The organism is Leptospira chreensis, assembly GCF_016919165.1.
GTDB lineage: Bacteria > Spirochaetota > Leptospiria > Leptospirales > Leptospiraceae > Leptospira_A > Leptospira_A chreensis.
This window is the reverse complement of record NZ_JAFFPS010000031.1, coordinates 173,015-268,337: the sequence shown is the minus strand read 5'-3', so window position 1 is coordinate 268,337 and position 95,323 is coordinate 173,015. Positions and strand designations below refer to the sequence as shown.

91 protein-coding genes (1 of these 91 only partly in view) are annotated in these 95,323 nt (G+C 40.4%); 52 read left to right on the top strand and 39 right to left on the bottom strand.

The genetic code is table 11. The features are described from left to right. Nucleotides 1-837 (bottom strand): HDOD domain-containing protein (locus tag JWG41_RS10690; RefSeq protein WP_205269905.1); only part of this gene is annotated, 837 nt, incomplete at its 3' end. Between the two features lie 6 nt (nt 838-843). Then, entirely contained in the window at nt 844-1,347 is a 504-nt protein-coding gene (locus JWG41_RS10685; protein ID WP_205269904.1) for a chemotaxis protein CheD, read from the bottom strand. A gap of 60 nt (nt 1,348-1,407) precedes the next feature. Between JWG41_RS10685 and JWG41_RS10680 the strand changes: the two genes are divergently transcribed. From JWG41_RS10680 to JWG41_RS10670, 3 genes are all read left to right on the top strand, one after another. Continuing rightward, the gene (locus JWG41_RS10680) at nt 1,408-2,631 is read left to right on the top strand and encodes a TraB/GumN family protein (protein ID WP_205269903.1); all 1,224 of its coding nucleotides are present in this window, start codon (nt 1,408-1,410) and stop codon (nt 2,629-2,631) included. Between the two features lie 41 nt (nt 2,632-2,672). Then, on the top strand, nt 2,673-3,053 hold the full coding sequence (locus JWG41_RS10675; RefSeq protein WP_205269902.1) for a hypothetical protein: 381 nt from the start codon (nt 2,673-2,675) through the stop codon (nt 3,051-3,053). A 75-nt stretch (nt 3,054-3,128) separates the two neighbouring features. Further along, the gene (locus tag JWG41_RS10670) at nt 3,129-3,575 is read left to right on the top strand and encodes a four-helix bundle copper-binding protein (RefSeq protein ID WP_205269901.1); all 447 of its coding nucleotides are present in this window, start codon (nt 3,129-3,131) and stop codon (nt 3,573-3,575) included. A 77-nt stretch (nt 3,576-3,652) separates the two neighbouring features. On the opposite strand, the gene JWG41_RS10665 is transcribed toward JWG41_RS10670, so the two are convergent. Next, nucleotides 3,653-4,501 (bottom strand): esterase/lipase family protein, encoded by an 849-nt coding sequence (locus tag JWG41_RS10665; RefSeq protein WP_205269900.1) that lies wholly within the window; start codon nt 4,499-4,501, stop codon nt 3,653-3,655. A 115-nt stretch (nt 4,502-4,616) separates the two neighbouring features. On the opposite strand from JWG41_RS10665, the gene JWG41_RS10660 reads away from it, so the two are divergent. Genes JWG41_RS10660 through JWG41_RS21290 form a run of 3 tightly spaced genes read left to right on the top strand, consistent with a single transcriptional unit; the run spans nt 4,617 to nt 6,659 of the window. After that, nucleotides 4,617-4,982 carry a hypothetical protein gene (locus JWG41_RS10660; protein WP_205269899.1) on the top strand — a complete coding sequence of 122 codons (366 nt, stop codon included), beginning with the start codon at nt 4,617-4,619 and terminating at the stop codon, nt 4,980-4,982. A gap of 1 nt (nt 4,983) precedes the next feature. Further along, the gene (locus tag JWG41_RS10655) at nt 4,984-6,396 is read left to right on the top strand and encodes a UTP--glucose-1-phosphate uridylyltransferase (protein ID WP_205269898.1); all 1,413 of its coding nucleotides are present in this window, start codon (nt 4,984-4,986) and stop codon (nt 6,394-6,396) included. A gap of 5 nt (nt 6,397-6,401) precedes the next feature. Beyond that, nucleotides 6,402-6,659, top strand: coding sequence for an LA_0364 family Cys-rich lipoprotein (locus tag JWG41_RS21290; protein ID WP_408611749.1), 258 nt, complete (start codon nt 6,402-6,404; stop codon nt 6,657-6,659). On the opposite strand, the gene JWG41_RS10650 is transcribed toward JWG41_RS21290, so the two are convergent. Continuing rightward, a complete protein-coding gene (locus tag JWG41_RS10650) occupies nt 6,649-7,239 on the bottom strand; it encodes a TetR/AcrR family transcriptional regulator (RefSeq protein ID WP_205269897.1) in 591 nt (196 codons plus the stop codon). The genes JWG41_RS21290 and JWG41_RS10650 overlap by 11 nt on opposite strands. A gap of 119 nt (nt 7,240-7,358) precedes the next feature. On the opposite strand from JWG41_RS10650, the gene JWG41_RS10645 reads away from it, so the two are divergent. Continuing rightward, entirely contained in the window at nt 7,359-7,775 is a 417-nt protein-coding gene (locus JWG41_RS10645; protein ID WP_205269896.1) for an acyl-CoA thioesterase, read from the top strand. 30 nt (nt 7,776-7,805) lie between these two features. Here the strand turns inward: JWG41_RS10645 and JWG41_RS10640 are convergent, their stop codons facing one another. From JWG41_RS10640 to JWG41_RS10630, 3 genes are read right to left on the bottom strand one after another with little or no spacing between them, the layout of a single operon-like run. After that, nucleotides 7,806-10,217, bottom strand: coding sequence for a fibronectin type III domain-containing protein (locus JWG41_RS10640; RefSeq protein WP_205269895.1), 2,412 nt, complete (start codon nt 10,215-10,217; stop codon nt 7,806-7,808). 1 nt (nt 10,218) lies between these two features. Beyond that, nucleotides 10,219-10,860 (bottom strand): energy transducer TonB, encoded by a 642-nt coding sequence (locus JWG41_RS10635; protein ID WP_205269894.1) that lies wholly within the window; start codon nt 10,858-10,860, stop codon nt 10,219-10,221. 12 nt (nt 10,861-10,872) lie between these two features. Next, a complete protein-coding gene (locus JWG41_RS10630; protein ID WP_135578198.1) occupies nt 10,873-11,532 on the bottom strand; it encodes a MotA/TolQ/ExbB proton channel family protein in 660 nt (219 codons plus the stop codon). Between the two features lie 124 nt (nt 11,533-11,656). Here JWG41_RS10630 and JWG41_RS10625 point away from each other — a divergent pair, with 124 nt between their 5' ends. The 5 genes from JWG41_RS10625 to JWG41_RS10605 all read left to right on the top strand — a co-directional run bounded on the left by JWG41_RS10625 (nt 11,657) and on the right by JWG41_RS10605 (nt 19,107). Beyond that, a complete protein-coding gene (locus JWG41_RS10625) occupies nt 11,657-13,519 on the top strand; it encodes a hypothetical protein (RefSeq protein ID WP_205269893.1) in 1,863 nt (620 codons plus the stop codon). A gap of 12 nt (nt 13,520-13,531) precedes the next feature. Next, nucleotides 13,532-16,735: an efflux RND transporter permease subunit gene (locus JWG41_RS10620; protein WP_205269892.1), complete on the top strand. Its 3,204-nt coding sequence runs from the start codon at nt 13,532-13,534 to the stop codon at nt 16,733-16,735. 73 nt (nt 16,736-16,808) lie between these two features. Then, entirely contained in the window at nt 16,809-17,171 is a 363-nt protein-coding gene (locus tag JWG41_RS10615; protein ID WP_205269891.1) for a PilZ domain-containing protein, read from the top strand. Nucleotides 17,172-17,221: 50 nt separating this feature from the next. Next, nucleotides 17,222-18,469, top strand: coding sequence for a sensor histidine kinase (locus JWG41_RS10610; protein ID WP_205269890.1), 1,248 nt, complete (start codon nt 17,222-17,224; stop codon nt 18,467-18,469). Beyond that, nucleotides 18,466-19,107: a response regulator transcription factor gene (locus tag JWG41_RS10605; RefSeq protein ID WP_205269889.1), complete on the top strand. Its 642-nt coding sequence runs from the start codon at nt 18,466-18,468 to the stop codon at nt 19,105-19,107. Before JWG41_RS10610 ends, JWG41_RS10605 begins: the two co-directional genes overlap by 4 nt. A gap of 482 nt (nt 19,108-19,589) precedes the next feature. Here JWG41_RS10605 and meaB read toward each other — a convergent pair whose 3' ends face one another. The 4 genes from meaB to JWG41_RS10585 form a co-directional block, all read right to left on the bottom strand. Then, a complete protein-coding gene (gene meaB / locus JWG41_RS10600; protein WP_205269888.1) occupies nt 19,590-20,705 on the bottom strand; it encodes a methylmalonyl Co-A mutase-associated GTPase MeaB in 1,116 nt (371 codons plus the stop codon). Between the two features lie 97 nt (nt 20,706-20,802). Further along, entirely contained in the window at nt 20,803-22,941 is a 2,139-nt protein-coding gene (gene scpA / locus JWG41_RS10595; RefSeq protein ID WP_205269887.1) for a methylmalonyl-CoA mutase, read from the bottom strand. A gap of 1 nt (nt 22,942) precedes the next feature. Next, entirely contained in the window at nt 22,943-24,754 is a 1,812-nt protein-coding gene (locus JWG41_RS10590) for a methylmalonyl-CoA mutase family protein (RefSeq protein WP_205269886.1), read from the bottom strand. 1 nt (nt 24,755) lies between these two features. Continuing rightward, entirely contained in the window at nt 24,756-25,064 is a 309-nt protein-coding gene (locus JWG41_RS10585; RefSeq protein WP_232373920.1) for a hypothetical protein, read from the bottom strand. 66 nt (nt 25,065-25,130) lie between these two features. On the opposite strand from JWG41_RS10585, the gene JWG41_RS10580 reads away from it, so the two are divergent. Genes JWG41_RS10580 through JWG41_RS10565 form a run of 4 tightly spaced genes read left to right on the top strand, consistent with a single transcriptional unit; the run spans nt 25,131 to nt 28,008 of the window. Continuing rightward, nucleotides 25,131-25,799 carry a lysoplasmalogenase gene (locus JWG41_RS10580; protein ID WP_205269885.1) on the top strand — a complete coding sequence of 223 codons (669 nt, stop codon included), beginning with the start codon at nt 25,131-25,133 and terminating at the stop codon, nt 25,797-25,799. A gap of 58 nt (nt 25,800-25,857) precedes the next feature. Then, nucleotides 25,858-26,616 (top strand): ferritin-like domain-containing protein, encoded by a 759-nt coding sequence (locus tag JWG41_RS10575; protein ID WP_205269884.1) that lies wholly within the window; start codon nt 25,858-25,860, stop codon nt 26,614-26,616. Further along, nucleotides 26,616-27,098 carry a DUF2505 family protein gene (locus JWG41_RS10570; protein ID WP_205269883.1) on the top strand — a complete coding sequence of 161 codons (483 nt, stop codon included), beginning with the start codon at nt 26,616-26,618 and terminating at the stop codon, nt 27,096-27,098. The genes JWG41_RS10575 and JWG41_RS10570 overlap by 1 nt, the downstream gene beginning before the upstream one ends. A gap of 55 nt (nt 27,099-27,153) precedes the next feature. Then, complete coding sequence (locus JWG41_RS10565; protein WP_332461291.1) at nt 27,154-28,008, top strand: DMT family transporter; 855 nt, start codon at nt 27,154-27,156, stop codon at nt 28,006-28,008. 16 nt (nt 28,009-28,024) lie between these two features. Here the strand turns inward: JWG41_RS10565 and JWG41_RS10560 are convergent, their stop codons facing one another. The 4 genes from JWG41_RS10560 to JWG41_RS10545 all read right to left on the bottom strand — a co-directional run bounded on the left by JWG41_RS10560 (nt 28,025) and on the right by JWG41_RS10545 (nt 33,993). Further along, nucleotides 28,025-28,405 (bottom strand): VOC family protein, encoded by a 381-nt coding sequence (locus JWG41_RS10560; RefSeq protein WP_205269882.1) that lies wholly within the window; start codon nt 28,403-28,405, stop codon nt 28,025-28,027. A gap of 64 nt (nt 28,406-28,469) precedes the next feature. Further along, on the bottom strand, nt 28,470-29,261 hold the full coding sequence (locus JWG41_RS10555; protein WP_205269881.1) for a class I SAM-dependent methyltransferase: 792 nt from the start codon (nt 29,259-29,261) through the stop codon (nt 28,470-28,472). A gap of 166 nt (nt 29,262-29,427) precedes the next feature. Next, a complete protein-coding gene (locus JWG41_RS10550) occupies nt 29,428-31,818 on the bottom strand; it encodes an AAA family ATPase (RefSeq protein WP_205269880.1) in 2,391 nt (796 codons plus the stop codon). A gap of 129 nt (nt 31,819-31,947) precedes the next feature. Then, a complete protein-coding gene (locus JWG41_RS10545) occupies nt 31,948-33,993 on the bottom strand; it encodes an AAA family ATPase (RefSeq protein ID WP_205269879.1) in 2,046 nt (681 codons plus the stop codon). A 311-nt stretch (nt 33,994-34,304) separates the two neighbouring features. Between JWG41_RS10545 and JWG41_RS10540 the strand changes: the two genes are divergently transcribed. Further along, complete coding sequence (locus JWG41_RS10540) at nt 34,305-34,700, top strand: hypothetical protein (RefSeq protein ID WP_205269878.1); 396 nt, start codon at nt 34,305-34,307, stop codon at nt 34,698-34,700. Nucleotides 34,701-34,921: 221 nt separating this feature from the next. Here JWG41_RS10540 and JWG41_RS10535 read toward each other — a convergent pair whose 3' ends face one another. Together JWG41_RS10535 and JWG41_RS10530 are read right to left on the bottom strand one after the other, a co-directional pair. After that, the gene (locus tag JWG41_RS10535; protein WP_205269877.1) at nt 34,922-35,311 is read right to left on the bottom strand and encodes a DUF302 domain-containing protein; all 390 of its coding nucleotides are present in this window, start codon (nt 35,309-35,311) and stop codon (nt 34,922-34,924) included. Between the two features lie 83 nt (nt 35,312-35,394). Beyond that, a complete protein-coding gene (locus JWG41_RS10530; protein ID WP_205269876.1) occupies nt 35,395-35,835 on the bottom strand; it encodes a hypothetical protein in 441 nt (146 codons plus the stop codon). 141 nt (nt 35,836-35,976) lie between these two features. On the opposite strand from JWG41_RS10530, the gene speE reads away from it, so the two are divergent. The 11 genes from speE (at nt 35,977) to JWG41_RS10475 (ending at nt 46,007) form a co-directional block, all read left to right on the top strand. Beyond that, entirely contained in the window at nt 35,977-36,822 is an 846-nt protein-coding gene (speE, locus tag JWG41_RS10525) for a polyamine aminopropyltransferase (protein WP_205269875.1), read from the top strand. A 7-nt stretch (nt 36,823-36,829) separates the two neighbouring features. Further along, a complete protein-coding gene (locus JWG41_RS10520; protein ID WP_205269874.1) occupies nt 36,830-38,089 on the top strand; it encodes a hypothetical protein in 1,260 nt (419 codons plus the stop codon). Further along, nucleotides 38,079-38,810 carry a hypothetical protein gene (locus JWG41_RS10515; protein ID WP_205269873.1) on the top strand — a complete coding sequence of 244 codons (732 nt, stop codon included), beginning with the start codon at nt 38,079-38,081 and terminating at the stop codon, nt 38,808-38,810. The genes JWG41_RS10520 and JWG41_RS10515 overlap by 11 nt, the downstream gene beginning before the upstream one ends. Next, a complete protein-coding gene (locus JWG41_RS10510; RefSeq protein WP_205269872.1) occupies nt 38,807-39,676 on the top strand; it encodes a hypothetical protein in 870 nt (289 codons plus the stop codon). Before JWG41_RS10515 ends, JWG41_RS10510 begins: the two co-directional genes overlap by 4 nt. After that, nucleotides 39,673-40,500, top strand: coding sequence for an orotidine-5'-phosphate decarboxylase (gene pyrF / locus JWG41_RS10505; RefSeq protein ID WP_205269871.1), 828 nt, complete (start codon nt 39,673-39,675; stop codon nt 40,498-40,500). The genes JWG41_RS10510 and pyrF overlap by 4 nt, the downstream gene beginning before the upstream one ends. Nucleotides 40,501-40,526: 26 nt before the next feature. Then, nucleotides 40,527-41,798 (top strand): NAD(P)/FAD-dependent oxidoreductase, encoded by a 1,272-nt coding sequence (locus JWG41_RS10500; RefSeq protein WP_205269870.1) that lies wholly within the window; start codon nt 40,527-40,529, stop codon nt 41,796-41,798. 8 nt (nt 41,799-41,806) lie between these two features. Then, nucleotides 41,807-42,610 carry a DUF1365 domain-containing protein gene (locus JWG41_RS10495; protein WP_205269921.1) on the top strand — a complete coding sequence of 268 codons (804 nt, stop codon included), beginning with the start codon at nt 41,807-41,809 and terminating at the stop codon, nt 42,608-42,610. Beyond that, complete coding sequence (locus tag JWG41_RS10490) at nt 42,567-43,880, top strand: SAM-dependent methyltransferase (RefSeq protein WP_205269869.1); 1,314 nt, start codon at nt 42,567-42,569, stop codon at nt 43,878-43,880. Before JWG41_RS10495 ends, JWG41_RS10490 begins: the two co-directional genes overlap by 44 nt. Before the next feature lie 104 nt (nt 43,881-43,984). After that, entirely contained in the window at nt 43,985-44,440 is a 456-nt protein-coding gene (locus JWG41_RS10485) for an SRPBCC family protein (RefSeq protein WP_205269920.1), read from the top strand. 58 nt (nt 44,441-44,498) lie between these two features. Then, nucleotides 44,499-44,861, top strand: a complete 363-nt coding sequence (locus JWG41_RS10480; RefSeq protein ID WP_205269868.1) for a PLU-1-like domain protein — start codon at nt 44,499-44,501, stop codon at nt 44,859-44,861. A 132-nt stretch (nt 44,862-44,993) separates the two neighbouring features. Next, complete coding sequence (locus JWG41_RS10475) at nt 44,994-46,007, top strand: DUF1574 domain-containing protein (protein WP_232373919.1); 1,014 nt, start codon at nt 44,994-44,996, stop codon at nt 46,005-46,007. Here the strand turns inward: JWG41_RS10475 and JWG41_RS10470 are convergent. Then, complete coding sequence (locus tag JWG41_RS10470) at nt 45,961-47,331, bottom strand: peptidase MA family protein (RefSeq protein WP_205269919.1); 1,371 nt, start codon at nt 47,329-47,331, stop codon at nt 45,961-45,963. The two genes, JWG41_RS10475 and JWG41_RS10470, sit on opposite strands and share 47 nt — an antisense overlap. A 135-nt stretch (nt 47,332-47,466) precedes the next feature. On the opposite strand from JWG41_RS10470, the gene JWG41_RS10465 reads away from it, so the two are divergent. The 6 genes from JWG41_RS10465 to JWG41_RS10440 are packed head-to-tail and all read left to right on the top strand — an operon-like array spanning nt 47,467 to nt 54,156. Beyond that, nucleotides 47,467-48,114: a hypothetical protein gene (locus JWG41_RS10465; RefSeq protein WP_205269867.1), complete on the top strand. Its 648-nt coding sequence runs from the start codon at nt 47,467-47,469 to the stop codon at nt 48,112-48,114. Nucleotides 48,115-48,148: 34 nt separating this feature from the next. Then, nucleotides 48,149-49,624: a nucleotidyltransferase family protein gene (locus tag JWG41_RS10460; protein ID WP_205269866.1), complete on the top strand. Its 1,476-nt coding sequence runs from the start codon at nt 48,149-48,151 to the stop codon at nt 49,622-49,624. After that, a complete protein-coding gene (locus tag JWG41_RS10455; protein WP_205269865.1) occupies nt 49,614-50,654 on the top strand; it encodes an NAD-dependent epimerase/dehydratase family protein in 1,041 nt (346 codons plus the stop codon). Before JWG41_RS10460 ends, JWG41_RS10455 begins: the two co-directional genes overlap by 11 nt. Further along, a complete protein-coding gene (locus JWG41_RS10450; RefSeq protein ID WP_205269864.1) occupies nt 50,655-51,377 on the top strand; it encodes a glycosyltransferase in 723 nt (240 codons plus the stop codon). Beyond that, complete coding sequence (locus JWG41_RS10445) at nt 51,350-52,918, top strand: hypothetical protein (protein ID WP_232373917.1); 1,569 nt, start codon at nt 51,350-51,352, stop codon at nt 52,916-52,918. The genes JWG41_RS10450 and JWG41_RS10445 overlap by 28 nt, the downstream gene beginning before the upstream one ends. Nucleotides 52,919-52,932: 14 nt before the next feature. Continuing rightward, entirely contained in the window at nt 52,933-54,156 is a 1,224-nt protein-coding gene (locus JWG41_RS10440) for an AZOBR_p60025 family cell surface glycopolymer formation protein (RefSeq protein ID WP_205269863.1), read from the top strand. Here the strand turns inward: JWG41_RS10440 and JWG41_RS10435 are convergent. Next, the gene (locus tag JWG41_RS10435) at nt 54,153-55,628 is read right to left on the bottom strand and encodes a PDZ domain-containing protein (protein ID WP_205269862.1); all 1,476 of its coding nucleotides are present in this window, start codon (nt 55,626-55,628) and stop codon (nt 54,153-54,155) included. The genes JWG41_RS10440 and JWG41_RS10435 overlap by 4 nt on opposite strands. A gap of 3 nt (nt 55,629-55,631) precedes the next feature. After that, nucleotides 55,632-57,179 (bottom strand): S1C family serine protease, encoded by a 1,548-nt coding sequence (locus tag JWG41_RS10430; RefSeq protein WP_205269861.1) that lies wholly within the window; start codon nt 57,177-57,179, stop codon nt 55,632-55,634. Nucleotides 57,180-57,210: 31 nt separating this feature from the next. On the opposite strand from JWG41_RS10430, the gene JWG41_RS10425 reads away from it, so the two are divergent. Beyond that, on the top strand, nt 57,211-58,248 hold the full coding sequence (locus JWG41_RS10425; protein ID WP_205269860.1) for an ATP-binding protein: 1,038 nt from the start codon (nt 57,211-57,213) through the stop codon (nt 58,246-58,248). Between the two features lie 46 nt (nt 58,249-58,294). Here JWG41_RS10425 and JWG41_RS10420 read toward each other — a convergent pair whose 3' ends face one another. The 5 genes from JWG41_RS10420 to JWG41_RS10400 form a co-directional block, all read right to left on the bottom strand. Further along, entirely contained in the window at nt 58,295-58,828 is a 534-nt protein-coding gene (locus JWG41_RS10420; protein ID WP_205269859.1) for an adenine phosphoribosyltransferase, read from the bottom strand. Nucleotides 58,829-58,922: 94 nt separating this feature from the next. Further along, nucleotides 58,923-59,813, bottom strand: coding sequence for a protease HtpX (gene htpX / locus JWG41_RS10415; protein WP_205269858.1), 891 nt, complete (start codon nt 59,811-59,813; stop codon nt 58,923-58,925). An 83-nt stretch (nt 59,814-59,896) separates the two neighbouring features. Then, complete coding sequence (locus tag JWG41_RS10410) at nt 59,897-61,516, bottom strand: NCS2 family permease (RefSeq protein ID WP_205269857.1); 1,620 nt, start codon at nt 61,514-61,516, stop codon at nt 59,897-59,899. Continuing rightward, entirely contained in the window at nt 61,513-61,971 is a 459-nt protein-coding gene (locus JWG41_RS10405) for a ClpXP protease specificity-enhancing factor SspB (protein WP_205269856.1), read from the bottom strand. The genes JWG41_RS10410 and JWG41_RS10405 overlap by 4 nt, the downstream gene beginning before the upstream one ends. Then, nucleotides 61,968-63,851 carry a polysaccharide biosynthesis protein gene (locus tag JWG41_RS10400; RefSeq protein WP_205269855.1) on the bottom strand — a complete coding sequence of 628 codons (1,884 nt, stop codon included), beginning with the start codon at nt 63,849-63,851 and terminating at the stop codon, nt 61,968-61,970. The genes JWG41_RS10405 and JWG41_RS10400 overlap by 4 nt, the downstream gene beginning before the upstream one ends. Nucleotides 63,852-63,934: 83 nt before the next feature. On the opposite strand from JWG41_RS10400, the gene JWG41_RS10395 reads away from it, so the two are divergent. Beyond that, nucleotides 63,935-64,414, top strand: a complete 480-nt coding sequence (locus JWG41_RS10395; protein ID WP_205269854.1) for a hypothetical protein — start codon at nt 63,935-63,937, stop codon at nt 64,412-64,414. Here JWG41_RS10395 and hrpB read toward each other — a convergent pair. Continuing rightward, on the bottom strand, nt 64,396-66,861 hold the full coding sequence (gene hrpB / locus JWG41_RS10390) for an ATP-dependent helicase HrpB (RefSeq protein ID WP_205269853.1): 2,466 nt from the start codon (nt 66,859-66,861) through the stop codon (nt 64,396-64,398). The genes JWG41_RS10395 and hrpB overlap by 19 nt on opposite strands. Before the next feature lie 121 nt (nt 66,862-66,982). On the opposite strand from hrpB, the gene JWG41_RS10385 reads away from it, so the two are divergent. Then, entirely contained in the window at nt 66,983-67,846 is an 864-nt protein-coding gene (locus JWG41_RS10385; RefSeq protein WP_205269852.1) for a methylated-DNA--[protein]-cysteine S-methyltransferase, read from the top strand. Between the two features lie 16 nt (nt 67,847-67,862). On the opposite strand, the gene JWG41_RS10380 is transcribed toward JWG41_RS10385, so the two are convergent. After that, entirely contained in the window at nt 67,863-68,600 is a 738-nt protein-coding gene (locus JWG41_RS10380) for a lysoplasmalogenase family protein (RefSeq protein ID WP_232373916.1), read from the bottom strand. 46 nt (nt 68,601-68,646) lie between these two features. Here JWG41_RS10380 and JWG41_RS10375 point away from each other — a divergent pair, with 46 nt between their 5' ends. The 6 genes from JWG41_RS10375 (at nt 68,647) to JWG41_RS10350 (ending at nt 74,589) form a co-directional block, all read left to right on the top strand. Then, the gene (locus JWG41_RS10375; protein ID WP_232373915.1) at nt 68,647-69,264 is read left to right on the top strand and encodes a hypothetical protein; all 618 of its coding nucleotides are present in this window, start codon (nt 68,647-68,649) and stop codon (nt 69,262-69,264) included. A gap of 205 nt (nt 69,265-69,469) precedes the next feature. Further along, nucleotides 69,470-70,984: a choice-of-anchor D domain-containing protein gene (locus JWG41_RS10370; RefSeq protein ID WP_205269849.1), complete on the top strand. Its 1,515-nt coding sequence runs from the start codon at nt 69,470-69,472 to the stop codon at nt 70,982-70,984. 16 nt (nt 70,985-71,000) lie between these two features. Next, nucleotides 71,001-73,013, top strand: a complete 2,013-nt coding sequence (locus JWG41_RS10365) for a S8 family serine peptidase (RefSeq protein WP_205269848.1) — start codon at nt 71,001-71,003, stop codon at nt 73,011-73,013. Between the two features lie 19 nt (nt 73,014-73,032). Beyond that, nucleotides 73,033-73,365: a hypothetical protein gene (locus tag JWG41_RS10360; RefSeq protein WP_232373914.1), complete on the top strand. Its 333-nt coding sequence runs from the start codon at nt 73,033-73,035 to the stop codon at nt 73,363-73,365. 71 nt (nt 73,366-73,436) lie between these two features. Next, nucleotides 73,437-73,712, top strand: a complete 276-nt coding sequence (locus JWG41_RS10355; RefSeq protein WP_205269847.1) for a hypothetical protein — start codon at nt 73,437-73,439, stop codon at nt 73,710-73,712. A gap of 457 nt (nt 73,713-74,169) precedes the next feature. Then, nucleotides 74,170-74,589, top strand: coding sequence for a hypothetical protein (locus JWG41_RS10350; RefSeq protein ID WP_205269846.1), 420 nt, complete (start codon nt 74,170-74,172; stop codon nt 74,587-74,589). 11 nt (nt 74,590-74,600) lie between these two features. Here JWG41_RS10350 and JWG41_RS10345 read toward each other — a convergent pair whose 3' ends face one another. From JWG41_RS10345 to sthA, 5 genes are all read right to left on the bottom strand, one after another. Further along, nucleotides 74,601-74,987, bottom strand: coding sequence for a TIGR04452 family lipoprotein (locus tag JWG41_RS10345; protein WP_232373913.1), 387 nt, complete (start codon nt 74,985-74,987; stop codon nt 74,601-74,603). A gap of 324 nt (nt 74,988-75,311) precedes the next feature. After that, entirely contained in the window at nt 75,312-75,857 is a 546-nt protein-coding gene (locus tag JWG41_RS10340; protein ID WP_205269844.1) for a HAMP domain-containing protein, read from the bottom strand. 84 nt (nt 75,858-75,941) lie between these two features. Beyond that, nucleotides 75,942-76,985: a FecR domain-containing protein gene (locus JWG41_RS10335; RefSeq protein WP_205269843.1), complete on the bottom strand. Its 1,044-nt coding sequence runs from the start codon at nt 76,983-76,985 to the stop codon at nt 75,942-75,944. Nucleotides 76,986-76,991: 6 nt separating this feature from the next. Continuing rightward, entirely contained in the window at nt 76,992-77,489 is a 498-nt protein-coding gene (locus JWG41_RS10330; protein WP_205269842.1) for an RNA polymerase sigma factor, read from the bottom strand. 123 nt (nt 77,490-77,612) lie between these two features. After that, nucleotides 77,613-79,016, bottom strand: a complete 1,404-nt coding sequence (sthA, locus tag JWG41_RS10325; protein ID WP_205269841.1) for a Si-specific NAD(P)(+) transhydrogenase — start codon at nt 79,014-79,016, stop codon at nt 77,613-77,615. Nucleotides 79,017-79,189: 173 nt separating this feature from the next. On the opposite strand from sthA, the gene JWG41_RS10320 reads away from it, so the two are divergent. The 3 genes from JWG41_RS10320 (at nt 79,190) to JWG41_RS10310 (ending at nt 83,186) form a co-directional block, all read left to right on the top strand. Continuing rightward, a complete protein-coding gene (locus JWG41_RS10320; protein WP_205269840.1) occupies nt 79,190-81,961 on the top strand; it encodes an adenylate/guanylate cyclase domain-containing protein in 2,772 nt (923 codons plus the stop codon). A gap of 120 nt (nt 81,962-82,081) precedes the next feature. After that, nucleotides 82,082-82,717: a peroxiredoxin gene (locus JWG41_RS10315; protein ID WP_205269839.1), complete on the top strand. Its 636-nt coding sequence runs from the start codon at nt 82,082-82,084 to the stop codon at nt 82,715-82,717. 52 nt (nt 82,718-82,769) lie between these two features. Then, nucleotides 82,770-83,186: an OsmC family protein gene (locus tag JWG41_RS10310; protein ID WP_205269838.1), complete on the top strand. Its 417-nt coding sequence runs from the start codon at nt 82,770-82,772 to the stop codon at nt 83,184-83,186. A 53-nt stretch (nt 83,187-83,239) separates the two neighbouring features. Here the strand turns inward: JWG41_RS10310 and JWG41_RS10305 are convergent, their stop codons facing one another. The 4 genes from JWG41_RS10305 to dinB form a co-directional block, all read right to left on the bottom strand. Further along, nucleotides 83,240-83,821, bottom strand: coding sequence for a YdeI/OmpD-associated family protein (locus tag JWG41_RS10305; RefSeq protein WP_205269837.1), 582 nt, complete (start codon nt 83,819-83,821; stop codon nt 83,240-83,242). A 62-nt stretch (nt 83,822-83,883) separates the two neighbouring features. Then, nucleotides 83,884-84,642, bottom strand: coding sequence for a DUF547 domain-containing protein (locus tag JWG41_RS10300; protein WP_205269836.1), 759 nt, complete (start codon nt 84,640-84,642; stop codon nt 83,884-83,886). A gap of 53 nt (nt 84,643-84,695) precedes the next feature. Continuing rightward, nucleotides 84,696-85,397 carry an alpha/beta hydrolase gene (locus tag JWG41_RS10295; RefSeq protein WP_205269835.1) on the bottom strand — a complete coding sequence of 234 codons (702 nt, stop codon included), beginning with the start codon at nt 85,395-85,397 and terminating at the stop codon, nt 84,696-84,698. A 3-nt stretch (nt 85,398-85,400) separates the two neighbouring features. After that, nucleotides 85,401-86,480, bottom strand: a complete 1,080-nt coding sequence (gene dinB, locus JWG41_RS10290; RefSeq protein ID WP_205269834.1) for a DNA polymerase IV — start codon at nt 86,478-86,480, stop codon at nt 85,401-85,403. Nucleotides 86,481-86,555: 75 nt separating this feature from the next. Here dinB and JWG41_RS10285 point away from each other — a divergent pair, with 75 nt between their 5' ends. Next, nucleotides 86,556-87,689, top strand: a complete 1,134-nt coding sequence (locus JWG41_RS10285; protein ID WP_205269833.1) for a PP2C family protein-serine/threonine phosphatase — start codon at nt 86,556-86,558, stop codon at nt 87,687-87,689. Further along, nucleotides 87,686-89,686, top strand: coding sequence for a PAS domain-containing sensor histidine kinase (locus JWG41_RS10280; protein ID WP_205269832.1), 2,001 nt, complete (start codon nt 87,686-87,688; stop codon nt 89,684-89,686). Before JWG41_RS10285 ends, JWG41_RS10280 begins: the two co-directional genes overlap by 4 nt. On the opposite strand, the gene JWG41_RS10275 is transcribed toward JWG41_RS10280, so the two are convergent. After that, nucleotides 89,670-90,065 carry an ExbD/TolR family protein gene (locus JWG41_RS10275; protein ID WP_205269831.1) on the bottom strand — a complete coding sequence of 132 codons (396 nt, stop codon included), beginning with the start codon at nt 90,063-90,065 and terminating at the stop codon, nt 89,670-89,672. The genes JWG41_RS10280 and JWG41_RS10275 overlap by 17 nt on opposite strands. Beyond that, nucleotides 90,052-90,525: a MotA/TolQ/ExbB proton channel family protein gene (locus JWG41_RS10270; RefSeq protein ID WP_205269830.1), complete on the bottom strand. Its 474-nt coding sequence runs from the start codon at nt 90,523-90,525 to the stop codon at nt 90,052-90,054. The genes JWG41_RS10275 and JWG41_RS10270 overlap by 14 nt, the downstream gene beginning before the upstream one ends. Nucleotides 90,526-90,541: 16 nt before the next feature. Here JWG41_RS10270 and JWG41_RS10265 point away from each other — a divergent pair, with 16 nt between their 5' ends. From JWG41_RS10265 to JWG41_RS10250, 4 genes are all read left to right on the top strand, one after another. Beyond that, on the top strand, nt 90,542-91,267 hold the full coding sequence (locus JWG41_RS10265) for a ubiquinone/menaquinone biosynthesis methyltransferase (protein WP_205269915.1): 726 nt from the start codon (nt 90,542-90,544) through the stop codon (nt 91,265-91,267). Between the two features lie 179 nt (nt 91,268-91,446). Then, nucleotides 91,447-93,309, top strand: coding sequence for an LruC domain-containing protein (locus JWG41_RS10260; RefSeq protein ID WP_205269829.1), 1,863 nt, complete (start codon nt 91,447-91,449; stop codon nt 93,307-93,309). Between the two features lie 63 nt (nt 93,310-93,372). Continuing rightward, entirely contained in the window at nt 93,373-94,527 is a 1,155-nt protein-coding gene (locus JWG41_RS10255; protein WP_205269828.1) for an AMP-binding protein, read from the top strand. 65 nt (nt 94,528-94,592) lie between these two features. Continuing rightward, on the top strand, nt 94,593-95,087 hold the full coding sequence (locus tag JWG41_RS10250) for a YiiD C-terminal domain-containing protein (protein WP_205269914.1): 495 nt from the start codon (nt 94,593-94,595) through the stop codon (nt 95,085-95,087). Nucleotides 95,088-95,091: 4 nt separating this feature from the next. Here the strand turns inward: JWG41_RS10250 and JWG41_RS10245 are convergent, their stop codons facing one another. Then, nucleotides 95,092-95,323, bottom strand: partial view of a hypothetical protein gene (locus tag JWG41_RS10245; RefSeq protein ID WP_205269827.1) — the final stretch only. 1,754 nt of this gene lie beyond the right edge of the window; the window shows 232 of its 1,986 coding nt (coding positions 1,755-1,986); its start codon lies beyond the right edge, outside the window — the gene reads right to left on this strand; the stop codon is at nt 95,092-95,094.

Sequence of the window (95,323 nt, the reverse complement as noted above, 5' to 3'; positions counted from 1 at the left end):
AGCAAGGCCGGCTTGTAAATCAGGAATATGAACAAAATAAGTTTCGATATCTGCTTCTGTAACGCCTGTTTGACTGAGCGCAAAAGGAGAAATCGGAACGGATTCCCCACCGATATCGATTCCAATTCCAGAAACCACAATCAGGATACTGGCAATATGAACCACGGAAGTGAGGAGGGGATTATTGTTTGAGTTCTCTGGGGTTAGATAATTTGCCACAACATCAGTGAGTTCTTGTGGGAAATTCCAACGTTTCAAAAGATTTTCGGACACTTCCATATGTGTGTATCCAAAGTATTTTTTCTCTAAAACAGGGAAGGGTTCTTGGTTGTCTTTTAAATCGGTTTTGATTTGCATCATGACAGGGCTAAAGAACTGAGCGAGAACGATTTTACCAACACTACAAAGGAGTCCCGAAGTGAAGGCAAGGTCCTTATCAATTTTAAGTTTTTTATGTTGTACGATTTTACTGGAAAGTTCTGCAACAAGCAGTGAAGAAGTCCAAAGTTGTGCCGCTTCCAATTGGTAACTATTTAGATCTTGGGATAAAATGCCTTTCGCTGCTGTGAGAAGGACAATTTCTTTTACCGTTTTGATTCCAAGAGTCATAAGCGCCTCTTGGACAGTTCGGATGGGTTTGGATGCCCGGTAGTAAGCAGAATTAGAAAGTTTGATCACGTTTGCCGTGATGGCCGGGTCCTTCGAAATTTCCTGTGCAAGGTCAGCAATATTTACATCTGGTTTTTGGAGTTTTTCCAAAACCTTAGACACAACCGACGAAATGGCAGGTAGTTTATTTACGTCTTGTAATACTTCATCAACCTTTGATTTTAGCATATTCGCCTAACGCACCTTATAAAGGTATTTTTCCATACCAGCTTTTTTTAACAAAACACGTCCGTCGTCACAGTAAAGACTGATGGTTCTTCCTTCGTTCCCTGCCACATCTTCCACTATGACAGGGATTTTTTTCTCTTCCATAAATTTTTTGACAATAGCGATGTTCTGTTCCCCAATGTTCTGTAAAAACTGGGAATTGATTCCCTTAAACATGGACGCCCCTCCGAACATTCGACAAGAGAATTGACCAATGTTGGATCCTTGTTGTTTCATCATTTCGATGAGGATGGGTAGGGCGGTTTCTCCGTACTTATGCGGAAACTTTGTGGCGTCTTTACCTGTTGGATCTTTGGCAAGCATGATGTGGGAAATGGCTCCCACTTTTTGCTCAGGATCATACAAAACGATTCCTATGCACGAACCCAATGTAGTTCGGAGCACATCCGTATCTTTTCCGACTTTGATGTCAGCTATTCCTACATTGATGATTTTGGATTTTATAGACATTCTACTTGTTTCTGGAGAGTGGAACCGTTACTTAGGTATTATAGATAGTAACCTTTCCTTATGCGTTCAATCAAAAAAACTACTCCCCCAAGAAAATCTACCAAAAAAGGTTTCAAAACAACGGAACCTTATCTCTTCCAAACCATCGGAAAAACGGAAGTCCACATTCTGGGAACGGCCCATGTTTCCAAACAAAGTGTAGATGAAGTCGAAAAAATGATCCGCACACTCAAACCCGATCTCATTTGTGTTGAGTTATGTGAATCTCGGATGAAGTCGGTAGAAGATCCCGATTACTTAAAAAAATTAGATATATTCAAAGTATTTAAAGAAAGAAAGATGTGGTTACTTTTATCCAGCCTCATCCTTTCTTCTTTTCAGAAAAAAATCGGCAATAAAGATATCAAACCTGGTGATGAAATGCGTAAGGCCATCACTATTGGTCGTGCGCTTAAGAAACCGGTGGTGGCAGTCGACAGGGAAATCCAAACCACACTCAAAAGGTCTTGGGGGAACGTAGGTTTTTTCTCTAAGATGTATCTTTTCAGTGCTCTTCTTGCATCGCTTCTTGTTCGTGAGGATGTTTCAGACGATAAAATTGAAGAGATGAAGTCGGATGACATTCTAAAAGATCTATTCTCGCAAATTCCTAAAAAATATGAGTCTGTTAAACATGTCATCATCGATGAAAGGGATGTGTATCTAGCGGAAAAAATTCGCCAAGCGGCAGAAGGTAAGTCGGTCAAAAAAGTTTTGGCTGTTGTAGGTGCTGGTCACTTAGCAGGGATTGAAAGAAATCTCCATCAGGCAAACGACTTGACTGTGTTAGACGAAGTTCCGAAACGCAAGTGGTGGGACAATATTAGTATCATTCTATATCCTGTGTTTTTTGCAGGACTCATTGGTTACACTACTTGGAGCCAAGGTGGGGAAGCCGGTATGGATTTGTTTTCCAAACTGATTTATATCAAAGGTGGACTTGCGGCTCTCGGGGCACTCATTGCTTGGGCCCATCCCATCTCCATCCTACTTGCCTTCATTACCGCACCCATTGGAACTTTTATTCCTATCTTTAAGGCCGGTTGGGTGAGTGCTCTTTCGGAATCGTATTTACGCAAACCCCTTGTGGAAGATTTCGAACACATTGCGGAAGACTCAGAGACAGTGGCGGGATTTTGGAAGAACCGTGTCCTCCATATCTTTCTCGTTTTTTTCCTTCCCCAATTTGGGTCTACGATTGGAACTTTTATCGTAGCCGGAAAAGGCTTGAAGAATTTATTTTAAGATGTAGGATTAGTTTCGTCTAATCACTGTAGTAAGAAAGTATGAAACGAAAGTTTGCCATTGGATTCATTCTAATTTTCCTAACCTATCTAGGATGCAAATCTTCGGTTTTCGGATTCTGTACTTCTGCGGAAAAGTTTGTGGAACGGGCCTCCGTTCCCCCTTGCCACCAATCGGCAGAGTCCGATGAAAATTCTGCCAACTCTGACTCTTGTGAATGTCCCATCATACATGAAGAACTCCAGTCGTCCAGTGCGACTGACTTCCCGATTTGGAAACAAGTCAAAGTTGTGGTTTGGGATGGATTTACGGCTTCTAAACAACCGCATTCCTTACACAAACCTTCGGGGCAGTGGTTCGTTTCGGGCCTCCGCAGTTCTCCTCCTTATTTCCCCACTCGCACCGTTCGACTTCTGATTTGAGATGACCACACCGAATTTCGGTGAATGGATTTTTACATTTCAAATTTATTGATATTTTAACAGAGGTTATACGATATGAATCGCAAAGAATTATTACAAAAAGCAGGAATGGCAGTTGCCGTTTCCGGAATTTTATCTACACTTTCCGCAGAAGACCATGACCATTCTACGATGACAATGCCAACAGCAGGAAAATCAAAGTATGCTAAAGCAATGATGGCAGCTATGCATTGCCAACTTTCTGCTGAGGTATGCCTCAGCCATTGTTTGACAGAACTTGGAAAAGGGGATAAGTCACTCGCGGCTTGTGCCGTAAGTACAAGAGAGGTCATTAGTTTATGTGATTCTTTTGTGAAACTAGCAAGCCAGTCTTCTGCTTTCACAAAGAAGTTAGCTAACTTATGTATTGAAGTTTGTGAAGCATGTGCGAAGGAATGTGATAAACATGCGAACCACCACACAATCTGTAAAGAGTGTAGGGACAGCTGCCTTGCTTGTATTAAAGAGTTAAAGAAAGTCTAACCATCGGCTAGACCAAATTTGCCACTGTCCGCCGTTTGGCGGGCAGTTTTTGAATCGAATTTTCTAGAATCAAATCACTAACGTTTTTTAGTCTTTTTCTTTGCTTTTGGTTTCGCTACTGGTTTTGATTTTTTGGCTGGTGTTGTTTTTTTCACTGCCGACTGCTTCTTTACTGCCAGTTGTTTCTGCTTCTTTTTATAAACCGATGGTTCATACTTTGAAAAATCCACTTCAATCTTTTTAGGGACTGCAAAATCAGGATTTGCTTTGGGAGAAGAATGAATGGCGATGCTATCTTTGGGAGTGCCTAAAAATTCTCTGAGTGTACGAATGTTTTCATTTCGTCGGACTAAGTTATAATTTCCAGGGATATCAAACCATAAGTCACGGCCTTGGCCAAACTCTGTGCTCTCTTGCGGCGGGAAGGAAAAATCTTCAATGGCAGAGAGAGGTTGGAATAGAGGAAAGAAGAGGGCATTTTTGTAATTTGTTTTGACCCAATCGGATTCATAACCCCAATACGACTGTCTTGTGTTTGTAAACCGGTCAGAACCATGAAAGGGAGTTCCAAGAGTGATGAGGCGTTTGACTTTTCTTCTGGCTTCATCAGGCAAAATCAAAACGAGAAGCCCACCCGTATTATGAGCAATCAAAGTCACTTCGTTAGGTGCTGTCAGGATTTGGCTCGCAAGATACTGAACTGCTTCTTCTAAAGATAAAGGGTCTCGCAAGGTAGAAAGGATTCCTACTTTGAATCCCAAGTTGTCTAAATTGGATTTAAGTCTAGAATAGTAGGAACGCCCGGCGAGAAACCCAGGAACGATCAATATATTTTTATCCTTATTATTCTCCACAAACAAATGGCTGGGAAGATAAAACGACAATAACGCCCAAAAACGTTCCAGATATTCTATGAATCGAAACATGAATTAAATGATTCTGTCTGACTCAATTCTTGTCTATGAAAATCAATTCCAGCGCCAGAAGAATTCCTGAATTGACCGATTACCGTACTCACATAGGATTGCCTTTTAGAATCGTATGCGTCATAGTTTCTCTCTTATTATTCTTTTAGGCTTTTTTCCTGCGGTTCTTTTGGCCGATCCGGGGAATTATGAAGAAGCAGCGAAGCTTTTGCCCCAAATTTGGGAAACAAAATACCCCCTTCCTTATGGAAAACTTACGAAAAAGGACCCTTTGAAACAAGGAATCCGGCAAGTGGCCCGTAAAAAGGGAAAGTATTGGATGTACAATTTCGAAGTTTTTATGCCAAAATACGAAAGGAAAGAGACGGTAGCCGTTCCGAAGGAAGACGGCCGTAATATCCTCGTATTTTTTTTATGGAATCCTGCGGTATCGGAAGAACCACATAGGATCGAACTCGGGGAACCACACGAAGGGAAATGATATGGAGAAACAGAAATCGGATCAATTGATCAGAGAAACGATGAAGACTGCCGGCCTATCGGAGGCATTCATTGCCGATTTTATTACCAAAGTAGATGCTGTGCGAAACGGCGAAACAGGAATGGTCCACTGGGAAGAAGTCGGAGATTTGGATCCCAAAACAGATGAAATCTCTTTAGAATCCATCCATTCTTCTTATCCAACAGATCTAAAGCTTCTTTCCAAATTGGTGGTGATTAAATTGAATGGGGGCCTTGGAACTAGTATGGGCCTCGACAAAGCAAAGTCTCTTATCCCCATCAAAGATTCTATGTCCTTTCTTGCGGTGATGTCCAAACAAATTGAATTCATTCGTTCTGAATATGGGATCGATGTTCCTCTTATCTTTATGGATTCTTACAACACACAAAAAGATTCACAAAAGGAATTAGAGAAAAACGGATTCAAACAGACACTCCGCACTAGTTTTTTACAAAACAAAGTTCCTCGTTTGGATGCAAAAACCTTTGCTCCCATCCAAAACAAAAACGAAATAGAAAACTGGTGCCCGCCGGGTCATGGTGATATTTACTTCACTATGGTACAGGAAGGGATTTTGGATGAATTACTTTCCAAAGGTTTTGAAATCGCCTTCCTTTCCAATGGAGATAACTTAGGGGCTACAGTTGATCCACATATTGTGAGTTATCTTTTAAAAGAAGACATTCATTTTGCGATGGAGATGACTCCGAAAACTCTCGCTGATAAAAAAGGCGGAGCCATCTACCGGAAAACTGTCGGTGGAAAGTTTATCAAATATGAATTGTTAGAAACAGCACAAGTTCCGAAAGAACATGAAAACGAATTTAGCGGTCTAGGAAAGTTTAGAACCTTCTCTACTAATAACCTTTGGATCAATCTTCGTGCTTTAAAAGAAAGATTCAATCAAGGGAATTTCTCTTTATCACTCATTGTGAATCCCAAACAAGTGGATGGGACTGCGGTGATCCAATTGGAAACAGCGATGGGAAGTGCCGTTGGCAATTTTCCTAAATTCAAAGGAATCATCATTCCGAGAGACAGGTTTGCTCCGGTTAAAAAAACAGAAGACTATCTCATCCGTCGTTCGGATGCTTATGTGCTCAATTCTGACTTTTCACTGACAATGGCAAAGGAAAGAAAGTCCGCAGGCCTTGGTGAGATTTTGGTGCTTCTGGATGAAACACATTATAAAAAAATTCATCAGTTTGATTCTTTGTTTAAGGAATATCCTTCTCTTCTCTATTGTGAGGAGTTAGTGGTTTCTGGTGAGATTTTATTTGATCTTCCTATCACTCTAAAAGGCAAAGTGAAATTTCAAAATCTATCGGGTGGATTGAAAACAATCTCTTCCTTAAACCGAAAGGAATTTGAAAACGAAACTATTTCTTTATGATTTTTATGAAAAGAATCTTTCTCTTTTGTTCTTTGGTAGTATTCGTTCATTGTGGTGCACCTTTTTCTTTTCGATCTGCTTGTTACGAACGTAACAAATGTTCAACGATTGAAGGCGAATGTTTTCTCAGAAATGATGCTTTTTATAAAATTTCAACTAGTAGCCCCAGTTATAGTGCCGCGGATCTCACAGCTCTTGCGGGGAGTTGCCTAGGACTAGAGAAAACTTGTCGTAAAAACTGCGAGAGCGGAACTATTTTTTAGCTTTCAAATCAAGTATTTGTTTCATCTGAGCGAGCATACGATTCACATAAATTTCGTTTAATGAAATTCTCCAGTTGATGAGCGCTCCTTCGTAAATATTGATTAGATCCCGTGCAAGTTCCATTGCATTGGCCGTTTCATCTAATAAACCTTTTTCTTGCCATCTTCCTATGTACATTGCAAACATAGTTTCCCATCGAAACACAATGGATTTGAATTCATCACTAAATGGTTGTTCGCCGACTGGGAATTGGCAGGAAAAAATGGCAATGGGGCAACCTTGGTAATAAGAAGCATCCTCATGCATCTGAATGGTAACAGCCTGGGACAATTCTGCGATAAAATCATCAGGAGTAGGAGACTCTCGTAGAATTTGGCGAAACCAAACGAGAACATCGGCTCCATAGGCTTGGATGACTCGAATTCCCAAATCTCGTTTGGATGGGAAGTGGTCGTAGAAAGAGGCTTTTGCCGTTCCGGATTCTCGAATGAGCTGGTTGATGCCTGTGTGGTAGTAGCCCTGTTGGTAGAATCGTTTTTTTGCAATTTCGAGGATGCGGTGTCGCGGGGAGCCTTTCATTGGATTTGAGTATTGGGGAAGGGGGGATTGTGTCAATCATTGCAGACCGTTCTGTCTGTTTTTTGATTTACAGACAGAACGGTCTGAGGGAATCTATCCCCAACAGGAGCCAACCCCCCATGCCCCACACCACCGAAATCCCCGTCCTTTGGAGCCATATGGATGCCAACGGCCATGTCAACAATGGGGTTTATCAATCGTATTTTGATGAAGCAAGGATCCAAGCCCTAGAACAGGAAGGATTTTCCATCCAGGAAATGAGAGAAAAGAAGGTCGGGCCGGTGATGTTAAAGGCTGAGTTGTCTTACCACAAACCCCTCCACCATCCCGATGCGGTTCGCATCGAAACAGGATTTCGGGATATGTCAAAAATAAAGGGCAAGGTCGTACAGAATATGTATCGGATCTCGGATGGTGCTCTTGTTTGTGAGGCTATTTTCTCTGCTCTCTTTTTCGATTTTGAAAGGAACAGGCCGTGGAAAATTCCCGATACCTTCCTTGAAAGGTTTAAAGCAGACGAGAAAACGAATTCGTAACGAACTTGCTTCTTCGCCTTCTGTTTTAGTTTATTCTCTGATAAAGGAGAGTTGGCTTTTTTCGGGAACGAGTCCTTGGTCTTCAAATTCGCCTGACAAGGATTCGTAATTAGGTGAAAGTTTGATTTTCCATTTTCCTTTTTCTTCGAGTAAATCAGAATCTACAATGTTTTTGCCTCGAAAGATTTCGTTTTCATTCCACTTCATGATGATGTTTCCCTCAACATCTTCTGCTTCAATGGTCAAACGAACTGGTTTGACTTTGTTTTTCCCATCCCAATACATCGCTGTCCAAGGACCGATAAACTTTTGTATGGCGGACTCTCCAAAAGTTTTTACTTTTTTTACGTCAACCACTGTGTCAGAGATGACGGATGTGACTGGTTTTGAGAATAAACTCTCTCCCACTCCTTTGGCAGTGGATTGGATGGCAAAAAAATAGAATTGGTTTTTGGTTAGGTTCTGTAATTTAAAACTTGTTTCGGAGGTTTCTTTGACAAGACTCCATTCCGGATCATTTTTTTTACGCATATAGATTTTGTATGAAGTTACTTTGGGAACTGCATTCCAACTAAATAGAAATTCTCCCGTTTTTCTATTTTCAGAAACATTGAGTTCCGGAGTTTTTAATCCGACAGACCTTCCTGCCACAAGTGATGGGAATCCAATGTCTGGTTCTGAAGGCAAACTAAACAATTCTCCTTCAAATTCAGAAGCTACTGCATAGAACGATTCTTTGTTATATGAGTTGTCATCTTTGAACTGGAGCTCTGTTGTCTTTGTTACTTCTTTCCATTGCCCGTTGGTTTTACGAAAGATATGATAGGCGACTGCACTAGGAGAACCTTCCCATTGTAGAAGGGTGGCACCGGCATACAATCCTTTGGATGCGGTTAGGTTTTTGGGTCTGGGTTTTAAAACTTCTGAAGGGTCTAAATGAGCAGATACATAATAACTGGATTCACCAACCAATTGATTTCGTTCAGGAATGACTTGGTAAATTTCGCTATCACCATTACGACTGGCTTTTAAATCAATATACGTTGTCTTTTCTGTTTTTCCTAAAAACCGGTAGATCCTCGCCATGGGATTCCATTTATAAACGGCATAGGTTGTGGATATGGGCTGCGGATCCCATTCGAGTAAAATCCGATCGTTTGTGGCGGCCACCGATGCACGTAGGTTTGTCACAGGTAAAATTCCAGCCGGTTTTGTCGGATCAACCGCAAAACCATCGTTTGAATCAAGAGAGGCTTTGGAGAGGAAATTTTCATCGAGGCTTGCCACTCGGTAATTGTAGGCAGTGCTTTTTTGAATTCCAAAATCTTCAAAGAATGCTTGTTTGGAAAGTCCTACAAGTTGGTATTTACTATCTATTTTACGTTTTCGGTAAACTTCATAGCCGATGGCACGTTTTTCTCTAGACCAACTGATTCGAATGCGATCGGAAAAATCACCGCGAGATGCAAATACTTCTTTCGGTGGAAAGAGGTTGTGTTCTCCGTATTCCAAAGATTCTAAAGCATCATGTAGTTTATTCTGTGTTAGGAGTTCATTTTCCGTTTCTGAATCAGCAACATAAACTGACTTTGTATATTTTGGAAAGGTTTCATAAGAAATCCATAGATACCCTTGGTCACCCCAAGTAGGTCCCCAAGAATTCCAAACTTTGAATGCTTTCTTTTTATCGTTAAAACCCAAAATCACAAGGGACTGTGCCCCTAAAATTTCCCCAGTTCCTGATTCAAAGATGCTATCCGGTTTGGGATCTCTGAAATTTTCATAAACTAAATACCCAATAAGGACGGGTCTTTTTTCAGCTAATGCGAGTTTAATGGAGATTAAGTCGTGAGGTTCAATTCGATAGATTCTTTTTAATCGAGCGTTTCTTCCTGATTCGACGACATTTGCTTTGGGTCTTGTCCTAAAACTAGAAGAAGATTCGTTCATTAGTTCTAGAGAAACGGAACCTCGGCTTTCTGCGAGGACTAGGGCATCCAAAAGGGAAACGGCTTGGTCTTTGCCACTGTTTAACTGGTTATAAATAAAGTTAGGTGAGTATAATACTTTCTGTCCATTTGCGGAAGTGGGACCAATCGAAGAAAGATTCCGAATCCCTTTTTTTTTCGCTTCCAAATAGGAAATGAGACCATACCCAACGGTATAACCAACACTATCTTTGTAGATTCCTTGGTCAGTCGGAAGGGGGAATTCAGAAGTAAAATCAAAACTACTGGGCAAGTCAGAACTTGTCATTTCGGCCCGGAAGGGTGGAATGGTTTGGTAAAGTTCGAAAGGATCGGGAATGAGGCCGGGTTTTCTGGAAGAGGATTTGGATTCTGTTTTTCCAGTGATGGGTTTCGTTTGAAATCCGTATGTGATGAGCGAAACTACAATGATAATCGTTCCAATCGCAATTCGATGTTTGTTGTTCCGTAACATTTTAATCCTCTTCTAAATCAAAGCTGATAGGAAGTCTATGTGCCATTCGTGTGGGTTTCCCTTTGTCATATCCAGGGGAAAACCTTGCTCTTTGGATGATGCGAATGGCCGCTTCATCAAATCCATATCCCGCCCGACCAGAAACAATTTTAACTCCTTGGAGTTGGCCATGTTCATCCACTTGCACCATCACAACCACTGTCTTCTGACTGATGTTAGCGGCCTTGGCAGCTTCTGGAAAATAGGCTTTCAAATCAAAATCGATAATGGGAGTGGGTGGGCGGTCCCCATTGAAGGAAAACAAATACCCATCTTTGTCAGTTCCATTTCCAGAGAGTTGGTTCGGATTCAAATCAGAGTTATCTGGCTTTTCTTCCGCGTCTTTGTTTGATCCTTCTACCCATTCTTGTTTTTCCACAGGAGCGGGGCTTGATGTTCCCCCGATGAGTTCGGGTGGAATCTCTTCAAAAGAAACATCCATATCTTCCATAGATGTTTCTTGGAAGGCCGCGTTACTTGGTAAGGTGAGTATAAAATAAATCAGATAACAAAATACATGCAATCCCACAGAGGCAAATAGACTGGCACGGAAGAGTCCGAACCGTCGGAGCTTGTATTGCAGGTATAAGGTAAATGACTTCATCGAATTTACTTTCTAGTGATGGATATTGGGCGTTGAACTAGAAGTTTGGTTGTGTTTTCCACTGGTGACAAAACTCGCATGGATTTCTTTGGAAAGGATTTCCAAGTGACCAAGCACAAGTTTCATTTTGCGAGTGAAGTAGTTATTTGCCATAACTACAGGAATCGCGACAGCAAGTCCCGCAGCGGTTGCGAGTAGAGCCGTTGAAATACTTCGCATCACCACTTCGGCTCCCGAATTTCCAAGAGTCCCCAAACCATAAAAGGCTTTGATGACCCCAAGAACCGTTCCTAAAAGTCCAATGAAGGGTGTGTTGTTTCCAAGAGTGTTGAGGATGGGGAGTCTTTCTTCCAAAATCAAACGTTCTTTCAGAATTTTTCCTTCCATCAGTTCCTGGAGGCCCTTATGGTTTTCCTTCTCCCGTTCCAAAACAAAATGAATGAACTTGGTATAAGAGTTTTCCATAGGATGGGTTTCCAATAGTTTCTCTGTACCTTTTAGGTCACGGTGTCGGATGAGGAGAGTGAGTGAATCTAGAAGTGATTCTGATTCTTTGTTAAAATTACGTTTATAAACAATCAACCTTTCGATAAATACGGCTATCGCGAGAATACTCGCAAATAACATAACGAGGAAAATGATTTTTTCCCCAAGGTCTACGAAATCTTGCATTTTGGGAACCTTCTAACGGACAGAATTCTCTACCTTGGACTGCAATCAAAGAGAAAAATTACAGAAAAAGAACTTCGGTTGCTTCCAAGTCGGCCCAGTTGAAAGAATGATTTCAAGGATTGGTATGAAGGCAAAAGACATTCTTCCCAGTTTTTTGGGGTTCATTTTTATCATTTTAGGCGTTTCTTTGGTAGTGTTCTATGCTACAAGGTCTTGGGAGACATTCCTCAACTTCTGTCCCAACAAAGATTTTTTATCTTGGGATGAGAATATCCGACTGAATCAGGTATTGGATCAGTATGTGGACTTTCGAAGTGGAAGTTGGTTCCGCGGGGTTATGCCCTTTTTGGAAAGTCCTACCTGGCCACCTCTCCGCTCCATCCTAACTTTTGTTACGCTTTATTTGCCGATAGATGCTTATGAAACTTATCGCGATTCTTTTTTAGGACTTTTGTTTTTGATTTTGGTCTATCCGGCTCTTTTATATATTTCTTTTCGCATAACAAAGTCACTACTATGGTCTGGAATTCTTTCAGGACTCATTTTTATCCTTACCATCCAAACAGGGGAGGTGCCTGCATATTCTCTTTCTTCGATGTTAGAAACCCAGTCCATGTTCTTCCTTCTGTTTTCTATCTATGCCATCTACCGGTTGTATGATGTGGATAACAAAGAATCAGAAATTGATTCAGGGACAAAGTGGCTTGTATTTTTCTCTCTCTTTGGTTTTTATTTCACTAAGTATCCATACGGAATTTTATTCTTTATGGCTTGTTTTGCTTATGAACTAGTAAGGTCACCAGGCATTTATAAAGATGCTTTACTATATCTTTTAAAGAATTATGCCAAAGGCATTCGGTTGGTTTATCTGATCTTTGTTGTGCTTATGGTTTTATCTTTACCTGTGCTTCGAGTGGTCACAAAGATCAACCTAAATCAAAAAGGATTCAAACAGTTTATGTTTGGAATCACCTTTCTTTTGTTTGTGGATCTCTCCGTTTATTTTTTCCGTAAACGTGATGCGGTACAAAAAGTATTTCCAAAAACAGCGGTTGTCCTTTGGGTTTATGCCATTTTTCCTGCTTTTCTTTGGTTGTTTATGAATCCGGATCGTGTGAATGCCCTCATCGATGCCCAAATGATTGTGAATGCATACACTCGCAGTTTTTTCTTAACCCTTTGGACGGAACCGGGACTTGATCCCTCCACACCGGGAGTTTTTGATTTTATATGGGGATTTCGCACCCTCATTATCTTTTCTGTTTTATCCCTTCTCTACTTTGTGTTTCGATCGGGAACTAAATTCCAAACGAAGTTAAAAGACCCACTCCTTGCGGGAACTCTCATTTTGTTTTTGGAGCTTCTGATTTTAGAACTCACAACGGGAAACAAACAACCAAGACATGTTTTGCAATTCATCCCTGCCATCGGTCTTGTTGGGTACCTTTGGATTTTACGTCTGTACCAGCTTGCTGATACCAAAATAGAAAGACTTGCCTCTGTTTCCGTATTTTTACTCACCTCCGTTTTTGTATTTTCCAATGCGGTGTATTCCCAAGGCATTTTGTCTGGTGAGTTTTATGAAAAGAAAATGTTTTGTTATCGGGGAATGAATGCAAGTGATTTCCAACCGGCAAGAGAGATCGCCGAACAGATATCACCTGACAAAAAATACATTCTCATCAACGCATTCCATTTTGAGGAAAAATATGGTTCTCGTGGTCGTGTGCTTGCATCCGATTTTGACCTTGCTATGAAACTAAAAACCTATAAACAAGGAATGGTACGAAACGATAACAAATATCGTTGGAAAGAATGGACGGATTTTGATTCCGTTCTTTTATTGAGTGATGTTTGCCCCGACAGTTTTGTAGAAGAAAAATTTGAAAATAGAACAAAAATCTTGAATAGTAAGTCAACGTTGCTGTCTACTTATAGAGAGAGTTCCGGTATTGCTTGTCTCCAAGAATATAAATTGCTCAAATAGAGAAAAAATTTTATGAGTATTGCTTCCTTTTCCATCAAACGCCCCATTTTCATATCCTCGCTTGTCATCATCATGGTGATCACGGGATTTATTTCCTTAAAACGAATCGGTGTTGACCTTTTCCCTGATATCAACATCCCCTTCGTTGTGGTTTCGACCGTGTATCCTGGTGCCGGTCCGGAAGAAATTGAAACTTCCATTTCCAAACCATTGGAAGAAGAACTCAGTTCCATTTCTGGTTTGAAACGGATCACCTCAAGGAATCAAGAGGGGATCTCTATGGTGTTTGCGGAATTTAGTCTCACCACAGACATCAAATACGCCGAACAACAAGTGCGGGATAAAACCGCTCGTGTGAAACCACTTTTTCCTGATTCTGCCAAAGAACCTCTGGTGCAAAGATTTGATCCCTCCGACCAACCCATTATGCGGATTTCCCTTTTTGCTGATCTCCCGGAAGGGGAACTCTATGATTTGGCAAAAGAGAAAATCAAAACTAAACTAGAACAAGTCAACAACGTCGGTGCGGTAAAAATCATCGGTGGATCTCGTAGAGAAATTCATATCGAGCTGGATCGAAACAAAATCAATGCCTTCCAAGTTCCGGCCATATCCATTGGAAACCAAATCAAAAACTCTGGTGTGAACATCCCCGCTGGAAAGGTAGAAGGGGGAGATAAAGAAACCTCCTTTCGAACCGTTGCCAAGTATGAATCTTTATCTCAAATTGAAAACACGGTTGTTTCCTTTGGTGGAGAGTTTGGGCGAGGGGTTCTTGTCAAAGATTTAGGACAAGTAAAAGACACCCTCCAAGACCGCCAAACAGTGGGTATGTTGTATGCACCTATCAGTGCCGAAGAACACGATGAACCATCCATCATCGGGAAATTATTATTCAAATACGATGCTCCTAAAAAAGAAAGAGTCCAAAAGAAAGCGCTCTTTCTCGATGTGTACAAACAATCGGGAGCCAACACTGTAGAAGTTGCCGATGGAATCCTTGGAAAAATCGACACCATCAACGATCAAATCAAAGACCTCAAAGGGGCACCTAAGGTCATTCTGATTCGGGATGGATCCAAATGGATTCGTGCGAACATTGAAGACGTTACCATCGCCATCATCCTTGGGATCTTACTTGCTGTGATCGTGGTGTATCTTTTCCTCGGAAACGTTCGTTCCACTCTCATCACAGGGATGGCCCTCCCCAACTCCATGTTAGGTGCCTTTATCATTATGTATGCCATGGGTTTTACCATGAACGTAATGACCCTCCTGGCACTATCCCTTGCGGTTGGACTTCTTGTAGATGATGCCATTGTGGTTCGGGAAAATATCTTCCGTAAACTCGAAGAAGGGGAATCTGTCATTGTTGCGGCAAGGAAAGGAACAGAAGAAGTGACTCTTGCCGTCATTGGAACTTCCTTAACGGTCATTGCCGTTTTCCTTCCGATCGGATTTCTTTCTGGGATTGTAGGCCAGTTCTTTAAACAATTTGGTCTGACTGTGGTTTTTGCCATGATCATCTCACTTTTTGATGGTCTGACCGTCGCACCGATGTTATCTGCTTATTTTGCAGGGAAAACGGACATTCATAAAAAGAAAAACATTGTTCTTCGTAACTTTGATAAGTTCCAGGATTTTCTGGACAGAATGTACGGAATCATCATGAAGTTTGCCCTAAAAAAACCATGGGCCGTCATTTTACTTACTTTCCTAACTTTGGTTACCAGTATCTTTTCCCTCGCTTTTGTCAAAAAGACCTTCTTACCTGCCAACGACCAAGGTGAGTTTATGGTGAATGTGGAGATGGCTCCAGGAACCTCACTCCATGGCACATCAGAAACGGTGGAACAAATCCAAAACGAAATCATAAAACAAATTCCTGAGCTGGAACTTCTTGCTACGGTTGTGGGAAATAGCGATGGCGAATCCAATATTGCTACCATCGGTGTGGCCCTCCTTCCTGCAGAATATCGTAAACGAACCACAGGAGATGTAAAAGACCAAATCCGTGAGTTCCTAAAGGCATACCCGCAAGCTAGACCGAAAGTGAACGACTATTCGGCGATCGGTGGTGGGGTGCAATATCCGTTCAACCTGAACTTAAAAGGGGAGAACTTAAAAGATCTAGAAACCTATTCCTTCAAAGTGATGGAAGAACTTCGAAAGGTTCCTGACCTAACGGATGTGGATACATCCTACCGAACCGGAAAACCAGAATTCCAAGTGGTACCGAACCGTGCCAAAATGCAAACCGTCGGTGTGGTTGCCGGTGTGATGGGGGCTGAGCTTCGTTACCATATTGAAGGTGGAGAAGTGGCCAAATATTTGGAAAACGGAATTGAGTATGATGTAAGACTTCGTTTGAAAGAAGACCAACGAAATTTACGTAGGTCTTTCTTTGAAACTCGAGTGCCAAACATCCAAAACCGCCTCATTCCTCTAAGTGCCATTGCGGAAGGAAAGGAAAGTAGTTCTCCGGCAAGGATCATTCGAGAAGACAGATCTCGTGTGGTTCCGATCAACGCCAACCTTGCACCGGGCGGAGCCATTGCTTCGGCATCGGAAGCTGCCACTAAGATCTTAAAGGACAAACTTCCTCCTCCTCCGGGAATCACGTATTCCTTTGTGGGTCAATCGGAAGATTTTAAGGAACTTTTACAAAACATTGTTCTTGCTTTTGGAATGGCCTTAATCTTCATCTATCTTGTGTTAGCTTCTCTTTATGAGTCCTTTATCACACCGATTACGATTCTTTTTGCCATCCCACCTGCGATTTCTGGAGCCTTCTTTGCTTTGGCTCTTACGGGGGAGATGTTGAATTTATTCAGTATGATTGGACTCATCCTCCTTATGGGACTTGTGGCCAAAAACTCCATCCTTCTTGTGGATCACGCTATCCTTGCGATGAAAGAACATGGAATGACAAGAGACGAAGCCATCTTTGATGCGGGTTCCAAACGGTTGCGTCCCATCCTTATGACTTCCCTTGCGATGATTGCGGGAACTCTACCCATTGCCCTTGGGATTGGAGAAGCATCCAAATCAAGAACTGCCATGGGGATTGCCATCATTGGGGGTCTTGTCCTATCCACTCTCATCACTCTCATTGTGGTGCCTGCGGTATTTGGATACATTGACCGTTTGCGTGAAAAGATTGAGGGTGCTTTCCGTCCTGATTTCGAAATCCGACCAGAGGATTTAGAGGACTAACTCCAAAACTTCTGGAATCTAGGGTATAAATTTAAACTTGCCCAAACTTTGAATTCGGCGTTCTCTTGGTTACATGTCCAGCGAACGCCGAATCTACAAACGAATCTCTGAAAAAGTCCATCTCACTTACCGGGTGATCCAATCAGGTTCCGGTTCGGCCCAGTTTTTACCCAAAGACAAAGGGGAAGGGGAATCCCAAGACATTTCGGAAGGGGGACTACTCTTTCGCACGAAGGAACCTATGCCTCTGGGAACTAGGTTGGAATTAGAATTAAGATTCCCTGATGTAAAGTACGTTCTGTACCCTAAAGCAAAGGTCGTACGTTTGGAAGAGTTTGGAGAAGGGGCTTTCTACGAAATAGGTCTTGAGTTCAATCAGCTCTTTCTCGATGATGAAAAACTTTTGTTAGAACATATCAGTCGATTAGAAGTTTAAACTGAAAAGTCTGTATTCCTTAAAACGTTTATTACCCAGGTAGAACTTGTATGTTCCAAAGGATTTCTGTTTTTTTTCGAGGGATCCCTTTGGATCCGATTTCTCTCCTTGCCGTTTATTCGGAAATCATTAGCAAACTTTACTTTCTCGGTTTTGCTTATTGCCTAGCTTATATCCAGAGTGTGTATTTGGAATGGAATGCACCTGACCAAACCAATTGTATTCTTTCTGCCATTCAATTAGTTTTAAGTATCATCCTTGTTTGTACTTCTTTTTTCTATCGAAGGTTCTTCCGATTCGCACCAATTCTTGTTCGATTGACTTTTTTCCTTCTGGTACTTGTAGAAATCGAAACAGGATTTCATGACCCTACCATTCCTTATTTTGATCCCAGGAATTGGTTGACCATCACTGCCTTACTCGGAACCTCTTCTTTCTTTTATCCGGGACTTGTGTGGCAGTACATTTTGGAATGGTCTTTTGTTTTACTCATTTATATTTTCCGAGTTTATTTTACAAATCACACTGTCATCCCCGAGGAAACGTGGCGGGAGATGTCGACAATTTTCCCATTATTTCTTGTGGCCTTCTTTTTGAACCATTGGTGGTTTCGAACGCGGTACATTGCCGCCTACCGCGGTATGTTATTAGAGGAAAAACGAAGGACTTTCTTCCAAGACATTCATGATAGTTTGGGTTCTCAACTCACGGACTTAGTCCTACTGTCCCAAAAGATGGAAAAAAATTCCGCACAGATTACAGACCTCCAATTAAAAAAATTAAAACAACTTTCTGAATCCGCACTTCAATCCTTACGAACTCAAGTCCAAGAAGAAGACCAAAGAGAATTGTTTCAAGAATCCTTGTTAGACGGTCTGAGGTTATTGGTTAAAAAAAGATACAAACTGGCCGGTCGTAATATAGAATTAAAATGGGAATCTTTGGGAGAAGAAGCCATCATTAAAATTCGAGATTCAGAAGTGGCACATCATATCCTTCAAATCTTTAAAGAAGTAACAACCAATGATTTACGGCATGGAAGTGGGATCTCTACTTGGCAGGTGGAAAGAACGCCAGAACATTTACAATTTCGATTTTCCACGGAATCAAATCGATTGCCAGACAAAGAAGAAAGTTCTTTTCGCGAGTCCCAGCCAAAACAAAACACTCTGTCTGAATCGGGAATTGGCGAACGAGGGTTACACCAAAGAATCAAATCTTTAAATGGAGAACTCACCATCAACGAATTTCCTTACCAAATCCATATGAAACTTCCTATGGGACTTTTTGATTTATGAAATCCGTTTCTATTGGAATCATTGAAGATAACTTAGATTTTTTGCAGTCCCTTTGCGGGGTATTAGAAGAAAATCCCAACTTACATCTAACCACTTGGAATTCCGCAGAAGCATTTTGGGCGGCCGAGGAAGCTAAGGAATGGGATCTTCTCATTTTGGATATTGGCCTTCCCGGTATGAGTGGGATCGATGTACTGAAAACCTACCATACCATTGAATCCAGAAAGAGTCTTGTGATTTCTTCCTTACAAACTGACGATGCTATCTTTTCCGCGCTAAGAAATGGGGCATCTGGGTACATCTGGAAGTCAGAACTGGATTCTTTGCACGATACCATCCAAACCTTACTGGATGGGGGGAGTGTGATTTCTCCGTCCATTGCCGCAAAAGTCTTGTTAAGTTTTCGTAAACCCCAAACCATTTTGGATCCAACGGGCGTTGGGGTGGAAGTGTTAACACCGAGGGAACGCCAAATTTTGGAACTGATTGTAGAAGGGGATAGCCCCCACCAGATTGCTTCGCTGTTTGGAACCACAGTGGGAACCGTACGCCAACAAATCAAAACGATCTATAAAAAACTCCAGGTGAATACCCGGGTGCAAATGCTCAAAAAAGCCCGGCAGTTCGGAATCTTTTGAAGGGCGGTAGCTAATCATTTTATACCATCTGGTAAATGGACAAAGGTTAGGGAATCGGATATCCTAATAGGATCAACTCGCCAAAACACATACAACCCCGACTAGAGTATATCGATTGGATTTCTGCTCTTTTGATGAAACTAAGACTGGTTCTGTGGTTTGGTGTTTACTTTGCCCTCGTATTCTTTATGAACTGGGTTTTTTAATTCCAAAACAAAGCCTACCTCAACCAAAAAGTGTGAAAATGGGGATCGAGATGACAACGGAAAATAGCTCCCTAGGTTACCATTTCCTCTCGCAACTCCGTTCCTTCACCCTTTTATACCATTTGGTAGATAGACAAAACCCGGCGGATCCAGTAGAATTAGATTTCGTTCACCAATCTTTCCTGCTCTTTGATTGGCCGAATAGCGTATGATTTCCATTAGACAATCTGATTGCTCCTGGCAAATACCATCGTAACGAACTGCGATGGTATTTTTTTAAATGCCCATCAAACGTTTGATTTCTTTGAGGAGAGTGGACTGGCCATTCATTAGTTTTTTTTCGGATTCCAAAATGGATTCTTTTTTGCCGGGACGGGCAAAGTATTCATCGAGGACTACTTCTCGGAGCGTTTCGTGGAACCACATCTGGGTTTGGGCTTCGCGGTTTTTCGCATAATAACCGTTTGTTTTTGTTGTGGAAATATAATCCAAAATCAGTTTCCAAATTTCTTCGATTCCTTTCCCACCAATCGCACTGCATGTGGTGGCTCTCGGTGTCCATTTGGATTCGGGGGCTGGGAAAAGGTGGAGGGCCGATTCGTATTCGACTCGGGCTCGCATAGCATAGGGTTCGTTTGGACCATCGGCTTTGTTGATGGCTATGAGATCAGCCATCTCCATAATCCCCCGTTTGATTCCTTGGAGTTCGTCTCCCGCTCCGGCAAGCATGAGTAACAAGAAAAAATCCACCATGGAGTGGACTTGGGTTTCCGATTGGCCGACACCGACCGTTTCAATGATGATGGTATCAAACCCGGCCGCTTCACAGAGATACATGGATTCGCGAGTTTTCCTAGCAACACCGCCAAGGGAACCACTGCTAGGTGATGGACGAATGAAAGCATTCGCCGATTTGGAGAGAATTTCCATTCGAGTTTTGTCACCCAAAATAGAACCTTTGGTTCTTTGGCTACTGGGATCAATGGCAAGGACTGCGAGTTTGTGATTTTGTTCTAGGAGATAACTTCCAAAACTTTCGATGAATGTTGATTTCCCAACACCGGGAACCCCTGTGATTCCAATCCGAATCGAATTGCCAACTTTATGCATCACAAGTTCCAAGATGCCTTGGGCCTTGTCATTGTGTGCTTCTAAGTTACTTTCTACTAGAGTGATGGCTTTGGAAAGGTGGGTTCGGTTTCCTGAGAGTAACCCTTCTGCTAATTCTTCTGCTGTGGTTTCTTTGCGAACGAGGGTTTTTCTTTGGTCACGAATGTAGGGAGAAATGGCAGGGGCATCGGCAACACCTGGGTTTACCGAAAGAGCCGACTTTTGGTTCGATTCTTCCTTCGGTGTTTTCTTTTTGCCCATGTCCTCGTTCGGTGTATCCATAATGGTGTTTGCCTGCCTGCGAAAAATCCTAAAACACCGACTGTCTATTTAGACAAATCGGTGTTTGGTGGAGTTGTCTCCTTGTCCTATTTAGAACTTAAGCGGCTCTTCTTTCGCCGAGGAGGATGTTTAGAATTTGTTTGGCTGCTTCCGAAATCACAGTTCCCGGTCCAAAAATAGCAGTCGCACCAGACTTATAGAGGAAGTCGTAGTCTTGGGCAGGGATCACTCCCCCCACAACCACGAGTACATCTTCTGCCCCGAGTTTTTTTAATTCTTCGATCACTTGTGGGACCAGTGTTTTGTGGCCGGCAGCAAGAGAGGACACTCCTAAGATATGGCAATCGTTTTCTACGACTTGTTTTGCCACCTCTGCTGGAGTTTGGAAGAGTGGCCCGATATCAACGTCAAAGCCCATATCTGCAAAACTGGTGGAAATGACTTTGGCACCCCGGTCGTGTCCATCTTGGCCCATTTTGGCGACCATGATTCTCGGACGACGTCCTTCGAGTTTGGCAAATTCATCGGCAAGATCTCTTGCTTCCAGATACCCTTTGTCTTCGGAAATTTCGGAGGAATACACTCCTGAGATGGAACGAATCACTGCTTTGTACCTCCCAAATACTTTTTCCATGGCATAAGAAATTTCACCAAGAGAGGCACGTTTGCGCGCTGCATCCACTGCCAGTTCCAAAAGATTTCCCTCGCCGGTTTCTGCGCATTTGGTAATGGCATTTAACGCAGCTTCTACGGCCGTGTTATCCCGATCTTTTTTCATTTGTTCCAAACGTTTGATTTGGGCAATACGAACAGCAGTATTATCAATGTCTAAAATATCAAGAGGAGCTTCTTTATCCAAACGGAATCGGTTGACTCCGACAATCACATCTTTTCCAGAATCGATACGGGCTTGTTTTCTCGCAGATGCTTCTTCGATTCGCATCTTAGGAATTCCTGTTTCGATTGCCTCTGCCATTCCACCTAACTTTTGTACTTCGGAGATTAGGGCCCAAGCTTTTTGTACTAGATCGTTTGTGAGTTTTTCTACATAAAAGGAACCACCCCAAGGGTCGATGACTCGGTGGATATTGGTTTCTTCTTGTAAGTAGATTTGTGTATTTCTTGCAATCCTTGCCGAGAAATCCGTCGGGAGTGCGATGGCTTCATCTAGGGCGTTTGTATGTAAGGACTGTGTGTGACCGAGAGAGGCAGCCATTGCTTCAATGCAGGTCCTTCCCACGTTATTGAACGGATCTTGTTCGGTGAGGGACCAACCAGAAGTTTGGCAATGGGTTCGGAGAGCCAAAGACTTAGTCGATTTGGGTTGGAACTGTTTGACAATCTTTGCCCAGAGGAGGCGGCCCGCCCGCATCTTGGCAATCTCCATAAAATGGTTCATTCCAATAGCCCAAAAGAAGGAAAGCCTTGGTGCAAACTCATCCACGGAAAGTCCAGAAGCAATCCCTGTTTTGATGTACTCCCAACCGTCGGCGAGAGTATAAGCAAGTTCTAAGTCGGCAGTGGCACCGGCTTCTTGCATATGATACCCTGAGATGGAGATGGAGTTAAACTTAGGCATGTACTTGGAAGTATAACCAAAAATATCCGCGATGATTTTCATGGAATGTTTCGGTGGGTAAATGTATGTGTTACGCACCATAAACTCTTTCAAAATATCATTTTGGATGGTGCCAGATAATTTGTCTTTGGAGACCCCTTGTTCTTCGGCAGCAACGATATAAAAAGCAAGGACCGGAATGACGGCCCCATTCATGGTCATGGAAACCGACATTTGGTCCAGAGGGATTTGGTCGAAGAGGATCTTCATATCCAAAACCGAATCGATCGCCACACCGGCTTTTCCCACATCTCCTACCACTCGTTCGTGGTCGGAGTCATAACCGCGGTGGGTGGCAAGGTCAAAGGCAACAGAAAGTCCCTTTTGGCCGGCCGCTAAGTTTCTGCGATAAAAAGCATTGGATTCTTCCGCTGTGGAAAATCCTGCATACTGACGAACCGTCCAAGGTTTATTCACATACATTGTGGAATAGGGCCCACGCAAATAAGGTGGAATTCCGGCAGCGTAGTTTAAGTGTTCGATTCCCTCCAAATCAGCCTTCGCATAACGAGACTGGATGGCGATCCCTTCTGCCGTTTGCCAAAGGGAAATGGCCTTGGGGTCTGGTTTTGTCGAACCGAAAGAAAGAGGAGTATTGGCAAAATTGGGTTTGTTCATTTTATTTCCCGATCCATTTGGTTTGGGCTTTTTCCATAAATTCCACGATGTTTCGTTTCATATGGATGAAGTCGTCGATCCCGAGAGATTCGGCCTCGGCGATGAGATCTTTTGGATATCCAGCGAGTAATTTCCAGGAGTTTGGCAATTGGGTTTTCATCTCTGAAGCGAATTCGGAAAGATAGGTCGCATACTCTTCGTCAGACGAACATAAGACAACAAGCTCAGCACCGAGTTCTTTGGCCGCGGACACTCCTTCCTTAACAGAAGCAAATCCCAGGTTATCGATGATTTCATACCCAAGGCAACCGAGGAAGTTGGAACTAAATCCGGCCCTTGCTTTTCGCATGGTTAAGTCCCCGATGGTAAGTAAAAAAATCTTCGGAAGTTTTTTCCCAGAAGCGAGATGGGCATCTGTGATATTTCTCCATTTGTCAAATTCGTAAGAAAGACGAACGGGAAGAAGACGCGCATAAGTTGTCGGCTTGGCCTGTCCGATTTGTTTTGCCGTTTCTTCTATAGAGCTGACAAGTTCCGGATGCCTTTCTGAAGGGAGAGGGTATTGGTTGGTTCCCAGGAGAATTTCTTTTTTGGTGGCCAGTGCATTTCTTTTTTTATCAGCACGAGTAGAGATTTCTTTTTGGATCTGGCCTTTTTTCAAAGCCTCTCCAAATCCACCTTCTGTTTCCAAAGTTTGGAATTTGGTCCAGGCAGTTTCTGCCAGTTTTTTGGTGAGGACTTCTAAATAATAAGATCCAGCGGCTGGGTCTTCCACTTTGTCCACGAAGGATTCGTAACGAAGGAGGAGCTGGGAATTTCGTGCAATTCGTTTGCCTAACTCTTGTTGTGCGGAGTATTCGGAATCAAATGGCAATACAGAAACAAAATCTGCCCCACCCATGACAGCAGACATAGCCGCTGTAGTTCCGCGTAACATATTGACATAAGGGTCGTAAGCCGTGAATTGGAAATTGGAAGTTCTTGCTACAATCAGTGCGGGAGTTGTTTCTCCGAGGCCAGGTTTATAAGCATTTAAAACTTCTGTCCAGAGGATGCGCATCGCTCGGAATTTTGCCATTTCGGTGAAGTAGTCAGAACCAATTCCCATCCAGAACCAGATATTGGCAGCAGCATCTTCGATAGAAACTCCCACATCCAAATGACGGTTTATATAATCCACACCCCAGGAAAGGGAATAGGCCAGCTCCTGTCCAATGGAGGCACCGGCATCTCGCAGGTAGTAACTGTGAATCCCGACACCAGCAAAACCTTTGGTTCCAGAAAGTGCGGCAAAGGATTTTCCAATCGCCCCTTCTTCGATTTTGAGTTCCCCAGAAAAGAGTGCGGTTCCATAAGGGTCTAGATCGCCGAGTACAATGTTATGCGAAGATACGAGTTTTTTCAGTGAGTCGGCAAAGGAAGGAGTCCTTGTTGCAAGAGAGATCACAAGAGGAAGGTTTCCTGTAAGACCAGCCAGTCGTTCTAGGTCAGCGGCAGATTTGATTTTTAATCCAAACTGATTTCCCTCTTCTTCATGGGAGATAAGAATCGCAGCGTCGGCCCCTTTTTTGGAAAGGTCATTCAGTTCTTGTTCGGAGAGAACGGTTTCTGTGATATTCCAACCGGGGTTCCGTTTGTACACTCTAGGAAGTTCGGGGATATCTTCTTTGCGATAGAAGGGTTCGATTTTGAATCCTTCTTCTGTTTCCCAAGTGACTTTGTCCCAAGGGCTACCTTTTAAATCTTTGAGGATTTGGTTTTTCCAATCCTCGGTGGAAACTTCAGGGAAGTCTGAAAATAAAAATTCGTTCAATTTATTCCTCTACGATTTGGTAGTCTTCCATGTAACCTGGAAAGTCGCCTAACCCTCGTGTGAAGGTGAACTTCGCTGGATAAACAACGAGGCGTTTCCCTGATTGTATGAAAGTTCCCGACAACAATGTGAAAGGGGAGGCCACAATAAAGGCTGCGGTTCCGAGAAGGGTACCGGCAAGTCCCATGGGGCGCGCCACAATCAAATCAATCAACATTTCGCCACCAGATGGCACTTCTCTTGCTGATAAAGTTTGGGTCCATAGGAGACAGATTAAGAAAAGGATGGACAAGGGTCGTGTTTGTTTCATAGGCTGGATCACTCGGGCTGTCATCTGATGAAATCTCGAGAATGATATCCCTGTAAAGTAAGAAATATGGCTAAAGAAATTGTTTTGTTTGTTCTCTATTCTGTTGTGCATCTTTTGGCGATCGCTACGATCACAAAACATGATGCCTTCTTCCTCCCTTCCAAAATCATTCCTATATTGATTCTCATCGTAGCACTCTTTCGCTACTTTCCTACTTTGGAAAAACGTGGGAAATTGGTGGCAGTGGGTCTTGTGTTCTCTCTTTTTGGGGATGCTTTTCTTGCCCTTCCTAAGGAAGGATACTTTGTATTTGGGCTTGGTTCCTTTCTTGTTGCCCAGTTGATCTACTCGTATGCGTTCACATTGGATTCGAAAGTAAAACCCTTACTCGCAGTTCCTTTTTTACTGTTTGGTAGTTCTTTCTTCCTAGTTCTCGTGCCAAAACTTGGGCCACTTCTCATTCCTGTGGGAGTTTATATCTCTGCCATCTGTCTTATGGGTTGGCGTGCTGCCGCAAGAAATTCGGTTTCCAAACCTTTTTATCTAGGGCTACTCGGTGCTTTGGTATTTATCCTTTCTGATTCCATTATCGCATATTCTATGTTTCTAAAACCAGAAATGGACAGATTCACTGCATCCATGGGAATTATGGTAACCTATTATACTGCCCAAGTCCTCATATACGCTGCCACAAAGTCGGAAGAGTTGGATGTTCAATCAGTGAAAAATACTTGATTCACATAAAACTCGCGAGTATCGTATTTATGGTTTTTAAAAACCGGGGAATGGGATTATGAAATCACTTAAAAAAACATCCTTTATCGAGGCAGTAGCCGCCGCGATTGAACACGAAGTTCAATGTTTCAATTTTTATCTAAAACTTTCCGAAAGTTTACCGGAAGGCCAAATCCGAGAACTGTTCAGCCAACTCGCGTTAGATGGTGACGAACACATTAAATTCATTAAAGAAATTTATAAAGGTGCGGAAGGAAAAGAACTTCCTAACCTAAAACAACTTTCTGAAATTGAAAAGTTTCATTCCTCCACCATCCAAAAGGTGATGGACAGATTGGATCGAAATAAACACGCAGAAGTGAAAGCAGACGAAAAAAAAGCATTGGAACTTGCCATTAGAGAAGGGGAAGATGCTCGTAATTTTTATGCTACCATCCGAAACAAATTCAAAGATCCTAAAATCAATTTGTTATTCCAAAAATTAGCCAACTTCAACGAGTCGAATAATTCTCTCTTAGAAGCACAAGCAATGGCAATGGAACAGTCCACTCCGGCAGACCAAGTTTTCTATTGGGAAGATGAAGAGTTAATGGAAGAGGTGAACCGTCCGACCAAGTCTTCTGGAAAACCAAAAGTGGCGAAACCGGCAGCAAAACCAAAGGCAACTGTTTCAAAACCATCCGCTAAAAAAACTGCCAAACCAGCAAACAAGAAGTCGGCGAAGAAAGCTGTGAAAAAGGCAGCCAAAAAAGCCGTAAAAAAATCAGCACCAAAACCGAAAGCAAAACCCGCTAAGAAAAAAGGTAAGAAAAAATAGTGAAATACCAAGTGACTCATACATTTTCCGTTCCCCTCGATAAACTTCTACATGCGAGAGAGGAGAGATACAAACATCTAGATCAGTTCCCTGATTTAAAGAATGTAACTCTTTTGGAAGAAACCAAAGACGGGAATATCATCCGCCAAAAACGTAAAGTGAGTTTGGAAGGTTCGATGCCTGCCGTTCTTTCGGCGGCCCTCAACGACCTTTCTCTTTTGGAAGAATCTACTTTTGACATCACTACCAACACTCACGAATTCAAAATCTCTCCTCCGGGAAAAGACAATGTGTTTGTGATCAAAGGCAAAAGTAAATACGAAGCGGACGGTTCCGAGTCCAAACGTTCTTACGATGTGGATGTGATTTCGAGTCTTCTATTTGTTTCTCCGATTGTAGAAAAGGCAATTGAAGAAATTCACAAACATAGTTTGGAAAAAGACAGAAAATCCATCGCCAAATTTCTGGGGGTCGAGCCTTAAGTAAGAAGTGAAGTCTTCTTCTCCTTCTTTTTTACGATCCGTATTGGAACTCAATTTGACGATCCTCATTATGGGGAACGTCACTTTGTTTGCCAAACTCCTTCCTTTCCCTGCGGTCACGATCATTTCTGGTAGGGCACTATTCTCTGTCATTCTACTCGGACTCTTTTTCTGGCTTCGTGGTAAGTCTGTATCCTACCGAAGTTTTAAGGACTTTTTGTTTGTATTTGGAATTGGGATTATTTTTGCTCTGCATTGGGTGACTTACTTTCACTCCATCCAAGTGTCTACTGTGGCTGTGGGGATGTTGTCTCTTTTCACCTATCCTGTGTTTTCTGCCCTCCTAGAACCATTGTTTGGTGGAAAACGTCCCGATCCTTTTGCTTTCTTTTTGGCCTGTTTTTCTTTATTTGGACTTTTTCTCATTGTGCCCGAGCTTTCTTGGGACAACCAATTGTTCCAGGGAGTGGTTTGGGGTGTCGTTTCGGCCGTTCTCTATGCCATCCGCAATTTACTCACAAAAGAAATGCATGTCCACTATCCGAGTGCCCAAATCCTTTTCACCCAACTGATTGCGACGGCCCTGGTTTTACTCCCCTTCGCTGATGGACTATTTGTGATGCTCGCCGAACCCAAATACCTTCTCTTTCAAGTGGTTCTTGCCGGGATCTTTACCTCCCTTGCCCATACCATTTGGATTCGCAGTTTATCGAATTTATCCGTAACCACTGCGGGTACTTTGTCCACACTCAGTCCGATATACGGAAGTTTGGCGGCCTGGTATTTTCTCGGAGAGGTGCCACCAGACAGACTTTGGTTAGGTGGTGCCGTGATTTTGTTTTCTGCGATCCTAGAAGTGTTTCGAAAAAAAGCGGAAACGGAAACACGAGAAGAGGTGGGTGCGGGGTAGCCCAAGCGGATCTCTCTTAGTTTGCCGGTGCCGTTACCGCTTGTCCAAATTGCAATAAATAACCATTGTTATCGTAAACGGCAAATTCTCTCATTCCATATTCAAAGTTTTCGATGGGATAACAAATTTTCAAATTGTCTTTGACCCGGTCCCAAATCTCATCAACACCATCTGCATGAAAGTAAAAGGAACCCGTGAAGGTTGGTTTCTCAAAAGCGATGTGGTCATTGGGTTTACTGATCATTAACTCTGCACTGCCGAGTTGCACTGTGGCCCAACCCCAATCCTTTTCGTTTGCTAAACAAGTAAACCCTAATGTTTTTACATAGAAGTCCACAGTCCCTTGCACGTCGGTAGCATAAATCATCGGTGTTAGTTTGTTCACTTTTGTTGTCATGTTTGTGCCTAAGAACGGTTTGTTGGATTTGTCAAAGATACGAGATTGTTAGCCTTTGGGAAAGTTAGTTTTTTTGCCAAACTAAGAATCTGTATCCACCATCGAAGGAATCTTCTTTTAGAGTGTTTCCGTATTTTTTATACCATATCCCATTCTTCAAATCCTTTTCCAGTCGTTCTAAAATTTGGTTTAATGTGCTGGTTTCTAGGCTTGCCAAGGGGGAAATACTCGATCGGAAAGTTTCGTCTAGATAGAGAGAAGGATTTTTCCAACCAGAAGCAAAGACGTGATCTGTAAGGTTATCGGGTAATGAATAATCAATCATTTTTACATTTGCTTTTGTGACACGCTCAATCATCAGTTTAAAATCATTGATAGGTAGATATGTTGAAATTGCTTTTTCAAAAACGATTTTAAAGTAATCAAATAACCAAGATTGTTTACTGACTGTCGAAGGATCAGCGGTAAAAATAACGGCAAAATGTTCGGGTTTTAGAATTCGATTCATCTCAGAGATGGCTTTTTCAAGGCGATGGAAATGATGTGATGCTAGTACAGAAAAAATTCCATCAAAACTGCTAGTGGGAAGGGGAATTTCTTCGGCGGAACCTTTGATCCATTTGATATTTTGATTTTCTGCGGCTTGAGCCATCATGATTCCGGATGGCTCTACTGCCGTTACGTGAAAACCTTTGGAAGAAAAGAAATGGGAGTAGTTCCCTGTTCCTGCTCCCACATCCAGTAGAGTCGCTCCCTCTCGTTTTAAACTAAGATTCTCTTCAATCAAGGAAGCAATTCGTAAGTCGGCTTTTCTTGTTTGGTTGTAGTTGGTTCCGATTTTATCGTAAATTTCCATATGTTTTAATAAGGTTGTATCTTGGTTCGTGGGTTAGGCTTCTTGAGAGATAAGGCGTCTGCGCGCCGAGGTGAAGCGGTAATTAGTCGTATTACTGTGACGGATATAATTCACCTCGCTGAATTTTATTGAGAATCGGCTAAGAAGTGAGTGGCAAAAATCCATGTTACTCTTTGATACTATTCATTAATGCTATATACTGATCATTATCGATTACTTTGATTCTTTGTATAAGTAGCTGAGCGGCAGCTTTCATTTCCGGTGCATCGATAGGGACTGCGCCTCTTTCAAAATTTGCGCTTAAATGTGAGTATTCATTGTTTACTCTTTCAGTAAGAATTGCTGGTATAGATTGGGTACCAAAGAATTTTTTTAATTTTTCAAATTCTTCCGTTTCATCAGGGTATTTATAAAATAAATAAATTTCGAGAAATTTACGAGCATTATTTCCAAAGTTATAAAATGTAGTATAATTTTTATCAGTAACTTCATCTATTAGCGAACAATTATAAATTTGGTTGAATAGAAAGTTAAATTCAGTTATATACTCTTTTAAATATTTTGGCATCATTAAAATTTTTGAAATTTTATCTTCTCTGTTAACAAGAAAAAAACCTCTTTCATAGCTTTGAAGTTTCCCGTTAATACCGATCGCCCCTCCGGTTAATCGTTTTAAATATTTTAAAAAATTTAAACTATGAGTTGAGATAAAAATTTGTTCAAAAGAACCTTTCTCGATTATTTCCGATTTAATTAGGCTATATAAGAAAAATATATGGTTACCATCAAGACTGGAAATAGGATCATCAATCCAAATGATTGGCTTTTGCCCCTTAGTCTTTATGTCTTCTAGTTTTGCAATAAAATAGCAAAAAGAGATTAGACTACATTCTCCTTCGCTTAAATGGTGAGCCTTTTTGCCGTCACGTTTGAGATCAAAGCGAATCTCTTTTTCTTTTTCATCGCCATCTTCTTCATCTGAAATCGCTTCAAGAGAGAGAAATCTGTGCCCAAAAAAGTCATTTAAATATTTATTGACATTTTTTGCTCCTTCCTCTTCGTCATTTAATAATCTCTTGTTGGCTTCAATTAATTCTTCTTTTTCTTTTACTTTGATAAGTATATTATTTTTAATATCCTCTTTTTCCTTAACTTTGCTTTTCAGGATTTCGATATTATTTTTTTCGTCTTTATAATTTATAGTAAGAACAAAGTCATAAACTTCTTTAAGCTTTAGTTTTTGTTTTGCTTCCTGCTGTCTTGAGTTAAGTTTATTTGTATATTCGTTTGACTCCTTTCTGAGGACTTCGAACTTTTCATAACTAACTTTCAAATCATTCGATACATCTTTTTGGTCAATATATGATTTAGATTTAAGAAGGGATTTTTTCCTTGCTGTAAGCTGAGTTGTAATGTTATTCAAATTACTTGAATATTGTATTTCAATTTGTTTGTATTCAGTCAATATTTCATCGAATCTCTCATGAAACTCAGAATAAAATTGGGTTTTCTGTGGATTGTAATTGATTTGAATTATTTCATTTTCTATTTCGTTGATTAATTCATCTAAATCTTTTTCAAGTTGTTCAGATTCTTTATCGAAATGCTTATTTAACTTTTCCCACCTTTCCTGGCTTATGATATTATCGCAAAATAAGCAGTTATTTTTTTTCTCCTGATGTAGAGTTCGGCCTTCATTCACCCAGCGGTGTAAAATTGCGTCATTCACAAACTCTGCAATTTTGTCAGATCCTGCTATTTCTTTTTCAATTAACGATTTTGCTTTATCCGCTAATGAATTAAAAGAAAGGATAGGTATTGTAAAGGGAGAGATTGGTGGATTAGGGTTTTCAGCCAGGAGTTTATCTAATTCCTTTACTTTTTCATCTGAGATTGGTTGAAAATCATCTTTAAGAATCGTTTGAATATCGTTTTCCAGTTTGTTAGTAGAATAATTCTGATCACCAAATCTTTCTGATTTATATTTAATTCCTATATTCCTATCTATTGCTTTATTTTTTATTTTTTCATCCAAGCTAGTCTGTGCTGATTTATATGTATTTGCTTCTTTTGTTGTGGCAGCGATAGCTTCTTTTTGCTCCTTGTATAAAGCCGTTTCTTGTCCTTCTTCTTTAGATCCTAATTCATTTTTTAACTTTTCGATTTCCTTTTCTATAAGATTATTATCGCTTCCTAGAATTGCAAATGACTCTATGTCTTCATTTGGATCATAAATAAATTTTAGATTTTCTCTAACAAAATCATCATTGAAAACCCTGATATCTTTCCCATGAGATGTTAGGCTTTGGAGTGTTACTTTATCTTGATTGTTAAATTCAATTTCAAATTCTGGGTTTTCGTATTTTTCGGACAGTGATCCAGTTTCGAGGGATCTTACTATTCGTGAAATGGTAGTTTTACCAGAATAATTTCTGCCATAGATTATATTGATTTTTTTGAATTCGCATATATTTCCATTCTTAGATTTTACGAGCGAGTCCCATTGGAAATCTTTGAAGACTGCTAGATTTTTTATATATTTTATCTTTTTAATCATATTCCTTTTTTGCCTATATTCGATTTATCTAGTTAATAATTTTCTAACTATTGTAACCACACAGTATTGCGCATAGAGAACCAGGGATCGTACCGAAGCGGTTAGTTGACGTTATGTGGATGTATAAATTTATTTCGGTAAGGCTTCTTTCAATTTATTTTGTAATATTCCAAGATCCTCGGCTTTGTTTTCTCTCATCTCTCGTATAATTTCAATAATAAAGGATTTAAAATCTTTTTTGAAATTATAATGAGTATAGATTGAAGTAAGAAGTTCTTTTCCGCGGCATCTTTTTATCCAATTTATTTCCCAATCTTGCATTGTTTCAGTCTTAATTGCTTCAATTTTTTTAATGAATTCAGATTCCCAGTCGTTTATTGTGATCTGTTTAAATTCATCAATTTTTAGTTTAAGTTTTTCTAGGAGATCTTTTGCTATATCTTGCAATGATTTTTCCTTAAAGATTTTTTTAGAAATTGATACTGATTCAGGAAAAAATTTAGAATAATTTTCCAAGACAACGATCGAGCTTAATTGATTCATTGCTAATGCTTTTATTTCTCTTGAGAAATCTGCTCGATTTGTCGGCGTGTTTGCTCTGCAATTTTTCTTAACGATATCATATAGTAGATCAATATTAAGTAAGTAATTTTCTATGCTATAGCGATCCCATTGAATTATTTTAACACTATCGGAGCTTGTTAATGTGGTTGGTTTGTTATCGTTATCTAGTATAAAAATATGGTATCCATCTAGTGTATTGGATTTATCAGCTTCTTGTAATCGCGCTATTTCTTTTTCGATTTCTGTTCTGCCTCCTAGCGAACGTATTTTAAATCCATCAATTTCTTTTTTAAATAATTCTGGAATATATTCTTCGTCGGTTGTGCCTTCTAAATAAAGAATTCCTTTGTTGAATAGGATATCTGATGCATCTATTCCAAGCATTTTCAGTGCTTGTTGGGCTTCATCTTTATCTCTATTATAAATCTGAGTGATAGTATTTGAGTCAATTAAATGTAAAAGACGCAAATCGGAATCTTCTTTCGTCGAAGTTAAAATCTCTCCAGAATGGGATGTCATTATGATTTGAATATTATTGCTAAGTGATATTTCGTTTTTTAGAAACGGGATAATGTTACGACATACGGCGGGATTTAGGTGTAACTCTGGTTCGTCAAGTAATGCGATCCCTCCTTGCGCTAAAGTCCTTCTTAAAAGAAATGTTGTGAGTAAAATACCTTTCTCGCCGCTGCTTAGAAAGTCTATATCATAGATAGAATTAGACAGTTCTTCTTTTATAAGAATACTTAATCTTCCTGTGAATTGTTCGAGTTTAATTCCTGAAAGTGATTTACCTGGTAGAAGTGCATTAAATACACTTGTAAATTCTTCTTTAATGCTATCGAATCCATTTTCAGAAAGCATCATTTCCGAAATTAACGAAGTTTTAAACCTTTGAAATTTTAAATGTGGGTTTATTGAATAAGAATGAACTTGTTGACTTATATCTGCATGTCCTAGCTGAACATTTGTGTCGCCAGTAGGGAAATGTCTATCAGGTGGAAATGTTGAAAAGAGTGTTTTTGAGTAAGGGACATTTTGCATTAAAAAACTTAGAGCTTCTTGTTCAAAACCTCCATTTACTTTGATTTCTTCAGAATAATTAAAAGTTAAGTTGACGGAAAGTATTCTGTTTGATTCCATTTTTTCTAATGCTGATAATGTGTTCCTTTTGATTTCTTCAAGCTTTGCTTTTCCTTCATCTGATGAAAGATAACCCAAAAAGTTGATGTTTCCTTGACCTAATCTTCCTTGCCTATTCTGTAACTGCATCACAGTAAATTGCGAAATATTCTTTTTTAGTAAGTCTAGCTCATCTTTAGATATTTCTATTTCTATCGATAGTTCACATGAAGAATTGCTATCTCCGATTATTCCAGAAAGTAGAACATTAGAATTATGTGGCATAATGAGTCCCATGTTCTGTAATGTCTGTACACCTTCATTTTCAAAACTTGGAAAAGCTATGCTTTTTAGAATTCTAAGGCCATCTAGAATAGTACTTTTCCCAACTCCATTTGGTCCAACAATTGTGTTTATAGAATCCTGAAATAAAATTTCTAGATCTTTTAGTTTTCGGAAATTTTTAATTTTATATTTTTTTATTTTCATAAATCCCTTTTCTAGATTTGCGTATAACATCAATCCACTGCCATCTTACACCAATCCATCCACATCCTTCAATAAAAATTGAATCCACAATTAAAATATTATTATATTTTGACATACCAGTTAGGTGCCGAATGACCACTGTTCTATGATTTTGCCGAAAGAGATAAAAGGAAGGAAAAAGCACCTTCAAACTTTATTTGAAAATTTTTAAAATAATTCCAAATCAATGCAATAAAGTTTGACAGACCTTTCGATTTCTGGTCTTTAATCTCTCCTTGTGGAAATAATATATTTCTGCAAAGGAGCCTGTTTTGAAAAAAATAACTTTTGTATTAGCGTTCGCTGTTTCTGCATTTGTGTTCCATTGCCAGTCAGGAGCAAAAGTGGGGGCCGAAGAAGGAAAGACCATCCTGGAAGGGAATTGGGTTTTGACATCCAATTGTGTAACCAATCCTTCTCCGAATCCAATCGCTTGGCTGATCATCAGTAACAATCGGGATATCAAATCTTGTTATAAAAAAACAAGCAGTGTTGTTAAGGGACAGATCGTCGGCAAGGAAGGAAACTATAATATCAATTGGCAAGAAGGTCCTGCTTCGACGGCACAGTATCCAGTAGGAGGCCCTCTCAATCTTTTTGGTATGACTACGGAAGGAGTTACCGTATGTTATGTTCGGACAAAAACCTTACCTGCTTTTTGTAAGTGATGTAAGTTTCGGATAAGTCAAAGGTGTGGGGATTGAAAAATGATAGAATGAAAACTTCCCCGCGCCACCGATTGCAGCGGAAATCCTTTCTGGTGGAAGAACTAATTCTAATACAACAAGCCTTCCAGAAAGATTGGAGCGGAAAGCGGGATCGCCTCATGGATCGAATGTGGAAATTTAAATCCAATGGCGAGGCGCCCACCTATTTTATAAAATCAAAATCATTCGTGTAAGTGGTGGATGACTTGAATTAATTTTTCTTGTACTTCTTTCGCAATCCTTTCGAGTTCGGGATTTTGGACTAGTTTTGTCATGGTCATGGGATCAAAGATAGAAACTTTGGTTTCCCCGTTTTTTTCTTCTGTAACGACAACATTGCAGGGAAGTAAAAGTCCAATCTCATCGGCTGTCTGAAGGGCTTTGTGCGCAAAACTGGGGTTACACGCTCCGAGGATGGTGTATCTTTTGAAATCAACCCCGATCTTTTCTTTGAGTGTGTGTTTGACGTCAATTGTGGTTAAGACCCCAAAACCTTCTTTTTTTAGTGCTTCGGTAGTGTCGGTGATGGTATCTTCAAAACTTTTTTTTCTGTGAACGGTGAGTCCTAACATAAATCCTCCGCAAGTGCATACCCCATAGGGTATGGTGGTTGTTACCAACTTGCAAGAGAATTTTCCTTAGGATTTAAAAAAGCTCATTCTTTTTTGGGTAGTTTTTGCATCTCTTCCACACTGGGAAGTTGCGCTGACATATGACGGATTTCCCCGGTAGAATTTAAGAGAAAATATTGTGGAAGGGGTTCTGTTTTTAAAGAAGCAAACCGGTCATCCAAAATCAGGGTTTGGAATTCCTGTTCTCTGGGTGTATAGTTGAGAAGGACATAAGTGCCGAGGTCTGGTTTTCCTTCGCCGCATTCGAGGCCTTGGAGCATCTCACAACGAGATTTGGTCACGGCAAGAAGGATGAGTTTTCCTTCACGGGAAGCCTGTCCGAAAGCGAAGGATTTGTTATGACCCCAATGGATTTCTTCACTCACCATTTCGTTGATTTTGATATAACCATACACCAATAGTAAAATGAAAAGTGGCATGGATAAAAAACCAACTAGGTAAAAAACACGGGAATATTTCTGCATACAAGGCAATGGAACCGAAGCACCCAGTTCCCGCCAAGTTGAATTTTTAATCTTCTCCAAACCAAGAAACTTTAAAAAAAACTACACCTTACTCATCCTATATCAAATCTGGTTCAAAGAGAGAAACCTTAGGAGAAATCAATGGAGATTTGGTATACCGAAAAATTGGAATTAGAAAAAGGGCGCGCAGTCAGTTACCGGGTAACAAAAACAATCGAAAGCCTACAATCTCCGTTCCAAAAAATCGATATTTTTGAAACACAATCCTTTGGCCGAATGTTTACACTTGATGGTGTAACAATGGTTACAAATAAAGATGAACATTCTTACCATGAAATGATTGCTCATATTCCTATGATGAGCCACCCAAACCCAGAATCCGTACTTGTGATTGGTGGGGGAGATGGGGGAACGGTTCGCGAAGTTTTAAAACACCCTTCCGTCAAAGAAGTTGTGTTATGCGAGATTGACAAAGCCGTAGTCGATATTAGTTATAAATACTTTCCAGAATGTGCGGATGCGATGAAAGATCCGAAAGTCATTCATTATTATGATGATGGTGCCAAATTTGCTCGTGAAAATCAAGGTCGTTTCGATGTGATCCTCGTGGATTCCAGTGATCCTGTGGGCCCGGCAGAAGTACTTTTTAAAGAACCATTTTTTCGTGATATGGCAAGTGCCTTAAAACCAACAGGAATCATTGCCACACAAGCGGAATCTTTTTGGTATCATGGAGATGTGATCTCTTCTCTATTTGATTTCATTCCGAAAATTTTTCCTGAGTATGGATACTATTACACAACCATTCCGACATACCCGTCAGGAATCATTGGGTTTACTTTTTTATCCAATGCGATTGATCCTTATTCTGTAACACCAGATCCGAAACGTGTTCCTAAAGGACTCAAATACTATAGTCCAGAAATTCACAAAGCCGCTTTTGTACTTCCTGAATTTGCAAAAGCTTATATCAAAAGAAAAGGATAGATTCTTTGTGAAACGGATTTTCGTTTTTTTAGTTTTAATACTGTTATCTTTTTTCGTAACTCCCCATTTCCTTTGGGCAGAGGAAACGAAAGCCACAGACTTAGAATTAGAAGCGGAATCCTATGAGGAACGTGGGCATCCCAAAAAAGCGGAAGAACTTCGCTCCCAGGTAAAACGGATTCGGGCCGATCAGTTTCGTGAGAGAAATCCGGAAAAGGAATATATTTCTCCCACAAAAAACATCCCCGCAACCAAAGAGGGTTCTTTGGAATTTTTCCAAGGAACTTGGGAGATTGGATTTCGGGGACTCGCTCAGTTTGGAGTGTTTTCTCCAGGGAATGATTGGGCCCTTGATAATGGTCGTGTGGCTTTCCAAGGAGGCACACCGTATTATCCTAGGTCTCCCATCGGATACCAGAACATTCGAACTCTTCCTTATTCCTACCAGCCTGAGGATTCGAATCGAGTTTCTGGTTCTTTTTCTCCTCGAGTGGCATACAAACATAAGTCGGCAAAATGGGGATTGGAATATGTATACCTCCAGTTTCAAACAACGAATGATTCTCTTTCTATAGGAATTTTGGGTGAGACCCAGTCGGCATACCATTCGGATCGTCTGTATAGCGCAGAACATAAATTAGTTGTAAAAATTTACGAAGAGTTTTCTAAAAATATTGGTTATAGTTGGGATTTCGGAATTCGAGCCGGGTCTTTTCATACCAATTCTGTTTTTTCTTCTCAGACCATGCGGCAAACAGGAATTATGCGAGATTCAATGCGCTATCTTGCACCAAGCACTGGATTCAAATTTTATCACAAATTAGAAGATGGTTTTTCTTATGAATTGGGAGGAGATTTGTTTTTTACTCCTCTGGGTCGACTGCAATACAGAAGGGATATTTTTACCCAAACGGGTGGGGTTCCCCGATTTGCGGAAGGCACGGTTCTTGGGGACGAAGCCTATTCTGTATTTTCAGAAAAACCAGTCCAAACAACGATTGTTGGACTTGATTTGGTAGGACAATTCAACTGGCAACCCTTAGACCATCATAAATTTCACTTGGGATTACAAGTCATCCAATACATCTGGAGGGCTAACGAATCTTATGCGCCTGGAATTCGGGCCTTAAATCAAGATTCGTTTCATTCGGGAGCGAGAGATTATTACTTAACTTCTGCTTATTATGAAGCAGATGGTCGGGACAAACGTCTTTCCCGAAGTTATCTAATTCAGAATTTATACTTTGGATATACTTATGTTTTTTAGAATCCGTATTTCTTCGATATTACTTTTGTTGAGTTCTTTTTTTGTTATGGGCTGTGGGATTTCCCTTCGTGTCTATCGTCCTTTCCCGAATGAAACTTCTTTTGAATTTGTCAAAAAAATGGATCATATTGAGATCAAAGTCAAAGAAGAGAACCGAATGAAGATGGCGACGTATGATGGGTATTTTGTAAGTCCTGAAGGACTTCCGAATGAATATGGTCCACTCACTTATTTGATACGAAAAGAACTTTCTATGCGAGGGAATCGTTATCCCTTGTTACTCGATAGAGGTGGAAAGATTTTAGTGGATGAATTCCAATTGGTTTCCCTAGACAGATGTTCTAAAAATTTAAGTTTTGTGCGTTTGAAAGTGAGAATTCAGATTGGAAGCGGTCCCGAAGAAGTTTTTTCTTACTATGATGAAATCGATTCCCGTGTGACCAATTGTTATTTGACGGGAAGTATCTTAACCGTCGTTCCATTACTTTGGTATGTGCCATACAATGGATTTCGAGGGAACCGGGAAGACCAACTCAACCAATTGGGTAGGAATTCTTTATCCGAGTTTTTTGCAAGATTGGAAGTATTATCTGGATATAACGGAAGTTCTCCGGTGGAAGAAGTGCCACAATCGGAACCCGTGCCGACAAAACAAAAACAAAGTCCCGCAAAACAAGAACCAGTCGATCCAAAACTCAAGGAAATCATGGAAAGTTTATGAAATTCCGCGTCCTTCTCATTCTCCTTTGGATTTCATTTCATTTCACAAACTGTTATTCATTAGAAAAACCATATAATTATGGAAATCCGTATCTTCCGAGCCCTGAATTTACTGAAGACGATCCACAATTTGAAGAAGGAGAACCCGTTTGGATTTTGGACCAAGCGGGGAATTGGATTTTTTCTCTTCCCTCTAAGCTTGTGCTTCTCAATCTAAAAGCAGACAACCATCATATTTCGAAAGAAACCAAAGATTATTTGATTCGATATATCAAAGAAAATAACCTGCGTGATGTGAAGGTGCGTTTCAATCAATATGCCCCGCTTTCGGAATGGAAACGACTCCCTAAAAATAAAAATATCAATCCTGTGGTTCGGTATTTTTTTGGATCCATTTCTTTACTGGCTTATACCTTTCTTCCTGGTCGTTTGTTTGCGGGAACGATTGGTGGGGATCATTACAATTCTTTTACCAACACCATCAATGTGTATTCAGACCTACCTCCTGTTGTGATTCATGAAGGAGGACATGCCAAAGACTTTGCACAAAGAGAAAAAAGAACTTTATATGCTACTGTTTATGCCATTCCTGTGATCGGTGCACTTTATCATGAAGCAAGAGCCTCCGATGATGCCTTAAATTATTTTGCAGAAAAAAATGATAAAGAACAATTGGAATCTTCTTACGAGTTACTCACACCAGCTTATTCGACTTATGTGGGAGGAGCCATTGGTGATGTGGTGGCCAATCCCATCACTGCCGTTGCAGTCATCCCGGGCCATATCTACGGTCGTTATAAAAAAAGAGACATTGATATGGAATTAGATAAAAGAAAACAAAAGATCCAAATTAAGGAACCTAAGTGAACCATTCATCCAACTTCATTCAAAAATTCGAGTTCAGACGAGATACGCTACAATCCCTGCTTTGTATTGGTCTTGATCCCGAATTAGAAAAATTGCCAAAAGTTAGTTTGGATTCTAAGGCACCGCTCGTTCATTTCACAGAAACCATCATTCGTTACACTCACACTTATGCGACCTCTTGGAAACCAAACGTTGCTTTTTTTGAACGATTGGGAGCAGAAGGGTATTTTGCCTTGGAACATATGGTTCAAGTGATGAAGGAAGTCTCGCCACAAGTACCGATTGTTATGGATGCCAAACGAGGGGATCTGGCCAATACTTCTAAAGAGTATGCGAAATACTTTTTCCAAACTCTGAAAGTCGATGCATTGACAGTGAATCCTTATATGGGCCGGGATAGCCTGGTTCCTTATTTGGATTTAGGTGGGTATATTTTTGTCCTTGGTCTGACTTCCAATCCCAGCTCCACCGATTTTCAAAAACAGAAACTTGTGGGTAAGGATATCTTCTTGTATGAAGATGTGAGTGACCAGATGGCAAGGCTCGGTGAGGAGTATCCCAACCAAGTGGGTCTTGTTGTGGGGGGAACCCATCCTTCCGAAATCAAAGCCTTACGTGCGCGTCATCCAGAAATGTATTTTCTCATTCCAGGATTTGGGGCCCAAGGTGGGGATTTAGAATCCATCATCCAAGCTTCTGGAAAAAATTCACTAATCAATTCTTCCCGAGGGATTACACTCAGTACTTTAGAAGAAAATTTCGGACAGGTTGCACAAAAGAAAGCAGAAGAAGTCCATCTGCAAATGAACCAACTCTTTCTCTGACGGTCTAATCACCACCAGGGAAACAAGTGAAAGAAAGATTAGCCATTGTCGGTACAGGAATCGCAGGTCTCGGTTCCGCATACTTTTTAAAAAATGATTTTGATTTAACCATATTTGACAGCGCCGATTATATCGGAGGTCATACCAATACGGTTATGGTGGAAGAGGATGGAGTTTCCATTCCGATTGATACTGGGTTTATCGTATTCAATCATGTCACCTACCCAAACTTACTTAGACTTTTCCAAACATTGAATGTTCCGACTAAAAAATCGGATATGTCTTTTAGTGTCCAACATGATCCCACCAAATTAGAGTTTTGTGGATCTGGCCTAACTGGACTTTTTGCTCAGAAAAAAAATCTTTTTCGACCTCGGTATTTAAAAATGTTACTCGAGATTGACCGGTTCAACAAATCGGCCCCAAAGATTTTGGAAGATCCAAAGTATGATACATGGAATTTGGGCCAGTACATGGAGGCCTTTGGGTTTGGAAAAGACATCCTCAATTTCTATTTAATTCCTATGAGTTCGGCAGTTTGGTCGACTCCTCCCGATTTGATGTTGGAATTTCCTGCCAAATCACTCATTCGGTTTTTTTATAACCATGGATTTTTAGGTCTGAGTACCCAACGCCAATGGTATACCGTGGACGGTGGTTCAAAGGAATATATAAAACGAATCACTCCGGCAATCAATGATCGCTTTCGTCTGAAAAGCCCAGTGAAACAAGTGAACCGAACCGCAGACAGTAAGGTGGAACTTGTGTTTGGCGAAAATCAAAGAGAGGTCTTTGATAAAGTTTTACTTGCCACTCATGGCCATATTTCTGCGAAATTACTAGGAAATCCGACGAAATTGGAGTCTGAATTACTCCCACTCTATCGTTACCAACACAATACTGCCACTCTCCATACCGATGTCAGTGATATGCCAAAACTAAATTCCTGTTGGTCGAGTTGGAATTATAAAATTGTAGAGGGACCTAGCGGGAAACAAGATCCGTATACCATCTATTGGATGAACCGATTGCAAAATGTTTCTAAAAAACAAAATTATTTTGTGACCATCAATGATCCAGACCGTGTGGCCAAAGGAAAAATCATCAAAAAAATTGATTATGAGCACCCACTGTTTTCCGTGGAAGCCTCTCTTGGCCAAAGTCGTCTGCCAGAGTTAAACGAATCTGGTCCCATCTATTATGCGGGGGCTTATTTTCGGTATGGATTCCATGAAGATGGATTTTTGTCCGCAGTGAATGTCTCTCGGAGCATTCTCGGAAGGGATCCATGGACTTAAATTCCTGTATGTATGAGGCGGATGTGTTCCATGCGCGAACCGCACCGAAGCCTAATAAATTTCAATATAGGATTTTTAATTTTTATTTGGATCTATCCGAAGTAGACCAGTTATCCCACAAAAGCCTCTGGTTTTCCAGAAACCGATGGAATCTGTTTTCCTTTTATGACAAAGACCATATTCAATTTGGAAAAGAGAGTGCTTATGAAAACATTAAGGCCTTTCTCGAAGCCTCTGGGGTCACAAGGCCGATTGGAAAGATATTTCTCTTAACCAACCTTCGGATCTTAGGATATGTGTTCAATCCAGTGAGTTTTTATTTTTGTTATGACAATCAGGGTGAACCACTAGTATCCATTGCGGAAGTAGGGAATACATTTGGCGAGATCAAACCCTACCTGGGTTACTTTAAGAATGCAAAAGGAACGATTGCTGATCCGGAAGTATACATTAGAGAACAAAAGAACTTTTATGTCTCACCTTTCATCCCGATAGATTCCGAATTTGAGTTTCGATTGAATGCACCGAAGGAAGAATTACAGATTGGTGTCGACTCTTTTGAAAATGGAAAACGAATTCTCATCACTTCCTTTCTTGGAAAAAAAATTCCATTTCATTCGTTATACTTATTAAAACTTTTTGCCCGATTCCCATTCATCACCGTCAAAATAATAACATTGATTCATTGGCAAGCGTTCCTGTTATGGATCAAAAAAATTCCGTACATTCAGAAACACCAAAACTTAGAGAAACAAACAGGAGTTCCCCTTGGAAAAATCACAGAACCAGTCCCTCTTACAAGACACGATTGATTCAAAACTTTTTACCGAATTAAAGAACAAATCTATCACAGAGCAGTTCCCTATTTATAGGAAAATTTTTTTTAAAGCCATGAGTTCCATGAAGAGAGGATCCCTTCGGATCATCCTTCCAGATGGAGAACAAGTAGTTATTGGTGATCCCAATTCTTCGTTCGATCCTAAATTTCATTCGGCTCTCGTTCATGTCAAAGATCCTGTTTTTTTCAAAAAATCAGTGTTATACGGTGATATTGGATTTTCAGAATCTTATTTAACTGGAGATTGGGATACCGATTCGATTGAAAACGTGATCTCTTGGTTTATTTTGAATGTGGATGATAGTCCGAGTCTTTCGGGTGCCAAAAAGAAATTATTCCATTTGGATTTATTCAATTTAGGCAATAAATTCCTACATTTTTTACGAAAGAACACCCTAACGGGTAGTAAAAAAAATATCGTAGAGCATTATGATCTGGGAAATAAATTTTATAAATTATTTTTAGATCCATCAATGACTTATAGTTCTGCTTATTTTGAAGAGCTCGAAGAAACATTAGAAGATGCGCAAACTAAGAAAGTAGATAAACTTTGTCAAAAGTTGAAATTGAATCCTTCCGACCATCTTTTGGAAATTGGAAGTGGTTGGGGATTTTTGTCGATCCATGCTGCAAAAAACTATGGATGCTGTGTCACAACAGTGACTCTCTCAGAAGAACAATATAGTTTTGCAAAAGAAAGAATCGAAAAAGAAGGCCTCAGTGACAAAATTGAAATTCGCATTCAGGACTATCGAAAGTTAGAAGGAGAATTTACAAAAATTGTTTCGGTAGAAATGTTAGAGGCAGTAGGGGATGCGTTTTACGAAACCTTCTTTCAAAAGTGCCAAGACCTTCTTACGAAAGATGGGATTATGGCTTTGCAAGTCATCACCTGTCCTGATTCGAGGTTTACTTCGTTTAAAAACGGAATCGATTTCATCCAGAAACATATTTTCCCCGGTTCTCTTTTGCCTTCCATTGGTCGGATGAACCAAGCCATCAATCGTACGGGAAATTTGTATCTTTTTCATTTAGAAGATATGGGTCTTAGTTATGCGAAGACTTTAAGGATTTGGTTAAAGAGCTTTGAAGAAAACATACTTGAGGTAAGAAACCAAGGGTATAACGAAACCTTTATCAGAAAGTGGAGATACTATTTAGCGTATTGTGCGGCTGCGTTTCAAATGAGAAATATCAGTGTCATCCAATCTGTCTATGTTAGGCCCAACAATCTCAATATCTAACTCGTACAAAACACAAACTACCGGTAAGGAACCAATACCGGTAGTGTTCTTAAGTTCAAAAAAACATCTTGCCAAAGAAAACCCAAACCTTTACTACTCTGTCTATGAGAGAAACGAAGTCCGTATTTACCTTTGATGAACCAATAGAACGATTGTGGTCGGGAGTTACCGTCTACGAAGTGTTAGTACATTGGTTGGCAGATGAGGTAAGGGGAAGACCAAAGGTCGGCGGTGACTTCTCCTGGACATGGAAACTGGGACTCGAGGGCGATTTTACCACTCATGGTATCTATAAAAAGATTGAACCATTGAAAGAATTGGTTATGGAGTGGAAAGACCATCCTGCAGATCCAGCCGGTGCTATTTATTTACAATTATTATTTGAACCAAAGGGCACGGCTCAGTCTCAACTAACTATCATTAACGGAGGATTCCCTGATGGGGATGGTTCCGATGTTTGGATTGAGGGAGCCAAAGAGGCCTGGGACGGACAAGCCATCCACTTAAAAGACTTCCTAAAACAAAATCCAGATATCACCAAATTTTTTAAAAAGACTTGATCTCTAGACCCTTTCTAAAATCCTGGTAAAAGTAAGGGTTGTTAAGGAGGGTTGGAAGATGGAATATCCTGAATTGGAATCTTATTTCCAGAAATTAACTGATATAACAGACCGTATCGCTATGATGAACAATCATTTTGATGCGACACCTGAGATCGACATACCACAGTTATCTGAGTTTTACAATGATATTCAGTCAAAGGACTGGGAGAATACAGACAGAGAGTATTACGAACTCTTTACTAGTTATTTTACCTTTCATGTGAAGACTGTAGAAGAAATCATTCAAGAAGCACGTGAGATTTTGAACCCGGAAAATCGGGAATACGTGAAAAAATTAGTAAGCCATGTTCGTAATTCGGATGATTGGTTTGTAAATCTAAAAAAGAAACGCAAACTCGCTCGCATCCAAGTCGCTTAAAGTTTCCGCTCCCTCGACCGAAACCTCGGGGGAGGCGTGTCAATTCGCTTTACAATTAAATCCGTTTCCTTTCTCCTTTCAGATATGCTCAAGGCACGGTTCCTTTTTTACCCGGTTATCCTTTTACTGTTTTTGTTTGTAGTTGATTCTATATTCAGAATTCCCTACATTCAAACGATCACAAAGATTGATTTAACGGCTGTTAACTATAAAGCCAAATCGGATTTTTTAGAAAAACTCCTCACTGAAAAACCAGGTGTCCATTCTCCTAAAACCAAAAAAATCATGCTCATTTTGGGTTCCTCGCGCCTCCTTTATTTTGATCATGCAGAACTAGTTTCTTTTTATCCTGATTGGGATGTTTATAATCTCTCATCGGCTGTGACCACACCTGCCTATTACGATTTCCAACTAACAAAGATTTTAGATTCAGGAATCAAACCGGATCTTGTGGTTATGGAAACCGATCCGAATCAGTTCAATCAAAATTCCGTATTCAAAAGTTCGAACTTAACTTATAGTTTTGATTTATCCTATGTCCTTTCCAATTTGAGTTTGTTTGGAAAAGACCATGTCTCCTTTTATTTGGGGCGGAAACTTTTTGCTGTGGGAACTTATAAACCCTATTTAGATCAAATGTGGAAAAACTATAAAAATCCATATTTGGATAACGCCATTGGAATGCATCAGGCGACTTACGACTATATCCTCACTCATAATGGAAATGGACTTTCACCCATAGACAATTATATGGAAAAGGATTCCAATTCTTTACAGATGACAAGTCATAGAACCTTGGATTGGTTATTTGCCTCTTATGTTCGTAGTCCCATGCAATTTGGATTTTATGAAAAAATCTTAGATCGTTTGCAGGCAGAAAAAATAAAAACGGTCATCATTTGGCCACTTTCATCTCCCGACTTTGAGGCCTTAATCGAAAAAGAGGCCCTCGTAAAAACTTGGGAAAAAGAAATTGATGCCCTCACAACCAGTAAAAATTTCTCTATTCTAAAATTAAAAAATGATCCGTCTTACACCTGCAATGCGTTTGCAGATGGTGGCCACGTAGCTAAGGATTGTTATCGCAGTTTGATGCGTTCTATTCTATTGGAATACTTTCGGAAGTACGAACCGAATCATCTGTAAATTCAATTCCACAAATGGGTATGGGCCCAGTGGAAGATTCAATCACTGATTTTAGGGAACGAGGTTTTTTGGGAATGTTTAAGGTTGTTCCTTCTTCGTTTGTCTGCACATACTTTAGATTAGAATTCAACCCAGAAGATGAGTCAGCCCAGAAGAAAATTCCTTTGGTTGTTCCTGTAGTCACTCGGCCATAGTTTTTTCTAGAAGAACCTGCCGAGATGGACGGTGTTCCCGTATTATAGAAGTTTGTGGATCCCTGTTTGATGGAACCCTTTACGGTTGTGGGTGCGACGGGATTGGCTATGATCCTAGCAAAATTCGCAGAAAAAGAATATCTGGTTAGGGCGGCAGAAAGATTGATTGTGGATGGCGCCGCACCATCGCTTGTCACCTGTTCTACGGAGGTGAGACTGGCGCCGATTCCAAAACTTTGTGCGCTAAGTAAGGTAAAAACGCGAAAGAACACATCGGAGTTTTGGTTCCCCAGTAAAGCAGAATCAAAATTGGGAGCCGTGGTTCTAAATAAAGTAATTAAATTCCCTGTGGAATTGGCCCGAGTGCCTGAAGTGCCCATCACCGTTTCTCGAAAGAAGTTTTGCCTTTGTGTATTGGTTGTTCCCGAGATATCGTAGAGATAACGCATAAATACATAAGCATAAGAATATTGTTTTAAGATATCAGAATTAGAACTATCCCAGTCGAGAAGGGAGATCCCGTTGATTCCATCCGAACATCGCGAGTCGTTCACTCCGGAATAACAATCCATACGACTATTTTGCGGTCCGTATCCGGCAATGTCACTTGCCACTTCACTGGTTCCTTCGTTGATCCAAAGTTCGTCGGTTTGGTTTGCATTCCGCATTCGGGGGTAACGCAGTAGGTGTTGGAATTCATGGGCGGCAGTGGAAGGAAAGGCAGTGGAATCATAGTTAAGAGTCGCAGTGATCAATTCTTTTCCATCCAAGTACAAAACTTCCGCGTAATTGGAGCGAATCCGAGAGAATAGATTGTCGGGGAAATAGTTCACTGGATCGTAGTATCCTGCCACATAAGCACTGTTTGCTGTCGCACCATCCCGAATGTCCATCACAAGAATTTTGACTTTACCATCTCCATCCACATCACTCGGAGTTCCAAATGTGGAGATTAATATAGGATATGTGATTGTATCAAAATCACGAGCGAACTTCACTAAGTCGTAATTAATAGATAAAGACCTTTCTTTATAAACTTCTACATTGGTTCCAGAGCTCACAAGGTCTACAGCGACACAAACACTACTGGATGTTGTCAGATCTCTTGCCCAGATATCGGGACCATTCACACAACTGGCTCCGTATAAGGAATAGGCGGCGAGAAGGAGGAGGTTGTTATTTTTTTCTATTTGTGGATTTAGGAGATTGCAATCAGCTGTGAATGATGTTATGAAAAGAATAGGAAAAAGGATCAGTCGTTTCAAATGCATAAATTCCTGGTAGTGGGTCTTATTTCCCTGACATTCTTTTGGACGAATCCAAACTTTGCAAAGGCAGTGGATGGCTTGTATTTTTCCGAGAAACTCGCTACGGAGAATGGCTATCTAATATTAGGAATAGAGATCTTCACAGAAAAGGGAAAGTCTTTTTATAATGCCCAGGAGCTAAGGTTCCAAAATTCCCGCGGCTTTGAAGAGGTTTTATTTGTCGGGAAGGTCACTACTGAAGGCCGAGATCTCCTGCTCGTTCCCGAAGCCTGCCAAATTCGCGCCACGGACACCTGGGGTAAAAAAATGGCACTCCTACGCCGTTTTGATTGTGACCATTTGCAGTTTCAGATGGTGCCAGATTCTAGTGGTCTGTTTAAAATTTCGGAGTCTTTACTGGGGACCCAAAAACAGGTTTCCTTACCCTATGTTTTGGAACACCACGCAGGAGATCCTGTCGCGGTTCGTTTTGAGGCACCTCTCTTGACCACGGAAGGCATTTGGGGCTTCCATTTGAATGGACTCGGGGGACGCGATCCGGAAAAGTCCTGGAATCCTTCCAAGCAGGCCTGGGGGCCATTCCAAGGATACAAACCGGGGCCTGGATTGCAATTCTACCGATGGAAACGAACCTTTTCTAATTGACCCACGGCTTCGTTCCAGGGACTTTCCTTTTACATTGAAAAAGATCAGAATTGGGGTCATTGCGGCTGCCGGAAAAGGAACCCGAGCATATCCCCGAACCAGCTTCATTCCAAAACCCCTCTTCGTCATCGAAGGAAAGTCCATCCTCCACCGCAATGTGGAATTGATGGTCAAAACCTTTGGAATTGAGAAGATCTATGTTTTGGTGGGACACCTCAAAGAACATATCATCACAGAAATTAGCCATATCCGTTTGGCTTTGCCCAAAGTGGTGATTGAACCCGTGGAATGGACCCAGAAAGGCTTGGCTTCGGATGTGGCAAGCCTCGAAAGAATCATCCACGAACCTTTTCTCACCATCCTTGGAGATGAGTTTTATTACCGCACCGACCATGATCACTTTTTAAAAGTTCTAAAAAAACATCCGAATATGGCTGCCTCCATCGGAATCGTAAAAACATCCTTACTCTCCAGGATTCGAAAAAACTATTCCGTTGTATTAGAGAATGATAAAATACTAAATTTGGTTGAAAAACCAGAAAACCCTCCCAATGAACTTTTAGGTCTGGGAAGTTATTTTTTTACACCCGAATACTTTGAGTTTTTTAAAAAAACTCCCGCTTCCGCTAAGTCCGGCGTTGTGGAAATAACAGATGTTATCGATAAGATGGCAAAAGAGTCCAAAGGCGGAGTTTACGCAACTACTCTTAGTTGTGAATACTTCAATATCAACTCCATGCAGGATTATTACCATGCAGTCTATGAAGTAAGAAATGATTTATTCCATAAGTTTAAAACAAGTTTAGTGATCCCTACAAACAATAATGAAAGGTCTATCACTGATGTGATAGTTGACTTCAAAGACAAGTTTAATGAAATCATAGTCATTGATAACGAATCCACCGATGAAACTTTGGCTCTCAGCAAAAAGGAAAAAGTAAAAACCTATACTTTCCCTGGTGATGGGGATCCTACAAGACTCGGGGAACAAGTGAGAAGGGGAATTGAATACACAACAGGAGATATCATTGTTGTGGTCTCTCCCGATGGATCTTTTAGGTCCAAAGATTTTCCGAAACTACTCGAATACATGAAAGACTCTGATATGGTGATTGGTACTCGCACCACAAGACAGATGATCGAACAAGGTTCCAACCTCAAACCACTCTATCGTTTAGTGAACTTACTCATGGGCAAACTGGTGGAAGTATTTTGGTGGGGTCAAGAACCACGATTTACCGATGTGGACTGCCAGTTTTTTTCTGTTTGGCGAGAGTCTTATGAACGAGTGAAACCACAATTGTATACTCAAGATCGTAAGTTCATTGTGGAGCTTATGATCGATATTGTTCGGTCTCATATGCGTTGTATTGAAATTCCTGTATCCTACTTCAAACCGGTAGGGCAGGTGGAATACAGATTACGTGATATGATTTCGGATGTAATCCACATAATGAAATTGATTATTTCTAAAAAGTTTTTCCTAGGAGAAAGTCGCGATGGCGAATAAAGTATTGGTAACAGGCGGATGCGGATTTTTAGGATCCCATGTTTGTGAATTATTTCGTAAAGAAGGTTGGGATGTTGTTAGTTTTGATAACATGACCAAATATGAATTAAAACGAACTGGTTATGGAAGTGACGCCACAAGAGATTATAACTGGAATTATTTGAAATCAATCGGTGTCACTATGGTCAAAGGTGACATCCGAAATTTAGAACATTTGATGGATCGTTCTGCTGATTGTGATTATATCATTCACACGGCAGCACAACCTGCGATGACTATCTCTTGGGAAGATCCTGAGTTGGATTTTTCAACCAACGTTATCGGAACTTTCAATGTGATGGAAGCGGCTCGGAAACATAAAATTCCGGTTGTGAATACATCCTCCATTCACGTATACGGAAACTCCATTAACGATAGTTTGACGGAAGGTAAAACTTCTTACGAAAGAAATCCTGTTGAAATCTCTGTAGAACAACCAACGATGGTAGGTCAAATTTCTCCGTTACATGCTTCCAAAATGAGTGCCGAACACTATGTTCGTTCTTACACAGATATGTATGGGGTGAAGGCGGCAAGTTTCCGATTTACCGGGATCTACGGCGAACGTCAGTTTGGTGGAGAAGATCATGGTTGGGTGGCAAATTTTGCAATTCGTTCTGTGTTTGGATTACCACTTAGAATTTTTGGAACGGGAAAACAAACAAGAGATATCTTACATGCAGAAGATGGTGCTAAGTCTTATTTAGAATTCTTTAAAAATCCGATTCCTGGTGTGTACAATATTGGTGGGGCAAGTCCTCATAAAATTTCTCTTTTAGAGTGTATCCATCTGATAGGCGAAATTCTTGGTAAAAAACAAGAAATCCTTTTTGAAGTAGAAAGACCGGGTGACATGCGTTACTTTATCTGTGACATCAAAGAGGCAAAAAAATTCGGATTCAATCCAAAAATCCTACCGAAAGAAGGTGTCACTCGACTCCTCAAATGGATTGAAGCGAACCAAGACGTATTCAATATCGCAGGAAAGTAAATGGCAAACAAAACTTTAGTCATCATCCCCGCATACAATGAAGCCGAAACCATCGAAGAGGTGGTGCGGGGAGCCATTGGATTTGCAGATGTTTCTGTAACGGATGATGCCAGTAAAGATGCCACACCAACCATCTTGGCCAAACTGCAGAAAGAATTTGGGAAAAGGCTTCACGTCATTCGGCATGAAAAAAATACCCATATTCCGGGAGGCATTCAAGACGGAATGAAGTATGCCGTGGAAAAAGGATACGATTGGGTCATCACAATGGATGCCGGTTTGTCGCATGATGCTGGTTACTTGAAAGAGTTCCAATCCTTTCCCCATTGTGATTTGGTCATTGGTTCTAGAACCTCCACAGTCAATGTTCCGATCTATCGTAGGTTTATTTCTTGGCTTGCTGCCAAAGTAATGAACTATTGCCTGTCCAAAGGGGTTTTGAATCTTTTGGGAGCGGGTCTACGAGATTGCACTAGCGGATACAGAAGGTATTCGAAACCTATGTTTCAGAAAATTGCGGCTTACCCTTTGGAGTCTGTTGCTTTTGACTTTCATATGGAAGCCTTATCAATTGTCGCAAACAATGGTGGTTCTATTAAGGAATTACCAATTCGTTATATCTTTTCAAATAGTAGTTTCAACCGTAAGGTATTGAAGCTGGCAATCCAATTTGCTAAAAAACTTTTGTTACGAAAATGGAAACTGATCCCACAATACCCCTAAATAAATCCCGTTTCGGACTGAAATGGAAAGTTTTTCTCATCACCTGCAGCTTGTTTGGTGGGATATTCCTATTGGACCGATTGTTGTTTTTCGAACTTTATTTTCTATTTCCAAATGAAACCGAATGGGATTCCTCTCCTTGGTATAATTTCATTCACAAAACCAAAGAGTTACAATCCACGAAAGACAAACATAGAACCATCATCACCGGAAGTTCTGTGGCTTTGTATTCGGTATTACCGGATCTTTTAAACCAAAAAGAAAAATCCAAAACCAAATTTTCATTTTTTTCACATGTGGCCATGGCGCCAACGGATCTAGACTATTATAAAGAAGATCTATTACGTTCCCATCCGAGTTTAGTGGTATATCTTCACAATTTTGCAGATTTACAATGGGAATATTTAGAACCCACGGAAGGAAAATTTCAGTTCAATGAAGAGAAATGGGTAAAAGAATTTGGGGAACGATATCCAGCAAAAACAATTTATCCAAAGGCTTATCTAAAAGACCACTGGACAGAGTTACCAAGAAAAACAATTTCTAAACTTGCCACCAAATCATTGTTCTATGTAAGTCGGTTTCGCGTTTTCTTCTGGGATCCGATCGAAGTATATATCGACAATCACTTCCGCAGCGGCAGGAAGTATCATCTCTACCAAGGGGAAAAACCAATAGAAGGGATTTGGTCTAAGGGATGGACAAAGGAAACGGCTACTCTTGTTTGTTCTGCAAAAAAATCAAAAGAATCCATCTTCTTTCAGAAATCTAAAACAAAACTAAAATTTCGTTTTTTTAAAGATACAGACTCTCTTTCCAATCAAAAAACGATTTTGGAAACCGAAAGAACTTTTGAACATTCTGGTTGGAATGATCTGGACTGGGAATCTTTGGTTCAGAATTCAGGGGACTGGTCAGTCGTACAAATCCAAGTTCTATCTGAATTATCTTCTGCGAAGGAAGTGAATCTCATTCGTTATGGTCGTGATGAATCTGTTGGTATTCGTTTGTCTCATTTTTTCTGTAAAAATTCCAAACTAGAAAATAGGTCTTACTCTCGCGGAAGTTATTGGGATGACACTCGTTTGGCGAAAATGACAATAGAAGAGTTCAAAGCAGACTACTTTGAACGTATGATTCGAGATGCGGGAACAAGGAATGAACTTTGGAGATTACATTTTGTTCGGGAAGCCAAAAAAAATGTAAATTCGCTCACCTTTTCTCCATGGTCTGAATTTGATCGAATCCTTAAAATTTCTGAATATTTTTATCAAAATCATATTCCTTTTGTCTTGGTTTTAAGCCCTGAAAATCCCATCGAATTTGCCTTATATAAAGATTCAAAGTGGAGACAAGATTGGATTTCTAGTCTAAGATCTCATTTAGAAACCAGAGGCCAAACTTTGATCGATCATACGGAAGCTGTAAAAGAGGTTCGATACTTTTTTGATCCGCACCATCTAACATACGAAGGCGCCAATTATTATAATTCTATTTTTTCTCAATTCTTAGATCCTAAAATTTCAAATTCAAATCCTTAGTTGGAGAGAACCCAATGTTTCAAAAACGTCTATTACCGATCTTTTTATTTTTTAATTCGAAACAGTGGCTTACGGTTTTGTCTTTTTTCTTAATCTGGGGAATTTCCACTTTAGGGTATTGGAAAAAATATGAGTGGAATCCAAGTTCCATGGTGAACTTCGGGTATGAGTTTGCTTTGCAAAACCAGGCGGAAACACCGGAGCAAGCAATTCTCTTTAAAGGGGAGAAGGGGGATTTAGGAGCCGGGTATGATGGCCAAATCTTTTATTATTTTTCAAGGCCTCTCTCTGAATTCAATCTCAACTGGCCAAAAGGTTTTGATGAGTCCTACCGAGCTCCAAGAATCGGCTATCCTTTGTTAATTGCTCTGTTTGGTTTTTTAGGAAAAACTGCTGCTATATTTGGAATGTATTTTTGGAATATTGTTTTAACGCTGATTTCTTATTTCTATTTGCATAAACTTTTGGATGAAGATACAAAACCCTTTGCCATTTTATATCTTTTAAGTCCTTTTGCTTTGGGAAGTTATTATGTACTCGTCAGTGATACAGTGATGGTATCGATCCTTGTAATCGCTTACTTTTACTATGTAAAGGAAAACTATATTCCTTTCATTCTACTTTCGAGTTTGGCCATCTTAACCAAAGAGCCTGCTTTGTTTTTATTATTCCCTTTGGGCCTTGCGGCTCTCTTTCGGAAAGATTGGAAACGGATTTTGGTTGTTGGTTCTGTTCTCATCATCCCTGTTTGTTGGCATTTGTATTTGGCTTATCGTTTCCCAAATTGGAGACCAGGTAGGCTTACGGATTTTATTTTGCCATTTGAGGGACTGATTTCCTATATGGAGTCCATTTGGAGACAAATCGCTACAGGTTCAAATTGGAAAGACCTAGCACGACTTTTCTCGCGGTTCCCGCTTGTGATCTTATTCTTTCTTGGATTGTTTTTGCCTTTTACAGGCCAAGTTCGCAAAGGTTGGGAATTTCGAATTTCGTTATTACTGGTTATGTTTATGGTAGGAACAGCCGGGTATTATCATTTTTGGTCCGTTTATGAAAACGTTTCCCGTATGTTTACCCTTTCCATTCCTATATTATTACTGCTGTTAAATGAGGACAAAACTGTTAGAAAACAAGAATATATCCTATTCACTTTGTTCATTCTTGTTTTATTCCTTGTTAAGGTTTTATTCATTTCCAAACAGTTGGGTTACCAAGTAGGATTTGTTGGATTCTAAAAATTAGAATCCTTCGGAATCTGGAAACTTTGTTTTGCTTCCGTATTCAGTGTTTGGATTTCTTCTTTTTTAAAGATGACTTCAAAACCGTCGGACATCACAAAACGAATGTACGGTGCCTCCAACTCGCGCACTAAACTTTGCAATTGAGTGAGAGAGCTGACGGGAGTTCCATTTACTGTTTTCAGAATCATCTGGTGGGCCGTATGATAGGCTTTATTCCCGGAAAGGGGTAATACTTGTGATAAAAATACCACATTCCCTTCATTTACATTCCTTTTGATGCGATAAAAATCGTTTAAGTAGAGTAGTTCCTTACTCACCCGATTTCGCCACTGGGTTCCATGTTCTGTTAAATATTGTTCCGAAAGTTCCTGGAATACTATCCCAGCTAACATTAAGTATTTGGGAGTTTGAAATCTAGAGTTCCCGTGTGGGATTCGAATCGCAGACTCTGGAAGTGGTTTTAAATCCAATTCAAGATTCACCGGTTTTTTGTTTCGGAACACTTTGAGTTTTATTTTTTTTCCAAAGTGAGAGTCTGTATCATTGGTATTATGAAATAAGTAAGATACATTTAATTTTCCAAATTTCGGATGGTCGAAGTATCCTTTGGGATCTACCTTAGAATTAGATACTTCGAGTAATACATCTTCCAATTGTAAAACCCCATCGGCGGATGATCCTGGGTAAATTTCCGCAACTAACACTCCCAAATCATCTTTTCTGAGTCCATAATGGTTTCTTGTGGCTGTGTCCGTTAAAGGTTTGAACCGGAAACCTTTGAATGGAAAGGATTTTCCTTCCACGAAATGTTTGATGGAAAAAGAGGGGATCACTCTTCCTGTATTGTTTTCTTTGAATTGGTATAAAATGCCTTGGGGAATTCTTGCCGTCGCGTCAACGATGAGTTCTCCTACACCATCTAGTTTTTCTTCAGATTGGATTTCTATAAAGGGAAGTTCCACATAACCGCTAGAATATGAATCCATATCTAACCTTAACATTCGAATTTTCTTTTCTTCCAAAGTCCGTTGGTCTTTACTTTCCATCACAAGGCCAGTGCCTGGCAAAAATACTTCGTTTGGAAAGATCACAGCCTTGAGATCTTTAGAAGCATTTGGATCATTCAATTTTAAGATAGCAAGCCCAAGGTCAGGATCCATTCGTTCTAATTCCGCAGTGTATACTTTCAGGGAATCGGGTTTTTTGATTTCAATACTTGTATAAAAATAAACGGCTTGGGCCGGGATCAAAATCTGATTTTCTCCAATATAGATTCCAGTGGAATGACGAACCTCGGGATTTTTAAACCTCCAAGGTTGTAGAAAATGTGGGTATTGGACGGTTACTTTGACTTGCAGGATGGAGGCATCTGTCATACCCACCGGAATTGATTTTCCAAGTAATGATCCGGTAAAAAATAGTAAAAGAATGAATCCGAGTTTATAGTTTTGAAGAATCAAAGGCATTTTTTAGTTTCCTGTTAGGTGGTAGGCTTTTTTAATTTCTAAGTCGGCAGCTTTCGACTCTTCTCGATCCAAAATCATAGGCAATTGGATTCCATAAAACTGGATTCGTATGGTTTTTTCCGTAGAAGATTGGAGAGTTTCTTTTAAATGATTAAGATTTTTAATTTTTGTTCCATTCAAAGATTCTACGACCATATTCAAATAAAAATCGGAATTGGAATTGATCGGGTGGGATAACTTACGATACAAGACTACATCTTCAGACTGTCCGTCAGAAAGAGTGGTGGCATCATAAAACCGGTAAACAAGTAAACTCCCACCTTGTGTTTGCCCATTTTTACTCCATGCTTCGAGTAGGTCTCTGTTGACCGTTTGGAATACTAGACCGCCAAACACGAGATAATCGTAATCCACTCCATACCTGGATCTTTGCCTTTCCATCTGAGGCATTTTTTTAGCAGGGAATTTAACATTTATTTTTTTCTTATCCCGAATGAGATCAAAGCGAATCTCTTCCCCCGCAAACTTATTGTCTACAAGCTCGAGAAAATCGATGGAGCTAACCTCCAAAAGATTTCCATTCCTTCCAATTTTTCGCCCATCAATGGCGGTTAGATAATCTCCTGGTTTTAAATATCCATCGGCAGAACCCGCTTTTAATACCTTGGTCACAAAGACACCTTCCTCTAAATTCGGAATTCCATAAAATTGTCTGTGGGATTCAGAATAGGAAGGTTGTGTTTGGATTCCGAGTTCGACGTAACCATGATACATTCCATCTTCAATGTCTTTCAGGAAATGTTGGATTACAGCCGTGGGAATGATATAACCAATGTTTTCTCCTTTGGTGGAGGCTTGGAAGGCGACACCAACCACTTTTCCATCTTGGAGGGCGGGGCCACCGGAGTTTCCGGGATTGATGGCGGCATCTACTTGAACTACCAAATGGCTATCGATTTGCGAATGGGCATAGGTTGATTGTTCAATCCGAGAAACAATCCCCCGACTAACAGATATTTTACTCCCACCAATCGGATATCCAATAATATCCACAGGGCTTGCAAGCTCCGGTAAGTTCCCCAGTTCCAAGTGATTGCTATCTTTGTAAAATTCTGGATCCGATACCTCGAGAAGTGCTAAATCACAATCATGAGCTATAAACAAAACTTTTAATTCATACCATTCGGTTTGGTTGTTCCGTTGGGCTTCCATAAACTTAGCGTTGGAAACAACATGGGCATTGGTGAGGATGCGGTTTTTAGAGATCAAAAACCCAGAGCCAGTGGATGCGGAAATTCCGGAAGATATCCAGGGAGAGAAGGGGTCTTTGGCTTGGGAAAACACTCGGATTTGGACTACAGATTTCTTGATTTCGTCGATGGATTGTCTGTTTTCTTCCGGAAATATGGGGCTTAGGAATAAACTCGTAAAAAATAAAATAGTACTCGCAAAGAGAGATGGGGAGAGGAGAATTTTTTTTTGTTTTTGCATGAGTTTGTTTGAATCCATCATATTTGGAGTTACCGCCTTTTTTTCATTGATTGCCGGCATTGTTTCATTTAGAAAGAATCCGCGGACAAGAATGAAAACAAGTTTTTCTATCCTTGCGGCTTTTTTCTGTATCGGAGATTTGACAATCTTTGCTAACAGTTTGTTCTTAGAAAATATTACCTTAAACCAACCGCATATTCTTTCCTCATATTTAATCTTTTTATCCTTTGTTTTACTTTACTTTGGATTACAGTTTCCAACTTTCTTTCGTAATTTCCCAAGACTTGTTGTCATTTGTTCCTTTGTGCTCGGGATGGGAATTATGTTGTTACTTGTGGATCTAGGGATCCTAAACGAAGTTTATCCTGGAACCAGTCTAATTTTATTGAAATATTATTATAACGCTTATTATACGATCACGTTTTTTGCATTTTCCTATTTGATCATCGCCAAACTCAGGTATAACTTTCCTGCCATTCAAAAGTTTATGGAATATATCTATTTAGCAACATTCCTTACTTGTATCCTCTTCATTACCCTTTGTTTTTTACCTAATGTCATTCCCTTAACAACAAAGTATTTTTTGCACTTTTTTCTCTTTGTAAATTTGTTATTTCTTTCTTGTTTTGTTGTCTTTTTGTTCCATTACTCCTTCACCGAAGATTATTTAACCCATCCATTTTCCTTTATTTTTGAAAGGTCGACAAAGATTTTTGAAGACCGAATTCTTGCCACGAGATCTCACTCAAGACTGATCAAAGAGAATCTTTGGAATTTGTACGAAAAAAGAAATTGGCGCCAAATTATGGACAGTTTTTGGTTTCAGATCTTAGTAGATGAAACTTTAGACAATGCACTGGAACATGGTGGCAAACGAGAAGATGATATCATCACCGTACACGTGTTTGAATCCCGTAAATACATCGATGTTTATGTGATTGATAGCGGAAAAGGTTTTAATCCAAGACTCATCCCAAGCCCTATCGAATCGGATCGAAAGTTAGTCACTAGCGGACGTGGGATTCATATTTTGAAAAAACTATTTGTGGTTCGATGGAATTTTCTTGGGAACGAGGTGAGTATTCGTGTGGATAAAACAAAGAGTAATGATTGGAAATCTATAACCTAACCAAAACTCTTTGTTTCTAATATTCAATAGAAATTAGATTTCTATTTTAATGTCCTTCAAATTCGCAAATAGAGAATACATCAATTCCGTAAGTATCCTTAATTCGTTTTGCTCCACCTAAATCTGGTAAGTTGATGATAGTGGAACATTCATGAACCACACCTTTTAGGTTTTGCACCAGTTTGATCGAAGCCTCCAAAGTTCCCCCAGTGGCAATCAAATCGTCCATAATCAAAACTCTTTCACCGGGGTTTATGGCATCTGTATGGATTTCTACATGGTCCACTCCGTATTCCAACGCATAGGATTCGGAAATGGTAGTACCTGGTAGTTTTCCTTTTTTACGGATCGGAACAAATCCTACACCGAGTTGGAAAGCAAGAGCAGCACCGGGAATAAAACCTCTGGCGTCAATGGCGGCAATTTTATTCAATTTAGCATTTTGGTATCGTTCTACAAACATTCCAATGGTGAGTTGAAATCCTTCTGGATCGATGAGAAGGGAAGTAATATCTCGAAAGAGAATCCCTGGTTTCGGGTAGTCTGGAATGGTACGAATCTTAGATTTAACAATGGACATAATAGGATGAAACCAAAGAAGACGAGTGCTTTGCAATAAAAAAAGGCCGACAATCGCCGACCTTTTTTCTTTCGATAGAACTTTGTGAAAAATTCTATTTCATTTGCTTGAGGGCAAGAATCCTTTCTTCTAAAGCAGGGTGAGTTGCGAACAGGGAAAGAAATCCTCCCTTGTTGGAAGAAATTTTGAAAGAAGCGAGAGCTTCTCCTCTTGGATCTTCCGGCATCTCTACCATTTGTCTGAGTGATTCCAATGCAGAAATCATAGACTCTCTTCCCGCAAGTTTAGCACCACCGGCATCCGCACGGAACTCTCTTTGGCGTGAGAAGTAAGCCACAGCCATGGAGCCAAGAATCGAGAACACAATGTCCAGAAGGATGGTAACCGCAATTCTTACGATATGCGCCATTTCTTCTTTCACAGCATTCGATGCCACATAGGCAATGATTCGAGAGATGAACATAGCAAATGAGTTCACAACACCTTGAATGAGAGTGAGTGTGACCATGTCTCCGTTAGCAACGTGTGACAATTCGTGAGCGAGTACCCCTTCCAATTCTTGTGCGTTCATACGACCGAGTAGTCCCGTAGACACAGCGACAAGGGCGCTGGATTTACTTGGGCCCGTTGCAAACGCATTCACTTCAGGAGATTCGTAAATCCCCACTTCCGGCATAGGAAGGTGAGCACGTTGTGCGAGTGATTGCACACGACGATAAACATCCATCTCAGCAGCGGATGCTTTTTTTGGATCGATGACTTTTACACCCATCGACCACTTCGCCATCATTTTGGAAAGTAAGAGCGAAATGAAAGACCCCGCCATACCCCACATCAAACAGAATACAATGAGTTGCGTTAGATCCAAGCCATAAGCACGGATACTAAATCCCATCGAACCAAGTAATGTGGTCACGATGGAGATGGTAGTCATAATCAAAATATTGGTTAACAGGAAAAAACCGATTCGTTTGATCCAAGTCATAGGAAATTGTTCTCCTTAAGGCTCCAGTGAACCTGTTTGTTAGACTAAAACTGTAATTGTTTGGGCTAGAGATTACAAGCAAATTAATGCCTGAACTGATCCGCTTTTTCTTTTGGATTATTGAGAAGCTGTATCAATAAGAACAATGCCGCTAAGGAAAAATAAGCAATGGGAAAATCCCAACTGGCAAGTTCGGTAAACCTGTTGAGGATTGCATTCCCTTGTAATTCATAGGCATGAATCCAACCAACACTAGAAAGGACAGCCGCAATGATGGCCCAAAGAGCGGCTTTCATCCATTCTCTTTCTAAAATAAAAACCACCATCGCCGACCAAACCATCGAAGTGATGAGAAATCCTTGTGATAAAGCAATGACTCCACCCAAAGCATAAGGAAGAAAGTTTAAATGCGGAGGGATGTCCGATAAAGAAAAATGGATTACCTGTTTTGCACCTAGTTCATGTAAGGTGGCTTGCAGTTTCCCATCTAAAAAGATAAATACGTTTTGAATGATAAGCACAGCCCATCCAGCAAACGCCGGTAAGAGGCCCACCACTACTGCTGGCGAATGGTGTTTGGGAATGGCTTGGAAGGCTTGGCTTGTGATGACAATTCCGATCCAAAGTACAATGGCCATTCCTGCTTCCACAGGGATAAGTGCTTGGATGAGACCCATCAGTCCGAAAAAACTCACAAGGGTCATAAAAATTCCTGAAAGCACCGAATAACTATGTTTAGCTCCGAGTGCCTTCCAACCTGGATGACCAATGTAGATGGTTGTAGGAAAAGGAGATCCAAAAGCAGTTCCTGCAAGAGTACCTAATCCATTCACAAGTAGGGAAGTTTTTGTATCAAAACTATCTCCCGATGCTTCTGCCGATTCTATGTTTTGCAAAGAACCAATGACATTAAAAACTCCCATCGGAAGGATGATGGAAAAGTATGCTTTGATATTGGCATAGGTAAGTGTTTCGATGAGAGGACTGATCGAAAGTTGTGGAAAGTATATTCCCAATGTCTCTAGACCACTTTCTATGGCTCCCGGTTTGTAAATGGGATCTCCCCAAAAAAAAGACAAATAAGATAACAAAATCCCGAGGATCACAGAGAGTAATCCTCCAGGGATTCCGAAAGGGAAACGAACTTTTCCAAAGTATTGTAATAATATGACACCTAATGGAATAAAGGCGACAATCGGTCTTTCAAAAGTACGCAGTAAAAAATCCATCGAAATGAAAGTGATGGCAATCCCCGCCAAAGCCGAAAGAAGGGCAGCCCTTGGTGTGTACTTTCGAATTTTTGCCGCAACAAAAGAACCAATGACTTCAATACATCCGGAAACAAAAGAGACAAGAAGGCCTGCTTTCCATGCCGCTACATAATCACCTGTGGCTTGATAGGTGGGAAACATCACAAAAAATACAAAAGCAAATAGAGAAACCGTATTGATTCCATAGGGAATGGCAGTCACATCGGTTCGATGGGTTCTTTGGCCTAGTTTCCAAGCTTGCCAGGCATAAAATATATTTCCGACAAGTAAGGATACGGCGGCACCAGGCAATACGACAGAGGTAACAAAACTTAATGGAAAACCACAAACTCCGATGCAGAGGGCAGATAAAACTAAAAGTTGGATGAGATTGTCTACCATGAGACCAAAAAAGCCGTCGAGATCACCTCTGGTGATTGTAAAAAAATTCATTCGTTCCGTTTCCCTCCAAAATCCACACGAATCACATTTCCATCCCCCGATACTTCCGGTTTAGTCACTTTGGGTTTGGAAACATTTTCTTCTACACTGGGAGCCGCTTCCACTTGGAGAAACCTAAGTTGGGTGGCCGAATTCTGAAACTTATCATAAATACGAAATACAGCATCCCAAGGGATCATAGTGGGTTCCCAAGCAGATCCAAATTGTAGTTCGGCAAATAAATAATCTGGTTTGCTATCCAAAACTTTCACTGCTTTATCACCAAACACGAGTACAATGCCAGATTCTTTTTCTGCATTGAGTAATCCGCGTTTTCCAATTTCTAGTTTTGGATGTGGCATAACATGGATATAAAATACTCCAAACCGCTCCCAATAGAGATTAAACAAATCTCTTTTAAACTCACGTAATGTTGTGATTTCTTCCTCTGTGAGTTTTTCGCTCATAAGTTCCTTTTACCATGTGATGTTTCCCACTCGATGTATTCGTCGTGGACTTTATATTCGGGAATGATATCTTTGAAGGCACCGAAGACTTCTCTATTTTTGTTTGCTTTCGCAAGGGAAAACAATCGATTCAATTTGTTTTGGAAAAGTAGGAGGTTGTAATTTTCCAAAGGCGCTGCAATGCGAATTTTTGGGTGATGTGTTTTTTTAATCCCTTCTTGGTTTAGAAGAAGTTCTTCATACAACTTTTCCCCTGGACGAAGGCCAGAAAATTCAATTGTGATGTCCTTGTGAGGAGTGTAACCAGAAAGACGGATCATCTCTTCTGCAAGGGAAAGAATTTTCACCGGTTCTCCCATATCCAAAAGAAAAATTTCTCCATGTTCGCCCATACTTCCTGCCTGTAACACAAGTTGTGTGGCTTCTGGAATGGTCATAAAGTAACGAATGACTTCTGGATGGGTGACAGTCACTGGTCCACCACGTTTGATTTGTTCACGGAAACGGGGAATTACACTTCCATTGGAACCTAAAACATTTCCAAATCGTACGGTAATGAATTTGGTTCTAGAGTTTTGTGAGATATGTTGTAAATAAATTTCTGCCGCTCGTTTGGATGCCCCCATCACGTTGACTGGATTTACTGCTTTGTCAGTGGATATCAAAACAAAACGATCCACTCCAATGAGTCGACAAACATCCGCTACGTTCTTTGTGCCCATCACATTATTGAGAACGGCTTCCGATGGATTGATTTCCATCATTGGAACATGTTTGTAAGCTGCAGAATGGAAAACCACAGAAGGGCGATGTTCTTCAAACACCGCGGAGATTCGGGAAAGATTTTTGACATCGGCAATCACTGGGCGAATGTCAATATTCAGATCAGCAAAACTTTTCCTAAGTTCGTAATCAATTTCGTATAACGGAGTTTCGGCGGCATCCAGAATGACAAGAACACTTGGTTTAAAAAGTGCCACTTGACGACAGATTTCCGAACCAATCGAACCACCAGCTCCCGTAACAAGGATTACTTTTTTTTCTAAGTATGAACGGATGGATTCAATTTCTAAATCTACAGTAGGCCTTCCCAAGAGGTCTTCTACTTGTACTTCACGAAGTTGTGTGATATTCGGTTTTCCAGATAAATATTCCCCGAAAGTCGGTAGGATTTTAAAATCTGCCCCGGCACTTTCACATTCTTTCATAAGTTTACTGACCACACGTCCATCGGGTTGGGGGACAGTCATAATGACTTTTTTCACACCATAACGAACTAAAATTTTGCCAATTTCATCCGTGGATCCGAGAATCGGAATTCCTTGGATGTATCCACCTTTTTTGGATAAGTTGTCATCCAAAAATCCAATGGGTTGGTAGTCCAAATCTACGTTTCGTCTAATCTCTGTTAAAAACGAGCTTCCGAGTTTTCCAGCTCCCACGAGTAAAACAGGAGTCCCACCTTTGGATTTGTCAGAATGAAAGATTTGTTCTCGTAACATCCTCCAACTCAAACTTCGTAAACATAAAAACCCAAGTAGGATGAGGGTATCGAGAATGGGTACCATCCGAGAAAGTTGATAGAACCGATTGTAAAATAGCAGGGCCAGAGTCGAAACTAGGGATGAAAGAACGGTGGCTTTGATGATGGAAAGCAGATCATGCAAAGAAGCATACGACCAAAGGGATCTGTAGATCCCGGAAAAGAAAAATACCATACTTCGAGAGAGAACGACAATTGTGGCACAAACCCAAAAGTCAGGATAACTATCTAAAAATCGTATGTTCTCAAAACGCACGAGATGTGCGAGAAAATACGACAAAAACATAAAGAGTATGTCGACTGGAAAAACCCAGTACCGTCTCGGTATCGCTTTCATATCTGATAAATAAGGGTATTAGGAACAAAATTCCTTGTAAATACAGAATCTTTTCCGAAGAATAGAAAAGAGGAAAAACCTGTTTGAAATCACTTCTTTTCCGCCTAGCGGGAACATTTTCTGCGGAAATTGGCTCCGAACTCTATCTGAAATTGAAGGAGGAGACTCTTTCCCCCTCACTTTTTTGCCTTGATTTTTCACAAGTCGAAGAAGTCACAGAAGTAGGGTGGCAATTTCTTAGAAAGATCACAGAACGTTGCAAAGAAACAGGTTCGAAAGTCGCAGGATTTGGACTTCGAATTCCTATACCAGAAGAACTGAACCAAGGATTATCCTTGTATGCAACAGAATCAGATTGTATCCACTATTTAGAATCACAGATTGTCAGTGATACTCCCGCAAACGAACTCACTCCTAAATCAGAAGAAAAAACGGTTCATTGCCCCGAATGCCAAACCCTCCTCAGATGGAAAATGGCAGGTGATTATCTCTGTCCTAATTGTAAGATTAAATTTTTTGTAAATAAAAAAGGATGGGTGTCCACTTACGAACGTTTGGTGTGATTTAAATGTTTTGTAGGGGTCGCTTCCCAAGGTTTATCCGGCCAGGGATGTCTCGGATACCTTCCTTTTAGTTCTTTTTTTACCTCATGGTACCCATGATTCCAAAAACTTTCTAAATCTTTTGTGATTTGTACTGGTCTTCGGGCTGGAGAAAGTAGGTGGATGAGAATACTTACCTTCCCATTCGCCAGTTTTGGCAATGATTTCAGACCAAATAACTCTTGTAATTTGACATGTAACTCAGGTTCCACTCCCTCATAATTCAATTGGATCCGAGAACCGGAAGGAACTTGGATGGACGAGGGCGCCAAAGAATCGATTAGATTTATTTTGTCATATCCTACATAGGCTTTGAATGCTTCTAAATAGGGAAGTTTGTCTAAAGAAAGTTTCCCCGAATCAAAATTGATAAAAGGAAATAACCATTCTTTGCAATTTTGTTTTAAATGAGGGAAGTCTGTTTTTAGATCCAAAATTCCTTGGGTTTCTAAAAATCGAACTCGGTTGTAAAAGTTTTTTAGCTCTGGATCTTTTTTCCATTCTTCTTCCAGAGAGGATTTGGTGATATATTCTGTAAGTGCCAAACTGAGTAGGTTTGGATTGGGTGATTTTGTTTCCTTGGAACCCAAAACAAGTTCCCCTAAATTTCTTTCTTCTTTCACAACAAGAAAGGATTCTCCGCGTTGGTTGGTTCTTGTTTCAGAGACTACTTTGGTTTGAATGAGGTTTGAAAAGATTTTTTCCATTTCACTTTCTTCCATGGAAAGAAAACTCGTGATCCAAAGATCCTGACCAAAAGAAAATGTATCTAAAACAAGAATGTATTCTGGAATTTGGATGGATGTTGTATTCAAAATTCCTAATTTACCATTCGAAAGTTTAAACTCTTTTCCATTCGGCACTTTTGTTTTAGCAATCCGATCCGGGAATCCAGAAGCGAGATAAAACAACCGATCTTTTCCAGGTAAAATCAAAGAAAGTTGTGATTTTTCCCTGTAAATACGCAAAATTTGGTCATATACGGCACGCAAATCATAAGGAAAATTTTTAGAAAAATTCTCTTCTGGAAAAGACTTTGCCTCTGTTCCCAAATTTTCTTTTCCCACTAACGAAACCACATCGGCAACGATACTTTCTTTTTCTTTTGGTAGAATGGATAGAATTTTTCCCAATCGAATGGGAAGAGGGTATCTCAAACATTCTTTTCCCAGATCCGTAAGATTGGACCCGGAATCCAAACAACCGAGAAGTTGCAACCTGTGGACACTTTGTGACACGGAACCTTTGTTTGGTGGATCTAAAAATGGTAACTGGTGGATTTCTTCTCCCCAAGACTTCACTTCCAAAACCAAACGATCAATATCCCCTTCTAGAATTTCTGGTTTGGTTCTGTCTAAAAAAGATTTTTCTTCTTCTTTCGACCAGAGGCGATACACAAAACCTTTTCCTTCTCTGGCTGCACGCCCTGCTCTTTGTTTGGCGCTACTGAGACTGATTCGATCTTTGATTAAGTGAGAGACTCCCGATTCAAAATCAAAAACAACATGTTTGTGATACCCCGTATCAAAAACTACCCGGACTCCCGGGATGGTTACAGAAGACTCTGCAATGTTTGTGGAAAGGATGATCTTTTTTTTGCCCTGTGGTTGTGGTAAAAAAATCCGTTCCTGGTCTGCCAAATCCAAATCACCATAGAGACCCATCACCACTGCGTTCGATTTGACCTGCGGGACCGATTCCAATCCATTTCTTAAATCTTGAATTTCTTTTTTTCCAGACAAAAAAACAAGGATATCACCTTCTGTCTGTTCTACGGCTTTAGGAATGAGATCCAATAGTCTTTGGTTTGTATTTTTATTGGAATCTCCCATATGGAAAATTTCTAAGGGATGAGTTTCCGCACTGACTCGAATGGGTTTCGAATGAATTCCTATGGATTCAAAATTTTGTCCTTCTAGTGTGGCACTCATGATGAGTAATTTCAAATCATTACGAAAGACTTCTTGGGTACGACGTGCCAATGCAAAACACAAATCAGAATCGAGTCGCCTTTCATGAAATTCATCAAAAACAATGAGGCCGTAATCTTTCAGTTCTGGGTCCGCAAGGAGGATCTTTGTTAAAATTCCATCGGTTACAAATTCAATTTTTGTTTCTTGGTTTACTTTTGTATCGAACCGGACTCGGTATCCGACGGTAGTTCCTACTTCTTCTTTCAGAGATTGGCTGATTCGTTTGGCAGCATTTTTTGCGGCAATTCGTCTGGGTTCTAAGATACAGATTTTTTTTCCGAAGGAAACACCTGCTTTTAGAAGTTCCGTAGGGAGAGCAGTTGTTTTTCCGGTTCCGGGTGGGGCATCCAAAATGGTCACAGGATTGATGCGAATGGAATCAACAATGGATTGTAAGGCGGTAAGTACGGGAAATGGATACAAATGTTGTGACACTTTTATTCTACTAGAAGAGGATGGGATTTTGGTTTAAAAAAATCAAACAAATTGTATTTTATTTTCAGAAATCACAAGAATCGGGTTTTCATAAGAAAGGAAATCCGTTAGGATCATCTTTGTGGATGCCAATCACAAACACTACGAAATCATCAAAGACTCCATCGAATATGTATTGGAGCACTTCGAAGACCAACCCAACTTGGATGTTTTGGCCGAACGAGTTTCGCTAAGTCCCTTCCATTTCCAAAAGGTGTTTCGGACCTGGGCCGGTGTCTCTCCCAAAGAATTTTTACAATTTGTCACGGTAACTCACGCCAAACGTTTGTTAAAAGAATCAACTCTTTTGGATACAACATATTCTTTAGGGTTATCTGGAACGGGTCGTTTGCATGATCTATTTGTTAAAATGGAAGCAATGACACCAGGGGAATACAGACGAGGAGGGGAAGGACTCGTTTTACAATACGAAGTATTTCCTTCTTCCTTTGGAGACATCCTTCTTGTATCTTCCGAGCGAGGAATCCAATCCCTTCAGTTTGTTGATTCTCTGGAAAACGGAATCCTAGAAACAAAAAACGAATTTCCGAATGCTCTATGGAAAGAAGGGGAATCCTCCGAACACCAGAAGATCAAAGACTATTTTCAAAAACGGATCCTTCCTAAAACTCCCATTCCACTCTATGTGTATGGAACTGAATTCCAACTGAAAGTATGGAAATCTCTATTAAAGATACCTATGGGAAGTGTTTGTACTTATGGAGACATTGCAAGTTCGATCGGTCAAACATCCGCACAAAGAGCGGTTGGTACAGCCATTGGCAAAAACCCCATTGCTTATCTTATCCCTTGCCATCGAGTGATTCAAACCTCAGGTCTATTTGGTGGATACAGATGGGATCCAAATCGAAAACGAATGATCATTGCTTGGGAACAGTCGAAACTAACTGCACCAAACAATGATTTGTCAGAACAAATCCATTAGAATCTTTAACGGAAATCTAAAGCAAATGTCTTGTATGAGATACTAAAAAGAAACCTACGAGTAAAAAACTTTGTGCAATGAGGTAAGTCACCCAAGGAACTTGGAATTCCCATTTGGGGTGTCTTGTTCCATTGATGGTGGTTTCTCCCATCACCGCATCGGAAAGTAGGAAAAATCCAGCTCCAATCGCCAAATAAATCCAAACTCCACCAAATGTGAAATAGGCGTTGATACATAAAGAAACAAAAAAACAAAGAATAAGGCCATAAACAAAGGCCGATCCCATCACCCATTTGGATCTTCTAGGATTGTACACTCGGAAATAGAAGACCAGTGCCGGAAGAACGAGCAAAGCACCTGTGATCACATAAGGCAAAATACCGGTATACAATTCATTCCAACTGGTCAATTTCCAAAATGATAACAGAAAGAAAACTTGGGCAATGGCAAAACTAAAAATTCCTCCAAGAACCGGGTTTTCCATTCGTTTTTTAGCGATGGGAAACTGAAGATTGAACCAATCTCCTAAAAAGGAAAAACCAATCGCATACAGGGGATAGGAAAATCTGGCATGGCCTAATTGGAATAATAACCAAGCAAAAAGCAGGATTTGAAAGGAAAATCCCAGATAAATCCCTCGCGAATGTTCCAATCGTTTGTGTGGATTTGACTCTTCTTGCAGCGTAAACCAATGAATACAAAAGCCTGAAATAATGGCTAGAGGAATGGTTGTGAGAATTAAGTAATATACCATACTTGATTTTAACATGGTTCTAAAGAAAAGGCAATCAGGAAGTTTGATGAAACGATCTCACAGTCTCCTTGTCATTTTCCTTCTTTTGCATTTACATTGTACGGTCTTTCGGTCCATACAAAAAGAAGAACCTAGCATAACTCCCACCTCTCCCTCTGATAAAGAAAGTTATTTGGTTTTGCGATTGGTTCGTGGGAAGGACCAAACCGTGGGAAATTTGGAAGAAATTCCTGTTTCTCTCACTTTTGAAAACCATTCCGAAACCACCAAACAATCGTTACGAATTTATCCTCTACCCCTTGCTAAATCCAAAGTACCTTTCTTTTTGCCTCTCTCTTCTAAAACGAACGATCAGGCGGGGGAGTTACTCGTTGGGTGTTTGTATTTCTTTCCCATTCCCATTTTTTTTAGAGGGAATCTAAAATTAGAGATCCAACATATGAAATGGATCACACAACATGAGTTTGTTTTTCAAAAAACCATTCCTTATGATTGGCAAGGAAACCTCACCAAATACTGGGAATACGATCTCGATCATAGCGAAATTATGGACAAAACCATACCATCTCTCTCCTCTTACAGGCATTTGGAGTGCGAAGATGACATTCGTCATCGTAAGGAAATCCCTAAAAATGGAGTGATTAGCCCTCCGGAAGAAGACTGACCATAGAACCAAACTTAGGGGAAAGGTAGATTTTAAATCTCTAGCGCCTAACTTTTTTAAAAAAAAATCAATCAAAACAGAATGAACGTTCTAGAATCGAGGAAAAAACAGTTCTAGCGGTTTTTCCCGAGTACAGAACAGAAGGTACGATTGAAAAAAAACGATCATAGGGAACGATAGGTAAAAAATTATGCGCTGTTTACCCATGAATCAAAAACTGAATCTTCTAATATTATTAACATTCACCACATTGTTTACGATCGGTTGCCCAGGTGGCGGCGGAGGTGGTGCTGGACTCGGTCTAATCGCACTCCTTGGCGGTGGTGGAGGTGGGGATGTACCTGCACCTAAACTCGAAGTTGAATACGAAGGTGTTAGCCGGGAAAGTGGTGCTACATTGAATTTGGGTTCTGAACCAGTTAACACTGCCGACGGTAAGACGGGAACAGTCACTATTAAAAATACTGGCAATGTCGCGATCACACTTCCTGGTTCCCCCAATATTGTTGCTCTATCGGGAACAGATGCATCACAATTTACAGTCACTCAACCGGCAACATCTACCTTAGCTGCCGGTGCTTCCGCTGTTTTTACATTAAATTTCAAGCCAACAACAACAGGAGCCAAAACTGCAATCATCAAAATCCAATCAAGCGATGCTGCGGTTGCTTCCTTCCAGTTTAACTTAACAGGAACTGCTGAAACGGCAAGACCTCGATTGGCAGTTTCCGTAGCAGCCACACAAATTAGCGAAAATGGTAACTACGGAATGGGTTCAGTTGAAATCGACTCTTCTGGGACAGCTGTGACTTTTACTGTGAAAAATACGGGGAGTGCTGTGGCGAACTTAGACGGACCACCGGCAGTATCTTCCACCAATGCAAATTTTGCATTAAACTTGGGTGGATTTCCAACTACCATTGCGGCCAATGCTTCGGCAACTTTCACGATTCAATTTTCACCGACGGGAGCCTCGGGATCCAAAACATCGAATATCTCCGTATCTTATGACGGCTCATATGCATTCCTGTTTACTGTTTCAGGAACAGGAACTCCAAAACCTGTACCAACCATCGCTATTTCTCATAACTCCAGTAGTTTTACTACAGGCGGTTCCATTCCCACATTCGGTGTAGTATGGCCCACAATTACATCTTCTGCAAAAACAGTTACTATCAGTAATACGGGAACAGCAACGATGACAGGAATCACCCTTTCTAAACCAAGTGGCGATACTGGAGATTTTACAATCAGTGCTTTCAGTACTGGTGCAACTCTTGCTGCCGGTGCTTCTGGAACATTTACCATTCAGTTTGCGCCATCCACAACAGGTGCTAGAGCTGCCGTGGTAAGGGTTGCCACAACGAACGGAAGTAATGGTTCCGCATCAAGCGCTGACCTGAACGTTTCTGGTACTGGAAAAACAGGAGCCGATATTTTAGTAAGTTGGACGGGCACCAATGAAAAGGCAGCCAATGCTACGGACGGCGGTTATAAAGTTTGTTATAGCCAGACTTCTGGATTTACTGCGGTTCACAATGGAACTACCATCATTTGTGCGGATGTTCCGAATACTGGTGGCACAACACCTGTCTCAAAAGTAATCTCAGTGCCAACCTATGGCAATTGGTATTTCAAAGTATATTCTTACGGGAAATACAACACAACGGGAGGGAGTCCTTCCGCCCAAACTTCTGCAGTAAATGTTCCGAGTACATAGGTTAAGGATAAATCATATGAATATTAATAAAAAAACTGCTTCAAAAATTTTGATCGTAGCAACCATGTTAGTTGTTACCAACATTCTCATTTCCGAACCTGTTTGGAATTTAAATGAAAATACTTTAAATTTGGATGCTCTGCGTGCAAAAGCCAATGCGGGTAAAAAACTTCCTCACCTTCCTGGTGAAGTAGTCATTACCTTCAAAAAACAAGTTCCAGATTCTGAGTTAGTGCACCAAACTTCAAAGTTAGCAAGTAACACTGGAGTTCTCAACCTAAAAGGACATTTTACAACAGCAAAACTAGCAGATTCGGAAACGATGGAAGAGGGATTAGCAAGGATTAAAAGAGATCCCAATGTAGAATCCGTAGAGCCACGTTACCTATACTACAAACAAGCTTCTGCACCAAATGATCCAGAATTTGCAAGACTTTGGGGTTTAAGCAATACAGGACAAACTGTAGCCACTCCAAGTTATACTGCTAACGCTAGTAACCCGGGAACATCCGGAAAAGATATGAATGTTCTTGGTGCTTGGGATGTGACTACTAGTTGCAATAATACCATCGTAGCAGTATTAGATACGGGAGTGACTTACACTCACCAAGATTTAGTTGGTAATATGTGGGATGGTTCTGGTGGTTGCGTAAACCAAAACGGAACGGCGATTGGTGGTGGTTGTCCTAACCATGGTTATGATTTTGCAAGTGGAGATAATAACCCCAGCGATGAAGAAGGACATGGAACTCATGTGGCCATGACAATTGGAGCCGTTGGAAATAACGGAGTGGGAATTTCCGGTGTTTGCCAATCAGCAAAAATTATGGCTGTCCGCGTTTTAGGACTCGGTGGAGGAACCAACGACAATATTGCGAATGGAATTTACTTTGCCGTTCGTAATGGTGCCAAAGTCATCAATATGAGTCTCGGTGGTTCTAGTTTTAGCACTGCCATCAATTCAGCAATCGAGTTTGCCCGAACCAATGATGTTTTGGTAGTGGTAGCGGCAGGAAATGATGGATTAAATTTAAGTGGGACAGGCAATGCTTACCCTTGTGAGAATACAAATGCAAACTTAATTTGCATTTCTGCTTTGGACCAAAAACATGCATTAGCAAATTTTTCAAACTATGACAGCAATGCAACTGTAGCCAGCCGCTCTTCTGACTTCGGTGCCCCAGGAACCAATATCTATAGTGGGTATGGAACAGAAGTATCTTATAACGAAAACGCTACAAGTTATTCCGATTGGACATATTCCACTTCAGGAACTGCTTGGGCCTCTTCCACCTGCACATTAGCGAATTACAAGATGCTTGTGACGGCAGATTGTACTTTAGCAAACGCTTTGTTTGATAGCTCTGCAAATACCATCACAACAACTGCTTTGAATACAAATAGTATCGTTTATAAAAACTTTACGATTCCAGCAGGTGCTACGAATGTTTCCCTTTCCCACTTCATAGTAAGTTATGGCGAAAGACAATCTACAAGTGCTTGTTACGATTATATCCAAGCGAAATATTCTGCAACGGCAGGGTCTCCGGCAGCGGCTACAACTTTGACCATGTATGATAGCAATTTTTCCAATTTTCAATCTCAACTTTGTAGAAATGGTTCAAATACCTTTATAAGTAATTCTGCAGATACTAAGGTACTTAATAATTGTATTGGAACAGCTGGGACAAATTGTACAGTAGGTTACCGATTGGTAAGTGATACTTCTGGTACCTACTTTGGTGGACTTGTTGGGGACGTATTCCTTACTGCTTGGGCACCATCTACAACTGCCTATACTAACTTAAACGGAACTTCCATGGCTACTCCCAATGTATCTGGTGTTGCAGCCCTCATCCGTTCCTACAACCAAACTTTCACTTACCAAGATGTGATCACAAAACTCATCGAAGGTGGAGTGGCTGAAGCGGCCCTCGCTGGGACAACTCAGTATGGAAAAGCAATCAATGCGAATGCTTCCATAAAACACCTCAAACAAGTGACAGGAGTTACCGCTGTTTTACAATAAGACAATTGGTTACAGCCTCATGATCGCAGCCTTAACCACTGGCTGCACCTTGTTTGGTGAACCAAAACAAAACCAACAGATGCGACCCTTGGAAGAGAAACAACCTATGTTCAAAGAAGGAGAGTATATCTTTTCTTCGAAAGAGGGTGTGTCTCTTGAGGAATTACGCTCTTTATTCAATGAGTTTGGTATTATCAAATTGGATTCTCTTGTCGTTCACGATCGGACTTATCTTCTCGTTTTGAAAGAAGATCCTGGCCTAACCATATTAGAAAAAAAGGCAACGACTTCTGGAAAAATTCGATACATTGAAAGAAACGGAATCCTTCAAAAATATAATTCAAAACCGTAATTCTTGTTTATACTTACGCCAGATTAAAAAAACCGAAAACTAAACCGCACTAAAGTCTGTCTAAGGACTAAGTGCGTTCCTTTCTTGTTTCAATTTGTTCTCTATTTCTTCTCGTCCATTGTACCAAAACCAATCCTTCCTATGAAGCTTGCGAACGAGCCGATTTAGATTATCTAGCTTGTTCCCTTGTTGTTTACCAATCCTATTCTTATTGTTCTGAAACTGCATCTTCTGTGACTGGTAGTGCTGAAGTGAAAGCGGCCGCAAAGTTCCGCTGTGACGCGGAGCGTTTGGTGGGATCTTATCTTTGCGATGATATTAAGAAAAAAATCTGCGGAACCAAATGAAATTTTCCCGTAAGAGCCGGTGCAGTAAGTAAGACGGCAATGCAATAGAATACATCTCATTAGTATGTATCAAGACAGAACTGTAAAGGATGTATGAGTACACTCAAGTATCGCCAGCTCTAATGCGACATAAGATCAATTATGGGAAGTAACAAGTTGCTTCAGGGAATCGTCTCTACTAGAAACACTCGTCATTGCATCATCTTGAATCTACTTCCAATCCTAACAAAGGAAACGATTCCTCGATTGAATCAATCGCATCCATTTTTTCCCCATGCGCCTCGCCATTGGATTCAACATCGAAATTTTAAACAAGAAGCGATCCCGCTCTTCGCTCCAATCTTTCGCATCTGCGAAAGGATTTCCGCTGCGATCGGTGGCAAAGGATTATTCTTTACAATCGAACTCATTTAAGATTTAAAAGAAACCCATTGGAAAACAAAAACCGAGGTAATATATGCCAGAAATAGTAAAAAATGTCCTTTGGGTCATCCTTGGAATTTTTCTCGGAAGTGTGGTGAATATGGGGCTTGTTATGGTTAGTGGAAATATCATCCCACCACCACAAGGAGCTGATGTCACAACAATGGAAGGTTTAAAGGCTTCCATCCATCTTTTCGAACCCAAACACTTTCTATTTCCTTTTCTCGCCCATGCCATCGGAACTTTTGTTGGTTCGGGGTTTGTTTCCCGATTCGTCGCAAATCATATTTTAAAATATTCGTTTGCTGTTGGAGTTTTCTTTTTAGTCGGTGGGATCGCCAATATTCTGATGCTTCCTTCCCCTCTTTGGTTTACCCTTGTGGATTTAGGTTTTGCTTACTTGCCAATGAGTTATCTTGCGTATAGAATATTTAGCAAGAGCCCACTGGCATAACTACATAAGATTTAAAAATCGAAGGTTTTCACCTCTTCAATCTTACAAGAAAGCTCAACAGAAGCATAGTTAGGAAGAGCCAAACCGAGAAGATAAATATTCTTCTCACAAGCGTCAACAGTCTCTCTCTTATAATATTTGTCTGGATTGATCTCTGCTAAGATAGGGATTAAAACCCCGTTTAATAAGGACGAGGATGCTTCCGCACCAGCCGATCCTGCTCCCAATGGTGCAAACTTTGCGCCATCGATTCGCCGAGAGGCTTCGAGTAATTTTGCCTTAGCATCGGAACCCAAAATATTATCGGAACTCAACCTAGCAAGTGTTGGTTGGCTACATCCAATTCCCAAAATCACTAAACCGAACAGAACAACCGATGAAATGTAACTTTGTCTCATTTTCATAATGGAAAATCTTTTAGGAAAAGAAAAAGAAAGTCAAACTGAAAGAATTGAAAACTAATGTATGATGGTAATGAATGGAAAATATTTTTTTCCTGAACTTTGTTCGGACAAGGATCTTGAGTTTCATTACGTCCTTCGTTCTGGAATAAACTCCAAAACATGAACAAACCAAAATAAAAAGCGAAGGATTGGAAGTGAGAGTTGTCAGATGGGGAAATTTCTGGTAGGAGTGGTTTTGGGAAAGCCCACTAGCCCGCCTCCACCACCCAATTCAGGGCGGGGGCTTCTCGGCGGCAATGCGACATAGTATAGTTATGTTTACTTCTTCGCGCTATCGCTCACGCGTTTTTGAATCACCTCATTCAATACTTCGACAAGCTCTTGGAACTCATCCCCCTTCCGGATTCGAATGGTTTCAATCGGTTCCCCTGATGCCATTCGCTGTAAGGAACGTTTGATACTAAACACAGGTCCTGCCATCTTATGCGATTTAAAAACAGAAAACACGGTGATCAAAAGTAGATACAAGATGGAGAGTGTGACCACCGCATCAAATTGGATGGTATACATATTCAATTGGTGGTCGTAGTTCGGAAGATAAATCTCCCTTGGAACAAACTTTTCCTTTTGTTCCCCAGGAGCTGGATCCTCATTTTCCACTTTCCAAAACACAGTTTGTGCATCCTGGCGAAGACGGAATACCGCACCACCATCATACTTGGATTGGTTCAACCAGTAGAGAAAACCTAAAGTCACAAGTACCCCGGATATAAACAAAAGAGAATAATGAGCTAAAAACTTTAACTGGAATTCTTTATCGATGAGATAGTGAAAGCGAAAGGTCTTTTTGTGATTCTGCGGCATGATTTCCTTTAAGGTGCCCAAAGGCGTGGGTATTCGGAAAGAGCCTCTCAGAAAAAGACAAAATTGTCAAAAAACTTATGAAAATTAACGGATTTTTTCTGTTTCTAAAATCTTTTGGATCGGGATTTCGATAGGTCCTTCCAATCCTTGGAAGTGCAGATGTGTTTCCGATTGCCCAAGAATCACACCTCGGTATTCGGTTCCATCTTCCAATCGTACAAGTTCTAATCTAGCATGTTCTTCGTATAGTTTGGACTCACGAGCAAGAACGGTTTGTGTTTGGAAGGCTTTGAGTTCTTTATCTTCTTTCGGACTCACTGGAGTCGGTGCCGTCGGCAATCCCTCTCCTGATTTAATCACCGTTTGTTGTTTGGAAGTGAGGATAAGTTCTCCGACTGCCACTGATCCCTCGCGAACGGCGACCACTTCAGATTTTCCATCGAACTGAACACTGAAGACAGTCCCTCTAACTTGCGTAAGATGTTCGCCGGCTTGGACAACAAATTGGCTGTCCTTCGAGAGTTTGGAAACAGAGGCAAATAACTTCCCCTTTTTTACAGAGAACTTTTGTGATTGGGCCTCATTTGTTTTTTCAATGAGATCCATAACTACTTCCGAATTCGGAGTGATCCGCATCCAAGAACCAGTTTCAAAATCTAAATCAATTTGAGAGGAACCTTCCGTAAGGATCACATCCCCCGATGCCAATTGGTAGTTTTTTACCAGTGGGACTGGGTTGGAACTACCTACAGGAAGCACAGAGACCTTTCCTTTTACGGAAGAAACTTGAACCTTCAGCGGAGACGAAACCGCCTGTTTTGTTTCTTTTGCCGGAGAAGCGACAGCTAATTCCGATTTGTCTGATTGCGATGGATTGATAAAGAAAACAAAAAATAATGCCGCAGCAAGCGAGAGAACAGAACCACTAGCAACCGCAAGACCTATCGGTTTACGAAAGAATGAAATAACATTGGATGAAGAACTTTTCTCTGGAGAATATTCGAATTGGATACTTCGCTTGGATACTGTCTCCCAAGAAGGGAATTCTCTGGACTCAGTCACCTTTGCAGGTTTACGTAAGAGTTCTTCCCATTTAGCGATTGTATGTTGCTTATCAAATTCGTTCATTAATTTCTAATCCGGTACCAGGTTCTCTCTCTTGGCAATGGCTAACACCTTCTCTGTGGCCTTAATGACCAAACGAGATGCGGTGGAAACCGAAACCCCTAGAACCTCAGCGATTTGAACCAACTGAAATCCTTCCACATTTTTGAGTAACAAAGCCGAACGTTCTTCTTCGGACAACTCTACCAAAAAAGAATAAAGTCTATCTTCTAAATCTTGGTATTCTGCTTTGATTTCGAGTTTTGGATTGTGACTATGAAATTCGATTTCATCGGAGACAATCTCTCTTGTTGTAGAAAATTTTTTAGCATAATTAATCGATAAATTGCGGGCAATCGTATACAAAACCATGACGGACTTCTCTTCTGAGAGACCGGCCTCGCCGTAATGTTTATGGAAACTTAAGAAGCTGTCTTGCATCAAATCCATTGCCGTATCCGCATTTTGAGTGTACTTGTAAAGGAAGTCATAAATACGCTTATGGCTTCTTTCATAAATTTGACTCATAGAGACAGCTTTGTCTGACACAATCTTGTATGTGTTGGTAAAACCAAGTCTCTGACAAGTAAAATCCCGTTCCTCTCTGTAAAAGTAAACAACCGGGACTGGTCAGATTCTCAATTTCTTAGATTATTTTTCTCTTAAAAGGGCATCATTTGCAGCATTTTTATAAGCCCCAATCATGGTCGGGTAGTTGAAAATATGCTCGGTGAAGTACTCAATGGGGGCCTTGAGATTGACCACACATTGTCCCAGAGCAATGAGCTCGGTGGCCTTGTCCGAAATGATATGAACGCCCAAAACTCGCCTAGAGTGTTTATCAAAAAGGATTTTTAAAAGCCCTACCTGATCTCCACTGATTTGGGCACGAGTGATGGTATCAAACCGAGCCATTCCCACTCCATAAGAAACTCCGCGAGCTTTTAACGCTTCTTCGGTGGGACCAATGGTCGCAATCTCTGGTAATGTATAAATCCCAATCGGGAATTCTTCTGCATCCACAGGAACCGAAGGATGACCAAACATATGCTTGGCGACGTAAGCTCCCTGGTACATGGATACCGATGCCAAACTTGGAAATCCAATGACATCCCCACATGCATAGATATTAGGAACATTCGTTTGGTAGTTTTCGTTGACTAAGATTTGTTTTCTGTCGTTTGGCACAATCCCAACAGATTCTAATCCTAAATTGTCCACATTTCCTAACCTGCCACGAGAAATCAGCACTTGTTGGACACGAACCACTTCACCTTTGTTAGTTGTGAGTTCGTAACCATCCTCGTTCGGTAGTTTATGATACTTTGTAATGGAAGAATCCACATGAATGGATATCCCCGATTGTTGCATGATACGAGCCATTTCACTGGATACATCTTCATCTAAAAAACCAAGAATCCGGTTTTGGGAATCAAAGAGATGTACCTGAACTCCAATATGAGAAAAAATGGTAGCGTATTCCGATCCGATGATTCCAGCACCTACGACCGCAAGAGAGGTAGGCATTTTTTTCATCGCAAAGAGTCCATCACTATCGTAAACGAGTCCCTCTTCAAAAGGAATGTTTTCATTCGTGGGTCTACGAGGACTACTGCCTGTGGCGATTAAGATGTTTTCAGTTTCGTAAACTTTTTTTCTACCAGCAGAGTCTGCGACTTCCACATGATGGGCATCGATAATTGTTCCCCAACCAGTGAGAGTGGTCACACGATTCTCAATCATTTGTTCGCGAGTGACATCTTCTTCTTTTTCAATCACAGTCGAGGCACGAAACATCAATTCTTGTAATGTGAGTGTTGCTGTCTGCGGGGACTGGAGTCCATGCAGTTTGGACAATTTTAAGTTCCGGTAGAACCGGCTCGTTTCTTGTAAGGATTTGGAAGGAATGGTTCCGTAATGGACACAACCACCACCCAAGTAAGGGTCTTTTTCTATGATGGCTGCTTTTTTTCCCATTTTGCTTGCTTGGATAGCAGCTTTTTGTGCGGCAGGACCGCCCCCGATGGCGAGTAAATCAAATCGATTGATGGACATTTGCTAAAAAAACAATACCGATGAAGTGAAAAATAGCAAGCAAAATTGAAAGAACAACCCCATTCCCAATTCTTCGTATTTTTCACCTAACAAAGCAACAAATGAAATACAAAAAATCTTGCGTTGCAAACTCATAGTCTCATGTTTCATCCATCCCTATGGAATTCTTTAAAATGATCCAAACTGGGCTCACTCTTGTCTGGAAAATTCTTTCCGAAGGGATCCGAGCCAAACTTGCATGGTTTACGGGTACTTTGATTGCCTTAACCATCCTCCTACTTTCGATCATCACCGTCCGCCAACAAACTGCCATCCTCTCTGAAAGTTATGAAAAACAAGCTGCCGTCTCCAAAAACTTTATCGCGAGTTTGGTAATGGAGATTGAGAATATATCGCAAAATTTAATCCGCATCGAAGAGTTCAAACTAAGGATCGAAAGACAAAGAGAAGAATTAAAAAAATACCGAACCGCGAAAGTGGTGACCAAAAAAAAGACAGTTTCTGTGTTTGGATTCAAAACCAATTTGTTTGGATCCCTTGGAACATCCAAAGTAGTAAAGAAGGTAGATACATTTTTTTCCGTTTATCTAACCAAAGATGATGTGGCGGTTTTGGAACGGGAGATACGCCAACAACTCCGCGAAGCAGCCAACCGAAGCATTAGTGAAAGAGAATGGAATACTCTTGTCCACCTGGCATCTTCTTATGTGCGAAATGAAGAAAAGTATGTAGAAGCACAAAAACAAACTCCTCCCGAAGACCCGGAAGAAAAAACCAATTGGGAAACGAGTGTCAAAAACTTAAAAAAAGAAATTCGAAATCATAAATCACAATTAGATCTATTCATTGCTAAGTTCTATGCAGATTCCAAAAAACGCAAACTAGAAGAACTAGGCCTTGATACCCAACTCTTTCGGATCCAAACCTTCCCACTTTCTGCAATGATCCCAGGAGAGACTTCACTTGCCTCTTTTGATACACAAATCATCGACAATACTTCTCCACTCGCAAAAATTGATCAGTTTGACCAAATGGAAGAAAGTTTGGTGGAGTCTTTTCAGCGCCTAGCAGACGATATATCATCTCTGGATGAAAATGAAAAACAATATGTATACGAGTGGCAAGATAGAGAAATCCAAGCCCTCCACTCTCCCCTATTCCGCCACCAAAACTCTACGAAGAGAGCTTTTCATTTAAGTAGTGTGAAAGCAAACCTTGGTGACTACCGAGAAGTCATCAAAGAAGATTACCGAATCACAAACCAACTGAATGAACTGATTCCCAAACTTAGAGAACGCATCCAGTTTTTAAAAAATGCAAAACCTCCCATTCCTCCAGCAAAGGACAAACTCTTCACAAGTTTTTATAAATCCTATAACGAACTCATTTCCGAGAGAGATCAGATCTTTGATGCTGTTACAACGAATTACCCAATTCCTTTAGAAAACTGGGAAAAAATCGAATCCTTAAGAAGTTTACGCGATGTGGCTTTAGAAGATTGGATTTTAATGAAATTCAAAACCGATCCCACAGAATACGAACGTTATTACCAAGATCCGGATTCTAGAGAAACCCAAAGGAACCGATGGAAAGCCATTCGTAAGTGGATTAGCTCCGCCGAACAAGAAACCCCTACAAAAGAATTAAAAAAACTTTTTCCAGATGGGAGTTTTGGCCACTCCCGCAGTGAATCAGAAGAGATCCTATGGAAGTTAGATGGAACCCATCTTTTGGAATCAGAGAATGTTCCAAACTTAGTATTACGTGATAATTTTTCTGGACTCATTCGCACGCTTGTGGATAGAACCGATGGAATTCGCGCCATCAAAGATAACAGGAACCAAATTGTATTCACAGCCATTACCATCTGTTTGGTGGCCATTATCTTTGCGATTTTTATCTCCGGTGTGGTAGTTCAAAAAATCAGAAAGATCATTCGCAGTGCAGAAGATGTCGGGGAAGGAAATCTCCATGTCCATTTTGATGATGGTGGCAATGACGAATTTGGAAATTTAACTGTGGCACTCAACCAGATGGTTTCCGGATTAAAAGATCGTGAAAAAATGCGCGGAGTGCTTGGTAGTATGGTGGATCCAGTGGTGGTCGGAGAAGCTCTCAAAGACTTAGAAAAACTAAAACAAGGAAGTGAAAAAATCATCACAGCTTTCTTTTCTGATATCGCTGGTTTTAGTGCCATTTCTGAAAAACTTAACTCAAAGGAACTCGCAAATCTACTGAACGAATATTTATCTGCCATGACCATCATTCTCAAACACCATGATGGTGTTTTGGATAAATACATTGGGGATGCCATCGTTGGAGTTTTTAATGCCCCACTGGATGTAGAAAATCATTGTTTAAAGGCAGTATCGGCCAGCGTTGAGATGAGAGACAAATTGGAAGTTCTGAAAGAGGAATGGAAAACCAATAATAAATACATCGCGGAAGCCCATACCATGAAGTTCCGGATTGGATTAAACATGGGTTATGCGAAAGTTGGGTTTATGGGAACTGATGCTTTGGCTTCTTATACCATGATGGGTGATACAGTCAATCTTGCAGCAAGGCTCGAAGCAGCAGGAAAAGATTATGGGGTTTGTATTTTGGTTTCTGAATATGTTCAGGACGAAATCAAAGATCATTTTTTCACAAGGAAATTAGATATTGTTCGAGTGAAGGGAAAAACCAAACCCGTCACACTTTATGAAGTTCGTGCCAAAAAAGGGGACGAAACGGAAGCAGACCACCAACTAGTGGAGGCCTATGAAAGTGCCCTTTTCTCTTATTTGAACCGAAAGTTTGAGGAAGCAGGCAAAAAATTCTACACCATCCTGACTTCCACTGGGGATGAGGCCTGCAAACTCCTTTGGGAACGTTGCCAGTATTACTTGGAAACTCCCCCAGAACCAGATTGGGACGGGGCTTTCACCAGAACAAAAAAGTAGGAAATCTACGAAAAATTTCAATAAAATGGAAATTTCATCCAATAAAGTGTAACAAACTCTTGCATTTTTAGAGAACAATTCTAAATTGGGAACAACTGATCATCTTATAGGAGACATACCATGGCACTACGTTTAGGCGACGAAGCACCCAATTTCCAAGCGGAAACCTCTGAAGGCAAAATTGACTTTCATGAATATTTAGGACAAGGTTGGGGAATTTTATTTTCTCACCCAAAAGACTACACTCCCGTTTGTACAACAGAACTGGGATATGTAGCAAAAATCAAACCTGAGTTCGAAAAACGAAATGTAAAAGTAATCGCACTTTCTGTTGACCCTGTTGACAGCCACAAAGGTTGGATCTCTGATATCAACGAAACACAAGGGACTAAAGTGAATTATCCTATCATCGCGGATGCTGATCGTAAGGTATCTAACCTTTATGATATGATCCACCCGAATGCAAGTGAAACCACTACGGTTCGTTCTGTATTTGTTGTAGGACCAGACAAAAAAGTGAAATTAACTCTCACTTATCCTGCATCTACTGGAAGAAACTTTGACGAACTTTTACGTGTGATTGACTCTTTACAACTTACTTCTCAGTTTAGCGTGGCAACTCCTGCAAACTGGAAAGACGGGGAAGATACAATCATCGTTCCTTCCGTTTCTGATGAAGATGCAAAGAAAAAATTCCCTAAGGGATTCAAAACCATCAAACCTTATTTACGTTACACTCCACAACCGAATAAGTAGTTTTTAAGTAAAGCGGGTCAAAGGCCCGCTCGTTCTATCCTGTCTAAAACTTATGAATATCAAACTGAATCGAATTGAATCCCCTTACGGATTGGAAGCTTGGAATGAATCCGGTAACTCCATTCGTATCGATGCCTCACCTGAAATTGGTGGAAAAAATTCTGGACCACGGCCCATGGAACTTTTGATTATGGGACTTGCTGGTTGCAGTAGCATTGATGTACTGATGATTCTTGCCAAATACAGAATTGAAGTGAAAGACTACTCAGTCGAAGTTGATGCCGAAAGAGAGAAAGTCGAAGAAGTGAATCTCTTTAAAAACATCCATATGAAATTTAAAATTCAAGGTGATTTTAACGAAGATCAGGTGAAACGTGCGATTGATCTCAGTTTAGAAAAATATTGCTCGGTTGCCAAAACACTAGAGAAAACAGCAAAAATCACTTATGAGTTAGAATTAGTTCCTTAAAACCAATTCACCTCCCTGAAAGGAATTTCTTAGAAAACAATAAGGGAAACAATTTAGTGCAATTTTTGTTGATTCTTTATCATTTCGAGAAGAGTCTTCATTCGTTTGTCTCTTGTCTTTTGCGTCTTTGCCGTTTGTAATCGCCAACCAATTGCAAATAAGTTTGCTTTATTTAGTGTTTTAAAGAATTCGTGGGCATCCTGATCTTTTACTACTTCTGCTAGAAAATCGGGGGGTATTTCCATTTGGCTCGGAGAATCATAGGCTTTGTCCCATCTGCCATCTTTTTTTGCAGTCTCTATTTCTAATAATCCTTTTGGTTGCATTCGTTTTTCTTTGATCAGCAGATCTGCTTTCTCTCTATTTCGCTTTGACCAATTGCTTTGTGGTCGGCGTGGAGTAAATTTCTGAATCCATGATATTTCATCGTATTTTTTTTTCTGGCTATCGATCCATCCGAAGCAAAGAGCTTCATCTAGGGCCTCATCATAGGTTATTGTTTTTTTTCCGGAGTCTTTCTTGTAAATTCGAAGCCAAATACCATCAGGAAGTGTTACAAAATTTAACATTAGCCATTCCTTCCATTTCGTTGCGGAAGAAAAAGATTTGATGATCATTTCATTATTTTTATTCATCAAATTTCCATTGAATTCAACAATTACTTATGCAACAAAATACGCTATATTTATCTGATATTTTATTTTAGCTCGTTCAAATCCCAATTGTATTCGTTATAAGCAATTTTTGCATCTGGTTTGATTGTCTCATCAAACCCTTCTTGTAGGTATTGGATGAGAGTGGTTTTTTTCGTAAAATCGGTTTGGAACCAATTGAAAATTTTGCTTATGTACAAAGTGTTCGTTGTTTTGTCGTAAGAATTCTTTTTGGGATTTTTTAAGAACCCAAGTTTTGCTGATTGGAGTTGTTTCTCCAAACCATTGGGTGTGTAGGCCTCAGAAACTAAACTCGGACAACCGATAGAAGCGCAAACGATAGCAAAATGAATTCTTGGTTCATTGAAATCCTTTCTTAATTTCTCATGTTCAATCCAATCCAAATGTCTTGATTTTCCAAGAAGGGAAAAGAATTCCTTTTTCCAAGGAATCCCTCGGGCTAAGTTGATTTTGGAAAAAGGCGATCCAATTTCTGTAATACTTTCCACGGGGTAATGATCCAAAATCAATTTGATGGTAAAGGCGTTGTAGGCATTGATGAGGAAACTTTGTTTTTCTTTTTCTGTGAATCCTTGGTATTGGGTCTCGGAAACCTTGGAAAGATTGTCCAAATATTGGCGAAGGGTTCCCTCTTCCGATTGGATTCCTTTATAGGAAACAAGACCATTCTTTACATACTTCTTCAAAAGAGAGTCCCAAACTAAATGTTTATGATCGAAGGTTTGGGCAGAGGCCCCTTGTAAGAAACCAAAACAAAGGAAAATAAAGAGAAAATGTTTCATGATGATCACCCAATGACTTAGACAGATCCAAACGAGTCTGCCAACGAGAATTTTTAAGACAAACTATTCAAATAACGACTGACACCTTGGATGACAGGAGCCGGAATTTCATGGCCACCATTAAAAGCGATGAATTCACCCAGAAGTTCAGAGTTACGGAGTAACTTTTCCAGTTTTTTTGCGCCCGCATAACCAAGGATAGGATCAAATTCACCATGAGATTGGAAAAAACGTAAATTCGATTTTTTTGGTGCCAACTCTTTCCAAAGGGATTCATTCACAAGTGCCCCGGAAAGGATCATAAGGCCCTTGGATAATTCTTCTTTTCGGAGTGTTAGGTCTGTGGCAAGCATAGCCCCTTGGGAAAATCCACCGAGAATCAATTGGTTCCAAGGAACGCCAATCGCATCTAACATTAAATATGCGGCTTGCCTTGCCACATCCATCCCTTCTGGGTCTTTGTCGGCAAAATTTCTGAAATCGTTTTTTCGGATCGCTTCTTCCAAAGCAGCCATATCAATCGGAAACCATGCCCGACCGGAATACCCAGGCATCAAAGGAACACTCAAATGTCCGTGAGGGAAAACCCAATTGAACTTTTGGTCTGTGACTAGGACTTCATGGATGGGATATAAATCAAAGGCACTGGCACCATATCCATGAAATAAAACAACAGTGGGTGCATCTGGATCCCCTTTGACTCGAAGTACTTGTAAGGGCCCTAGAGATTCTAGATCGTTTTCATTATCTAACATAGTTTAACCGAAGAGTGAAGGTTGGTCCTGATTTGTAGTAGTATCTGAAGAAAAGTTGGTAACAGAAATCCCCAAAAGTCGGATTTTCCTTAATGGATCGATATTTTCCTTCCAGACAGTTGCCAACAAATTCGAGGATTGTTGGAAAAGGCTGTCTGCCAAGTAGAAAACAGAATCGGAGGAGATAGATTTTTGTTTCACTGTAAAATCTTCAAATTTGATTTTTAAGGTAAGAGTTTTTCCTTGTTTGTTTTTACGCCCCATCCTCTCTTCTAATTCTTTGGACAAGGACTCTAGTGTGAATAATAAATAGGAAAAGTCTTCGGAGTCATGACTAAAGGTAGTTTCCACTCCAATGGATTTGGGATCGCGGAAAGGGATCACTTCTCTATCATCAAGTCCCCGAGCCATTCGGTAAAAAACCCCACCCATCTTACCAAATTCTTGGACTAAAAACGACTCTTCCGCTTTTCGTAATTCTGATCCTTTTGTATACCCTAGTTGCGAGAGTTTTTCATATGTTTTTTTTCCGATTCCATGAAAACTATATAAAGGGATCTCATCTAAAAATTTTTCTTCTTCACCTGGAAGAACCACATAAAGACCGTTAGGTTTGTTTTTCTCAGAAGCCATTTTTGCTAAAAATTTATTCTGAGCTACACCGGCCGAACAAGTAAGCTCAGTGCGTTCAAAAATTTTTTTTCTAATTTCTTTGGCGATTGTACTGGCAAGAGGGATTGTTAATTTATTGATTGTGACATCTAAATAAGCCTCATCCAAAGACAGAGGTTCCACTAAATCTGTGTATTCCAAAAAGATGGAACGAATTTCTTTAGAGATGGATTTATACACTTCAAACCGAGGTGGAGTGAAGATGGCTTCCGGGCAAAGTTTATAAGCCTGAAAACAAGGGATGGCGGACCGAACCCCAAATTTCCTAGCTTCATAACTTGCGGCACATACCACTCCTCTAGAATGCGGAGATCCACCAACCACCACTGGTTTTCCACGCATTTCCGGGAAGTCTCTTTGTTCCACTGATGCATAAAACGCGTCCATATCGATGTGGATGATCTTTTTCATTTATCTATCTTATAGAATCAAACCAAACTAAAAATCTCTTGCCAAATGTTTTTTGCATCCAATCCTTCATGAATTGTGCAGACAAAACAAGCAGCAAAGATTTTGGTTGTCGATGATAACGAAACCAATATTGAAATCATTACTCATATTTTACTAAACCAAGGATATGAAGTGGCAGTTGCCTATGATGGGGAATATGCCTTAGAACTTGCAGAAGTTTTAGATTTTGACCTAATTTTACTCGATATTTTGTTACCAGGACTCAGTGGGCTCGAGGTCGCCAAACGACTGCTTGCCATGGAGAGATCCAAAAACACACCCATCCTTTTTTTATCTGCCTTAAACGAAACCACTGATATTGTAAAAGGTTTGGAAACAGGAGCGGTCGATTACATCACAAAACCTTTCCAGGAAACAGAAATTCTCGCACGGATTCGAACCCATATTAAAATCAAAACTTTAGAAAAAGAACGAATCGATCTTTTACAAGCCATCCAAAAAGATTTGGAACTGGCAAAATCCAACCAAGAGAATTTAGTAACATTTCAGTTCCCGCCTTCTCCTCTTTATCAAATTTATACTTCTTACAAACCGATGGATTTAGTAGGTGGAGATCTCATCACCTATGATCTGTTACCTTCTGGAGATTTGGATATTTTATTTGGTGATGTGACAGGCCATGGGATCGCTGCAGCCATGGTTTCCCTTATGGCAATCATCACTTTCAAAACCATGGATAAATCTTTTTTAGCGCCAAGTGAAAGTTTGTATTGGATTCATAACACTCTCACCCCCCTGATCAGCACTCACTTCATCAGTGCCATCTACTTACGATACAAAGCTGAAGAAAATCTTTTGTCCTATTCGATGGCAGGTCACCATAGTATGTTTTTGATTCGGGATCAAAAAATCATCAAACTCGGAACCAAAGGATTTTGTCTCATGATGTTTCCAGACCAACTCAATGCAGACAACGAAGATATCTTTTTGAATTCAGGGGACAGGTTGTTTCTTTTTTCTGACGGAATGTTTGAGGTTCCAAATGATAAAGAAGAATATTTAGGAGACCATAAATTTACGGAACTCATTGAAAGCAGGCTTCACCTTCCTTCCAAAGAATTTCTCGAATCTGTCCAGGATGAAGTCCTGAAGTATTCTGGTGGCAAAGTCGCCGATGATATGACCATGTTATTATTAGAAATCAAATGATAGATACATTCGTTACAATTCTAATCGGATTCGGATTATTATTTGTGGTGTATTACTATTATAATGCCTTTAGAAAGGAAAAAAAACTAAGACTCATTCTTTTTCGAAAAAACTTGGCCAACTCGGAAGAAGTTGAACGCACCATTCGCGAAAAAGAAAAACAATACCAAGACATCTACGATACCGCAAACTCCATCATCATCCGTTGGAGCCCTGATTTTAGAATCCATTCCATAAACCCCTATGCTGAAGAATTTTTTCAAATGAACAAAGATTTAGCGGAGGGAAAAGATGTGGTCTTGGATTTATTCCAAATCCCTATTGAAAAATCCAATGAAGTGAAATCCCAACTATGGAATATCTTCCATAGACCCGAACAAAACATCCGCCAAGAGTATGATGTTTTTATTGGAGAAAGTGACAAACGAACCGTCACTTGGTCCAACCGAATTCTAAAAAACGAATTTGGATATCCTTACGAAGTATTATCTATCGGAAACGATATCACCAACAGAAAAATTGCCGAAGAAAATTTAATGAAATCCTATGAAAGGATTTTGGATCTTTATAACAATGCACCTTGCGGTTACCATTCTCTCGACAAAGACAACACCATAGTTTCTATCAATGATACCGAACTAGATTGGTTAGGTTATGCAAGGGAAGAAATAGTTGGAAACTTTACATTTAACGACTTAATGACAGAAAGTAGTCAGGATAAATACAGACTGATTGTCAACTCTTTCCCAAACGAAAACTTAACCGGGGTCGAGTTGGAATTTGTTAGAAAAGACAAATCAACTTTTTTTGTGAGTTTGAATTCTACATCTACTTTCGATAAAGATGGGAACTTCATTATCAGTAAGTCCACAGTTTTTGATATCACCGATAGAAAGATCGCAGAAGATAAGTTAAACGACTATTCTCAAAAAATCCAGTTACAAAACAAACGATTACAAAAAGCAGTGGAAGCTGCCATCAAAGCCAATCGCTCCAAATCTGTTTTCTTTTCCAAAATCACACATGAACTGAGAACCCCACTCCATGCAGTGATTGGATTTTCTCAAATCTTAGAAAAAGATCCCAACCTTCCCAATCATTTAAAAGGATATGTAAACTCTCTCTATGAAAATGGAGTCCATCTACTTGGAATGATCAATGACATTCTAGATCTATCCAAAATTGAAGCGGGGAAGATGACAGAAACTAGGGAGAAATTTTCTCTAGTCCAACTTTGGGATACTTTATTTTCTATGTTTTCCTATCGTTTTTCTGAGAAGTCGATTAGTTTCGAATTGATTGGTGCCGAAAAAATTGAGTCTTCTTTCTACGAAGCCGATCTACAAAAAATTCGCCAAATCCTTGTTAATTTACTTGGAAATACATTAAAATTCACAAACCAAGGGTCTGCGAGTTTAGAAATCAAAATTCAAAGTAATCCGGATCAGTCTTTTGATTCAGTTCGATTCATTGTGAAAGACACTGGAATCGGAATTCCAAATGACCAATTACATTCTATATTTGAGGCATTCCAACAAACGGAACAAGGTAGTTCCTATAAAGAAGGCACAGGGCTTGGGCTTTCCATTTGCCAGCAGTTAGTTGAATTTTTAGGAGGTACGATCCATGTAAGGAGTACCATTGGAGAGGGTTCCGAATTCTCATTTGAAATTCCTCTCACACGATTAGAACTAGTTCCAGAGGAAATCAAACAAAAATCAAAAATTGGTCCTATTCATACAAACGAAATTGCACAAGTGGCAAAACTGGAAGAATCCGAAGAAGAATTTGTTCTTAGTTTTTTGAATACATCAGATCCAGAACTAAAACGACAAATTTTACAATTGATTCGAATCCAAAACTTTGGCCAACTGACTGGAGTTTTAAATGCAATTCAAACTGATGATAAAGGAAAAAAAATATTAGAACAAAAAGTTCAAAACAAAAGATACAAGTTTTTAATTGATCTATTGCAAACCTCTAATCCTTCAGAGTGACGATGTCGATTTTTTGATAGCCCTTTGATTTTAATAAATCGGTCACCAAAACAAAAGACTCAAATACCGCTCGTTTATCCACTTCCAAAACAATTCTAGATTTTCCATCTTCGTTTTTAGGAACAAGAACTGTTAGAGAACCTTTTTCTGTTTCTTTCCCATCAAAATAAATAGTTCCTAAATGATTGATTTGGATTTTGAACTTAGGTGATTCTTCACCAATCGAATCGGTTTGGGTTTTAGGAAGGTCTAGTTGTAAAGTAGAAGTGGTTTCTGTAAATCGAACGGCTAACATCAAAAAGATTAATAGAATGAAAAGTACATCAATCAAACTACTAATATCAATGATGGAATTTGAATTCGATTTACGGAGTTTCATCAGTTTTAGAAAAGTCCTTTACCAAAAGCTCCGATATATATCGAATTTTGTTTTCTGAAAATCTATGAAAGTATAAGGAAGGGATAGCAACAAGAAGTCCAACAATGGTTGTATTCAACGCATCTTTAATTCCTCCGGCAAGTACTTCCAAACTCACTTTCCCTTGGGCTTCCATAGCGCCAAAAGCGGAGTTAATTCCAATCACTGTCCCAAGAAGACCGAGAAGCATAGAAAGAGAAGCGATGGTGGGCAACCATTGGATGGTTCTTTCCAAAGGAGAAAAAAACAATTCCAACTCAGCCTCTGTGGGTTCTTTCGGAAATAAGTCCAACCGGAGATTTCGATCCTCTAATTTACGAAGTCCTAGAACCAATCGAAAGAAAAAATAAAAGGAAGTGAGTGAAAAACAAAAAAGAAGGATAAAAATCAAAATTGCGGGAATTGAAAATGTCCAATTCATGGATGTATCGACCTCTATGAACCAATACCAACTGCCATCCCAAGAAAAGAAACCGGAATATGTAAGAACTAATTTTGATGGAATCGCCAAGGCCTATGACAGGTTTAACGACTGGAATAGTTTTTTCCTACATCGCATTTGGAAGGATTGGGTAGTCAGAGAAGCCAAAAAGGCAGTTCCTTCCGCAAAATCGGCACTCGATCTCTGTTGTGGGACAGGAGACATCACCCTGCGGCTCTGGAAGGAGCCAAATCTCGAACAAATTGTGGGTTTGGATTTTTCCGAAAAGATGTTGGCCTTTGCCATCCACAAAGTTCCGAGAGACAATCGGGCTCGGCTGATTGTCGGAGATGCTATGGATCTCAGCCAATTTCCCACTGCAAGTTTTGATATCGTAACTATGGGGTTTGGACTGAGGAATGTTTCGGATTTAAAGAAATGTCTTTTGGAAATCAAACGAGTGTTAAAGAAAGGTGGGGTGTTTGTGAATTTGGATGTGGGACGAGTGAGACCCAAATTCTTGAAATTCTTTGCCGACTTTTATTTTTTCAAAATCGTTCCTATATTCGGATATTTGCTCTATGGAAGGGAAAATGAGATGTTCGATTATCTCCCCCATTCCTCCAAAACCTATCCTGACCAAGAGACTTTGGCCAAAATACTCGAAGAACTCGGATTCCAAGAAGTAAGGTTCCAAAATTTTGTTTTTGGAAATGCTGTGGCCCATGTGGCAAAAAACTAGACTTTAAAAGAGAGAAAGGGTATTTTTGGCTGATTTTGGGGAAGTTTTGTTCACTTTTTTTGATCTCTGTTCGTACTTCCCCCCAAGAATCCAATGGATTTCCCTAAATTTTTGGAAATCACCGTTGATTTTTTTAGCATTTTGTCGTTCAATTCCCTATACAGGTAGGACATCTTAACATGAAACGATGGATCATTCTTCTAGCGATACCCTTCTTAATATTGGACTGTTCCAATAAAAAGAAAGGTGCTTTACTTCTCCCATTTTTGGGCCTTGGTGATGGAACCACTCAAACGGCTCCTGAGACTGCCAATACTGGCGGTGGCACATTCACAGTCGTAGGACTCGAAACCACAGACCCAGGCCAAATCACGGCTCCCGTAGAAACAACTACACCCACTCCTACAGATGGTGGTTCCAATACCGGTGGCGGACAAACGACAACGCCAACACCTGAAGAAGTTGCGGCACCTACACCTTCGCCGTCAGAACCAAGCAACCCTGAGCCAGTAGTGACAACACCCACAACTCCTGCTCCAGTGGTAACGGCTCCCACGCCAGCACCTACTACGGTCGTTAATGAAACTACAACTGTAATCGTAGACCAAACCAATGGTGGTAATTTTAATTTTGAAACCAATATCACAGTTCCTGTAACCGTTGTTGTAGAAAACGAATCAGGCCCAGTTGCCAACGCACCGGTAACAGTCACAGAAACTACCACTACAGGGGAGCCCAATGTGGTAGGAGTGGGAACTACAGATTCCAATGGATCGGTTACCATTCCCATTAGTGTTCCACCAACTGTCACAACAGTAGAGATCAGTGTGATCGGTGTGAATCCAACCACTGGTGAAGTGGTAGAACTTACAGGAACAGCTCCAATACAACAACCAGCTAACGGTGGTAATGGATCCTCGACAGACACAGTCGTTGTTGCTCCCGTAGTCAATGTAGACACAACCAATTTCCAACCAGTGAACGGCTGTGTGCAAGCGGTTGATTCTGATTGTGATGGAATTGCGAACATTTACGATGAATTCCCAGAAGATCCAAGCCTTGCAACCACTGCACGTTCTGGTCGTTACACAATCGCTTTCGAAGACATGTATCCTTCTGCAGGAGACGCGGACTTAAATGACCACTCGACTGTGTTTAGCACAGAGATGGATAAAACACCAGCAAACAAAGTAAAGACGATTCGAGGAACTTATACCCATGTAGCAAAAGGTGCAGGATATAACCATGAACTCAGACTTTCTTTGAATGTTCCAACGAATGCAAAAGTGCAAGTGAGTTATTTAGATGGTAGTGGTAAACCATGGGCTGGTTGTGCCTCTGCATCAAAATACACTGCTAACGCAACAGGCGACTGTACTGGTGGAACTTTAACTTCAGCACAACTCAAACGAGGTGTTCTTCTTCTTCCAAGTTCTGACAAAACCTTATTCGGAAGTAAAAATGCTCCTGCCGCAGGAACTACATTTACTATCAATAACTTTGTTCGTGGTGTGACTGCACAAGTAACCATTACTTTCGATGAACCTGTAGATTTGAATGTAACAAAGAACCTAGTCGGTGGACATTTGAACTACTTCCTTGCTTTCAACCAAAAGACAGATGGAGTGTTTAGACAAATCTATCGCCCTGGTTTTTTCACAGATAGCAAAGGTAAAGATGCCTTTATCGACAAAACTGGTTTTCCTTGGGCCATCATTGTTCCAGGAATCTTCAACCACCCAACAGAAGGTGCGGATATTCGTAAACCGTCTACTTCGGGTTATATTTTCTTCAACTCTTGGATGAACTCCAACGGTGTGGCTCATAAAGATTGGTATCTACATGTAGACCAAATCCCTGCTCCAAACCGTCCGTCCTATGTAGTGCGGGTCAGTGACTTTTATGCTGACAATGGTTTTTCAGCCTACTTAATCAAAGCAGTTCGTAACAACGCTTTGGAAGTTTCGGCAAGTTTGATTGTGATTGGAGCTGCCCTTGGGTTCCTCATGAAAAAACGTTTGGAAAAACAACAAGCCGCTTAAGAGAGATCCCTACCCTTAAAAGAAATCCTTCCTCCAATCCATGGGGGGAGGATTTTTTGTTTTATGGCCTCTATCCTCCGATTTGCCGATGCGGATTATTTCCTTTCTGGAAACTTTGAACTCGATTTAGAATCGAACCACCCCATCCTCGTCGATCCTTTATGGCGCGGAACCGTTCTCGAAAATCACCTCCACAACTTCCCCCTCCCCGTTTTAAATTCTCCTCGTTCTTTTTGTCTTGTGACTTCTGGATCCACAGGAATTCCCAAAATGGTTTGGAAGGAGTGGACAGAAATCGAAACGGAAATTGAATATTGGTCCAAAGAACCGGAAATCCAATCCCTGTATCAAAATGCAAAATCCGAAGCAGTGTATGTCTCTGTCCCTCTCTGCCATTTGTACGGTCTCCTTTGGGGGTATTTGATTCCGAAACGTCTGGGTGTTCCGATTCATTGGGGAGCCCCGACCGTTACAGCAAATCTTTGGATTACCTCCTCTCCTCAATTACAAATGGCCTTGGATTCTAAAACCTACTTACCCAAACAAGCAGTGGTTTCTGGAATGAAATTTCCGGTGGCTCTCGCAAGAACTCTCCGAGACCGAGGGGATCTTTCTGTTTTAGAAATCTATGGTTCCACGGAAACCGGAGCCATAGGCTTTCGAGACCCACTCCGACAAAACCGATTCCAAATCCTAAGCAGTGTGGAAACGAAACTCGTTCCCATGGAAGGAACAGAAGAAAGAGAACTAGAAATCAAAAGTCCTTTTTTATCGCATAAATCCTTCTTATTAGAAGATAAAGGATGGAAACAATATACCATTCCACAAAATGAATATTATGCGACAAATGATTTAGGGAACTTATCGGAACGTGGTTGGTACCTTTTGGGACGGAAGGATCGGATCATCAAACACAAAGGAAAACGAGTTTCCCTCGACCGAATCGAATCGGAAATTCTTGGACTTTCCCTACCTGGAGAATTTGTTTCTGTCAGTTTTTCCGATGGATTTGGAGATACCATTGGACTCTTTAGTTCCACAAACCTAAGACCGGATGAAGTTTTAACAAAACTAAGAAGAGAATTGCCAGAAAGCCATATCCCAAAAGTTATCCTGACCAACCGTTCTCTTCCCCGATTGCCCAATGGAAAAATAGACTATCCTACCATCACCAAATTATGTAGTAATGAATACGACAATCCAAAGGAGAAAATCTGATAGGATCACAAAAAGAGATTAGGAAATAGTAGACCAGTCATTCTATGTTTTCAATTCTTGTATTTATGAGACACAGAGATATTCTTCTGGAATACAAAATAAACCCCTTATGGAATTTTTTGGAACAAACTTACGGATTCGAACAAGCCTTCCGTATGTTCAAACCTTACGAGGGTGCCAATATCCTGCCAAAACTTGTGGATCAAAACACAATGGTGGTGACTATGCCACTCATACTATCAAACACGAATTATGTGGGAACACATTTCGGAGGATCCCTCTATTCCATGTGTGATCCCTTTTTTATGTTTTTACTGATGATGAATTTAGGAAAAGATTATATGGTTTGGGACAAAGGAGCAAAAATTGACTTTGTCAAACCGGGAGAAGGTACTGTCACTGCTACCTTTCATATTCCTAATACTGAATTTGAAGATCTAAAAGAACTTTTAAAAAAAGAGAAAAAAACCATTCGAACCTATGAAACCGAAGTGGTCGGCGAAGACGGCAAAACCGTGGCCAAAATCACAAAGGATTTATACATTCGAAGGTTGGTATAAAACTCTAAAACTGAATTCGGTTGTTCCCGTCAAACTGAGACTTGGGCAATCGAAATTCCAATTTAGATCTAGACTTTAAACGAAGATAGGAAGCTCCCTTTGGACATTCTCCAGACCATACATATCCCCATTTGGTTTCGGTGAATAACTCTTGTTTTATGGTCGTTCGGTCAGAATTTAAAAATAGAACTTCTACCACAGGGCTTTTATCTGTAGTTTCTAAAAAGATTCTACCT

What these genes read in the sequence shown, in the direction of transcription:
- JWG41_RS10345 (WP_232373913.1), bottom strand. Translation starts at nt 74,987, where the DNA reads ATGAGACAAAGTTACATTTCATCGGTTGTTCTGTTCGGTTTAGTGATT.
- JWG41_RS10510 (WP_205269872.1), top strand. Translation starts at nt 38,807, where the DNA reads ATGAAATTCCGCGTCCTTCTCATTCTCCTTTGGATTTCATTTCATTTC.
- JWG41_RS10645 (WP_205269896.1), top strand. Translation starts at nt 7,359, where the DNA reads ATGCCCCACACCACCGAAATCCCCGTCCTTTGGAGCCATATGGATGCC.
- JWG41_RS10665 (WP_205269900.1), bottom strand. Translation starts at nt 4,501, where the DNA reads ATGTTTCGATTCATAGAATATCTGGAACGTTTTTGGGCGTTATTGTCG.
- JWG41_RS10580 (WP_205269885.1), top strand. Translation starts at nt 25,131, where the DNA reads ATGGCTAAAGAAATTGTTTTGTTTGTTCTCTATTCTGTTGTGCATCTT.
- JWG41_RS10300 (WP_205269836.1), bottom strand. Translation starts at nt 84,642, where the DNA reads ATGAAACATTTTCTCTTTATTTTCCTTTGTTTTGGTTTCTTACAAGGG.
- JWG41_RS10435 (WP_205269862.1), bottom strand. Translation starts at nt 55,628, where the DNA reads ATGCCTTTGATTCTTCAAAACTATAAACTCGGATTCATTCTTTTACTA.
- JWG41_RS10515 (WP_205269873.1), top strand. Translation starts at nt 38,079, where the DNA reads ATGTTTTTTAGAATCCGTATTTCTTCGATATTACTTTTGTTGAGTTCT.
- JWG41_RS10275 (WP_205269831.1), bottom strand. Translation starts at nt 90,065, where the DNA reads ATGAAACTCCGTAAATCGAATTCAAATTCCATCATTGATATTAGTAGT.
- JWG41_RS10430 (WP_205269861.1), bottom strand. Translation starts at nt 57,179, where the DNA reads ATGCCGGCAATCAATGAAAAAAAGGCGGTAACTCCAAATATGATGGAT.
- JWG41_RS10530 (WP_205269876.1), bottom strand. Translation starts at nt 35,835, where the DNA reads ATGCAGAAATATTCCCGTGTTTTTTACCTAGTTGGTTTTTTATCCATG.
- JWG41_RS10270 (WP_205269830.1), bottom strand. Translation starts at nt 90,525, where the DNA reads ATGAATTGGACATTTTCAATTCCCGCAATTTTGATTTTTATCCTTCTT.
- JWG41_RS10655 (WP_205269898.1), top strand. Translation starts at nt 4,984, where the DNA reads ATGGAGAAACAGAAATCGGATCAATTGATCAGAGAAACGATGAAGACT.
- JWG41_RS10610 (WP_205269890.1), top strand. Translation starts at nt 17,222, where the DNA reads ATGTTCCAAAGGATTTCTGTTTTTTTTCGAGGGATCCCTTTGGATCCG.
- JWG41_RS10295 (WP_205269835.1), bottom strand. Translation starts at nt 85,397, where the DNA reads ATGTTAGATAATGAAAACGATCTAGAATCTCTAGGGCCCTTACAAGTA.
- JWG41_RS10670 (WP_205269901.1), top strand. Translation starts at nt 3,129, where the DNA reads ATGAATCGCAAAGAATTATTACAAAAAGCAGGAATGGCAGTTGCCGTT.
- JWG41_RS10555 (WP_205269881.1), bottom strand. Translation starts at nt 29,261, where the DNA reads ATGGAAATTTACGATAAAATCGGAACCAACTACAACCAAACAAGAAAA.
- JWG41_RS10360 (WP_232373914.1), top strand. Translation starts at nt 73,033, where the DNA reads ATGATCGCAGCCTTAACCACTGGCTGCACCTTGTTTGGTGAACCAAAA.
- JWG41_RS10685 (WP_205269904.1), bottom strand. Translation starts at nt 1,347, where the DNA reads ATGTCTATAAAATCCAAAATCATCAATGTAGGAATAGCTGACATCAAA.
- JWG41_RS10370 (WP_205269849.1), top strand. Translation starts at nt 69,470, where the DNA reads ATGAATCAAAAACTGAATCTTCTAATATTATTAACATTCACCACATTG.
- JWG41_RS10615 (WP_205269891.1), top strand. Translation starts at nt 16,809, where the DNA reads ATGTCCAGCGAACGCCGAATCTACAAACGAATCTCTGAAAAAGTCCAT.
- JWG41_RS10315 (WP_205269839.1), top strand. Translation starts at nt 82,082, where the DNA reads ATGGCACTACGTTTAGGCGACGAAGCACCCAATTTCCAAGCGGAAACC.
- JWG41_RS10620 (WP_205269892.1), top strand. Translation starts at nt 13,532, where the DNA reads ATGAGTATTGCTTCCTTTTCCATCAAACGCCCCATTTTCATATCCTCG.
- JWG41_RS10660 (WP_205269899.1), top strand. Translation starts at nt 4,617, where the DNA reads ATGCGTCATAGTTTCTCTCTTATTATTCTTTTAGGCTTTTTTCCTGCG.
- scpA (WP_205269887.1), bottom strand. Translation starts at nt 22,941, where the DNA reads ATGAACAAACCCAATTTTGCCAATACTCCTCTTTCTTTCGGTTCGACA.
- JWG41_RS10640 (WP_205269895.1), bottom strand. Translation starts at nt 10,217, where the DNA reads ATGTTACGGAACAACAAACATCGAATTGCGATTGGAACGATTATCATT.
- JWG41_RS10280 (WP_205269832.1), top strand. Translation starts at nt 87,686, where the DNA reads ATGATAGATACATTCGTTACAATTCTAATCGGATTCGGATTATTATTT.
- JWG41_RS10605 (WP_205269889.1), top strand. Translation starts at nt 18,466, where the DNA reads ATGAAATCCGTTTCTATTGGAATCATTGAAGATAACTTAGATTTTTTG.
- JWG41_RS10330 (WP_205269842.1), bottom strand. Translation starts at nt 77,489, where the DNA reads ATGAGTCAAATTTATGAAAGAAGCCATAAGCGTATTTATGACTTCCTT.
- JWG41_RS10350 (WP_205269846.1), top strand. Translation starts at nt 74,170, where the DNA reads ATGCCAGAAATAGTAAAAAATGTCCTTTGGGTCATCCTTGGAATTTTT.
- JWG41_RS10635 (WP_205269894.1), bottom strand. Translation starts at nt 10,860, where the DNA reads ATGAAGTCATTTACCTTATACCTGCAATACAAGCTCCGACGGTTCGGA.
- JWG41_RS10675 (WP_205269902.1), top strand. Translation starts at nt 2,673, where the DNA reads ATGAAACGAAAGTTTGCCATTGGATTCATTCTAATTTTCCTAACCTAT.
- JWG41_RS10340 (WP_205269844.1), bottom strand. Translation starts at nt 75,857, where the DNA reads ATGCCGCAGAATCACAAAAAGACCTTTCGCTTTCACTATCTCATCGAT.
- JWG41_RS10625 (WP_205269893.1), top strand. Translation starts at nt 11,657, where the DNA reads ATGAAGGCAAAAGACATTCTTCCCAGTTTTTTGGGGTTCATTTTTATC.
- JWG41_RS10380 (WP_232373916.1), bottom strand. Translation starts at nt 68,600, where the DNA reads ATGGTATATTACTTAATTCTCACAACCATTCCTCTAGCCATTATTTCA.
- JWG41_RS10585 (WP_232373920.1), bottom strand. Translation starts at nt 25,064, where the DNA reads ATGAAACAAACACGACCCTTGTCCATCCTTTTCTTAATCTGTCTCCTA.
- meaB (WP_205269888.1), bottom strand. Translation starts at nt 20,705, where the DNA reads ATGGATACACCGAACGAGGACATGGGCAAAAAGAAAACACCGAAGGAA.
- JWG41_RS10305 (WP_205269837.1), bottom strand. Translation starts at nt 83,821, where the DNA reads ATGAATAAAAATAATGAAATGATCATCAAATCTTTTTCTTCCGCAACG.
- JWG41_RS10550 (WP_205269880.1), bottom strand. Translation starts at nt 31,818, where the DNA reads ATGATTAAAAAGATAAAATATATAAAAAATCTAGCAGTCTTCAAAGAT.
- JWG41_RS10465 (WP_205269867.1), top strand. Translation starts at nt 47,467, where the DNA reads ATGCATAAATTCCTGGTAGTGGGTCTTATTTCCCTGACATTCTTTTGG.
- JWG41_RS10400 (WP_205269855.1), bottom strand. Translation starts at nt 63,851, where the DNA reads ATGAAAGCGATACCGAGACGGTACTGGGTTTTTCCAGTCGACATACTC.
- JWG41_RS10485 (WP_205269920.1), top strand. Translation starts at nt 43,985, where the DNA reads ATGAGAGAAACGAAGTCCGTATTTACCTTTGATGAACCAATAGAACGA.
- JWG41_RS10455 (WP_205269865.1), top strand. Translation starts at nt 49,614, where the DNA reads ATGGCGAATAAAGTATTGGTAACAGGCGGATGCGGATTTTTAGGATCC.
- JWG41_RS10650 (WP_205269897.1), bottom strand. Translation starts at nt 7,239, where the DNA reads ATGAAAGGCTCCCCGCGACACCGCATCCTCGAAATTGCAAAAAAACGA.
- JWG41_RS10450 (WP_205269864.1), top strand. Translation starts at nt 50,655, where the DNA reads ATGGCAAACAAAACTTTAGTCATCATCCCCGCATACAATGAAGCCGAA.
- JWG41_RS10535 (WP_205269877.1), bottom strand. Translation starts at nt 35,311, where the DNA reads ATGTTAGGACTCACCGTTCACAGAAAAAAAAGTTTTGAAGATACCATC.
- JWG41_RS10420 (WP_205269859.1), bottom strand. Translation starts at nt 58,828, where the DNA reads ATGTCCATTGTTAAATCTAAGATTCGTACCATTCCAGACTACCCGAAA.
- JWG41_RS10545 (WP_205269879.1), bottom strand. Translation starts at nt 33,993, where the DNA reads ATGAAAATAAAAAAATATAAAATTAAAAATTTCCGAAAACTAAAAGAT.
- JWG41_RS10480 (WP_205269868.1), top strand. Translation starts at nt 44,499, where the DNA reads ATGGAATATCCTGAATTGGAATCTTATTTCCAGAAATTAACTGATATA.
- JWG41_RS10425 (WP_205269860.1), top strand. Translation starts at nt 57,211, where the DNA reads ATGAAAACAAGTTTTTCTATCCTTGCGGCTTTTTTCTGTATCGGAGAT.
- JWG41_RS10260 (WP_205269829.1), top strand. Translation starts at nt 91,447, where the DNA reads ATGAAACGATGGATCATTCTTCTAGCGATACCCTTCTTAATATTGGAC.
- JWG41_RS21290 (WP_408611749.1), top strand. Translation starts at nt 6,402, where the DNA reads ATGAAAAGAATCTTTCTCTTTTGTTCTTTGGTAGTATTCGTTCATTGT.
- JWG41_RS10575 (WP_205269884.1), top strand. Translation starts at nt 25,858, where the DNA reads ATGAAATCACTTAAAAAAACATCCTTTATCGAGGCAGTAGCCGCCGCG.
- JWG41_RS10250 (WP_205269914.1), top strand. Translation starts at nt 94,593, where the DNA reads ATGAGACACAGAGATATTCTTCTGGAATACAAAATAAACCCCTTATGG.
- JWG41_RS10410 (WP_205269857.1), bottom strand. Translation starts at nt 61,516, where the DNA reads ATGAATTTTTTTACAATCACCAGAGGTGATCTCGACGGCTTTTTTGGT.
- JWG41_RS10440 (WP_205269863.1), top strand. Translation starts at nt 52,933, where the DNA reads ATGTTTCAAAAACGTCTATTACCGATCTTTTTATTTTTTAATTCGAAA.
- JWG41_RS10630 (WP_135578198.1), bottom strand. Translation starts at nt 11,532, where the DNA reads ATGCAAGATTTCGTAGACCTTGGGGAAAAAATCATTTTCCTCGTTATG.
- speE (WP_205269875.1), top strand. Translation starts at nt 35,977, where the DNA reads ATGGAGATTTGGTATACCGAAAAATTGGAATTAGAAAAAGGGCGCGCA.
- JWG41_RS10445 (WP_232373917.1), top strand. Translation starts at nt 51,350, where the DNA reads ATGGAAACTGATCCCACAATACCCCTAAATAAATCCCGTTTCGGACTG.
- JWG41_RS10375 (WP_232373915.1), top strand. Translation starts at nt 68,647, where the DNA reads ATGAAACGATCTCACAGTCTCCTTGTCATTTTCCTTCTTTTGCATTTA.
- JWG41_RS10335 (WP_205269843.1), bottom strand. Translation starts at nt 76,985, where the DNA reads ATGAACGAATTTGATAAGCAACATACAATCGCTAAATGGGAAGAACTC.
- dinB (WP_205269834.1), bottom strand. Translation starts at nt 86,480, where the DNA reads ATGAAAAAGATCATCCACATCGATATGGACGCGTTTTATGCATCAGTG.
- JWG41_RS10405 (WP_205269856.1), bottom strand. Translation starts at nt 61,971, where the DNA reads ATGAGCGAAAAACTCACAGAGGAAGAAATCACAACATTACGTGAGTTT.
- htpX (WP_205269858.1), bottom strand. Translation starts at nt 59,813, where the DNA reads ATGACTTGGATCAAACGAATCGGTTTTTTCCTGTTAACCAATATTTTG.
- JWG41_RS10560 (WP_205269882.1), bottom strand. Translation starts at nt 28,405, where the DNA reads ATGACAACAAAAGTGAACAAACTAACACCGATGATTTATGCTACCGAC.
- JWG41_RS10265 (WP_205269915.1), top strand. Translation starts at nt 90,542, where the DNA reads ATGAACCAATACCAACTGCCATCCCAAGAAAAGAAACCGGAATATGTA.
- sthA (WP_205269841.1), bottom strand. Translation starts at nt 79,016, where the DNA reads ATGTCCATCAATCGATTTGATTTACTCGCCATCGGGGGCGGTCCTGCC.
- JWG41_RS10680 (WP_205269903.1), top strand. Translation starts at nt 1,408, where the DNA reads ATGCGTTCAATCAAAAAAACTACTCCCCCAAGAAAATCTACCAAAAAA.
- JWG41_RS10495 (WP_205269921.1), top strand. Translation starts at nt 41,807, where the DNA reads ATGTATGAGGCGGATGTGTTCCATGCGCGAACCGCACCGAAGCCTAAT.
- JWG41_RS10255 (WP_205269828.1), top strand. Translation starts at nt 93,373, where the DNA reads ATGGCCTCTATCCTCCGATTTGCCGATGCGGATTATTTCCTTTCTGGA.
- JWG41_RS10365 (WP_205269848.1), top strand. Translation starts at nt 71,001, where the DNA reads ATGAATATTAATAAAAAAACTGCTTCAAAAATTTTGATCGTAGCAACC.
- JWG41_RS10320 (WP_205269840.1), top strand. Translation starts at nt 79,190, where the DNA reads ATGATCCAAACTGGGCTCACTCTTGTCTGGAAAATTCTTTCCGAAGGG.
- JWG41_RS10310 (WP_205269838.1), top strand. Translation starts at nt 82,770, where the DNA reads ATGAATATCAAACTGAATCGAATTGAATCCCCTTACGGATTGGAAGCT.